At 69.3% G+C, this 115343-nt stretch carries 101 protein-coding genes, 4 tRNA genes, 1 pseudogene and 1 riboswitch; of the genes and pseudogenes, 59 read left to right on the forward strand and 47 right to left on the reverse strand.

The genetic code is table 11. The features are described 5' to 3' along the window. The first annotated feature begins 361 nt into the window (after positions 1–361). Positions 362–2452 (forward strand): S9 family peptidase, encoded by a 2091-nt coding sequence (locus ACFOY2_RS46325; RefSeq protein ID WP_379534544.1) that lies wholly within the window; start codon positions 362–364, stop codon positions 2450–2452. A gap of 58 nt (positions 2453–2510) precedes the next feature. Next, positions 2511–3509, forward strand: a complete 999-nt coding sequence (gene mgrA, locus ACFOY2_RS46330; protein ID WP_379534545.1) for an L-glyceraldehyde 3-phosphate reductase — start codon at positions 2511–2513, stop codon at positions 3507–3509. On the opposite strand, the gene ACFOY2_RS46335 is transcribed toward mgrA, so the two are convergent. Next, on the reverse strand, positions 3478–5853 hold the full coding sequence (locus tag ACFOY2_RS46335) for a lysylphosphatidylglycerol synthase transmembrane domain-containing protein (RefSeq protein ID WP_379534546.1): 2376 nt from the start codon (positions 5851–5853) through the stop codon (positions 3478–3480). The two genes, mgrA and ACFOY2_RS46335, sit on opposite strands and share 32 nt — an antisense overlap. Positions 5854–6048: 195 nt before the next feature. Here ACFOY2_RS46335 and ACFOY2_RS46340 point away from each other — a divergent pair, with 195 nt between their 5' ends. Beyond that, positions 6049–8055, forward strand: a complete 2007-nt coding sequence (locus tag ACFOY2_RS46340; protein WP_379534547.1) for a molybdopterin-containing oxidoreductase family protein — start codon at positions 6049–6051, stop codon at positions 8053–8055. On the opposite strand, the gene ACFOY2_RS46345 is transcribed toward ACFOY2_RS46340, so the two are convergent. Continuing rightward, complete coding sequence (locus ACFOY2_RS46345; RefSeq protein WP_379534548.1) at positions 8050–8550, reverse strand: GNAT family N-acetyltransferase; 501 nt, start codon at positions 8548–8550, stop codon at positions 8050–8052. The two genes, ACFOY2_RS46340 and ACFOY2_RS46345, sit on opposite strands and share 6 nt — an antisense overlap. A gap of 76 nt (positions 8551–8626) precedes the next feature. Between ACFOY2_RS46345 and ACFOY2_RS46350 the strand changes: the two genes are divergently transcribed. After that, complete coding sequence (locus tag ACFOY2_RS46350; RefSeq protein ID WP_379534549.1) at positions 8627–9076, forward strand: hypothetical protein; 450 nt, start codon at positions 8627–8629, stop codon at positions 9074–9076. Between the two features lie 5 nt (positions 9077–9081). On the opposite strand, the gene ACFOY2_RS46355 is transcribed toward ACFOY2_RS46350, so the two are convergent. The 3 genes from ACFOY2_RS46355 to ACFOY2_RS46365 all read right to left on the reverse strand — a co-directional run bounded on the left by ACFOY2_RS46355 (position 9082) and on the right by ACFOY2_RS46365 (position 10726). Continuing rightward, a complete protein-coding gene (locus tag ACFOY2_RS46355; RefSeq protein WP_379534550.1) occupies positions 9082–9465 on the reverse strand; it encodes a VOC family protein in 384 nt (127 codons plus the stop codon). Between the two features lie 32 nt (positions 9466–9497). Beyond that, on the reverse strand, positions 9498–9812 hold the full coding sequence (locus ACFOY2_RS46360; protein ID WP_379534551.1) for a DMT family transporter: 315 nt from the start codon (positions 9810–9812) through the stop codon (positions 9498–9500). 34 nt (positions 9813–9846) lie between these two features. After that, positions 9847–9904, reverse strand: a riboswitch (guanidine-III (ykkC-III) riboswitch). A 24-nt stretch (positions 9905–9928) separates the two neighbouring features. Further along, a complete protein-coding gene (locus ACFOY2_RS46365) occupies positions 9929–10726 on the reverse strand; it encodes a class I SAM-dependent methyltransferase (protein ID WP_379534552.1) in 798 nt (265 codons plus the stop codon). A gap of 102 nt (positions 10727–10828) precedes the next feature. Between ACFOY2_RS46365 and ACFOY2_RS46370 the strand changes: the two genes are divergently transcribed. Further along, on the forward strand, positions 10829–12634 hold the full coding sequence (locus ACFOY2_RS46370; RefSeq protein ID WP_379534553.1) for an acyl-CoA dehydrogenase: 1806 nt from the start codon (positions 10829–10831) through the stop codon (positions 12632–12634). 156 nt (positions 12635–12790) lie between these two features. Here the strand turns inward: ACFOY2_RS46370 and ACFOY2_RS46375 are convergent, their stop codons facing one another. The 4 genes from ACFOY2_RS46375 to pdhA form a co-directional block, all read right to left on the reverse strand. Continuing rightward, the gene (locus ACFOY2_RS46375; protein WP_379534554.1) at positions 12791–13084 is read right to left on the reverse strand and encodes a Dabb family protein; all 294 of its coding nucleotides are present in this window, start codon (positions 13082–13084) and stop codon (positions 12791–12793) included. 126 nt (positions 13085–13210) lie between these two features. Next, on the reverse strand, positions 13211–14608 hold the full coding sequence (locus tag ACFOY2_RS46380) for a dihydrolipoamide acetyltransferase family protein (protein ID WP_379534555.1): 1398 nt from the start codon (positions 14606–14608) through the stop codon (positions 13211–13213). A gap of 11 nt (positions 14609–14619) precedes the next feature. Further along, positions 14620–15600: an alpha-ketoacid dehydrogenase subunit beta gene (locus ACFOY2_RS46385; RefSeq protein ID WP_379534556.1), complete on the reverse strand. Its 981-nt coding sequence runs from the start codon at positions 15598–15600 to the stop codon at positions 14620–14622. A gap of 27 nt (positions 15601–15627) precedes the next feature. Next, entirely contained in the window at positions 15628–16722 is a 1095-nt protein-coding gene (gene pdhA, locus ACFOY2_RS46390) for a pyruvate dehydrogenase (acetyl-transferring) E1 component subunit alpha (RefSeq protein ID WP_357832681.1), read from the reverse strand. Between the two features lie 229 nt (positions 16723–16951). Here pdhA and purS point away from each other — a divergent pair, with 229 nt between their 5' ends. From purS to ACFOY2_RS46430, 8 genes are all read left to right on the forward strand, one after another. Continuing rightward, entirely contained in the window at positions 16952–17197 is a 246-nt protein-coding gene (gene purS / locus ACFOY2_RS46395) for a phosphoribosylformylglycinamidine synthase subunit PurS (protein WP_357832678.1), read from the forward strand. Between the two features lie 222 nt (positions 17198–17419). Further along, complete coding sequence (locus ACFOY2_RS46400; protein WP_379534645.1) at positions 17420–17806, forward strand: ATP-binding protein; 387 nt, start codon at positions 17420–17422, stop codon at positions 17804–17806. A 128-nt stretch (positions 17807–17934) separates the two neighbouring features. Next, on the forward strand, positions 17935–18618 hold the full coding sequence (gene purQ / locus ACFOY2_RS46405; protein WP_379534557.1) for a phosphoribosylformylglycinamidine synthase subunit PurQ: 684 nt from the start codon (positions 17935–17937) through the stop codon (positions 18616–18618). After that, on the forward strand, positions 18615–20864 hold the full coding sequence (gene purL / locus ACFOY2_RS46410; RefSeq protein ID WP_379534558.1) for a phosphoribosylformylglycinamidine synthase subunit PurL: 2250 nt from the start codon (positions 18615–18617) through the stop codon (positions 20862–20864). The genes purQ and purL overlap by 4 nt, the downstream gene beginning before the upstream one ends. A gap of 219 nt (positions 20865–21083) precedes the next feature. After that, complete coding sequence (locus ACFOY2_RS46415; protein ID WP_379534559.1) at positions 21084–23108, forward strand: adenylate/guanylate cyclase domain-containing protein; 2025 nt, start codon at positions 21084–21086, stop codon at positions 23106–23108. 34 nt (positions 23109–23142) lie between these two features. Beyond that, positions 23143–23805, forward strand: a complete 663-nt coding sequence (locus tag ACFOY2_RS46420) for a Crp/Fnr family transcriptional regulator (protein WP_379534560.1) — start codon at positions 23143–23145, stop codon at positions 23803–23805. A gap of 475 nt (positions 23806–24280) precedes the next feature. Next, positions 24281–24967 carry a hypothetical protein gene (locus ACFOY2_RS46425; RefSeq protein WP_379534561.1) on the forward strand — a complete coding sequence of 229 codons (687 nt, stop codon included), beginning with the start codon at positions 24281–24283 and terminating at the stop codon, positions 24965–24967. 4 nt (positions 24968–24971) lie between these two features. Beyond that, a complete protein-coding gene (locus tag ACFOY2_RS46430; RefSeq protein ID WP_379534562.1) occupies positions 24972–25292 on the forward strand; it encodes a type II toxin-antitoxin system PemK/MazF family toxin in 321 nt (106 codons plus the stop codon). On the opposite strand, the gene ACFOY2_RS46435 is transcribed toward ACFOY2_RS46430, so the two are convergent. Both ACFOY2_RS46435 and ACFOY2_RS46440 read right to left on the reverse strand, forming a co-directional pair. Beyond that, positions 25289–26035: a methylenetetrahydrofolate reductase gene (locus tag ACFOY2_RS46435; protein WP_379534563.1), complete on the reverse strand. Its 747-nt coding sequence runs from the start codon at positions 26033–26035 to the stop codon at positions 25289–25291. The genes ACFOY2_RS46430 and ACFOY2_RS46435 overlap by 4 nt on opposite strands. 10 nt (positions 26036–26045) lie before the next feature. Beyond that, the gene (locus ACFOY2_RS46440) at positions 26046–26687 is read right to left on the reverse strand and encodes a TetR/AcrR family transcriptional regulator (protein ID WP_379534646.1); all 642 of its coding nucleotides are present in this window, start codon (positions 26685–26687) and stop codon (positions 26046–26048) included. 73 nt (positions 26688–26760) lie between these two features. Between ACFOY2_RS46440 and ACFOY2_RS46445 the strand changes: the two genes are divergently transcribed. Beyond that, complete coding sequence (locus tag ACFOY2_RS46445; protein ID WP_379534564.1) at positions 26761–28173, forward strand: MFS transporter; 1413 nt, start codon at positions 26761–26763, stop codon at positions 28171–28173. Here ACFOY2_RS46445 and ACFOY2_RS46450 read toward each other — a convergent pair. Further along, positions 28131–30014 (reverse strand): ABC transporter ATP-binding protein, encoded by a 1884-nt coding sequence (locus ACFOY2_RS46450; protein WP_379534565.1) that lies wholly within the window; start codon positions 30012–30014, stop codon positions 28131–28133. The genes ACFOY2_RS46445 and ACFOY2_RS46450 overlap by 43 nt on opposite strands. 35 nt (positions 30015–30049) lie before the next feature. Then, positions 30050–32110, reverse strand: a complete 2061-nt coding sequence (locus ACFOY2_RS46455) for a PhoX family protein (RefSeq protein WP_379534566.1) — start codon at positions 32108–32110, stop codon at positions 30050–30052. A 113-nt stretch (positions 32111–32223) separates the two neighbouring features. On the opposite strand from ACFOY2_RS46455, the gene ACFOY2_RS46460 reads away from it, so the two are divergent. Next, positions 32224–32661 (forward strand): sterol carrier family protein, encoded by a 438-nt coding sequence (locus ACFOY2_RS46460; protein ID WP_379534567.1) that lies wholly within the window; start codon positions 32224–32226, stop codon positions 32659–32661. On the opposite strand, the gene ACFOY2_RS46465 is transcribed toward ACFOY2_RS46460, so the two are convergent. Continuing rightward, entirely contained in the window at positions 32658–33830 is a 1173-nt protein-coding gene (locus ACFOY2_RS46465; protein ID WP_379534568.1) for a hypothetical protein, read from the reverse strand. The two genes, ACFOY2_RS46460 and ACFOY2_RS46465, sit on opposite strands and share 4 nt — an antisense overlap. A gap of 142 nt (positions 33831–33972) precedes the next feature. Between ACFOY2_RS46465 and ACFOY2_RS46470 the strand changes: the two genes are divergently transcribed. Genes ACFOY2_RS46470 through purM form a run of 4 tightly spaced genes read left to right on the forward strand, consistent with a single transcriptional unit; the run spans position 33973 to position 37686 of the window. Further along, complete coding sequence (locus ACFOY2_RS46470; protein WP_379534569.1) at positions 33973–34380, forward strand: MarR family winged helix-turn-helix transcriptional regulator; 408 nt, start codon at positions 33973–33975, stop codon at positions 34378–34380. 49 nt (positions 34381–34429) lie between these two features. Beyond that, positions 34430–35176: an SDR family NAD(P)-dependent oxidoreductase gene (locus ACFOY2_RS46475; protein WP_379534570.1), complete on the forward strand. Its 747-nt coding sequence runs from the start codon at positions 34430–34432 to the stop codon at positions 35174–35176. Positions 35177–35227: 51 nt separating this feature from the next. After that, the gene (gene purF, locus ACFOY2_RS46480) at positions 35228–36664 is read left to right on the forward strand and encodes an amidophosphoribosyltransferase (protein WP_379534571.1); all 1437 of its coding nucleotides are present in this window, start codon (positions 35228–35230) and stop codon (positions 36662–36664) included. Beyond that, positions 36661–37686: a phosphoribosylformylglycinamidine cyclo-ligase gene (gene purM / locus ACFOY2_RS46485; protein WP_379534572.1), complete on the forward strand. Its 1026-nt coding sequence runs from the start codon at positions 36661–36663 to the stop codon at positions 37684–37686. Before purF ends, purM begins: the two co-directional genes overlap by 4 nt. Positions 37687–37807: 121 nt before the next feature. Here the strand turns inward: purM and ACFOY2_RS46490 are convergent, their stop codons facing one another. The 3 genes from ACFOY2_RS46490 to ACFOY2_RS46500 form a co-directional block, all read right to left on the reverse strand. Next, positions 37808–38368 (reverse strand): CGNR zinc finger domain-containing protein, encoded by a 561-nt coding sequence (locus ACFOY2_RS46490; RefSeq protein ID WP_379534573.1) that lies wholly within the window; start codon positions 38366–38368, stop codon positions 37808–37810. Between the two features lie 168 nt (positions 38369–38536). Continuing rightward, positions 38537–38764 (reverse strand): DUF3073 domain-containing protein, encoded by a 228-nt coding sequence (locus ACFOY2_RS46495; RefSeq protein ID WP_195893850.1) that lies wholly within the window; start codon positions 38762–38764, stop codon positions 38537–38539. 151 nt (positions 38765–38915) lie between these two features. Further along, positions 38916–39995 (reverse strand): Glu/Leu/Phe/Val family dehydrogenase, encoded by a 1080-nt coding sequence (locus ACFOY2_RS46500; RefSeq protein ID WP_379534574.1) that lies wholly within the window; start codon positions 39993–39995, stop codon positions 38916–38918. 107 nt (positions 39996–40102) lie between these two features. On the opposite strand from ACFOY2_RS46500, the gene ACFOY2_RS46505 reads away from it, so the two are divergent. Together ACFOY2_RS46505 and bldC are read left to right on the forward strand one after the other, a co-directional pair. Beyond that, the gene (locus ACFOY2_RS46505) at positions 40103–40966 is read left to right on the forward strand and encodes a hypothetical protein (protein WP_379534575.1); all 864 of its coding nucleotides are present in this window, start codon (positions 40103–40105) and stop codon (positions 40964–40966) included. 323 nt (positions 40967–41289) lie between these two features. Continuing rightward, a complete protein-coding gene (gene bldC / locus ACFOY2_RS46510; protein WP_013133571.1) occupies positions 41290–41493 on the forward strand; it encodes a developmental transcriptional regulator BldC in 204 nt (67 codons plus the stop codon). A 145-nt stretch (positions 41494–41638) separates the two neighbouring features. Here the strand turns inward: bldC and ACFOY2_RS46515 are convergent, their stop codons facing one another. Then, positions 41639–42289, reverse strand: coding sequence for a TetR/AcrR family transcriptional regulator (locus ACFOY2_RS46515; protein ID WP_379534576.1), 651 nt, complete (start codon positions 42287–42289; stop codon positions 41639–41641). Positions 42290–42436: 147 nt separating this feature from the next. Between ACFOY2_RS46515 and ACFOY2_RS46520 the strand changes: the two genes are divergently transcribed. From ACFOY2_RS46520 to ACFOY2_RS46535, 4 genes are all read left to right on the forward strand, one after another. Beyond that, positions 42437–43495 (forward strand): LacI family DNA-binding transcriptional regulator, encoded by a 1059-nt coding sequence (locus ACFOY2_RS46520; RefSeq protein ID WP_379534577.1) that lies wholly within the window; start codon positions 42437–42439, stop codon positions 43493–43495. A 208-nt stretch (positions 43496–43703) separates the two neighbouring features. Then, positions 43704–43952 carry a hypothetical protein gene (locus tag ACFOY2_RS46525; RefSeq protein ID WP_357828865.1) on the forward strand — a complete coding sequence of 83 codons (249 nt, stop codon included), beginning with the start codon at positions 43704–43706 and terminating at the stop codon, positions 43950–43952. Positions 43953–44035: 83 nt separating this feature from the next. Further along, positions 44036–44878, forward strand: coding sequence for an N-acetylmuramoyl-L-alanine amidase (locus ACFOY2_RS46530; protein WP_379534578.1), 843 nt, complete (start codon positions 44036–44038; stop codon positions 44876–44878). Further along, a complete protein-coding gene (locus tag ACFOY2_RS46535) occupies positions 44875–46467 on the forward strand; it encodes a beta-N-acetylhexosaminidase (protein ID WP_379534579.1) in 1593 nt (530 codons plus the stop codon). The genes ACFOY2_RS46530 and ACFOY2_RS46535 overlap by 4 nt, the downstream gene beginning before the upstream one ends. Here ACFOY2_RS46535 and ACFOY2_RS46540 read toward each other — a convergent pair. From ACFOY2_RS46540 to ACFOY2_RS46550, 3 genes are read right to left on the reverse strand one after another with little or no spacing between them, the layout of a single operon-like run. Next, positions 46464–47018 (reverse strand): GNAT family N-acetyltransferase, encoded by a 555-nt coding sequence (locus ACFOY2_RS46540; protein WP_379534580.1) that lies wholly within the window; start codon positions 47016–47018, stop codon positions 46464–46466. The genes ACFOY2_RS46535 and ACFOY2_RS46540 overlap by 4 nt on opposite strands. A gap of 15 nt (positions 47019–47033) precedes the next feature. Continuing rightward, entirely contained in the window at positions 47034–48086 is a 1053-nt protein-coding gene (locus ACFOY2_RS46545; RefSeq protein ID WP_379534581.1) for a quinone-dependent dihydroorotate dehydrogenase, read from the reverse strand. A 6-nt stretch (positions 48087–48092) separates the two neighbouring features. Next, positions 48093–48743 carry a response regulator gene (locus ACFOY2_RS46550; protein ID WP_379534582.1) on the reverse strand — a complete coding sequence of 217 codons (651 nt, stop codon included), beginning with the start codon at positions 48741–48743 and terminating at the stop codon, positions 48093–48095. Positions 48744–48858: 115 nt separating this feature from the next. On the opposite strand from ACFOY2_RS46550, the gene lpdA reads away from it, so the two are divergent. After that, on the forward strand, positions 48859–50238 hold the full coding sequence (gene lpdA, locus ACFOY2_RS46555; protein ID WP_379534583.1) for a dihydrolipoyl dehydrogenase: 1380 nt from the start codon (positions 48859–48861) through the stop codon (positions 50236–50238). A gap of 107 nt (positions 50239–50345) precedes the next feature. Here lpdA and ACFOY2_RS46560 read toward each other — a convergent pair whose 3' ends face one another. Next, positions 50346–51269 (reverse strand): TIGR04222 domain-containing membrane protein, encoded by a 924-nt coding sequence (locus tag ACFOY2_RS46560; protein WP_379534584.1) that lies wholly within the window; start codon positions 51267–51269, stop codon positions 50346–50348. Positions 51270–51368: 99 nt separating this feature from the next. On the opposite strand from ACFOY2_RS46560, the gene ACFOY2_RS46565 reads away from it, so the two are divergent. Then, on the forward strand, positions 51369–52802 hold the full coding sequence (locus ACFOY2_RS46565; protein WP_379534585.1) for a hypothetical protein: 1434 nt from the start codon (positions 51369–51371) through the stop codon (positions 52800–52802). 6 nt (positions 52803–52808) lie between these two features. Here ACFOY2_RS46565 and ACFOY2_RS46570 read toward each other — a convergent pair whose 3' ends face one another. Then, complete coding sequence (locus ACFOY2_RS46570; protein ID WP_379534586.1) at positions 52809–53618, reverse strand: hypothetical protein; 810 nt, start codon at positions 53616–53618, stop codon at positions 52809–52811. Positions 53619–53786: 168 nt separating this feature from the next. On the opposite strand from ACFOY2_RS46570, the gene ACFOY2_RS46575 reads away from it, so the two are divergent. The 4 genes from ACFOY2_RS46575 to ACFOY2_RS46590 all read left to right on the forward strand — a co-directional run bounded on the left by ACFOY2_RS46575 (position 53787) and on the right by ACFOY2_RS46590 (position 57369). Continuing rightward, the gene (locus ACFOY2_RS46575; RefSeq protein ID WP_379534587.1) at positions 53787–54326 is read left to right on the forward strand and encodes an exonuclease; all 540 of its coding nucleotides are present in this window, start codon (positions 53787–53789) and stop codon (positions 54324–54326) included. Between the two features lie 114 nt (positions 54327–54440). Then, positions 54441–54911, forward strand: coding sequence for a hypothetical protein (locus ACFOY2_RS46580; protein ID WP_379534588.1), 471 nt, complete (start codon positions 54441–54443; stop codon positions 54909–54911). A gap of 102 nt (positions 54912–55013) precedes the next feature. Next, entirely contained in the window at positions 55014–55790 is a 777-nt protein-coding gene (locus ACFOY2_RS46585; protein WP_379534589.1) for a hypothetical protein, read from the forward strand. Positions 55791–56031: 241 nt separating this feature from the next. Continuing rightward, on the forward strand, positions 56032–57369 hold the full coding sequence (locus ACFOY2_RS46590; protein ID WP_379534590.1) for a hypothetical protein: 1338 nt from the start codon (positions 56032–56034) through the stop codon (positions 57367–57369). A gap of 2 nt (positions 57370–57371) precedes the next feature. Here the strand turns inward: ACFOY2_RS46590 and ACFOY2_RS46595 are convergent, their stop codons facing one another. Next, positions 57372–58535 (reverse strand): DUF418 domain-containing protein, encoded by a 1164-nt coding sequence (locus ACFOY2_RS46595; RefSeq protein WP_379534591.1) that lies wholly within the window; start codon positions 58533–58535, stop codon positions 57372–57374. 86 nt (positions 58536–58621) lie between these two features. Here ACFOY2_RS46595 and ACFOY2_RS46600 point away from each other — a divergent pair, with 86 nt between their 5' ends. The 3 genes from ACFOY2_RS46600 (at position 58622) to ACFOY2_RS46610 (ending at position 65116) form a co-directional block, all read left to right on the forward strand. Then, positions 58622–59236 (forward strand): TetR/AcrR family transcriptional regulator, encoded by a 615-nt coding sequence (locus ACFOY2_RS46600; RefSeq protein ID WP_379534647.1) that lies wholly within the window; start codon positions 58622–58624, stop codon positions 59234–59236. An 89-nt stretch (positions 59237–59325) separates the two neighbouring features. Next, positions 59326–61356 carry a cellulose binding domain-containing protein gene (locus tag ACFOY2_RS46605; RefSeq protein WP_379534592.1) on the forward strand — a complete coding sequence of 677 codons (2031 nt, stop codon included), beginning with the start codon at positions 59326–59328 and terminating at the stop codon, positions 61354–61356. A gap of 124 nt (positions 61357–61480) precedes the next feature. Beyond that, positions 61481–65116, forward strand: coding sequence for a S8 family serine peptidase (locus ACFOY2_RS46610; protein WP_379534593.1), 3636 nt, complete (start codon positions 61481–61483; stop codon positions 65114–65116). Positions 65117–65119: 3 nt separating this feature from the next. On the opposite strand, the gene ACFOY2_RS46615 is transcribed toward ACFOY2_RS46610, so the two are convergent. Continuing rightward, positions 65120–66085 (reverse strand): TrmB family transcriptional regulator, encoded by a 966-nt coding sequence (locus tag ACFOY2_RS46615; protein ID WP_379534594.1) that lies wholly within the window; start codon positions 66083–66085, stop codon positions 65120–65122. A gap of 129 nt (positions 66086–66214) precedes the next feature. Beyond that, complete coding sequence (locus tag ACFOY2_RS46620) at positions 66215–67450, reverse strand: lectin (RefSeq protein WP_379534595.1); 1236 nt, start codon at positions 67448–67450, stop codon at positions 66215–66217. A 142-nt stretch (positions 67451–67592) separates the two neighbouring features. Between ACFOY2_RS46620 and ACFOY2_RS46625 the strand changes: the two genes are divergently transcribed. Beyond that, positions 67593–68456: a YwqG family protein gene (locus ACFOY2_RS46625; protein ID WP_379534596.1), complete on the forward strand. Its 864-nt coding sequence runs from the start codon at positions 67593–67595 to the stop codon at positions 68454–68456. A 17-nt stretch (positions 68457–68473) separates the two neighbouring features. Here the strand turns inward: ACFOY2_RS46625 and ACFOY2_RS46630 are convergent, their stop codons facing one another. Together ACFOY2_RS46630 and ACFOY2_RS46635 are read right to left on the reverse strand one after the other, a co-directional pair. Then, a complete protein-coding gene (locus tag ACFOY2_RS46630; RefSeq protein ID WP_379534597.1) occupies positions 68474–69727 on the reverse strand; it encodes a serine hydrolase domain-containing protein in 1254 nt (417 codons plus the stop codon). A 70-nt stretch (positions 69728–69797) separates the two neighbouring features. Beyond that, on the reverse strand, positions 69798–71066 hold the full coding sequence (locus ACFOY2_RS46635; RefSeq protein WP_379534598.1) for an ATP-binding protein: 1269 nt from the start codon (positions 71064–71066) through the stop codon (positions 69798–69800). Positions 71067–71256: 190 nt separating this feature from the next. Between ACFOY2_RS46635 and ACFOY2_RS46640 the strand changes: the two genes are divergently transcribed. The 4 genes from ACFOY2_RS46640 to ACFOY2_RS46655 all read left to right on the forward strand — a co-directional run bounded on the left by ACFOY2_RS46640 (position 71257) and on the right by ACFOY2_RS46655 (position 79125). Next, positions 71257–74775 (forward strand): NACHT and WD repeat domain-containing protein, encoded by a 3519-nt coding sequence (locus ACFOY2_RS46640; protein ID WP_379534599.1) that lies wholly within the window; start codon positions 71257–71259, stop codon positions 74773–74775. A gap of 22 nt (positions 74776–74797) precedes the next feature. Continuing rightward, the gene (locus tag ACFOY2_RS46645; protein WP_379534600.1) at positions 74798–75448 is read left to right on the forward strand and encodes a hypothetical protein; all 651 of its coding nucleotides are present in this window, start codon (positions 74798–74800) and stop codon (positions 75446–75448) included. Continuing rightward, positions 75448–77895: an NACHT domain-containing protein gene (locus tag ACFOY2_RS46650; RefSeq protein WP_379534601.1), complete on the forward strand. Its 2448-nt coding sequence runs from the start codon at positions 75448–75450 to the stop codon at positions 77893–77895. Before ACFOY2_RS46645 ends, ACFOY2_RS46650 begins: the two co-directional genes overlap by 1 nt. A 150-nt stretch (positions 77896–78045) precedes the next feature. After that, positions 78046–79125: a hypothetical protein gene (locus ACFOY2_RS46655; RefSeq protein WP_379534602.1), complete on the forward strand. Its 1080-nt coding sequence runs from the start codon at positions 78046–78048 to the stop codon at positions 79123–79125. 76 nt (positions 79126–79201) lie between these two features. On the opposite strand, the pseudogene ACFOY2_RS46660 reads toward ACFOY2_RS46655, so the two are convergent. The 5 genes and pseudogenes from ACFOY2_RS46660 to ACFOY2_RS46680 all read right to left on the reverse strand — a co-directional run. Beyond that, a pseudogene (locus ACFOY2_RS46660) lies at positions 79202–79561 on the reverse strand (VOC family protein); the annotation flags it as partial. Between the two features lie 206 nt (positions 79562–79767). After that, positions 79768–79841 (reverse strand) — tRNA-Phe (locus ACFOY2_RS46665). A 5-nt stretch (positions 79842–79846) separates the two neighbouring features. Continuing rightward, positions 79847–79921: transfer RNA gene (locus tag ACFOY2_RS46670), tRNA-Asp, on the reverse strand. Positions 79922–80011: 90 nt separating this feature from the next. Next, a tRNA-Glu gene (locus ACFOY2_RS46675) sits at positions 80012–80084 on the reverse strand. Beyond that, a complete protein-coding gene (locus ACFOY2_RS46680) occupies positions 80085–81554 on the reverse strand; it encodes a metallophosphoesterase family protein (protein ID WP_379534603.1) in 1470 nt (489 codons plus the stop codon). Between the two features lie 123 nt (positions 81555–81677). Here ACFOY2_RS46680 and ACFOY2_RS46685 point away from each other — a divergent pair, with 123 nt between their 5' ends. Then, positions 81678–82028 (forward strand): metallopeptidase family protein, encoded by a 351-nt coding sequence (locus ACFOY2_RS46685; RefSeq protein ID WP_379534604.1) that lies wholly within the window; start codon positions 81678–81680, stop codon positions 82026–82028. A 110-nt stretch (positions 82029–82138) separates the two neighbouring features. Beyond that, on the forward strand, positions 82139–83422 hold the full coding sequence (locus ACFOY2_RS46690; protein WP_379534605.1) for an MFS transporter: 1284 nt from the start codon (positions 82139–82141) through the stop codon (positions 83420–83422). On the opposite strand, the gene ACFOY2_RS46695 is transcribed toward ACFOY2_RS46690, so the two are convergent. Then, positions 83423–83740, reverse strand: coding sequence for a PspC domain-containing protein (locus ACFOY2_RS46695; protein ID WP_357828978.1), 318 nt, complete (start codon positions 83738–83740; stop codon positions 83423–83425). An 89-nt stretch (positions 83741–83829) separates the two neighbouring features. Here ACFOY2_RS46695 and ACFOY2_RS46700 point away from each other — a divergent pair, with 89 nt between their 5' ends. After that, positions 83830–84984, forward strand: a complete 1155-nt coding sequence (locus tag ACFOY2_RS46700; RefSeq protein ID WP_379534606.1) for an acyl-CoA dehydrogenase family protein — start codon at positions 83830–83832, stop codon at positions 84982–84984. Between the two features lie 49 nt (positions 84985–85033). Further along, positions 85034–85109: transfer RNA gene (locus ACFOY2_RS46705), tRNA-Lys, on the forward strand. A 359-nt stretch (positions 85110–85468) separates the two neighbouring features. Here ACFOY2_RS46705 and ACFOY2_RS46710 read toward each other — a convergent pair. Continuing rightward, positions 85469–86767 (reverse strand): helix-turn-helix domain-containing protein, encoded by a 1299-nt coding sequence (locus ACFOY2_RS46710; RefSeq protein WP_379534607.1) that lies wholly within the window; start codon positions 86765–86767, stop codon positions 85469–85471. 209 nt (positions 86768–86976) lie between these two features. Between ACFOY2_RS46710 and ACFOY2_RS46715 the strand changes: the two genes are divergently transcribed. The 5 genes from ACFOY2_RS46715 to ACFOY2_RS46735 all read left to right on the forward strand — a co-directional run bounded on the left by ACFOY2_RS46715 (position 86977) and on the right by ACFOY2_RS46735 (position 88832). After that, positions 86977–87285: a hypothetical protein gene (locus ACFOY2_RS46715; RefSeq protein WP_379534608.1), complete on the forward strand. Its 309-nt coding sequence runs from the start codon at positions 86977–86979 to the stop codon at positions 87283–87285. A gap of 97 nt (positions 87286–87382) precedes the next feature. Next, entirely contained in the window at positions 87383–87643 is a 261-nt protein-coding gene (locus tag ACFOY2_RS46720) for a hypothetical protein (protein ID WP_379534609.1), read from the forward strand. Between the two features lie 6 nt (positions 87644–87649). Further along, the gene (locus tag ACFOY2_RS46725) at positions 87650–87781 is read left to right on the forward strand and encodes a hypothetical protein (protein WP_379534610.1); all 132 of its coding nucleotides are present in this window, start codon (positions 87650–87652) and stop codon (positions 87779–87781) included. Between the two features lie 231 nt (positions 87782–88012). Continuing rightward, positions 88013–88453, forward strand: a complete 441-nt coding sequence (locus ACFOY2_RS46730; protein ID WP_379534611.1) for a hypothetical protein — start codon at positions 88013–88015, stop codon at positions 88451–88453. A 49-nt stretch (positions 88454–88502) separates the two neighbouring features. Further along, a complete protein-coding gene (locus ACFOY2_RS46735) occupies positions 88503–88832 on the forward strand; it encodes a hypothetical protein (RefSeq protein ID WP_379534612.1) in 330 nt (109 codons plus the stop codon). 593 nt (positions 88833–89425) lie between these two features. Here ACFOY2_RS46735 and ACFOY2_RS46740 read toward each other — a convergent pair. From ACFOY2_RS46740 to ACFOY2_RS46760, 5 genes are all read right to left on the reverse strand, one after another. Next, complete coding sequence (locus ACFOY2_RS46740) at positions 89426–91111, reverse strand: site-specific integrase (protein ID WP_379534613.1); 1686 nt, start codon at positions 91109–91111, stop codon at positions 89426–89428. 5 nt (positions 91112–91116) lie between these two features. Next, on the reverse strand, positions 91117–91365 hold the full coding sequence (locus tag ACFOY2_RS46745; RefSeq protein WP_379534614.1) for a helix-turn-helix transcriptional regulator: 249 nt from the start codon (positions 91363–91365) through the stop codon (positions 91117–91119). A 303-nt stretch (positions 91366–91668) separates the two neighbouring features. Next, positions 91669–92565: a TRM11 family SAM-dependent methyltransferase gene (locus tag ACFOY2_RS46750; protein WP_379534615.1), complete on the reverse strand. Its 897-nt coding sequence runs from the start codon at positions 92563–92565 to the stop codon at positions 91669–91671. Continuing rightward, entirely contained in the window at positions 92565–93539 is a 975-nt protein-coding gene (locus tag ACFOY2_RS46755) for a hypothetical protein (RefSeq protein ID WP_379534616.1), read from the reverse strand. Before ACFOY2_RS46755 ends, ACFOY2_RS46750 begins: the two co-directional genes overlap by 1 nt. A 565-nt stretch (positions 93540–94104) precedes the next feature. Then, positions 94105–94632: a GNAT family N-acetyltransferase gene (locus ACFOY2_RS46760; RefSeq protein WP_379534617.1), complete on the reverse strand. Its 528-nt coding sequence runs from the start codon at positions 94630–94632 to the stop codon at positions 94105–94107. Positions 94633–95217: 585 nt separating this feature from the next. Here ACFOY2_RS46760 and ACFOY2_RS46765 point away from each other — a divergent pair. From ACFOY2_RS46765 to ACFOY2_RS46775, 3 genes are all read left to right on the forward strand, one after another. After that, positions 95218–95631 carry a hypothetical protein gene (locus ACFOY2_RS46765; protein WP_379534618.1) on the forward strand — a complete coding sequence of 138 codons (414 nt, stop codon included), beginning with the start codon at positions 95218–95220 and terminating at the stop codon, positions 95629–95631. Positions 95632–95985: 354 nt separating this feature from the next. Next, positions 95986–96966: a hypothetical protein gene (locus ACFOY2_RS46770; protein ID WP_379534619.1), complete on the forward strand. Its 981-nt coding sequence runs from the start codon at positions 95986–95988 to the stop codon at positions 96964–96966. 313 nt (positions 96967–97279) lie between these two features. Then, on the forward strand, positions 97280–97669 hold the full coding sequence (locus ACFOY2_RS46775) for a pilin (RefSeq protein ID WP_379534620.1): 390 nt from the start codon (positions 97280–97282) through the stop codon (positions 97667–97669). Between the two features lie 64 nt (positions 97670–97733). On the opposite strand, the gene ACFOY2_RS46780 is transcribed toward ACFOY2_RS46775, so the two are convergent. Beyond that, positions 97734–97982: a hypothetical protein gene (locus ACFOY2_RS46780; protein WP_379534621.1), complete on the reverse strand. Its 249-nt coding sequence runs from the start codon at positions 97980–97982 to the stop codon at positions 97734–97736. Between ACFOY2_RS46780 and ACFOY2_RS46785 the strand changes: the two genes are divergently transcribed. The 7 genes from ACFOY2_RS46785 to ACFOY2_RS46815 all read left to right on the forward strand — a co-directional run bounded on the left by ACFOY2_RS46785 (position 97975) and on the right by ACFOY2_RS46815 (position 107921). Next, positions 97975–99465: a hypothetical protein gene (locus tag ACFOY2_RS46785; RefSeq protein ID WP_379534622.1), complete on the forward strand. Its 1491-nt coding sequence runs from the start codon at positions 97975–97977 to the stop codon at positions 99463–99465. The genes ACFOY2_RS46780 and ACFOY2_RS46785 overlap by 8 nt on opposite strands. Then, positions 99462–100445, forward strand: coding sequence for a PrgI family protein (locus ACFOY2_RS46790; RefSeq protein ID WP_379534623.1), 984 nt, complete (start codon positions 99462–99464; stop codon positions 100443–100445). The genes ACFOY2_RS46785 and ACFOY2_RS46790 overlap by 4 nt, the downstream gene beginning before the upstream one ends. Further along, positions 100442–102280, forward strand: a complete 1839-nt coding sequence (locus ACFOY2_RS46795) for a VirB4 family type IV secretion system protein (RefSeq protein WP_379534624.1) — start codon at positions 100442–100444, stop codon at positions 102278–102280. The genes ACFOY2_RS46790 and ACFOY2_RS46795 overlap by 4 nt, the downstream gene beginning before the upstream one ends. After that, on the forward strand, positions 102277–104847 hold the full coding sequence (locus ACFOY2_RS46800; protein WP_379534625.1) for a hypothetical protein: 2571 nt from the start codon (positions 102277–102279) through the stop codon (positions 104845–104847). The genes ACFOY2_RS46795 and ACFOY2_RS46800 overlap by 4 nt, the downstream gene beginning before the upstream one ends. A gap of 74 nt (positions 104848–104921) precedes the next feature. Continuing rightward, positions 104922–105866 (forward strand): replication-relaxation family protein, encoded by a 945-nt coding sequence (locus ACFOY2_RS46805; RefSeq protein WP_379534626.1) that lies wholly within the window; start codon positions 104922–104924, stop codon positions 105864–105866. Next, complete coding sequence (locus tag ACFOY2_RS46810; RefSeq protein ID WP_379534627.1) at positions 105863–106843, forward strand: C40 family peptidase; 981 nt, start codon at positions 105863–105865, stop codon at positions 106841–106843. Before ACFOY2_RS46805 ends, ACFOY2_RS46810 begins: the two co-directional genes overlap by 4 nt. Positions 106844–107198: 355 nt before the next feature. Continuing rightward, positions 107199–107921 carry a hypothetical protein gene (locus tag ACFOY2_RS46815; protein ID WP_379534628.1) on the forward strand — a complete coding sequence of 241 codons (723 nt, stop codon included), beginning with the start codon at positions 107199–107201 and terminating at the stop codon, positions 107919–107921. 87 nt (positions 107922–108008) lie between these two features. Here ACFOY2_RS46815 and ACFOY2_RS46820 read toward each other — a convergent pair whose 3' ends face one another. The 6 genes from ACFOY2_RS46820 to ACFOY2_RS46845 all read right to left on the reverse strand — a co-directional run bounded on the left by ACFOY2_RS46820 (position 108009) and on the right by ACFOY2_RS46845 (position 112940). Next, positions 108009–108512, reverse strand: coding sequence for a hypothetical protein (locus ACFOY2_RS46820; protein ID WP_379534629.1), 504 nt, complete (start codon positions 108510–108512; stop codon positions 108009–108011). Then, positions 108509–109036, reverse strand: coding sequence for a hypothetical protein (locus ACFOY2_RS46825; RefSeq protein ID WP_379534630.1), 528 nt, complete (start codon positions 109034–109036; stop codon positions 108509–108511). Before ACFOY2_RS46825 ends, ACFOY2_RS46820 begins: the two co-directional genes overlap by 4 nt. A 68-nt stretch (positions 109037–109104) precedes the next feature. Beyond that, the gene (locus ACFOY2_RS46830) at positions 109105–109605 is read right to left on the reverse strand and encodes a hypothetical protein (protein ID WP_379534631.1); all 501 of its coding nucleotides are present in this window, start codon (positions 109603–109605) and stop codon (positions 109105–109107) included. Positions 109606–109817: 212 nt separating this feature from the next. Beyond that, entirely contained in the window at positions 109818–110279 is a 462-nt protein-coding gene (locus tag ACFOY2_RS46835; RefSeq protein WP_379534632.1) for a hypothetical protein, read from the reverse strand. A 203-nt stretch (positions 110280–110482) separates the two neighbouring features. After that, complete coding sequence (locus ACFOY2_RS46840) at positions 110483–111487, reverse strand: DUF932 domain-containing protein (protein ID WP_379534633.1); 1005 nt, start codon at positions 111485–111487, stop codon at positions 110483–110485. Between the two features lie 280 nt (positions 111488–111767). Continuing rightward, on the reverse strand, positions 111768–112940 hold the full coding sequence (locus ACFOY2_RS46845; RefSeq protein WP_379534634.1) for a hypothetical protein: 1173 nt from the start codon (positions 112938–112940) through the stop codon (positions 111768–111770). A gap of 432 nt (positions 112941–113372) precedes the next feature. Between ACFOY2_RS46845 and ACFOY2_RS46850 the strand changes: the two genes are divergently transcribed. Beyond that, entirely contained in the window at positions 113373–114122 is a 750-nt protein-coding gene (locus ACFOY2_RS46850; RefSeq protein WP_379534635.1) for a hypothetical protein, read from the forward strand. The last annotated feature ends 1221 nt before the right edge of the window (positions 114123–115343 follow it).

Consider the following 115343-nt stretch of genomic DNA (forward strand, 5'->3'; position numbering starts at 1 on the left):
CTTTGTTTGTCTCGCTTCCGAGGCGTTCATTTCGTTGTGTCTTAATTCTTTCAGCCGTTCAAGTCTCTGTCAAATTGACCGGACTTGCTCGACCTGCTGGAATTAATCCTGCCCCCTTTCGGAGACAACCCCTCTAACTTACCAGCCCTTCGACAGTTCTGCGAACCGATCTCCGGACCTGCGAGTCACAAGGATTACCGACGACCACGACGACAACGCACCAATGCCACCGAAGTGAGAGAGTTGGGTTGCGCCGCACTGCGTCGGCTTCTAAAGATTAGCAGCGCTCCCGACCGCTCGGGACGCGTTCGTTCATCTTCCCCGGCCACAGAACGATCACGGCCGAACATAGACTCCCCACGTGAGCAGCAACACTCCGCCAGTGGCGAAGAAGATCCCGACTGAGCGCACCCACCACGGCGACACCGTCATCGACGAGTACGCCTGGCTGAGCAACAAGGAAGATCCCGAAACCACCGCCTATCTGGAGGCTGAGAACGACTTTCTCAAACAGGAGACAGCTCACCTGTCCGAGCTGCAGGAGCAGGTGTTCCAGGAGATCAAGAGCCGGACCCAGGAAACCGACCTGTCGGTTCCGAGCCGCAAGGGCGCGTGGTGGTACTTCACGCGTACCGAGGAGGGCAAGCAGTACGCGGTCTCCTGCCGGGTCCCCGCCGACAGCGACGCGCCCCCGAAGATCACCCCCGGCGAACGGCTCGACCGCGAGCAGGTGATCCTCGACGGCAACGAGCTCGCCGGCGACAGCCCGTTCTTCGCGATCGGCACCAGCTCCGTCACCCCCGACGGCAAGATGCTGGCCTTCGCCACCGACTACAAGGGCGACGAGCGCTTCACCCTGAGATTCAAGAATCTCGAAACGGGCGAGCTCCTGCCGGACGAGATCACCGACATCTTCTACGGCGGCTCCTGGTCGGCCGACGGCTCGACGTTCTTCTACACGCGCGTCGACGACGCCTGGCGCCCGTACCAGGTCTATCGGCACACCCTCGGAACCCAGGAGGACGTGCTGGTCTACGAGGAGGGCGACGAGCGCTACTGGGTGGGCATCGGGCTGACCCGCAGCGAGAAGTACCTCGTGCTGGGCGCGGGCAGCAAGATCACCAGCGAGGTGCGGCTCCTCGACGCCTCCGACCCGGCAGGCGAGTTCCGGGTCGTCCGCCCCAGGACGACCGGCGTGGAGTACGGCGTCGAGCACGCCGGCGACTTCTTCTACATCCTCCACAACGAGAACGCCGAGAACTTCGAGCTGGCCACCGCCCCGCTCGACGCCCCCGGCGAGTGGACCCCGCTGATCGCCCACAGGCAGGACACCAGGCTCCTGGAGATCGACGCGTTCTCCGACCACGCCGTGGTGCACTTCCGCCGCGAAGGGCTGACGGGCCTGCGCGTGCTCCCCTACCCGGCCGACGGCGCGAACTGGCGCGAAAGGATCGAGGCCGCCGAGCACAACACGTACGAGATCGACTTCCCCGAGCCCCTGTACGACGTCGGCCCCGCGGGCAACCCCGAGTTCACGACCACGAGGCTCAGGCTGGGCTACACGAGCATGGTCACCCCGCCGAGCGTCTACGACTACGAACTCGACACCCACGAGCTGATCCTGCTCAAGCAGCGCCCGGTGCTGGGCGGCTACGACCCGGGCGACTACGAGCAGTTCCGCGAGTGGGCGACGGCCGAGGACGGCACCAAGGTGCCGGTGTCGATCGTGAAGCGGAAGGACGCGGCCAGGCCGGCTCCGACAGTGCTGTACGGCTATGGCAGCTATGAGACCTCCATCGACCCGGGCTTCTCCGTCCCGAGGTTGTCGCTGCTCGACCGTGGGTTCGTCTTCGCGATCGCGCACGTCAGGGGCGGCGGCGAGATGGGCCGTCACTGGTATGAGGACGGCAAGCTGACCAGGAAGCGCAACACGTTCACCGACTTCGTGGCGGTGGCCGGGCACCTGAAGGCGTCCGGCTGGAGTGAGCGGATCATCGCCAGGGGCGGCTCGGCAGGCGGCCTGCTGATGGGCGCGGCCGTGAACCTGGCTCCCGAGGAGTTCGCGGGCGTGGTGGCCGAGGTGCCGTTCGTGGACGCGTTGAACACCATCCTCGACCCGTCGCTCCCGCTGACTGTGATCGAATGGGACGAGTGGGGCGACCCCCTGCACAACCCGGACGTCTATGCGTACATGAAGAGCTACACCCCGTACGAGAACGTCGACGGCAGGCCGTACCCGCCGATCCTGGCGATCACGAGCCTGAACGACACGCGCGTGCTGTACCACGAGCCCGCGAAGTGGATCGCGAGGCTGCGGGCGACGGCGAACGGCGGCCCGTTCCTGCTCAAGACCGAGATGGGTGCGGGGCACGGCGGGCGCAGCGGGCGTTACGACGCCTGGCGCGAGGAGGCGTTCGCGCTTTCCTGGATCATCGAGAGAGGTACATCATGACCGAGCTTGTCGAGGTCATCAGTAAGCAGGGAAACATGGGCCCGACGAAGGAGGGTTCATGACCTATCGGGCCGACGAGCGGCGTTATGAGCGCCAGCCGTACAACCGCAGTGGGCGCAGCGGGTTGAAGCTGCCCGTGGTCTCGTTGGGGTTGTGGCACAACTTCGGCGACAACCGGCCGGTCGAGAACTCCCGTGCGATCCTGCGGCGGGCGTTCGACCTCGGGGTGACGCACTTCGATCTGGCCAACAACTATGGCGTTCCTTACGGCTCGGCCGAGCGGAACTTCGGCCGGATCCTGCGCGAGGACTTCCTGCCGTACCGGGACGAGCTGGTCATCTCCACCAAGGCGGGCTACGACATGTGGCCGGGCCCGTACGGCGAGTGGGGTTCGCGCAAGTACGTGCTGGCCAGCCTCGACCAGTCGCTGGAGCGCATGGGCCTGGACTACGTGGACATCTTCTACAGCCACCGTCCCGACCCGGAGACGCCGCTGGAGGAGACCATGGGGGCGCTGGACCGGGCGGTGCGCTCGGGTAAGGCGCTCTACGCGGGCATCTCCAACTACTCGGCCGAGCAGACCGCCCAGGCCGCGCGGATCATGCGCGAGCTGGGCACGCCGCTGCTCATCCACCAGCCGTCCTACTCGATGATCAACCGGTGGATCGAGGACGGGCTGCTGGACGCGCTGGAGGAGGCGGGGATGGGCTGCATCGTCTACTCGCCGCTGGCCCAGGGCCTGCTGACCGACCGCTACCTCGACGGCGTGCCGACGGACTCGCGGGCGGCCACCAGCCGGTTCCTGAGCGCCGACAGGATCGACCGCGACCTGGCGCGCGGCCTCAACGAGATCGCCGCGAGCAGGGGGCAGACGCTGGCTCAGATGGCGCTGTCGTGGACGCTCAGGGATCCGAGGGTGACGAGTGTGCTCATCGGCGCGAGCAGCGTGAAGCAGCTTGAGGACAACGTGGCGTGCGTGGACGGCCCCGAGTTCACCGAGGACGAGCTCCAGGCCGTCGACAAGGTCACAGGGCCTCGTTCCGCTGCAGGTAGGTGAACGACGCCCAGCCGGGCAGCACCGGCAGCCAGAACGTGAGCAGCCGGTACAGCAGCACGGCCGACAGGGCCAGCCCGGGCTCCAGGCCCGCCACGCTGAGCCCGACCGCGAGCGCGCTTTCGACGGCGCCCAGCCCGCCGGGGGTGGGCGCGGCGGAGCCGATCGCGTTGGCCGTGAGGAAGACGACGGCGACGGCGGTGAAGCTGAGCTCACCGCCGAACGCCGCCACGCAGGCGTCCAGGCACGCCACGAACGAGATGGTGATCATGAGCGTGCCCAGGCACGCCTCGATCATCTTGCGCGGCGACTGCAGCACGTCGAGCAGGCGCGGCAGCACGTTGGAGAAGAGCTTGCTCATCCGCGCGGTGACCATCCGGCGCAGCGGCGGCACGCCGAGCACCAGCACGACCAGCAGCGCCAGGGCGAGCAGCACGAGCACGAGCCCGCGCGACGGGCTGAAGGCCGTGGTCGTGGTGGAGCCGGTGATGTAGGCGAACAGCAGGAGCAGCGCGATGTGGAAGACCAGCATGATGAGCTGTGAGGCGCCCACGCTGGCCACCGCCGACGACGGCGCGATGCCGCGTTTTTGCAGGTAGCGCGTGTTGATGGCGACGCCGCCGACGGCCGCCGGCGCGACGAGCTTGACGAACGAGGCCGCGAACTGCACGAGCACGGTGCGCCAGAGCGGCAGGGGTTCGGGCACGAAGCCGCGCAGCATGAGGGCGGCGGCCACGAAGCTCACGAACGAGGCGACCAGCGCCAGGCCCGCCCACCCCCAGTTGGCCGTGGTCACGACCTTGTAGAGGTCGACCCTGCTGAGCTGGGAGAACAGGATGTAGGCGGCGAACGTGCTGGCGATGATGGTGACCAGGGTGCGGGGTCTGAAGCGTTCGAGCCGCACCTCCTCGACCTTGCCCTGCGGCTTGAGCGCGACGATCTGGTCGCGGATGGCGGGCAGCAGGTTCTTGGCCCTGGCCAGGGCCGAGCGGGTCTCTCTGGTGAGGGCGATGCGCTGGAGCAGCGGCATGGCGGCGGCCAGCGCGTCGGGGCCGAGCACGTTGGAGGCGGCCCTGACCGAGCGTTCCGGGCCGACGCGCAGCGACAGGTAGGTGACCAACTGGGCGACGTCGAGCCGGAGCAGCAGGTCTCCCGCGGCGATCTCGCCGCTGCGCGCGTCGGTCAGCACGACCCGGCCGGCCCTGTCGAGGTGGATGCTGTCGCCGGTGAGCCGCCGGTGCGCCAGGCGCTGGATGCGCAGCAGCTCGACCTGCTCCCAGATCTGGGCGAGCAGGTCGTCGTCGATCTCCTCGTCGGGGACGTCGTCGAGGGGGCGCGTCTCGATGTGCTCGTAGGCGAGCAGCGCGGCCTCGGTGCCGATCTCGCTGGTGCCGAGGAGCCTGGGCGTGCCGGCTCCCGCGGCCTGGGCCGCGTACGCCATGAGCGCCTCGCGTTCGAGCTCGGCCCGAAGCGACCTGATCGCTTTGCGCCTGGTCTCGGAGTTGAGCCTGAAGCGCCGCCACAGCCGGTACGGAAGCCCGGCCACCTGCCGGTCGCGGTCGAGCACGGTGACGTCGAGGCTGGTGCCGTCCTGGAGCCCGATGGCGTAGCGGCGGCTGCCCTGGTGGTCGTCCTCTATGCGGCGGGCGGAGACCGGCGAGAACGACAGCTTGCGCAGCGCGGCCACGACGGCGCTGCCGGGCGGCCTGGTGTTGGGGCTGCCGACGCTGTAGAGGGTGGCGTAGCCGATGGCCATGCCGACCAGCACGGTGACGATCGCGCTCGGGATCGTGATCTGCCTGCCGGAGAAGAACGCCAGGATGTACAGGGCGATCGTGGTCCACATGAGCATGCGCCAGGTGGGGCGGCGCGAGATGCGGACGGCGGTGGCGTACGCGATCACCGAGGTGAGCAGTGTGTTCAGCGGTTCGATGGTCCTGTCGCCGGTCAGCAGCACGCGCAGGTCGTTGACGTTGCCGCCGACGAGCCACTGCCCGAGCAGGAACGAGCCGGCCATGCCGATGATGGCGGCGATCAGCCCTTCGGCCACGCGCAGGCCGTCGCGGTGGAAGACCCGTTCGACCGCGAAGGCCGCGGGCACGATGAGGACGGCCGCGCCGCCCAGGAACGCGGCGATCCTCGGGAGCAGGGGGACGAGCTCCGTGCCGACCTTGACGTCGGCCTCGAGCCCGATGAGCGTCTGCTTGGCGACCAGGGCCAGCAGAATGACCGCGCCGAGGACGATCAGCGTGGCGAAGAAGCGCAGCAGGTCGGAGGGACGGCGCAGACGCTGGGGAAGTAGCGGCTCCACTACGTAGACATCGCTGTCAGCGCGTGACTCAGCCACGGCTGGATCCCCCTCCGCGAGGTCCTCCGTATCATCTCGTTCCCTGATTTCGGCCACCGACAGTGATTCTGCACCTTCCCGGCAGGACCGTACGATCTCTCGGCTTCCAGCGTCCTCACTCGTACCCGCAGTCGTCGCATCGGGCAGAGTACACGGTTAGTGTCAATACCTGGCGCGCAACGTAGTGTGTGTCCCATGTCGGGTGAATTGAGGCTTACGGGGGCGTGTCCTCTGGACTGTCCCGATGGCTGTTCATGGATCGTCACCGTCCAGGACGGCAAGGCCGTCAAACTCCGCGGAAACCCCGACCACCCCTACACCAGGGGCGCCCTGTGCGTGAAGGTCAACCGGTACCTGGAGCACTCACAGGCCCCCGACCGCATCCTCCACCCCATGCGCCGCACCGGCCCCAAGGGCTCGGGGCAGTTCGAGCGGATCACCTGGGACCAGGCGCTGGAGGAGATCTCCGTACGGCTGCGCGCCATCGTCGACGAGCACGGCGGCGAGGCGATCTGGCCCTACCTGGGCACCGGGACGCTCGGCTACCTGCAGGGCTGCGAGGGCATCGCGGGCCGCCGCTTCTGGAACGTGCTCGGCGCGTCCAAGCACTGGCTCAACATCTGCTCGTCGGCCGGCAGCAGCGGCCTGAACCGGACGAACGGCACGCCCGCCGGCATGGACCCCGAGAACTTCGCCCAGGCCAGGCTGATCCTGCTCTGGGGCACGAACCCGCTGACCAGCGGGCACCACCTGTGGAAGTTCATCCAGGACGCCAAGGCCGCCGGCGCGTACGTGGTGGCCATCGACCCGATTCGCACCAGGACGGCCGACCAGGCCGACGAGCACCTGCCGATCAGGCCCGGCACGGACGCGGCGCTGGCGCTCGGGCTGCTCAACGTGGTGCTGGCGGAGAACGCGCAGGACGAGGAGTTCCTGGCCGAGCATACCGAGGGCTGGGAGCAGTTCCGCGAGGAGATCCTGCGCCACCCGGTCGAGACCGTGGCCGGCATCACCGGCCTCCCGGCCGAGGACATCCACAGGCTGGGGACGCGGCTCGCCCACACCCGCCCGACCGCCATCCGCGCCACGCAGGGCCTGCAGCGACACCAGGGCGGCGGCACGGCGATGCGCACGATCGCCGCGATCCCCGGCGTCACAGGCGACTGGCGTCACCCCGGGGGCGGCGTCTCCTACTCCACCAGCGGCCACGTGCACCTCAACATCGACAGACGCGACGACCTGCTGGCCAAGCCGGTGCGCACGCTCGTCATGACCAAGCTGGCCTCCCAGCTCGACTCGGTGAAGTGCCTGTGGGTGTACGCCGCCAACCCGGTCGGCTCCAGCCCCGACGCGAACGCGATCAGGCGGCAGCTCTCCCGCGAGGACCTGTTCACGGTGGTCATGGAGCAGTTCCCGACCGACACCGTGGACTACGCCGACATCGTGCTACCCGCGACCATGCAGACCGAGCACCACGACCTGCACGCCGGCTACGGCCACCTGTACCTGGCCTGGAACGAGGCCGCCGTGGAGCCGCCCGGCGAGTGCCTGTCCACGACGGAGACGTTCCGGCGGCTGGCGGCGCACATGGGGATGACCGAGCCGTCGCTGTTCGACTCGGATCTGGAGCTGGCCGAGCAACTGCTGTCGAGCGGGCATCCGTCGCTGGAGGGCATCACGCTCGACAGGCTCCGCAAGGAGGGCTGGGTGCGGATGAACTATCCCAAGCCGTTCGCGCCGTTCGCCGAGGGCTTCCCGACACGTTCGGGGCGGCTGCGTTTCCCGCCCCCTGACAAGGCGTACGTGCCGTCGCACACGGCCTCGGCCGAGCGCTCGCGGTACCCGCTGGCGCTGGTCACCCCGGCCCCACACATGTTCCTGAACACGACCTTCGGCAACAACGCCGAGCTGCGGCGGCGCGCCAAGGACCCGGTGGTGCTGGTCAACCCGGCCGACGCGGCGGCGCGGGGGCTGGTGAGCGGCCAGCGGGTCCGCGTGCACAACGCCGGAGGCGAGTTCCTGGCGGACGTGGAGATCAGCGACAGGGTGTCGGCGGGGGTGGTGGCCTCGCCGAAGGGCCGCTGGCCGAAGCTCAGCCCCGGCAGTGCCAACCCGAACGCGGTCGTGGCGGAGCGGGACGGCGACATGGGCATGGGGCCCGGCTTCCACGACAACCTGGTCGAGCTCAGCCCCTGCTCATAGCGCCAGTTTGTAGCCCTCGTGGGAGGCTGTGAAGCCGAGGGAGTCGTAGAAGCGGTGCGCACCCGTGCGCGACTTGTCGGAGGTGAGCTGCACCACCGCGCAGCCTCGTGCGCGCGCCCTGCCGACGGCCCACGTGATCATCTCGCGGCCGACTCCCCGGCTTCGGACGGAGGCGGCGACCCTGACAGCCTCGATCTGGCATCGCTCCGCGCCCAGCCTGGACAGCCCCGCCAGGTAGGTGAGCTGCATCGTCCCCACCACCTCGCCGTCGATGTCGGCCACGATCAGCTCGTCGTGGGGGTCGGCGTCGATGCGGTCGAAGGCGGCCAGGTAGCGCGGGTCGTCCGGGTCGCCCTCGCGGGTCGCGCCGAGGTGGTCGTCGGCGAGCATGGCCACGATCGCGGGCACGTCCTGCCTGCGGGCCTGACGGAACCGGACGTCGCGTGAGCGCTCCCCTTCGTCCCGGCCGGAGCCCTCAATCACGAATTTTCCCATGCCCGCATGATGTCAGGGACGGCTCAGGGTCCGTCCCCGATGCCCCCAGGGGCGGCCGGCAGGCAGCATGAGTGACATGAACGAAATCAGCCGACGCGATGAAATATCGCTCTCCGGCGCCGCGCTGCGCGGCGCCCCCTGGAAGGCCGCCGCCGTCGGCGGCGGCGCCGTGAGCGCGGTCAGCTTCGGGCTCGGCGCGCTCACAGGCAGCGCCGACCTGGTCTGGGCGCTGGGCCTGGGCATCGGCCTGTTCGCCCTGATCGCCGCGATCGGCGCGGTCTCCAAGCCGAACGAGGGCGACCGCGTGACCCGCCAGGCGCGCATCTGGTCGCTGCGGCATCCGTGGAAGTTCGCGCTGCTACCGGCGGGCATCACGGCCGTGCTGGACTATCCGCTGCAGCTCGTGCTGGACGGGGACGGGGTCTTCGGCGCGGCCTGGGACGCCCTGTGGCACGGCGCGCTGGTCTATCTGATCGCCGGCATCATGACGTTCGCCATGCGGGGGCGGGCCCAATCGGCCCGATGAGCCCGTCAGCCCGTGGACTCCCTCTCCGCCTGGCTCCTGCAGACGCAGAACTCGTTGCCCTCGGGGTCGAGCATGGTCACCCAGCCGGTGCCGTCGGGCTGGCGCAGATCATTGAAGATGGTCGCGCCCAGCCCGAGCAGCCGCTCGACCTCCTCGTCGCGCGTTCTGCCCTCGGTGCCGTTGACGTCGAGATGCAGCCGGTTCTTGACGGTCTTGCCCTCGGGGACGCGGATGAACAGAAAGTACGCGCCCTGCTCGGTCTGCAGCAACACCTCGTCGTCGCCGGGCTTGTCGCCCTCTCCGAGCGGCAGCCCCGTGGCCTGGCTCCACCAATTGGCGATCGCGTACGGGTCTGCGGCATCGATGGCGATGCCATGGATCTCGATCACCCGAACACCCAATCGGATACTCGCGGCCCGCGTCAAGCCACCGCCCGCAGCCCGATGACCCCGCTCAGGATCAGGACGATGCAGAGCAGCCGCGGCAGCGAGACGGAGTCGCCCATGGCGATCATGCCGAGCACCGCGGTGCCCGCCGCGCCGACGCCGGTCCAGACGGCGTAGGCGGTGCCGACCTCCAGGCTCTTGAGCGCGTAGGAGAGCAGGCCGAAGCTGAGCACGGCCGTGACCAGGAACGACAGACTCCACCACAGATGCGTGAAGCCGTTGCTGAGCTTGAGCGAGAGGGCCATCGCGACCTCGAAGACGCCGGCCAGCACGACGAAGATCCATGCCATGATCGAAACTCCCTGAAAGACGAGGCTGTACGGGGTCGCGTCGTCTTGGCGTTCCGGGTACGGCGCGTCTCGTCCGGGAGCTTCCGCTCATGGGGTGAACACGGCAGCCGGCGGGATCATTCCCACCAAATGGTGACCCACCGGTCGCGGGGCATCGGCCACATGCCGAGCTCCAGCACGGTCTCCGCCACCTCCTGCGCCCGCGCGGGGTCGAGGCAGACCCGCCGGCACACGCTGGCGGCCAGTTCCTCCAGCGAGGTGAAACGTTCCAGAGGGGCCTCTCTCTCCTCCACCTGCACGGCGAAGCCGAGGGCCGCCGCCAGGGCCACGCAGTCTTCCGCGATGGGCCGCACCGGCCGGTCGACGCCGTGGAAGTGCTGCCACAGCGGGGTCATCCAGCTCATGGGGTGGCGGTTCGGCAACTCCAGCACCACCCTGCCCTTGGTGTGGACGTCAAGAGCCCGCAGGAACTCGGCCAGATCGGGCACGTTGTAGACCACGTGCGCGGCGATGGCCGCGTCGGCGACGGGGACCCGGTCGGCCACGTCCGGCCAGCGCCCCTCGACCGTCGTCACCGGCACCCCCAGCTTGCCCGCACGGACCGTCAGCCCCTCCAGCATCGAGGCGGAGGTGTCGACGGCCCACAGGTGGCCGATGCGCCCGCGCAGCGGCAGGGAGGCGGCTCCGGGGCCGGAGCCCACGTCGAGCAGCGTGCCCTTGTCGGGCAGCGCCTCGGAAAGGCGGGTCATGGTCGGCCCGTCGTCGGGCTCGGCCAGCGCCTTGTCAGTGCGGGTGCCGAACCTTTCCGGCGAATGGCTCCAGGGATCCACCGGAGCCTTGGCCAGGATCTCGTCCGGGATGGCCCAGGATTCCAGTCGCGCTCGCCATCTCGCGGCGAGTTCTTCGGCGTCCATGGAGACGAGCATGCCATGCATAGCACGGGTTACCCGTGGGTAGCATTGCAGAGTAAGGTTACTCGCGAGTACATAAGCCCCCGGTTCAAGGAGATCGACCCCATGGGCCACTACAAGAGCAACGTACGTGACCTGGAATTCAACCTCTTCGAGGTCTTCGGGAGAGGCGAGATCCTCGGTGCAGGGCCCTTTGCGGAAGTCGACGAGGAGGTCGCCCGCAGCATCCTGGACGAGGTCAACCGGCTGGCGACGGGCGTCTTCGCGGACTCCTTCGAGGAGGGCGACCGCAACCCGCCCGTGTTCGACCCCGCGACCCACACGGTCAAGGTGCCGGAAGGATTCAAGAAGTCGTTCAAGGCGCTGATCGACGGCGGCTGGGCGGACCTGGACCTGCCCGTCGAGCTGGGCGGCCCCGGCATCCCGCGGAGCCTGGCCTGGGCGACCGCGGAGATGGTCCTCGGCGCGAACCCGGCGCTCTACATGTACGCCGCCGGCCCCCAGTTCGCCTACACGCTGTGGAAACTGGGCACCCCTGAGCAGAAGCGCTTCGCCGAGCTGGCCATCGAGCGCGACTGGGGCGCCACCATGGTGCTCACCGAACCGGACGCCGGCTCCGACGTGGGCGCGGGCCGGACGAAGGCCACGCGGCAGCCCGACGGGAGCTGGCTGATCGAGGGCGTCAAACGCTTCATCACCAGCGCCGAGCACGACATGGCCGAGAACATCTTCCACCTCGTGCTGGCCCGCCCCGAGGGCCACGGCGTCGGCACCAAGGGCCTGTCGATGTTCCTGGTGCCCAAGTACCACGTGAACCTGGAGACCGGCGAACTCGGGGCGCGCAACGGCGCCTACGTCACCAACGTCGAGAAGAAGATGGGCCTGAAGGTCTCCACGACCTGCGAGCTGACCTTCGGCGAGAAGGAACCGGCCGTCGGCTGGCTGATCGGCGACGTGCACGAGGGCATCAGGCAGATGTTCATGGTCATCGAGCACGCCCGCATGATGGTCGGCACCAAGGCCATCGCCACGCTCTCCACCGGCTACCTGAACGCCCTGGAGTACGCCAAGGCCCGCGTCCAGGGCGCCGACCTGACGAGGATGGCCGACAAGAGCGCCCCGCGCGTGACCATCAGCCACCACCCCGACGTGCGCCGCGAACTCATGCTGCAGAAGGCCTACGCCGAGGGCATGCGGGCCCTGGTGCTCTACACGGCCACGTTCCAGGACGCGATCATGCTCGACCCGGACGACCGGCACGCCCACGAGATGAACGACCTGCTGCTGCCCGTGGTCAAGGGCGTCGGGTCAGAACGGTCGTACGAGCTGCTCTCCCGCTCGCTGCAGACCCTCGGCGGCTCCGGCTACCTGCAGGACTACCCGATCGAGCAGTACATCCGCGACGCCAGGATCGACTCCCTGTACGAGGGCACGACCGCGATCCAGGGCCTCGACCTGTTCTTCAGGAAGATCCTGAAGAACCAGGGCGCGGCGGCCGGCTCGCTGTTCGCCGAGATCGGCGAGTTCGCCGGCTCCGAGGCGGGCAACGGCCGGCTCAAGGAGGAGCGCAAGCTGCTCGCCGAGGCCGCCGCCGAGGTCAAGGCCATGGGCGACACGATGGCGGGCTGGGCGCTCGGCTCGCTGGAGAGGCCTTCCGAGGTCTACAGGGTCGGGCTGAACACCACCAGGTTCCTGCTCGCGCTGGGCGACGTGGTGATCGGCTGGCTGCTGCTGCGCCAGGCCGAGGTGGCCCTGGCCAAGCTGAACGACGGCGAGGACCCGTTCTACCTGGGCAAGGTCGCCGCCGCCTCGTTCTTCGCCAAGACCGTACTGCCCCGAATGGCCGCCGAGCGCCGCGTCCTCGACAGCACCGGCCAGGAACTCATGGAACTCCCCGAGGAGGCTTTTTAAAGACTTCCATCTGGTACGCGCTGCCGTGGCCAGCCACTCACCGTACTTCGGCTGACGGCCCTCCAGGAAACGCCCTCTGACCCTTCACCGGCCGGGCGCCGTAACGCGAGCCCACCTTGCCCGGCTACCGGGCAAGGTGCGCCGCGAGAACGTGGTCTAGACGCTCAACTGAGCCGCTGCGCGGGAGGCCAGGATCGGCCTGATGTGCTTCGCGATCACCTCTTGGTGCTGTGGGTGGTCGCGGTAGACGAGGTAGTCGTCGACATTGTCGAAGTCGGCGACCACCGCGTAGTCGTGGTTGCCCTCGTTGATGCCCGCGTCGGCGCCCACCGTGTACGCGCGCAGTTCGGGGATGAGGCCCGGCAGCTTGCGCAGTTCGGCGGTCACCGCCGCGCGCTGCTCGTCGGTCGCGTCCTCGGTCCAGGTGAACAGCACGATGTGGCGAATCATGCGTCAACAATATCGATGTATCTGATCACGTCACGGATGCTCTGTACGGGGTGGGTGCGGGTGCCCGTGCCTACGGTGATCGCCGGGAGAGGGGTCCTCCCGGCGGTCACCGTAGTCGCGGCGAAGTCAGCTCCAGGCCAGCATACGCAGCGGGTCTTCGAGCATGGCGCCGATGTCGCGCAGGAACAGCGAGCCCAGCTCGCCGTCGATGATCCGGTGGTCGAAGGAGAGCGCCAGGGTCGTCACCGCGCGAACCGCCAGCTCGCCGTCCACCACCCACGGCATGTCCCTGACCTGGCCGAAGGCCAGGATCGCCGCCTCGCCCGGGTTGAGTATCGGGGTGCCGGTGTCCACGCCGAACACTCCGACGTTGGTGATCGTGAAGGTGCCGCCGGACATCTCCGCCGGCTGGGTGCGGCCCGCCCTGGCCGTCTCGGTGAGCTGGGCCAGCTCCGTGGCCAGCGCGGGCAGGGACAGGGCGTGCGCCCCCTTGACGTTGGGCACGACCAGCCCGCGCGGGGTGGCGGCGGCGATGCCGAGGTTCACGTAGTGCTTGACCACGATCTCCTGGGCGGCCTCGTCCCACGCAGAGTTGATCATCGGGTGGCGTCTGACGGCGGTGAGCACCGCCTTGGCCACCAGGAGCAGCGGGGAGACCTTGACCTCCGCGAAGTCCTGCAGGGTGCGCAGGCGCCGCACGGCCTCCATGGTCGCCGTCACGTCCACCTGGAGGAACTCGGTGACGTGCGGCGCGGTGAAGGCGCTGGAGACCATGGCCTGGGCGGTCATCTTGCGCACGCCCTTGATCGGGATGCGCTCCTCGTCCCCGCGGGGCGCCGCCCGGACCGGCTCGGCGGCGGCGTGGACGTCCTCCCGGGTGATCGAGCCCTGCGGGCCCGTGCCCCTGATGGACGTCAGGTCCACGCCCAGGTCCTTGGCCAGCTTGCGTACCGGGGGCTTGGCCAGCGCGGCCCGACGGGCGGTCTCAGGGGCTGCGGCAGGCACCTCTGGGGGCGCTGAGAGGGTCTCAGGGGCGCTCTCAGGGGCCGGTGGGGCGGCCACCTCGACGCGGTCGGGGTTGGCCACCGGGCCGGAGGGGATGCCGGTCGGCGGCTGCTTGCGCGGGCGGCGTTTGGAGGCGCCGGTCTTGACGCCGTAGCCGACCAGGACCGCCTGGCGCTCCTCCTTGGGGGCCGGGCTGCCGTGAGCGCCCGGTTCCACGGCGCCCTCCGCCGGCGGGTTGGGGACCATGTCCTCCGCGGCGGCCGCCGCCACCGTGGTCTCCTCCGCCGTGTCGACCGCGATGATCGCGACGCCCACCTCGACCGTCTGACCCTCGTCGGCCATCAGGCCCGCCACCACGCCGTCCCAGGGGATCGGCAGCTCGACGATGGACTTGGCGGTCTCGATCTCCACCACGATCTGGTTGACCTTGACCTCGTCGCCCGCCTTGACGTGCCAGCGGACGATCTCCGCCTCCGTCAGCCCCTCACCGACGTCCGGCAGCTTGAACTCTCGTCGCATTCCTGGCCCCCTCAGTAGCCGAACGTCCGGTCGACGGCGTCGAGCACTCTGTCGAGGTCGGGCAGGTAGTGCTCCTCCAGCTTCGACGGGGGGTAAGGGGTGGAGAAGCCGCCGGCCCGCAGGACGGGCGACTCCAGGTGGTAGAAGCAGCGCTCGGTGATGCGGGCCGCGAGCTCGGCCCCCAGACCGCTGTTGACGGGGGCCTCGTGGACGACCACGACCCGGCCCGTCCTGCGTGCCGACTCCATGATCACCGGCTCGTCCAGGGGGTTGAGCGAGCGCAGGTCGATCACCTCCAGCGAGCGCCCGTCCTCCTCGGCCGCCGTTGCGGCCTCCAGGCAGGTCTTGACCATGGGGCCGTAGGCCAGCAGCGTGACGTCGCTCCCCTGGCGCACCACCTTGGCCGCGTGCAGCGGCGTCCACCAGTCGGTGGAGGCGGTGTCGACGTCGGCCTTCTCCCAGTAGCGGCGCTTGGGCTCGAAGAACAGCACCGGGTCGTCGCTGCGGATGGCCTGCTGGATCATGGCGTAGGCGTCGGCCGGGTTGGAGCAGGCGACCACGCGCAGCCCGGCCGTGTGCGTGAAGTACGCCTCGGGCGACTCGCTGTGGTGCTCCACCGCGCCGATGCCGCCGCCGCAGGGGATGCGGACGACGACGGGCAGCTTGATCGCGCCCAGCGAGCGCATCGGCATCTTGGCGAGCTGGGTGATGATCTGGTCGGCCGCGGGGAAGACGAACCCGTCGAACTGGATCTCGCACACCGGCCGGTAACCGCGCAGCGCCAGACCGATCGCGGTGCCGATGATGCCCGACTCGGCCAGCGGCGTGTCGATCACGCGGTCCTCGCCGAAGTCCTTCTGCAGGCCGTCGGTGACCCGGAAGACGCCGCCCAGCTTGCCCACGTCCTCGCCCATGATGAGGACCTTGGAGTCGTCCTCCATGGCCTTGCGCATGCCCTCGTTCAGCGCCTTGGACAGGCTCAGGACCGTCATGACGTCTCCTTCGCCCGCGCGCTCGGCTCAGTCACGGAACCCCTCCAGATAGGCGGCGAACTGGGCGCGCTCCTGGTCGATCAGCGCGTGGGGCTCGCGGTAGACGTGGTCGAAGATGTCGAGCGGTTCGGGGTCGGGCATGGCCAGGCAGCGCCTGCGCAGGTCGGCGCCGAGCCGGTCGGCCTCGGCGTCCACGGAGTCGAAGAACTCCTGGTCGGCCAGTTCGTTCTTGAACAGGTACGCCTTGACCCGCTCGATCGGGTCCTTGAGCTTCCACGCCTCAAGCTCGCTCGCCACGCGGTAGCGCGTGGGGTCGTCGGTGGTGGTGTGGGCGCCCATCCGGTACGTGAACGCCTCGATGAGCGTCGGCCCCTGACCGGTACGGGCTGCTTCGAGCGCCTTCTTGGTCACCGCCAGGCAGGCGAACACGTCGTTGCCGTCCACTCGGATGCCGGGGAAGCCGAAGCCGGAGGCCCGCCGGTAGAGGGGGATGCGGCTCTGCTTCTCCAGCGGCTCGGAGATGGCCCACTGGTTGTTCTGGCAGAAGAACACGATCGGCGCGTTGAAGACGCTCGCCCAGATGAACGACTCATTCACGTCGCCCTGCGAGGTGGCGCCGTCGCCGAAGTAGACGATCGTGGCGGCGCTGGCGTCGTCGCGCTGGATGCCCATGGCGTAGCCGACCGCGTGGAGCGTCTGGCTGCCGATCACGATCGTGTAGAGGTGGAAGTTGTGCTCCTTGGGGTCCCACCCGCCGTGGTTGACCCCTCTGAACAGGCCGAGCAGCTTGACCGGGTCGACGTCGCGGCACCAGGCGACCCCGTGCTCGCGGTAGGTGGGGAAGGCCATGTCGGCGTCGGTGAGCGCGCGTCCCGAGCCGATCTGGGCCGCCTCCTGGCCCAGCAGCGAGGCCCAGATGCCCAGCTCGCCCTGGCGCTGCAGCGCCACGGCCTCCAGATCGATGCGCCGGACGAGCACCAGGTCGCGGTAGAGCGACCGGACCTCCTCCGGGGTGAGCTCGATGTCGTAGTCGGGATGCTCGACCCTCTCGCCCTCTGGGGTGAGCAACTGGACGAGTTCCGGGGGTGCGTCGGCACCACGAGAGGCGTCGTCTTCGTTCACGTGCCACTCCTGTGCTGGTCAGGGCCGGTCTGCCGGTGGGTTTGCCACCTTAGGCCAGCCTCCTTGGCGACGAACCATAGAGGTGGTGGTTCGTACGCTTTTGGGGACATGGTGGCAGACGTCACAGCCCTGCGCGCAAGCCCCATTTCTTCCCCGTTCCCGTTGTGCCGACAGCCACACGCGCCGGTAGGCTTACTTTCCCGACCCCACTCCAACCAGGAGGAACGCAGTGGCCCGCGTCATCGTGGACGTCATGCTGAAGCCCGAGATCCTCGACCCGCAGGGCCAGGCGATCGCCAGGGCGCTGCCCAGGCTCGGCTTCTCCGGCGTCTCGGCCGTGCGTCAGGGCAAGCGTTTCGAGGTGGAGCTCGACGGCCCGGCCGACGACGCGGCGCTGGACGAGGTCCGTAAGATGGCCGAGACCCTGCTGGCCAACACGGTGATCGAGGACTACAGCGTCCGGGTTGAGGGCTAGATCGGCACATTTGTGCCCCCGATTTCCCCCTGGCCGGTTAAAGAGGGGTTCGGGCGTGCCACAATCCCACGAGCATGCCAACAGTAAATAACAACAACGTGATTTTGCGGTTAGCCCCGTTTTCACAGGGAAACCTACTCCAGGTGACATTCTGGCGCCCGGAGGAGTCCGGTGGATATTGAGTTCTCGTTGGCACTGCCTCGGGATGCGATCGGCATACCGATGGTCAGGCGAGTGCTTGGCGATGCCATGCGCTCACTCAACGTGAGTGAGACGTGCATCGCCGACATGCTCCTCGCCGTGTCCGAGGCGTGCTCCAATGCGGTGCGGCACGGGGGGCCTGCCAACCGCTACGAGGTGACCGCCGCGATCGGCTACGGCCGCTGCGACGTACGCGTCGCGGACAACGGCGAGGGCCTGCCAACGATGCCGCCGCATTTCCCCCCTCCTGACACCGAGAACGGCCGTGGCCTGCTGATCATGCGCTCCGTGGTCGACGAGATCTCCTTCGGCATCACGCCAGGGCGCGGCACCACGGTCCACCTGCGCAAGCTGCTCGCCTGGGATGACGCGGCCGACGCCCGTCCCCGCGAGCTCGCAGCCGTCTGACCTGGTCCTTCCCGCCTCACCTCGCCCGTTGTCGAACACCGGACAGCACCCGATAACCTGAAGGGACCGCCGCCGTCCGCCCGAAGAGACGGTGGCGCGTGCGCGCATCCTCGAAGGGGACAACTGTCATGAGCGCTGCCCGTGTGGGCGTTGTCACGTTTCCGGGAACTCTCGACGACCAGGACGCCGCCAGAGCCGTGCGCCTCGTGGGCGCGGAACCGGTCCCGCTGTGGCACGCCGACCACGACCTGAAGGGAGTGGACGCCGTTTTCCTGCCCGGCGGCTTCTCCTACGGCGACTACCTGCGCTGCGGCGCCATCTCGCGGTTCGCGCCGCTCATGGACGAGCTCATCCCGGCCGCCAGAGCGGGCCTGCCGGTGATCGGCACGTGCAACGGCTTCCAGATCCTGTGCGAGGCGCACCTGCTGCCGGGCGCGCTGACGCGCAACGCCTCGCTCCACTACGTCTGCCGTGACCAGAGGTTGCGGATCGAGCAGACCGCCACCCCCTGGACCAACACCTTCGATCCCGACCAGGAGATCGTCCTGCCGGTCAAGCACGGCGAGGGCCGCTACGTGGCCTCCGACGAGACGCTGGCCGCGCTCGAAGCGGGCGGCCACGTGGTCGTGCGCTACCTCGGCGGCAACCCCAACGGCTCGCTCAACGACATCGCGGGCATCCGCAACGAGGCGGGCAACGTCGTCGGCCTCATGCCACACCCCGAGCACGCGGTCGAAGAACTGGTCGGCGCCCCCAGCACCGACGGCCTGGGCTTCTTCACCTCCATCCTCAAGAACCTGGTGAACGCATGACGGATAATGTCAAGCGGGCCGCTGAGACGCCCGACGAGTCGATGCCGTTCGCCGAGCTGGGGATGAAGCGGGAGGAGTACGACCGGGTCCAAGAGATCCTCGGCCGTCGCCCGACCGGCTCCGAGCTGGCCATCTACAGCGTGATGTGGTCCGAGCACTGCTCGTACAAGTCCTCCAAGGTCCACCTGCGGCAGTTCGCCACCAAGGCGCCCAAGTCCGAGGCGCTGCTCGTGGGCATGGGCGAGAACGCCGGCGTGGTCGACATCGGCGACGGCTGGGCGGCCACGTTCAAGATCGAGTCGCACAACCACCCGTCCTACGTCGAGCCGCACCAGGGCGCGGCCACCGGCGTCGGCGGGATCGTCCGCGACATCATGTCGATGGGCGCGCGCCCGATCGCCGTCATGGACTCCCTGCGCTTCGGCGGCGCCGACGCCGTCGACACCCGCCGGGTGCTGCCCGGCGTGGTCGAGGGCATCAGCCACTACGGCAACTGCCTGGGCCTGCCCAACATCGGCGGCGAGGTCGTCTTCGACCCCTGCTACATCGGCAACCCGCTGGTCAACGCCCTCTGCGTCGGCCTGCTCCGCAAAGACCAGATCAAGCTGGCCACCGCGCCGGGGCCGGGCAACAAGGTCGTGCTGTTCGGCGCATCCACGGGCCCCGACGGCATCGGCGGGGCCAGCGTGCTGGCCTCGGCGACCTTCGAGGACGAGTCGCAGGCCAAGCGGCCGGCCGTGCAGGTGGGCGACCCGTTCATGGAGAAGCTGCTCATCGAGTGCTGCCTGGAGCTGTACGCGGCCGACGTGGTCGTCGGCATCCAGGACCTCGGCGCGGCCGGCGTCTCGTGCGCCACGACCGAGCTGGCCGCCAAGGGCACCGGCGGCATGAGCGTCGACCTCAACCTGGTCCCGCTCCGCGACCCCTCGCTCAGGCCCGAGGAAATCCTCATGAGCGAGTCGCAGGAGCGGATGATGGCCGTGGTCAGGCCCGCCGACATCCCGGCGTTCCTGGCGATCTGCGAGAAGTGGGACGTCCCCGCCACCGTGATCGGCGAGGTCACCGACACCGGCCGCCTGGTCATGACCTGGGACGGCGAGGTCATCGTGGACATCCCGCCGGGCACCGCGGCCGACGAGGGCCCCGTCTACGAGCGCCCCTTCCACGAGCCCGCCGGCCAGGCCACGCTCAACGCCGACACCCCCGACCGGCTGGAGCGCCCCGCCGACCTGCGCCAGAGCCTGCTCAAGCTGCTCGGCTCGCCCAACCTGGCCTCCAAGGAGTGGGTGACCTCCCAGTACGACCGCTACGTCCGGGCCAACACCGTGCTGGCCCAACCGGCCGACGCGGGTATGTTGCGCATTTCCGAGGTCATGGAGGGCTCCCAGCCGACGACGCGGGGCGTCGCCCTGGCCACCGACGGCAACGGCCGCTACGCCAAGCTCGACCCCTACGCGGGGGCGCAGCTCGCGCTGGCCGAGGCGTACCGCAACGTGGCCGTCACCGGCGCCAGGCCGCTCGCCGTCACCAACTGCCTCAACTTCGGTTCCCCCGAGGACCCCGAGGTCATGTGGCAGTTCGCCGAGGCCGTGCGCGGGCTGGCCGACGCCTGCCGGGCGCTGGGCGTGCCGGTGACCGGCGGCAACGTCTCCTTCTACAACCAGACCGGCGCCACGGCCATCCACCCGACCCCGGTGGTCGGTGTGCTGGGCGTGATCGACGACGTGGCCAAGCGGGTGCCGACCGGGTTCGTCGCCGAGGGCCTGGAAGTCGTGCTGCTCGGCGACACCCACGAGGAGTTCGGCGGCTCGGAGTGGGCCCACGTCGAACACCGCCACCTGGGCGGGCTGCCGCCGCGGGCCGTCCTGGAGGCGGAGCGGGCGCTGGCGACCGTGCTGGTCGAGGCGGCCGGCAGGGAGCTGCTCGCAGGCTCGCACGACCTGTCCGACGGCGGCCTGGCCGTCGCGCTGGCCGAATCGTGCCTGGCGCGCGGCGTCGGCGCGTCGGTGGCGCTCAGCGGCGACGCCTTCACCGACCTGTTCAGCGAGTCGGCCTCGCGGGCGCTGGTCGTGGTGCGGCCCGAGGCGTACGCGGAGCTCGCCTCGCTGTGCGGGCGGCACGACGTGCCCTGCTACCGGCTCGGGACGACCGGGGGCGCGTCGCTGGTCGTCGAGGGCGAGTTCGAGGTCTCCGTGGAGGAACTGCGGACGACGCACACGGCGACGCTGCCCGCGCTGTTCGGCTGACCTCACGGGAACGGGCGCCCTCGATCCCAGGGGCTGACCTCTCGGGAACGGGCGCCCTCGATCCCAGGTGCCCACCTCCCTTCCCCATCCTCGTGGGGACGGGCGGTGGCGTTCCGCTGAGAGCTTGACGATAGGGCCGGTACGGCTGTCCGTATCGGCCCTGTTGTGTGCGTAAAACGACGCATTGGCGATGGCGATCTCGCGTGGATAATCGGTGCTGTGCCGACGCCCAACCCCGCCCCCTACCTGCCACCGGCGACCCAGCCGGTGCGCGGTGTGGTCTGGGGCATCCACCTGCTGCTGCCCCTGCTCGGCCTCTGGCTCCTGCTCGCCGAACCCGAGGCCAACCTCAGATGGGAGCACCTCCCCAGCCACTTCTGGATGATCATCACGGTGGCCGGGATCAACGTCGTGCTGGGCATGCTCGTCAGCGAGGCCTCGCGGCGGCGGCAGGACGCCCGGCTGTTCCTGGTCTCCCTGGTCTTCCTGAGCAGCGCCGGGTTCTTCTTCCTGCACGGGCTGGCCACCCCGCAGATCATCCTGCCGACCGGCTCGCTGGGCTTCGACCTGGGCCAGCAGGCGGGGCTCACGATCGCGGCCGCGTTCGCGTTCGCCTCGGCGCTGCCGCTGGGCGACGAGGCCGCCAAGGCCGTGCTGCGCGCGCAGCACGTCGTCCGCGGGGCGCTCGTCGGGTTCATGGTCCTTTGGGGGCTGGCGTCGCTGATCCCGGGGCTGACGCCGCTCAGCGAGCCTCCGCTGGACCAGCGGGTCGGCTGGCTGGTGTGGGCCTCGATCCCCGGCGTCATCCTCTACGCCGCCGCCAGCGTGATGATGTTCCTGCTGCACCGGCGGCGGCCGTCGGCCATGCTGATCAGCCTGATCACGGCCTACGCGCTGCTTGCCGAGGCCATGATCGCCGGGATGTGGCAGCTCAACTGGCACCTGTCCTGGTGGGAGTGGCACCTGCTGCTCACGCTGGCCTTCGTGTTCGTGGCCTACAGCGCCTACCTGCAGTTCAGGCGCGAGGGGTCGAGCGCGGGCCTGTTCGACTCGGTGACGCTGTCGGCGACCGTGCGGCGCATCCAGCAGGACTACGACCAGGCGCTTGAGGAGCTGGTCGAGCACGTACGCAGGGGCGAGCCGCTGGCCGCGACCCGGCTGTCGGGCAAGTTCCGGCTCAACGAGGGCCAGGCCGCGGTGCTCGACCGGGCGGGTGAGGCGCTGGCCAACGAGCGGGAGCTGTCCGAGCGGCTGAGCGCCCTCGTGGCCGTCAGCGCCCAGACCAGGGTCGGCCTGCCGGAGCAGGAGCTGCTGGCGACCTCGCTGGAGCGGGTGCGGCAGGCGTACGGCGACGTCAAGATCGGCCTGGTGGCCGACGGCAGGGCGGAGATCGGCTCGCGCAGTTACGAGTTCGGCGACAACACCCCGGTCAGGCGCGACCACCTGCTCGCCTTCCCGCTGACCGTCAAGGGCAGGCTCGCCGGCGTGCTGGAGGTGCCGGTCGGCCGCACGCGCCAGGACGAGGCGCTGGCCGCGACCCTGGCGGGCCAGCTGTCGATCTCCCTGGAGAACGCCCGCCTCTACCAGGAGCTGCACACCCTGTTCCACCAGTACATGTCGCCCGACGTGGCCCACGCGCTGCTGGCCGACCCCGGGCAGGCGGCGCTGGGCGGCGAGCTGAAGGAGCTGACCGCCCTCTTCGCCGACCTCAAGGGCTTCACCACCTTCTCTGAGCAGGTGACGCCCGGCGAGATCGTCGAGATGCTCAACCGCTACCACACGGCCGCCGTCCCGTGCATCCTCGACAACGGCGGCACGATCGTGCAGTTCGTCGGCGACGCGCTGCTGGCGCTGTTCAACGCCCCGGCCACGCAGGCGGGGCACGCGCGGGCGGCCTGCAGGGCCGCGCTCGACATGCAGCGGGCCGCGGCCGAGGTGGCAGAGGAGATGGCCTGGAAGCGGGTCGACGACGTCCAGTGGCCCACGTTCCGTGTGGGGGTCAACACCGGTCCTGCGCTGGTCGGCAACATCGGCAGCCCCGAGTTACGCGGGTTCAACGCGATGGGCGACTGCGTCAACGTGGCCGCCAGGCTGCAGGGCATCGCCGAGCCGGGCACGGTCGTCATCGGCGATACGACGCTCAAGCAGCTCGGCCGCGGCGTGTCGGTGACCCCTCTGGGACGGCTCAACCTCAAGGGCAAGGAGGAGCTCGTGCCGGCCTACGTTCTGACGGAATTGTCATAGAAGGGGAGATGCCCGTACCGACATAATCATCGGCATGGTTCCAGAGCCCGGCGAGTTCATGTCCATGCTCACGGCCGAGGACGTCGAGGCCCTGCGCGCAGCCGGGCGGCCGCGACGGTGGGATCGCGGCACGACGGTGATCAGCGAGGGCGACACCTCCGATTGGGTGCTCGTACTGCTGGAGGGCCGGGTCAAGGTCTCCTCGCACACGAGCGGCGGCACCGAGGTGGTGCTGGCCGTACGCGGGCCGGGCGGGCTGCTCGGCGAGCTGTCGGCCATCGACGGGTCGCCGCGCTCGGCCACGGTGACCGCCCTTGAGCCGATCTCGGGCATCGTGGTGCGCGACTTCCCCGCGTTCCTGGAGTCCCATGGGCGCATCGCCGTGCTGCTCATGAAGCTCGTCAGCGCGCGGCTGCGCGACTCCGACAGGAAGCGGATCGAGTACGGCGCCTTCGACACCACGGGCCGGGTGGCCACACGGCTGCTGGAGCTGGCCGAGCGTTACGGGGAGAAGACCAACAGCGGGGTCCGCGTGGCGCTGCCGCTGTCGCAGGACGAGCTGGCCGGGTGGACAGGCTCCTCGCGTGAGGCCGTCAGCAAGGCGCTGCGCACGCTGCGCGACCGCGGGCTGATCGAGACGGGACGGCGGCGGGTCGTCATCCACGACCTCGACGGATTACGCAAACGTGCCCGCTGACGGCCGCCTGCGCTACGCCTGGCGCGTGTGCTCGGTCACCAGCCTGGGGCTCGTCCTCATCGGCATCGCCGGCAGCACGCTCAACGTGGCGCTTCCGACCGTGGTGCGGCACTTCCACGCCACCCCGCTCCAGTCCGGCTGGATCCTGCTGGCGGGATGGTGTAGGCCCGCGCGTGAGTGCCCTCAAGGGGGCGAACGTGCAGCGACCAGAACTGCTTGCGACGTCTCAACCACGTACGGAAGGTTTCCGTGATCGAACTGGCAAGCGACAACCAAGCTGGCCGTGAGATCACTTCCTGGATTCATCGGTACAACGAGGCCGCCGGACGGGCGGTGACAGGACGTGGAGACTTGCCGGTGGGCGGGTCGGTGAAGCGTCAAGCATCCTGTTCCACAGCTCGTGCTGCTTCGCGGCATGAACTGCTGCGTAAGCAGCACGGGAGTCCTCGCCTCTTCAGGGCGAGGAGCACGTCAAATGGGCACGCTGTCGGTCGCGCAGCTCGCGGGGCCCACGCTGGGCGGGCTGATCGCCAAGGCCGCGGGCTGGCAGTGGATCTTCTGGGTGAACGTGCCCGCCGGGCTGATCGCGTTCGCGTGGGGCCTGATGATCTTACGCAAGATGCCCAGGCGGCCGAAGGAGCCGGTGGACGCGCTGGGCAACGTGCTGGTGTTCGCGGCGCTGTCGGCGCTGCTGCTGGCCCTGTCGGAGGCGGGTTCGGGCGGGCTGTCGAGCCCGGTCGTGCTCGCAGGGGTGGGGCTGTTCGTGCTGCTGCTGCCGCTGATCGTGCTGGCCGAGCGGCGCTCGTCGAACCCGGTGCTGGATCTGCGGCTGTTCGGGGGGCGGCTGCTGGCGTACGCGAACCTGGCCTCGTCGGCGCCTTCCTGTCCACCCTCGCCCGCAGGCGCACCCGCTAGCGTATTACAAAATGTGTTACACTTTCCTTCATGGGAACTCTCAACGTACGCACCGATGATGCGATGGAAACAGCCCTCCGTGCGCTTGCTGGAGAGACGAGAAGCCGCACCGAGGCAGTTCGCTACGCCATACTGCGTACCTACAAAGAGATGCTGCTTGAACAGGCCGCAGCGGATGCGGATCGACTGCGAATCGACCCAGACGATCAAGCCGAGATGTTGGCGATTCAGCGCTTCATGGGCGTAACCGAGTGATCTTCCGAGGCGCGATCTACGAGATCAAAGCGCTTCCAGGAACTCGCGGCCACGAACAGCAAGGCCAGCGTTATGCCGTCATCATTCAGTCGAATCGCTTCACCACCAGCACCATCACGGTGGCCATGACGTCAGCGAGCGCCGGACCCGCGATCTATCGCCCGGAAGTAGAGTTCGAGGGCACGAAGTCACGCATCCTGACGGATCAGATTTACTCCGTGTCCCCATCGCGGCTTGGGGACTTCAAGGGGGCGCTCGAAGCCCGCGAGGCCGCGGACCTCGATCGCGCCCTGATGCTCAAGCTCGGGCTCATCTAAAGGGTGGTGGCGAGGCGGGATTCGACGTCGCGGTAGCGGGAGACCGGGATGAGGTGGACGCCGTCGAAGGCGCCCGAGTCGCGCAGGGCGAGCACCTGCTCGCAGGCCGCCTCCACCCCCGCCATCCGGTCCGCGGCCACCCGCTCGATCAGTTCCTCCGGGATCTCGATGTCGGGGATCGCGGCGGCCAGGGTGCGGGCGTGGCGCTCGCTGGCCAGGACCATGACGCCGGCGTAGACGGGCACGTCGACCGGGTGGGTCTCGCGCCAGCGGAGCTGGGCTTCCAGCGAGAAGCCGACCTGGAGGAAGAGGAAGTCGGCGGCGCGTTTCCAGGCAGGCAGCGTACGCATCCCAGCCGCGGCCCCGAGGCGGAACCCGGGCGCGAACTCCCTGGCCTCCTCGATCATCGAGCGCACCGTCAGGTCGCTGGTCCGGTTGCCGCTGGTGGGCTTGTCGCCGTAGACGAACAGGAACTGGTCCACGCCGTACGCCCCCGCGGTCAGCAGGTCGCGGCGGAAGCCGAGCAGGTTGCGGTCGCGGGAGTTGAGGCAGGCGATGCCGCGTCCGCCCATCGCCTCGACCTCGTGCGCGACGGCCACGCTCGACACGGTGGCCCGGCCGATGTGGTTGTCGGGGATGAGGAACGAGTGGGCGACCTTGCCGAGCGTGCCGATCTGGTGCCTGACGTGCTTCAGATCGGGCTTCGTGGGCGGTTCGATCTCGCAGATCAGCTCAAAGGTCATGATCGTGACTTTAACGTCTGGCCGCCAGCGCCTCTATGCCGCTCAACACCAGATCGACCCCGAAGGTGTCGTACAGCCCAGGGTCCAGCCCTCCGACCATCGGACAGGCCATCTCCACCAGGTACGGGTACTTCTCGACGGGCAGTGACTGCAGGCCGAGCCGCTTGACCCTGACCATCTCGTCGCGATCGCCCGCCTCCATGTGGACGGGGGCGTCGGCGATGGCGATAGAGCTCTGCAGGATGTACTTGGTGATCAGGCAGCTCTCCTCGACGCCGAACCCCGCGCTGCTGGCCAGGCGGAGGGCCTGCTCCCAGACGGCCAGGAAGTTCGGCACGGTGACCGGGTCGATCTGCTCGATCACGTTCTTGGCGCACGGGTGTGTGCGCAGCGTCCTGATCAGGCCCTCGACCAGGTCGCGGAGCTGCTCCTGCCAGGGGCGCTCGTCGGCCGGCTTGGGCGCGAAGCCGCCGATCAGGTGGTCGGCCATGCCGATGAGCAGTTGCTCCTTGTTCTTGTAGTGCCAGTAGAGGGCCATCGGCGTCACGCCCAGGTCCGTGGCCAGGCGCCGGATCGTCACGGCGTCGATCCCCTCGGTGTCGCCGACCTCCAGTGCCCGCTCCGCGATCGCCTGCGCGGTCAGTTTTCCCATCACGGTTGACAACTATACGTCGTACAAGTTCAACTATACGCCGTACAAGTACGCTGTATAGGGGGAACGGGCCATGCGATGGTGGGCACTGACCGCGGTGACTTTGGGCACCTTCATGACTTATTTGGATAACAACGTGGGCAATGTCGCATTGCCTACGATCCAGCGGGACCTCGGGCTGACGATCTCCGGGCTGGAGTGGATCGTGAGCTCGTACATCCTCGTCTTCGCCGGCCTCATGCTGGTCGGCGGCAGGCTCGCGGACGTCTTCGGCGCCCGCAGGGTCTTCCTCGGCGGCCTGGCCGTCTTCACGCTCTCCTCGCTGGCCGCCGGGCTGGCCACCAGCGGCACGATGCTGATCGCCGCACGGGCCGTGCAGGGAGTGGGCGCCGCGCTGCTGACGCCCACGGCGCTGGCGCTGATCAGCCAGATCTTCCCCGACCCCGCCGAGCGCGGCAGGGCCGTGGGCATCTGGAGCGCCTCGGGGGCCCTGTCGATGGCGCTCGGCCCGTTCGCGGGCGGGTTCATCAGCGAGAACCTGCACTGGGGCTGGATCTACCTGGTCAACGTCCCGATCGGGGCGGTGACGTTCGGGCTGGCGCTCAGGGCGATCAGGCCGGCCTTCACCCGGGTACGCCACAGCCTCGACCTGCCTGGCCTGGCCACCTCGGCGCTGGCCCTGTTCGCCCTGACCTTCGCGCTCATCGAGGGCGAAAGCGCCGGATGGACCTCGCCGGAGATCCTGGCCGCGTTCGGCGTCTTCGCGGCGGCGGCCGTGGCGTTCGTGCTGGCCGAGTCGCGGGCCGCCGAGCCGATGATCGTGATGTCGCTGTTCAGGTCGAGGGTGTTCACCGGCGGGCTGCTCACCAGCGGTGTCTGGACGTTCGGCGTGTTCGGGATCTACTTCTTCAGCGCCCTGTGGCTGCAGAACGTGCTCGGCTTCACCCCCACCCAGGCGGGCGCCTCGTTCGTGCCGATGGCGCTGGTCATGGGCGTCGTGGCGATCCTGTCACAGCGGATCAGCGCCCAGATCGGCATCGCCCGCACGGTGGCACTCGGGATGGCGCTCATGGGCGTGGCGATCTACCTGCTCTCCGGTGTCAGCGCCGACGCCGACTACGCCGACGTGGCGCCCTGGTTCGTGCTGTACGGCCTGGGCGGCGGCATGCTGGTGCCCCTGACGGCCGCGATCCTCGACGGCATGCCCAAGGACAGGTCCGGCGTGGCCTCGGGCATGCTGAACGTGTCACGCGAGGTGTTCGGGTTGCTCGGCATCACCATCCTGGGCGCGATCCTGAGCTCCAGGCAGAGCGGCAGCGACAGGCCGCCGCTGCTCGCCTTCCTGGACGCCTACCAGTTCACGCTGGTCATCGCCGCGGTCGTGGTGCTCGCGGGCATCCCCGTCGCGCTCTACGCCCTGCGGACGAACCGTCCCGCGCGGCCTCAGGCGACGGCCACGCCCGAGACCGTGGGGTCCTCGAACTGAGTGCGGTACAACTCCTCGTAGCGGCCTGCGGCGGCGAGCAGGTCGGCGTGCGTGCCACGCTCGACCACCCGCCCGTCCTCGATCACCAGGATGAGGTCGGCCGCCCTGATCGTGGAGAGCCGGTGGGCGATCACCACGGCGGTCCTGCCTTCGAGCGCCTCGCCGAGCGCCGCCTGCACGGCCGCCTCGGAGGTGGAGTCGAGCGCCGCCGTGGCCTCGTCCAGGATCACCACCCTGGGCCTGGCCAGCAGCAGCCTGGCGATCGTCAGCCGCTGCCGCTCCCCGCCCGACAGGCGGTAGCCGCGCTCGCCCACCACCGTGTCGAGGCCCTCGGGCAACGACTCGATCAGGTCGGCCAGTCTGGCCCTGGTGAGGGCGTCCCACAGCTCCTCCTCGCTCGCCTCCGGCCTGGCCAGCAGCAGGTTGGCCCTGATCGTCTCGTGGAAGAGGTGGCCGTCCTGGGTGACCATGCCGAGCGTCTCGCGGATGGAGTCGGCGCTCAGGTCGCGTACGTCGACGCCGCCGAGCCGGACGGCGCCGGAGTCGACGTCGTACAGGCGGGGCAGGAGCTGGGCGATCGTGGACTTGCCCGCGCCCGACGAGCCCACCAGCGCCACCATCTGGCCGGGTTCGGCACGGAAGGAGACGCCGTGCAGCACCTCGACGCCGCCTCGGGAGTCGAGCGCGGCCACCTCCTCCAGCGAGGCCAGCGAGACCTTGTCGGCGGCGGGGTAGGCGAAGCGCACGTCGTCGAACTCGACCGCGATTGGTCCGTCCGGGACCTGCCGGGCGTCCGGCTTGTCCAGGATGAGTGGCTTGAGGTCGAGCACCTCGAAGACGCGCTCGAAGCTGACGATGGCGCTCATCACGTCCATGCGGGCGCTGGCCAGGGCGGTCAGCGGCGCGTACAGGCGGGTCAGCAGCATGGCCATCGCGACCAGCGCTCCGGGGGCGAGCTGGTCGCGCAGGGCGTAGAAGCCGCCCAGGCCGTACACCAGGGCCAGGGCCAGCGCCGAGACCAGGGTGAGCGCGGTGACGAACGCCGACTGGGTCATGGCCGAGCGCACGCCGATGTCGCGCACGCGCCTGGCCCTGACGGCGAACTCCGCCGACTCGTGCGCGGGCCGGCCGAAGAGCTTGACCAGCGTCGCGCCGGGCGCGGAGAAACGTTCGGTCATCTGGGTGCCCATGGCCGCGTTGTGGTCGGCCGCCTCGCGGCGCAGCCGGGCGATCCTGGTGCCCATCCGCCGGGCGGGGAGCACGAACACCGGCAACAGCAGCAGCGCCAGCAGCGTGATCTGCCAGGAGATGCCGATCATGGCGATGAGCGTGAGCACGAGCGTCACGACGTTGCCCGCCACGCCGGACAGGGTGTCGGTGAAGGCCCGCTGGGCGCCGATCACGTCGTTGTTCAGCCGGCTGACCAGCGCGCCCGTGCGGGTCCTGGTGAAGAACGCGATCGGCATCTTCTGCACGTGGTCGAAGACGGCCGTGCGCAGATCGAGGATCAGGCTCTCGCCCAGCCCCGCCGACAACCACCGGGTCAGCAGGCCCAGCCCGGCCTCGGCGATGGCCAGGGCCGCGATCAGCAGCGACACCACCACGACCACGTCGAGCGGCTCGGCGTTGAAGATCGCATCGACCACCCGGCCCGCCAGCAGGGGCGCCCCCACGGCCAGGCCCGCCAGCACCACGCTGAGCAGCAGATACAGCAGCAGCCTGCGGCGATGCGGGCGGGCGAAGCCGCCGATACGCCGGAGCGTCGCCCTCGACAGCGGGCGACGCTCCGGCCGGTTGTTCATCGAATACAGCTGGTGCCAGGCGGTCACTTCCATGCTCATGGCATGGAAGGCTAGTTCCTCAAGTTAACTTGAGGTCAAGCGCCGATCTTCTTACCCTTGCCGTGCCAGACCACGGCCACGGACGGGCGCGGCTGCTCGCCGTCGGGCCAGCGGCTGGAGGGGTTCTCCGGGGTGGCGCCATCGGTCTCGCCCGGGTGCTGCACCGCGACGAAGACGCTGCGCTGGTCCTCGGTCACCAGGGGGCCGCAGGTCTCGGCGCCCACCGGGACGGTGAGGAACTGGCGCAGGTGGCCGCGGTCCTTACCGCGTACGGGCATCACGAACATGCCGTCGTTGCTGCCGAGCTGGTTGCCGTCCGTGGCGATCCACAGGTTGCCGTCCTTGTCGAAGGCGACGTTGTCCGGGCAGGAGATCGGCGAGACCTTGGTCTTGTCGAAGCCGGCGAAGTAGGTGTTCGGGTCCTTCGGGTCGCCGCAGACCAGCGGGATCGACCAGGCGAACTTCTTCTCGGCCGCGTCGTCGCGATGCTCCACGATCTCCACGATGTGGCCGTGCTTGTTCGAGGCGCGCGGGTTGGCCTCGTCCGCCTGGGCGGCGGTGCGGTTGGTGTTGTTGGTCAGCGCCACGTAGACGCCGCCGGTGACCGGGTTGCGCTCCATGTCCTCCGGACGGTCCATCTTGGTCGCGCCCACCTTGTCGGCGGCCACGCGGGTGTAGACGAGGACCTCGGTGGCGGTCATGCCGTCCACGAACGACTTGTCGCCGGAGACCAGCGGGATCCACTCGCCGGAGCCGTCGAACAGGCCGTCGGAGGGCAGCTTGCCGGAGCCGTCGATCTCACTGGCCGGGCTGTCGCCGGTGAACTTGGCCACGTACAGGGTGCCCTCGTCCAGCAGCGTCCGGTTGTGCCGGTCGAATCCGGGGACGTAGCGGTCCTTGGAGACGAACTTGTAGATGTACTCGAAACGCGAGTCGTCACCCATGTACACGACCAGGCGGCGGTCGCGGGACAGCGTCGTGGTCGCGGCCTCGTGCTTGAAGCGGCCGAGCGCGGTGCGCTTGACCGGGGTGGAGTCGGGGTCGAACGGGTCGATCTCCACGATCCAGCCGAAGCGGTTGGCCTCGTTCGGGTGCTTGGCCAGGTCGAACCGCTCCTCGATGCGGTCGAACCTGCGGTTGCTCGACGGGGTGCCGGTCGTGATCGTGTAGCGGGAGATGTACGGCTTCTGCGCCTCGGGCACCTTGTCGCCGTTGACGAAGTACTGGTCGAAGTTCTCCTCAGCGGTCAGCACGGTGCCCCACGGGGTGGTGCCGCCCGAGCAGTTGTTCAGCATGCCGACCGGCTTGAGCCCGCCCTTGTCCTCGGCCGTCTTGAGCAGGTCGGCGCCGGCGGCGGGGCCGCTGAACTTCATGGGGGTCTGAGCGGTGATGCGCCGGTTGTAGCGGCGGCGTCCCTTGGTGACCAGCTTCCACTCGCCGGAGCCGTTCGCCCGCTCGATCTCCACGACCGAGCCGCCGTGCGCGGCCAGCCCGATCTTGATCTGCTCCTCGGTCGCTGCGGCGCCGCCGGTGTACCCGCTGAACATCAGGTTCTCGTCGGTGTACTCGTGGTTCACCCAGAGCAGCGCGCGGTCGCGTCCCATCGGCAGGAGCGTCACGTAGTCGCAGTTGTAGCCGAACTGCTTGTTCTGCGCGTCGGCAGTCTGGTTGGCGAAGTCGAAATCGGGCGCGTCGGGCAGCACGGGGTCGCCCCAGCGCACGACCACGGAGGAGCTGTAGCCGTCAGGGATACTCAGCGCGTCCTTCTTGTTCGGCGGCACGGGGGTGAAGCGCAGGTCGCCACCGCCCTGCCCGCCCTTCGCCGCGGCGGCCTCGGGCTGGTCGGCCAGGGCAGGAGCGGCACCCGCCACGCCCACACCGGCCACGATCGCGCCGAGAGCGCCGGCGCGCAGCACACCACGCCGGGACAGCGCCTGCTTCACCACATCGCCGAAGTAGACGTTGTCGGTGGTGTTGGCCACGTCATGCGCGCACGCGTTGCCGCAGCGGAACTGACAGGTCAGCGCGGATCGGCCACCTTTGTGGGGGGTTGAAAGGAGCGGCAAGAGCCGTACGCCCCCGTTGGGGTTCGCCACAGGTCCTCCATAAATGTGCGCGGTTGTACGCCGGGACGCTACGTTCGTCAACGAAACCGAAGGTGAACGAAGACCTCCGTCTTGGTGAACGCTTCCCGCGAGACAATGGTGAGGTGCCACCCCGCAAGCTGGACCCGGAAAAGCTTAGATCAGCCCTGGACGGCCAGCTCGTCGCCCTCGACGAGCCCGCCTACGACGGGCCCGCCTCCGCCCTGCCCGACGCCCTCGTGGCCGCCGTGCTGGCCGCCTACGAGCGGGGGCTGCAACCCGAACGCGACGCGGCCCGGCAGGCCGTGCGCTACCTGCTCGACAAGCTCGCGAACGCCGCGCCGGGCAGGACCGTCGAGGTGCGCGTGCCGCCGTACGCGGCCGTGCAGGCCATCGCCGGGCCGCGCCACACCCGCGGCACCCCGCCGAACGTGGTCGAAACCGACGGGCGCACCTGGATCGAACTCGCGCTCGGCCGCCTCACCTGGGCCGAGGCCGTCGCGGGCGGCGCCGTCTCCGCCAGCGGAGCCCGCGCCGACCTGTCAGACCACCTGCCGCTCTAACCTCTCCTGCTGTTCATCCAGGGGAACCTGTCCTCGAAGCAACGGTCGGCGAGCTGGCCCGGCAGGTGGGCGCACTCCTGCACCACGTTCCAGAACCAGATGGCCACGATCGTGAACAGGATCAGCGCCAGGACGCTGATCACGATGCCGGCTATGGCCCGGCCCTTGCCGACGTGCTTGGCCAGCGCCACACAGCCGAAGACGATCGACAGGATCGCCGTGATCACGCCCGTGAAGCAGACGAACACCAGGAAGGGGCTGGCCACGCCCAGCACGAGCGAGGCCGTGGCCAGGCCGCTGCCCGGTGGCGCCTGGTAGGGCTGGCCGTAGGGGGCGCCCATGGGCGGTGGCGGGCCGTAGCCGGGCGGGCCACCGTACGGGCTGGAAGGCGTGGTGCCCGGGATGGTCGGCTCCTGATCGCCCGGGGGCGGCGTGGCCGCCTCGTGCTCGGGCGGGCCGCCGTACGGGCCGGGCGCGGGCGGCTCGGGCGGTTCGGGCGGGCCACCCGCCGCAACCGGACCGCTCGGCATGCCGAGCTCCTGCCCAGGACGACCGCCAGGCTCTTGCTCGGGACGGCCGCCAGGCTCCTGCCCAGGGCCGCCGCCGGGTACTTGCTCGGGGCCTCTGCCGGGCTCTTGTTCGGGTTGGGCGCCGGGGGTGCTCGGTGGGCTCGGTGGTTGTTCGGGTTGGGCGGCGGGCGGTTGGAAGCTCGGCTGGTCGCCCTCTTCGTAGCGGGACGGGGCCGGTCGGCCCCCACCCTCCGGGGGCGCGCCCTCCCAGCCCGGGTACGTCGGCGTGCCACCGGGAATCCGGAAGGCCCGCGTCTCCTCGGCGTCGCCGCCCTCCGCGGGCTCCGGGGTCTCGGGCGCGGTGGGCAGGTCGGGGTGGCGGGGCTCGCCGGTGGGCCTGGGTTCGTGGGTCGGCGGCACGTCGGGCGGCGGCACCACGGGCGGCACCGGCGTGATCGGCTCCTCGGGGCGCTTCTCAGGGTGCTCTTCCGGGCGCTTCTCGGGCTGCTGCTCGGGGCGCTCCCGATCGTCGTCCTCCAGCGTGCCCTCGCTCCACCAGTCGGGCTTGCGCGGCCCCTGGCCGGGCTCTTCCTCTTCCTGACGGCCTTCGCGCGGGTCCTTCCCCGGGCGGGGCTCGTTGGGGTCCCCAGGTGTGCTCACGTCTGCGTCTCCCGACGGGTCTGCATGCCGGATACTTCACCCTTTCGCGGAGAGCGGCGGCCAAACGGCCCGACACGGTAAAAGGCCGCTCATCCTTGGGTCACCATGCGCCAAAGCGGCAGGCCGCGGGCAAGATGGGTGCATGTTGGACGAGACCCTGACGTACGCGCTGATCAAGGTCATGAAGGCGCACCGCAACCAGATGGCCGCGGCGCTGGTCCCTCTCGGCCTCCACAGCGGACAGGAACTCCTGCTCAACCAGTTGTGGCGGGAGGACGGCCTGTGCCAGGGCGAGCTGATCACCAGGCTCGGCGTCGAGCCGCCGACTGTCACCAAGACCCTCCAGCGGCTGGAGCGCGCCGGGCTGGTCTACCGGGCGCGCGATCCCGAACGGCCTCGGGTGGGCCGCGTGTACCTCACCGAGGCGGGCAAGGCGCTGCGCGAGCCGGTGGAGGCGATCTGGAACCGTACGGAGGAGGAGCTGCTGCGGGACTTCGACGACCAGGAGCGTGCGCTGCTCGCCCGGCTCGTCCGTACCATCCCGCTTTGACCCAGGTTATAGTTAGCTGGCTAATTAGTCGGCTAACCAAAGAGGGATCATGCACGTACTGATCACCGGCGGCTCGTCGGGCATCGGCGCCGCGACCGCCGTCGCGTACGCCAGGACCGGCGCCCGCGTCACGATCACCTACAACAGCGGCGCGGACCGGGCCGCCGAGGTCGTCAAGCGCATCGAGGAGGCCGGTGGCCAGGGCGCGGCCGTCCACCTGAACCTGGAGGACCACGCCACGATCGCGCCCGCCGTCGCCCAGGCCGGGCCGGTGGACGCGCTCGTCGCGAACGCCGTGCGCTGGGGCACGCTGGCGCCCGGAGGGGCCGCGTTCGAGGACGTCCCCGCCGCCGAGTGGTCGGCCGCCCTGCACGCCAACGTGGTCGGCAACGCCCTGCTCGTCCAGGCCGTGCTGCCGGGGATGCGGCGCGCGAAATGGGGACGGATCGTGTTCGTCTCGTCGGGCATCGCCGAGGAGGGGGTGCCGGGACCCGGCCCGTACGGCACCGCGAAGATGGCGCTGCACGGCATGGCCCGCGCCCTGGCCTGGGAGGCGGGCAAGGACGGCATCCTGGTCAACGTGGCCGTGGCCGGGCTGACCATCACCGGCGCCCAGCGACCGATCCCGCAGGAGGTCCTCGATGGCCTGGCCGCCCGCACGCCCAGCCGCCGCCTGTCCACGGCGGACGACATGGCCGCGCTCATCGTCTTCCTCGGTTCCGAGGCCAACCGCAACCTGACCGGAGAGACTCTCCGTGACGGCTCGAATGCGGGCAGGTCAGCCCATGCCGTGTGATCCCACCCCCGAGTGTGCGAGCACAGAAGTCCTCAACCTAGACTGAGGCATGTGCTGAAGGGCGACGGCCGGCTCGGCCATGACCTGGACCCCCATGACCGCGCACCCAAAGACGCCTGTGGCGTCTTCGGCGTCTGGGCGCCAGGCGAGGAAGTGTCCAAACTCACCTACTACGGGCTGTACGCGTTGCAGCACCGCGGCCAGGAGTCCGCGGGCATCGCGGTCAGCGAGGGCAGCCGCATTCTCGTCTACAAGGACATGGGCCTGGTGGCCCAGGTCTTCGACGAGTCTGTGCTCGGCACCCTGCGCGGCCACCTGGCCATCGGCCACTGCCGTTATTCCACGACGGGGTCGAGCGTGTGGGAGAACGCCCAGCCGACGCTGAGCTCCACCGAGGTCGGCGGCCTCGCGCTGGCCCACAACGGCAACCTGATCAACACCCCGGAGCTGGCCGAGCGTCTGGAGCCCGGCTCCACCAGGGCCACCACCGACACCGAGGTCCTGACCACGCTGCTCGCCCAAGACCGCACCCGCTCCGTCGAAGACTCGGCCGCCGAACTGCTGCCGCAGGTCAAGGGCGCCTATTCGCTGGTGTTCATGGACGAGAAGACGCTCTACGCGGCCCGCGACCCGCAGGGCATCCGCCCGATGGTCCTGGGCCGCCTGGAGCGCGGCTGGGTGGTGGCCTCGGAGACGGCCGCGCTCGACATCGTGGGCGCCACGTTCGTCCGCGAGATCGAGCCCGGCGAGATGCTCACCATCGACGAGCGCGGCGTCAGGTCGCGCCGCTTCGCGCTGGCCGAGCCCAAGGGCTGCCTGTTCGAGTACGTCTACCTCGCCCGCCCCGACACCACGATCGCCGGGCGCGGCGTCCAGGTCACCAGGGTCGAGGTCGGCCGTGTGCTGGCCCGCGAGCACCCGGTCGAGGCCGACCTGGTCATCCCCACGCCCGAGTCCGGCACCCCCGCCGCCGTCGGCTACGCCCAGGAGAGCGGCATCCCCTACGGTCAGGGGCTGGTCAAGAACTCCTACGTGGGCCGCACCTTCATCCAGCCGTCCCAGACCATCCGTCAGCTCGGCATCCGGCTGAAGCTCAACCCGCTGCGCGAGGTCGTCGAGGGCAAGCGGCTGGTCGTCGTGGACGACTCGATCGTGCGCGGCAACACCCAGCGGGCCATCGTCAGGATGTTGCGCGAGGCGGGGGCCCGTGAGGTGCACGTACGCATCTCCTCCCCGCCCGTGGCCTGGCCGTGCTTCTACGGCATCGACTTCGCCACCAGGGCCGAGCTGATCGCGGGCTCGCTCACCGTCGAGGAGATCAGGGGCTCGCTGGGGGCCGACTCGCTCGGCTACATCTCCCTGGAAGGGCTGACCAAGGCCACCACGATCCCGGCCGAGCGGCTCTGCATGGCCTGCTTCACGGGCGAGTACCCGATCCCGATCGACCAGGACAACGTGGGCAAGTTCGTGTTGGAGAGTAAAGCGTGAGCACGTATGAGGCCGCAGGGGTCGACATCGAGGCGGGTGAGCGGGCCGTCACGCTGATGAAGGAGAAGGTGGCGCGCTCGCGGCGGCCGGAGGTGGTCGACGACGTCAGCGGGTTCGCCGGCCTGTTCGACGCCTCCGCGCTGCTGCGCTACCAGCGGCCGCTGCTGGCCTCCTCCACCGACGGCGTCGGCACCAAGGTCATGATCGCTCAGCGGTACGGCAAGCACGACACGATCGGCATCGACCTGGTCGGCATGGTCCTCGACGACCTGGTCGTCTGCGGGGCCGAGCCGCTGTTCATGACCGACTACATCGCCTGCGGCAAGGTGGTGCCCGAGCGTGTCGCCGAGATCGTCGGCGGGGTCGCCGAGGGCTGCCGCCTGGCCGGGGCCGCGCTGGTGGGCGGCGAGACGGCCGAGCACCCGGGCGCGATGGGGCCCGACGAGTACGACCTGGCGGGCGCCGGGACCGGCGTGGTGGAAGCCTCGGCCATGCTCGGGCCCGCGCGGGTGGCCGAGGGCGACGTGGTGCTGGGCCTGGCCTCGTCCGGCGCGCACTCCAACGGCTACTCGCTGGTCAGGCACGTGCTGCGGGAGGCGTCGTTGTCGCTCGACGCCGTGCTGCCCGAGCTGGGCCGGCCTCTGGGCGAGGAGTTGCTCGAGCCCACGCGGATCTACTCGCTCGACTGCCTGGAGCTGGCCCGCTCCGTCGAGGTCCACGCCTACGCGCACATCACCGGGGGCGGCATCGAGGGCAACCTGTCGCGGTCGCTGCCCGATCATCTGGACGCGGTGCTGGACCGGGCCTCGTGGACGCCGCCCCCGATCTTCGGGGTGCTGGCGGGGCACGGGTCGATCGCCCAGAAGGACATGGACCGCACCTTCAACCTCGGGGTCGGGATGGCCGCTCTGGTGTCCCCCGACGCCGCGGACGAGGCGATCAGGCTGCTGCGGGCGCGCGGGGTGGACGCCTGGGCGATGGGCGAGGTCGTCCCCGGCAACGGACAGGCCCGCTACCGCTGAGCTCCCGCCCCGATGGGACCCGTCACGACAGGACCTACCCGGCGGGACCCATCGCGACAGGACTCGCCCCCGGCGGGGCAGCCGTCACGGCGGGACAGCCGTCGTGGTCAAGCCCTGCGCCTCATGTGGTCTTGTGGCGCTGGTGGTAGCGGGCCACGCGGACCCGGTTGCCGCACAGGTCCGGCGAGCACCAGCGGCGGCGCGGGTGGGCGGGCAGGAACAGCATCCGGCAGTGCGGGGCCTCGCACCCCCGCACTTTGCCCACGTCCGGGTCGGTGAGCAGGGCGGTCGCGGCCTCCGCCAGTTCGGCGAGCAGCCGGGTCAGCGGCGTCCCGTCCCGCTTCCTGCCGCGTTTGAGGACCGCGCCCGCCGCTTCCAGGCACGCGTACGGCGGGGCGGCGCGCATGGCCTCGTTGATCGCGGCGACGGCCTTGATCGGTGGCGGGTCGGCGTCGCGTACGGCGGCCAGCGCCACTTCGACGTGGCCGCGTAACTGCCTGATGGCCGGCAGGTCCGCAGCCGCGAGCGGAGCTTCGGGGACGGTCAGCCGCCCGGACTGGGCGCTCAGCCACGCGTTGCAGTCGTCCGCCCTGGCCAGCGCGTCGTACTCGGCGCCCGACGACGTGCGGGCACGCGTGTTGACCAGATCGAGGGCCAGGGGCTCACCTGTCAGCACGTCCATGCCACTAACGGTACATCGACGCGTTAACCCATTAACCCCGCATGGCAGGGCTTCCCGAGAAGGACGATGACGTGACGAAAGCCCCACGGTTGCCCGTGGGGCCCGACGAGTGTGTACGAAGGGCCGGCGCAGGCACCGGCCCTACGGCCACATCAACCAGAAGAACGGCTATCGGCGGCCGGACGTACGGCCATCGTCGTCGTCTCCGGCGCCATAGTCATCGGCGTAATCGGCATAGCGATCCGCCAGCTCATCGTTGAGGTCGTCGGCGTCGTCATTGCTGGAGTCTCCGACCCCGAGTTCGTCGCGCAGACGGTCAAGATCCGTGCCACCGCTGTTGTACTTCAGCTGGCGAGCAACCTTGACCTGCTTGGCCTTTGCTCGGCCGCGCCCCATTGGCTCGACCCCCTCGTGTGGGGTCGTCCCCGACCCCTCGTCGCTAACGCACCACACACTGACGCCGCCTGACTTTGGGCGTCAGCCTATCGTTCGCCTATTACCGTACCTGTTTTGTGCCCAGCTCGGTACGTCGTATGGGCGCGGGGCGTCAGCGGCCAAGCCAAATGGCCCGAATACGCCCGACTTCCGACATTCTTCGCTCGGCCAGCCTATCCGCTGCCACGGCGGGAGGAACGCCCTCATCGGCCGCGATTTTGAAGATCTTCAGAGTCGTGTCGTAGATCTGCGCCGCCTTGGATCTGGCTCGTTCCATGTCGAAGCCCTCGATCTCGTCGGCGACCTGGATCACGCCTCCCGAGTTGACCACGTAGTCGGGCGCGTAGAGGATCCCGCGCTCGGCGAGTTGCTTCTCGACCCCGGTGTGGGCGAGCTGGTTGTTGGCCGCGCCGCAGACGATCTTCGCCTTGAGCCGGGCCGCCGTGTCGTCGTCGAGGGCGCCGCCGAGAGCGCAGGGGGCGAAAACGTCGATGTCGGAGGAAGTGAGCTCTTCGGCATCGGCGACCGCCTCGACCACGGGGTGGCGCCGGCGTACCCGCTCGATCGCCTGGGGGCTGACGTCGCAGATCACGACCTCGGCGCCGTCCTCGCGCAGGAGATCGACCAGGCGGTGGCCCACCTTGCCGACCCCTTCGACGCCGACCCGCTTGCCGTGCAGCGACGGGGTGCCGTACATGATCTCGGCCGAGGCGCGCATGCCCTGGAAGACGCCGAACGCCGTGAGGATGGAGGAATCGCCCGCCCCGCCGTGCGCCCGCGTGCGGCCGGTCACGAAACGCGACTCGCGGGCCACGACGTCCATGTCCTCGCTGTAGGTGCCCACGTCGCAGGCGGTGATGTAGCGCCCGCCGAGCGACTGGACGAACCTGCCGTAGGCACGCAGCAGCGCCTCGCTCTTGTCGCGCGCCGGGTCGCCGATGATCACGGCCTTGCCGCCGCCGAGGTCGAGCCCCGCCAGCGCGTTCTTGTAGGACATGCCTTTGGCCAGGTTGAGCACGTCGGCCAGGGCGGCCTGCTCGCTCTCGTACGGATAGAAGCGGGTGCCTCCCAGGGCCGGGCCCAGTGCCGTGTTGTGGATGGCGATGATGGCACGCAGGCCGCTCTGCTCGTCGGCGCAGAAGACGACCTGCTCGTGGACGTCCTTGTGGGACGTGCCGAAGACGTCGGTCACGGTAGTGACTCCCTGTCCGGTCCGCCGCACCGTCGCGGCGGAGATCTCCTCACACAGTAGTAAGCCGCAACGGTGCATGCAGGGGCGCTTCGTGACACGATGCCTCCGTGCTGCCCTATGCCGCCTACCTCCGTGTCTATGAGCCACTGACCGCGTTCGCCGAGTCCGAGCGCAAGGTGTGGGCCGACTATGCCGACTCACACGACCGCCCGCGGCGCGCGAACGCGCTCAATGCGGAGCACGGCGAGTCGGTGATGCGCCTGCTCGGCATGCCCCCTCAACCCGTTCCCGCCCAGGAGAGCCCCAACGCCTATCTCCGGCGCGTTGAGGACCGTCTCTATGTGTGTCCCTGGCAGACGCGCCTGCGCTCGTGGCTGGCGTTCTCAAGGCTGCGTGGCGCCACTCCTGTGAAGCTGATGGACCACCTCGTGCCGAAGACCGTCGCCGAGCAGACCGCCGACGACTTCGACAGGTTCAAGCGGAAGGCCGGTTCGTCGGCCTTGCGCACACACATCCGCACAACGGCGTGGCATGTGCCGCCGTCGTGGTTCGTGCCGTTTGATGGAAACGAGCGCTGGCTGGTGCTCGGCTCCGCCAACCCTGGACAGGACGTGACCACGACTACCGGGCGTAACCTCATCTACGTCACCTCCATGGCCCAGGCCAGGAGGCGGGCGGCGCGCGCGCTCAACGTGCTGCGCAGGCACCTGGGCGACGTGGCGGCCAATTTCGACGTCGAGGACGTCGCCAGGTGGCTGGAGGAGTTCCACCCGCATTCGCTGGTCGAACTCGACTACGGAGGGCTCGTCCACCTCATGGACGACGACGCCCTGCAGGCCGACCAGTCGGTCGCGGAGCTCGCGGCCGCCCTGACGGGCCTGGACACGGGTCAAGAAGAACTTGCTTACGCCATGTACCAGAGGGTCATCCTGCGGTGGAAGTCAATGCAACAACTGGAATCTGCCAACTGAACCCCAATACGGCCGTCTGACCTGCATGAGTAGGTCACGTCTCGCGGCTGCTCTCTTCTGCGAACTGAGTAGTTTGCCGTTTTCACTGCGATACCACGAACCGTGTCGCTAGAATCACCGAGCGTGACATCGCCATGGGGGCGGGCAGTTGGGTCAAAGAAGGGCTCGCCAATCGCTCTGCGTGGCGGTATGGTCACATCGGGTGATGCCGCATATGGCTCAGAAAAGCCGCACGCTCTGCGCCATAGGTGGACATCCGTGACACGCGCAAAGGCAGTCACAGGATCGCGAAAGCCGGTCCACACGGAGGAGAGGCCGCACAAATGTCAGCTCGTACACCCGAGGCCGAGCCACTGCTCACGCCCGCTGAGGTCGCGACCATGTTCAGGGTCGACCCCAAGACCGTTACGCGGTGGGCCAAGGCGGGCAAGTTGACGTCGATTCGTACCCTCGGCGGTCATCGGCGTTACCGGGAGACCGAGGTCCGGGCACTGCTCGCGGGCATTCCGCAGCAGCGCTCGGAGTAGGTGAAGGGTCGTCACCGACCTCAGGGGGGTTAACGCGGTGGACCTGGCCGGCACTGGGGCCCGGTCCACCACAGTGACGACGTGACGTCGCATGGGAAGGTTGGCGCCGCCCGCCCGGCGCCATCATTCCCCCCGTCACTCTTCGTCACGCCAGCCGCTCCATCAGGCCGGCGACCTCGTCGTCGTAGGCGGCGGCGACGCGCAACAGCGCCACCATGTGATCGACGAGCATCTTCTCGAGCGTCGGTCGCTCAACGTCACGGTGTTCGAGCCAGTCGAGACCGGCCGTCTCCACGGAGGCGATCCACGACCTGAGCGTCGTGCGCAGCACCGGGCTCGGCTCCTCGACCCGCATCTGCTTCTGGATGAGGCGGAAGAGCCGCCGGCGCACGCCGTCGACGATCTCACCGACCTCGCCCGCCCGGTTGGCGGGCCCGCCGCGCAGCAGCGCCGCGAAACCCGCCGCGTGCTCCTCGACGAAGTCGAAGTACCGTTCCAACCCGGAGGCCAGCTCGTCGAGCGGCCTGCCTCCCCCCTGGAGGCGCAGCCGGGACTCCAACTGCTCCGCCGCGCTCCTCAGCGCGGCCACGTAGAGCTCCTGCTTGCCACCGAAGTAGTGGTAGACCAGAGCCCGCGAGGCGCCTGCGGCGGAGGCGACGTCGTCGATCGAGACGTCCTCCGCGTCACGGGTGCTGAACAGCTCGAGCGCGGCTGCCATGAGCTCTTCGCGACGGCGGTCGACGCTGAGCCTGCGCCGAGCGGGTCGTGCCGTCTCGGCTGACTTCCCGGGTGTCACACCCTGCACAGTATCCGACGTCTTACCCGATAGCTGACGTGTGGCTATGCCGTCAAAATCGGGCTCTCCGGTAATGAAGCCGTACCCTGCGGCGAACTCGATCGTTTGGTGAGACAGGTGCCCATTTCCGCATCGCGGGGGAGACACATGTCAGGACCGCCCGTCAACACTTCAACTATTACGGAGCTGAGAGAGGTAGACGCGCTGCCTCGGCCCAGACCGACCATCCGCAACGTCGCCGAACGAGCCGGCGTCTCGAAATCGCTGGTCTCACTCGTGCTGCGCGGATCCCCGCACGTGAGCGAGCACCGGCGCCAGGCCGTGCTGCAGGCCGCCCGTGAACTCGGTTACCGGCCCAACGCGGTCGCGCGCAGTCTGGTCGAAGGCCGTACGCATCTGGTGGGCGCGCTCGTCGCCAACCTGCACAACCCGTTCTACGCCGAGTTCCTCGACGGCCTGCAGGAGAGCCTGCACGGCGACGGACTTCGCATGCTGATCGGCAACAGCCAGTGGGACCCGGCGTTCGAGGACGAGGCCGTGGAGGCCTTCCTCGAGCTCAGGGTCGACGGGCTGGTTTTACTCGGCATCGCGCCGACCAGCGAGACGCTGATCGAGGCGACCGCGTACACGCCGACAGTCGTCGTAGGGGAACGTGACATCGAGCTCGACGGCGTCGACATCGTGGTCGACGACGACCAGCTCGGCGCCCGACTGGCCATCGATCACCTGGTCGAACACGGCCACAAACGGATCGCGCACATCGAAGGCCCGCGCTCGTCGCGCTGCGAAGGTTATCTCGTGGCGATGCGCAGGCATTCGCTGGCGCCGTACATCATGGTCGAGGCCGCGGACTCGACCGAGGAAGGCGGCAGGGAGGCGGCGCTCGCGCTGCTGACCCGCGACCCCAGGCCCACGGCGATCTTCGCCGCCAACGACGTGGTGGCGCTCGGCGTGCTCTCGGCCGCCGGCGAACTGGGCCTGACGGTGCCGGAGGACCTGTCCGTGGTGGGGTACGACAACACGCACCTGTCGGCCTCCCGCCACGTCTCGCTCACCTCAGTCGATCAGCCGCGCCGGACCATGGGCCGGTCGGCGGCGGCGCTGCTGAGCGACCGGATCGGAGATCCCGCCAAGGGCTCGCGCCTGCGGGAGGTCCGCCCAGAACTGATCGTGCGACGAAGCACGGGTCCTGTTCGCAACGAATAAGGAAGCTGCAAAGCCGGCTGCCGCTGTGGCGAGGATCGCGCGCACGAAGGTAGGGCGGCAGTCTGCTGAAGCAGGTTTCTTGTTCCTGAAGCCCCAAGGCTGGGTCAAGCCGTGTGGCAGCGCCGCCACACGGCGGTTTACTCATCAGGGTCATGCTATTGGTGATCGGATTCGGTTCCGGTCACGATCTGATCCAGGGGGAACAGTCATGCGTGATCCGGAACTGGTGTCCTGCGCCCAGCGCGCGGCGGCCGAGCTCGAGCGCGCCTGGGGTCACTGGCGGGCGGGCAGGGGGCGGGGCGCCGACGCCGGCGCGGAGTCGGTCGCCAGCTACGTCGCCCACTCCCTCGACCACCCGTGGGGCCGGCCCCGCGTCGTCCTCGGGCTCGACGCCGAGGACGCGCGGGAACTGGCCGCACTGCTGGAGCGGCAGGAGGTCGGCGAGCGCGTCTGGTAAAGGCGCCTGCGATGGGCCCGCGGACACCCGCCATCCTTGGTAAAAGGCCAGTTTGGTTTCGGGTTTGCCGTAAGTTGGATGGCATGCGCGCCCTTCCAGCCATCGCCCTCGCCGTGTGCGGCCTGATCGCCTCCGCGTGTGGCGGCACCGCCGCCGGTGGCGCCGCGGCAGGTCAGGCCGCCCCCGCGACCTCGGTGCGGCAGCCTCCGGCACAGCGGGTCCCGCCCGCGTCCGAGCCGCTGGGGGCCGAGCCGGCCGCAACCAGACCGCTCGAAGGCAAGGTCGTGGTCATCGACCCCGGCCACAACGGCGGAAACTACCGCGATCCCAAGGCCGTCAACCGCAAGGTCAACGTGCTGACCCAGTGGAAGGCCTGCGACACCACGGGCACGGCCACCAACGACGGTTACAGCGAGGCCGCCTTCACCTGGGACGTCTCCAAGCGGCTGACCAAGATCCTCAAGGACCGCGGCGCCACCGTCAAGCTGACCAGGAAGAACAACGACGGCGTCGGCCCCTGCATCACCGAGCGGGCCGCGATCGGCAACAAGGCCAAGGCGGACGCCGCGATCTCCGTGCACGCCGACGGCTCGGCCGCGGGCAACCACGGCTTCCACGTCATCATGCCCAAGAAGATCGACGGGCCTGTGGACAAGGTGGTGGGAGCCTCCGACAGGCTGGGGATCGCGGTGCGTGACGCCTACAAGAAGGGCACGGGGCTGGCCTACTCCACCTACATCGGCCGCAAGGCCCTCGACTACCGCAGCGACCTCGGCGGGCTCAACCTGTCGACGGTGCCGAAGATCTTCATCGAGACCGGCAACATGCGCAACGCCGGTGACGCGGCCAAGCTGAAGGACCCGGCGTTCCGTCAGAAGATCGCAGTGGCGCTGGCGAACGGATTGCAGCACTATCTCAAAGCATGATTCCTCGCCCAGAGCTGATCAGTGACCTTTCCGCCTCCTTCGAACTGACCTCGGGCGCGACGGTGTCCGGTGACCTGGTCGATGCCGTACGCCGTGCGCTGCCCCTGCTCGATCTGCGTCCCGGCGACTCCGGCGAGATCGACGTGCGGCGCGACCCCGCGATGGGCGAGGAGGCGTACCGGCTGACGGTCGGCTCGCGGGGGATCGAGATCGTGGCCGGCGGGGGCGCCGGGGCGTTCTACGCGGCGCAGTCGCTGCACCAGCTGCTGCCCCCCGCCTCCTACCGGTTCTCCGAGCGGGCTTCGTGGCCCGTTCCAGGGGTGCGGATCGAGGACGCCCCCCGCCTCGGCTGGCGCGGGCTGCACCTCGACGTGGCGCGGCACTTCTTCCCCAAGCGGGAGGTCCTGCGGCTGATCGACCTCATGGCCGTGCACAAGCTGAACCGGCTCCACCTGCACCTGGCGGACGACCAGGGCTGGCGGGTGGAGAGCAGGGCCTATCCGCTGCTGCACGAGGTGTCCTCGCACCGGCCGCGCACGGCCACCAACTACCACAGGGAGCCGGAGGCCTACGACGACCTCCCCCACGGCGGCTACTACACGCTCGACGACCTGGCCGAGATCGGCGCCTACGCCCGCGCCCGCCACGTCACGATCGTGCCCGAGATCGACGTGCCGGGGCACGCGTCGGCGATCCTGGCCGCCTACCCGGCGTTCGGGGCCACCGGCGAGCCTCACGACGTGCTGGAGCGGTGGGGTATCTCCCCCGCGATCCTGTCGCCGCTGCCGCCGACGGTGGAGTTCCTGACCACGATCTTCGACGAGCTGATCGGGGCGCTGGGCCAGACCCCGTACGTGCACATCGGCGGCGACGAGGTCGTCCTCGACCACTGGGCGGGCTCGGCCGAGATCACCGCCTACCGCGACGAGCTCGGGCTGGCCACCGTCAACGATCTGCAGGCGTGGTTCCTGCGGCGGCTGGCCGACGCGCTGGCCGAGCGCGGCGCCAGGGCCGTGGTGTGGGACGAGGCGTTCGTCAGCGGCGGCCTGCGCCAGGACACGGTCGTCATGCCGTGGCGCGGCATGGGCGTGGGCCGGCGGGCCGCCGCCGCGGGGCACGACGTGGTGGCCACGCCGGTGTTCCCGCTGTACTTCGACTACGCCGAGGCGTCCTCGGCCGACGAGCCGATGGCGATCGGCGACACGATCACGGTGGCGGACGTGGCCGCGTTCGTTCCCGCGCCCGAGGAGTGGACCGAACGGGAGCGCGCCAGGGTCGTGGGGGTGCAGGCGCAGCTGTGGAGCGAGCGGGTGCCCGACGCGCGCACGGTCGACTACCGGCTGTGGCCGAGGGCCTGCGCGCTGGCGGAGGTCGCCTGGTCGGGTGCCGCGTCCGACGGCTTCGCCGGACGGCTGGAGGAGCACCTGGGGCGGCTGGACGCGATCGGCGTGGAGTACCGGCCGCAGGCCGGGCCGCACCCGTGGCAGCGGCGGCGGCCGCACCGGCCCGCCGGGGTGCGGGTCGCCGAGGTGATGGAGCGGCTCGACGGCATGACGCACGACGCCGAGTCGACCCGGCCGAGCGTCTAAAACGCGGGGCGCTCGTTCAGGATGCGCTGGAAGAGGCGGTGGTCCTGCCACCGCCCGTCGATCTCCAGGTAGCGCGGGGCGACGCCGAAGGGCTCGAAGCCGGTCTTGGCCAGGACGCTCTGGGAGGCCACGTTGTCGAGCAGGGTGCCGGCCTGGATCCTGTGCAGGCCCAGCTCCTGGTCGGCCAGCCGGCACACCTCCAGCACCGCCCGGGTGGTCAGGCTTCGGCCCGTGTAGCCGGCGTCGATCCAGTAGCCGAGGTGGCTGTTGAGGAAGGGGCCGCGGACGATGTCGTTGAGCGTCACGCGGCCCACGATCTCGTCGCCGTCGGCGAGCACCCACGCCATGGCCCGGCCGTCCGCCTGCTGCGCAAGCAGGCTCTTGAGCCGCTGGGCCTGGCCGTGCACGGTGAAGTACTCATCCGGCCGGCGCGGCTCCCAGCGCCGCAGGTGCTCGCGGTTGCGGATGCAGGCGCGCTGTATGGGCTCCGCGTCGTGCTCGACGGCGGGCCGAAGGACGACGCCGTCGAGAAGTGGTACTTCTTCGATCATCGTCCCACAATAGGGTCAGGCGACACGGCCGATGGCCTCGGTGATGGACTTCATGCCGTGACGGCGTACCCGCCGGGAGAGCTGCCGGTGGATGTGCGCGGCCCACAGCGGCCCGCCGTAGATCCAGCCCGTGTACCCCTGGACGAGCGTCGCGCCGGCCAGCAGGCGTTCCCAGACGTCGTCCACGTCCTCCACCCCGCCCGCCGACACCAGCGTGAGGCGGTCGCCGACCCTGGCGCGCAGGCGGCGCAGCACCTCCAGGGAGCGGGCCTTGAGCGGCCGGCCCGACAGCCCGCCGGTCTCGCCGCCGTGCCTGATCGTGGTGTTGGTGGCGATGATGCCGTCGAGGCCCAGCTCAAGGGCCAGGTCGGCGACGGCGTCGACGTCCTCGTCGGCCAGATCGGGGGCGATCTTGACCAGCAGCGGCGTACGCCGGGGCGTGCCGTCGGCGACCTCCTTGACGGCGACGAGCAGCGGACGCAGCAGCGAGACGGCCTGCAGGTTGCGCAGCCCCGGCGTGTTGGGCGAGCTGACGTTGACCACCAGGTAGTCGGCCATCGGGGCCAGCTGCCTGGCGCTGGCCACGTAGTCGGCCGCGGCCTGCGCCTCGGGCACCACCTTGGTCTTGCCGATGTTCACCCCGACCACGACGGGGACACCGCGGGCGCGGCGGAGCCTGCGGGCGGCGGCGCGGGCGCCGGCGTTGTTGAAGCCCATCCTGTTGATCAGCGCCCGCTGCCCCACCAGCCTGAACAGGCGCGGACGCGGGTTGCCCGGCTGGGCGTGGGCGGTGATGGTGCCGACCTCGACGTGGCCGAACCCGAGCGAGGCCACGGCCTCGGCGCAGGCGGCGTCCTTGTCGAAGCCGGCGGCCAGCCCCAGGGGCCCGGGGAAGTGCACGCCGAACGCGGTCACCCGCAGGGCCGGGTCGTGTGGCGCGAACGCCCGGTGCAGCAGCCGCTTGAGCAGCGGCAACCGCGCGAGGAGCGCGAGGGCGCTCACAGTGAGATGGTGCACGGCCTCGGCGTCGAAACGCCGCAAGACCTGCGTGAACACGAGGCGATACATCACGGGTCAGGCTACCAATCCGGCCTCGTGGGCGATGATCGCGGCCTGTACGCGGTTACGTACCGCCAGCCTGATGAGGATGGCGCTCACGTACGCCTTCACCGTGCCCTCCACGATGTGCAGTCTACGGGCGATCTCGGCGTTGGACAGCCCGGCGCCGAGCAGGGCGAGCACCTCGCGTTCGCGCTCGGTCAGGACCTCGATGCGGTCGCGCGCCCGCGCGCCCTTGGCCATCCGGCCGCCCGAGAGCTGGGCGATGACCCGCTGGGCGACCTTCGGCGACAGGTACGCGGCCCCCTCGGCGACCGCGTGCACCCCGGCGATCAGCTCGCGCGGGTCGCCCGACTTGAGCAGGAACCCGGCCGCCCCCACGTCGAGGGCCTTGGCGATGTAGTCGTCCTCGCCGAACGTGGTCAGCATCACCACGGCCGTCGCCGGGGCCGCCCTGCGGATCTCGGCCGCCGCGGCCAGGCCGTCGAGCCTGGGCATGCGGATGTCGAGCAGCGCCACGTCCGGATGATGACTGATCGCCAGGTCGACGGCCTGCCTGCCGTCGCCCGCCTCGGCCACCACCTCGAGCGACGGGTCGGAGGCGAGGATCGCCCGGACCCCGGCGCGGATCATGGCCTCGTCGTCGGCCAGCAGGATGCGGATCACACCCTCTATAGTGCCGACATGGCGCGGCCCAGGACGAACTGATGAGCTCGCTCTGCCGTACAAGATGGAGGTCTGACGTCGGAGGAAGCCTCGGCCGGGCGGTATGGTCCGACTCATGAGCACTCACTATGACGTCGTCGTTCTCGGCGCGGGTCCCGGAGGATACACGGCCGCGGTCCGCGCCGCCCAGCTCGGGCTGCGCACCGCGGTCGTCGAGGAGAAGTACTGGGGTGGCGTCTGCCTCAACGTGGGCTGCATCCCGTCCAAGGCACTGCTGCGCAACGCCGAGCTGGCCCACATCTTCCACAACGAGGCCAAGACGTTCGGCATCAGCGGCGAGGTCAGCTTCGACTACGGGGCGGCCTACCAGCGCAGCCGCAAGGTCGCCGACGGGCGGGTCAAGGGCGTTCACTACCTGATGAAGAAGAACGCCATCACGGAGTACGACGGCCGCGGCACGTTCCTGGACGCGAACACGATCCAGGTGAACGACGAGACGATCACGTTCTCCCACTGCATCATCGCCGCCGGCGCCACCACCAGGCTGATCCCGGGCACCCAGCTGTCCGAGCGGGTGGTGACGTATGAGGAGCAGATCCTGAGCGAGGAGCTGCCGGGCAGCGTCATCATCGCGGGCGCGGGCGCGATCGGCGTGGAGTTCGCGTACGTGCTGCACAACTACGGCGTCAAGGTGACGATCGTGGAGTTCCTCGACCGGGTCGTGCCGCTTGAGGACGAGGACGTGTCGGCCGAGCTGGCCAAGCGCTACAAGCGGCTCGGCATCGAGGTGCTGACCTCGACCCGCGTGGACGGCATCGACGACACCGGCGCCTCCGTCAAGGTCACCGTCACCAAGGACGGGCAGCAGCAGGTGCTCGAGGCCGACAAGGTGCTGCAGGCGATCGGGTTCCAGCCGCGCGTCGACGGCTACGGGCTGGAGAAGACCGGCGTGGCGCTGACCGACAGGGGCGCCATCGCGGTCGACGGCCGCTGCCGGACGAACGTGCCCCACATCTTCGCCATCGGCGACGTCACCGCCAAGCTGATGCTGGCCCACGCCGCCGAGTCCATGGGCATCATCGCGGCCGAGACGATCGGCAACGCCGAGACCATGGAGCTCGACTACGTGATGATCCCCCGGGCCACGTACTGCCAGCCGCAGGTGGCCAGCTTCGGCTACACCGAGGCGCAGGCGCGCGAGCTGGGCTACGACGTGAAGGTGGCGAAGTTCCCGTTCACCGCGAACGGCAAGGCGCACGGGCTGGGCGACACCGCCGGCTTCGTCAAGATCATCAGCGACAACTCGCACGGCGAGCTGCTCGGCGCCCACCTGATCGGCCCCGAGGTCACCGAGCTGCTGCCCGAGCTGACCCTGGCGCAGCAGTGGGACCTGACCGTGCACGAGGTCGCCCGCAACGTGCACGCCCACCCGACGCTCGGCGAAGCGGTCAAGGAGGCGGTCCACGGCCTGGCCGGACACATGATCAACATGTGATGGCACGTACGGAACGTGATCCCGATGGCCTGGCGTCCGCTTCATCGGGACACGTCCTTTCGACTGTGGAGAACTCCTTCGCCTTCAGGGGAAGGCGAACCGCTCTGTCAGCCCCCGCCGCCTCCCCCGCCGCAGCCTCCCCCGCCACAACTTCCGCCGCCACAGCCTCCGCCGTCGCCTCCGCTGTCCTCAGGGCGCGGGGCGTCGGAGCCACACTGGCCGCTCGAGGTGGTGTGGTTGACCGGGTAGAGGTGACCGTCCGGGATCGAACGCCTGCTGAGTTCGGCCGACAGATCGGCGTCACCGAGATGGCTCAGGCCGTAGAGCGCGAGCGGCATGGCCACCGCGTCGGTCGCGGCTCCGTACGGGTGTGCCTTGCGCGCCTTCTCCAGCTGGTAGCGGCCCGCCCGGCCGAGCGTGACCGGCCGGTTCTTGGCGTACAGGGAGGAGACCTTTCTGGCCACCAGCCAGCTCCCGCCGAACCCGAGCAGGGCCGCCACGGTCAGCGGTGGCGACGTCAAGATGATCATGAAGATCCCGTCGATCGCGATGGCGACGCCCGCGACCACGGGAATCAGCTTCAGCACACCCCAGCTGACGCGGAACCCGGCAGCGGTCCTGGGGTCGACGAGCAGGCCCAGGCCGACGAGCCGGCCCATGATCGCGGTGACCTCCGCGCTTGACGCCAGGCTGCGCTTGACGCGGACGACCGGTGGGCTCCTCCGCTCGGCGAGGATCGCGAACAGTCTCTCCTCCACCGGGTATCCCGCCGAGACGGCGGTGGAGACGCGATGCAGCTTGCCACCCCTGGAGACGCGGACCTCGCCCTCCCTGGCCAGCAACCCGATCGCGGTGTCCGCCACCCGCGCGGGACCGCCTGCGAGATAGGCGAGATCGTAGTAGCCGAGATCGACGTCGCGCAGCCCGCCCAGCCTCAGGCGGGCGTGTACCCGAGCCGACTCCGCGGCGAGAATCGCGCCGATGGTGACCGCCCCTAAGAGCACCGACAGCAATGCCAGAACGACGTCCATGCGCACCCCCGTGTCGTGTGACCAACGCATAAGGCGGAGGTAAAAGTTCCGGCCCGGACGGCTCGATCACGAGCACCGAGGTTTTGCTAGCCTCCCGGCATGTTCGAGATCGGGGACGTGGTGGCCATGCCGCTGCCGCTGGGCGGGTACGGCGCGGCCCAGGTGACCGGCGCGGCCGGCGACGTGATCACGGTGTGCCTGCTCCGCCGGCATTCCGAGGCGCTGCCCGCGCTCGACGACTTACGCGGGGCGGGCCCGCTGACCATCGATCACCACGCCTGGCCGGGCGATCCTGAGGTGGTGAACATCGACGTGGCCGACCCCGTCCCGACGGATTTCGTGCTCATCGGCCGGTTGCCGATCGGACGGGACCTGCCGCGCGAGACCATCTGCCAAGGCTTCTGGCCGGGGCTGCCGGAGGAGGTCACCCTGCAGCGCCTGTGGGAGACGGTGATTCCGGCCGAGGCGCGGGCGGCCTACAAGAACGCCGTCGGCGGCCGGGTCCGGGTCGATCTCGGCGGGTCGCCGATGTACCGGTCGGGCCACATGACCAAGCTCGACCTGCGCGAACGCCGGGGCGAGATCCGCTGGGCCGGGCTGGACGTGCTTCCGTGCCTGACCGGGCTGACGTGGGCCGGCGCCGACCGAGGGCTGGTCGAGGCGCTCGAAGCCCGTCCGATGATCTCGTCGCTGCACTGGTCGGACCCGCCCGACGAGGTCGATCTGGGGCGCACTCACCTGACCGAGCTGACCTTCTCCGGATCGGGGCCGCGCCGCGCCGTCCTGCCACCCGGGGTGCTGCACCTGCGGCTGGACGGCGAGCTGCCCGAACTCGTCACCGCGAACTCGGACGGGCGGTGGGTCCGCCTGGGGTCCGTCTGCGGCGTGCCGCGCGGGCTGGCGGAGGTTCGCAAGGTGTTCCTCGACGTGGCGGGCGACCTGGTGCTCGCGACCCTCGACGAGCTCGTCGAGCTGGAGTTCCTGTACGTGCGCTGGCGCAAGCGCTACGGCGGGCTCGTCGGCCGCCTCGCCTCCCCGCGCCTGGACAGGCTGGAGCTGGTCAACGCCTACGGCGTGGACGCCTCGATGGTGCCGGAGTCCCTGCGCGCGCTCAGCGTGAGCGGGCTCAGGAGCAGCCAGGCCGGGCCGATCAGGCAGCGTTACCAGGGGTCCGGCACGGACGTCGAGGTGTACGGGGCCAAGTCAGACAAGTGGCTGGCCGTCAACCTCGACAATCCGCTGCGTGACTGGGTGGACGATCACAAGCGGGCGGGGACGGAGGCGTGCCAGGCGTACGTCGTGGCGGCGGAGGCCATCGGGCGGCTGACCCCCGACGATCCAGGCGCGGTGGCGGACGCCAGGCAGACGCTGCGGGATTTCGTCCAGGAGCTCAACTCGATCGACGAGCGGTACGGGTCGATCGACACGTTGCGGCGCCAGGAGGCCGGGGACGCGTTCGGGGAGCTGGCCAAGCGGGCCGGAGTGCCGGCGGCCGAGGCCGCTTCGTGGTTCGACGACTGGCGCGAGTTCTGACCCGCTTCAGTACGTCAAGGACTGCCCCGCCTCTATGGCCTCGCGCAGGCTGCGGGTCAGCGCGTCCGCCTGCTCGCTCAGCGCCCGCACGCCCTCGGTGTCGCCCGTCTGCGCCAGCAGGTCCCGGTACTTGTCGTCGCTGCGCTGCAGTTCGCCGGCGCGTAAGGCGGAGTCGGCCGCCCGCACGCGGCTCGCGTACACCTCCAGCTCCCACACCAGCTCCGTGACCGCCGCCACCGACCGTTCCAGCGCCCGCTTCTGCGGTTCGAGCACGGCGGCGAGTTCGGGCGTCATCATCTCCGCCGCGACGGCCTCCGCCTGCTCGGCCCGGAGCGCGCCCTGCGTGCGTACGAGGCGGGCGACGTCCCACAGCCGCGCCTGCAGCACGATGTCGTTGGCGACGCCGTCGAGGAGGCCGAGCCCGTTCACCCGGGAGCCGGTCACCTCCTGGATCGCCTGCCGCGCCCTAGTCACCAGCGTGAGCCCGGCGGAGTCCAGCTCGGACGGGATGACGTAGCGGTCGGTGTACCGACGGGCCAGCGGCCGGCCCGCGTTGGGACGGGCGACGCCGATGAGGAGCAGGGCCACGAGGAAGGCCATCAGCGCGGCCATCCCCGCCGACTGGTAGTCGGTCCGCAGCGCCGCCGCCGCGAACAGCGTGCCGCCGAGCCCGGTGACGCCCGCCCCCACGGCGAACAGATGCTTCACCCACCGAGGAGGCTCAGGGTCGGAACGGCCGAGCAGGAGCGCGGACGCGCCGACGATCCGCAACCTGTCCAGCCTGGACACGGTGGGGTCCACGATCGGCTCGTCCATCCAGTTCCCCACTGGCGACACCTGCCCCTTCTCCGCACAACACCTGACGAGCACACCCCGAAAGGCCCCGGCCGGTCCACCAGCCCGGTGTGTGAGCCTTGTGAAGATGTCGTGCAGCGCCCTCGAACCCTTGGTGCCCGTGGGTCTCCCGCGTTTATTCTTACGGCCGTGTCCCAACTCCCCGAGCTGTACGTCGCCGCCGACGTGGAGGCCGACGGCCCCATACCCGGCCCCTACAGCATGATCTCCCTGGGCCTGGCCGTGGTGGGACGGCCCGACCTGACCTTCTACACCGAGCTGAAGCCGATCTCCGACACGTTCGTGCCCGAGGCGCTGGCCGTCTCCGGGCTCGACCGCGACCGCCTGATCCGCGAGGCGCCGGCGCCCGAGCAGGCGATGGCGCAGGCCGCCCGCTGGGTGGACGACCTGCGGACGATCGGGCGGCCGGTGTTCCTGGCCGCGCCGGCGGTGTGGGACGGCATGTTCGTGCACTGGTACTTCGTGCGCTTCACGGGCAAGAGCCCGTTCGGGGCGACCGGCTCGGGGATCGATCTACGCAGCTACTGGATGGGCCGCACGGGCTGCGAGTGGTCTCAGTCGCGCAAGGTCAAGCACGAGCTGGGCCTCGACGGGCTGCCGCACACCCATCACGCCGGGGAGGACGCCGCCGAGCTGGCGCAGGTGTTCGAGGCGGTGCTGAGGCGCTGACCGGGTGGAGCACGACATTCTCACCAGATCTTCAGAAACCACACAGGGTCCTCTGAGGGTTCGTGGAAAGGGTTGACGCAAAACATCAGAGCCCGCATCGGACGGTGGTCCCGCATGACCTCGACGCCCCCTGACACGCTCGCCCAGCAGGCCAGAACGGCCCCCGCCCCATTGCTCCGCCTCGGACTGTTGTCCCTGGTCGCCATCGGCATCGCGGGCGCCGCCGCGGAGTTGGCCTTCGAGCGCCACTGGCGCGGCCCCGTGCAGTTCATCCCCTGGGCGGCGCTGGTGCTGCTGGCGCTCGGGCTGGTGCTGCTGCTGGCCGCGCCGCGAGCGATCACGGTGGTCCGGGTGCTCGCCGCGGTCGTGCTGGTCGTGTCGGCGTACGGGGTGTTCACGCACGTCTCCGTCAACTTCGGCGCCGGTCCGTCCGACCCCGGGTGGAACGCCCTTTCGTCGCTCACCCAATGGTGGTACGCGCTCACCAAGACGGTCGGCTCGGCCCCGCCGCTCGCGCCGGGCATGCTGGCGCAGGGCGCGCTGCTGCTCCTGTTGGCATCCACGATGAAGCGGCAGCACCGCTGAGATAAACGGGATTTAAACGGATTCGAAACCTTTTCACCACGCTCCGCGTCACATCCGTGGCAGAGCATCGTGATTCGTGAGGCTGGTGAGGTTCGAGTGGCATTGGCACGCACATTTGTGACGGCGGCTGTGATCACGGCCGCCGTGTTCAGCGCTGACGGGGCCGCGGCCCGGGTCGACCCCGGCCTGACCACGCGGGCGACCGCGGTCGCGACGCCCCGCATCCAGGCGACCCCCGCCGCCGAGGTTCAGACCGACGCCGAGCCCGTGTGCGTACGGGTCAAGGGTGCGGAGGCGTGCGTCGGGGCGGACGGGAGCGACCGACCGGGCATCACGATCGAGGACACGGCGAACGACCGGCGGCACGCGGTCGTCGAGTACTACCTCAACGGCTACCTGGGCACCGAGTACGTGATCCACAACCTGGGCCGCGAGGGCGATGTCCGCGGCAGCCGGGAGATCGGCAAGGTCGTGACGTTCCGGGCAGCGATCTACCAGGGCAACCGCCGGGTCAAGTACAGCCGCTGGCAGACCGCACGAAACATCGCAAAATATCCGGTCAAGCGGGACACCCGCGTCACTCCTGCCACCGCCCAGGCCAGAGCCGAAGCCTGCACCTCCACCAAGAGGGCCGCCACGACCTGCTTCTCCGAGCGGAACACGGTCGTCTTCGCCTGCGACACCAGCGCCGACGAGTACCAGGCCCGCGCCGAGTACTTCGTGGCCGGCGACCCGACGGCGCGCTACGAGATCCACCAGCTCGCCGGGGTCGGCACCTGCGGCAAGGCCGAGCACGGAGACCTGGCCGTCAGCATGTACCGCGCCTCGGTGTTCAACGGCAACCATCGGTTCGCCACCCGGCTCTACAAGTACAACTAGGACGGCCGGGCGTCGCGGAGGAGCAGCGCCGCCTGCACCCGGTTCGCGCAGTCCAGTGCTGAAAAGCATGGGCAGCTGACCTGCGCGGCCTGGGGCGCGACAAGGCAACGGCGGCTGGACAGCACCGCCTGAGCGCGCCGCGGGGCCTGTGCGCGCCAGCCGCCCGCGCCGGGACGTCGTTCGGCATCGAGATTTCCTGAACGCCATCCGGAAAGATCGTTAATGCGTAGGGTGGCGTGGCATGAACCTGGAGCTTTCCGACTACCGCGCCAAATTGGCGTCCACGTCGTCGGCTCGTGCCTGGAAATCCATCCGCGAGCTCGCGCTCCGCGGCCAGGGCGAGGCCCTCGCGCTGGCTGCGGAGTTCGCGAAGATCGCCGAGCCGTCGAGTGACAAGCTGCTCAAGCTGTGGCCGCAGGCGCTCGACCCCGACGCCTTCGCCGAGCACCTGCTCGCCCCCGCCTTCGACGACGAGGGCCGGGTCGGCCTGGAGCTGCGCCGTCGTGACTCGCTCACCGGGCTGCGCCACCTGACGATGCTGCGCAAGCTGGTCCTGGACCACTGCAAGGGCCTGACCGACCTGTCCGAGCTCGCCGCGCTGACCGAGCTGCGCGAGCTCAGGCTGGACGGCTGCGCGGCAGTCACCAACGTACGACCGCTCGCCGAGCTCCTCGATCTGGAGGTGCTCGAAATCCACAGCTCCCCCAAGCTGTCCGACGTCTCCCCGCTGCTCAGCCTGCGTGACCTGCGCCGTCTCAGCCTGCGTAGCAGCGGGGTGACCAGCGTCGAAGGGTTCGGCAAGTCGTTCCCTTATCTGGCCGATCTCAGCCTCGACCACTGCCGCAACATCACGGACATCCGGCCGCTGTCCGGGCTGAGCCGGCTGACCACGCTGGACGTGAGCTCCACCAAGATCACCGCTATCGACGGGCTGCACGGGCTCGACTCCATGGCCGTGCTGCACATGCACTGCGCCCGGCTGACCAGCCTCGACGGCATCGCCGCAATGCCCGCGCTTGAAACGCTGTATCTCACCGGGTGCACGAAGCTGAAGAGCCTCGACGGCCTCGGCCACCACCCCCACCTGACGAACCTTGGCCTGCCCAGCGCGCCGCTCCCCGACCTGCTCCCGCTGTCGCGGCTGCCCGCCCTGACCAGGATCGCCGTCGAAGGCTCCAACAAGCTCACCTCGCTCGACGGGCTCGAAGGACACCCGTCGATCAGCGAGGTGGACCTCGTCTACACCGAGACCATGCGGGACTTCTCCGCGCTCGCACGCATGCCCGCCCTGCGCGCCCTGACCCTGCAGGGCCTGGACCACCTCGCCGACCTCAGCCCGTTCTCGGGGCTGCTGCAACTGGAGCGACTCGACATCGCCTGCACTGGTATGACCACCTTGGAAGGGCTCGACCGCCTGCCCTCCCTACGCACCCTGGACCTCTACGACTGCCCCTCGCTGAGCGATCTGGCGGAGTTCACCGGCTTCCCGTCACTCAAGAAGGTCAATGTGATGGCCTGCCCCGCCCTGCCGGTCGACCTCCTGTTCGACCTGCGCTCCCGGGGCCTGCTGACCAACTGACCTCACCGGCGTCCGTACGTCAGCCGCCGCAGCAGGGCCTCGGCCGGCCCCCGCCGCCCGCGGGGGGCCAGCCGGGCGGCTAGCGTCACGGTGGCCAGCCAGGTGACCACCGCGATGCCGGACGCGGTCGCGTCGCCGACCCGCGTGCCGAGACCGCCGAGGTACGGCGCGAACAGCGCGACGAAGACCACCGACTGCAGCAGGTAGCAGGTCAGCGACCACTGTCCGCACGCGGCCAGCGCCCTGGTGACGGGGCCGTGGTGGCCGTGTCGTGCCCGTCCGGCGACCAGGCCGATGATCGCCGCGTACGCGAGGCCGCCCGCGACGCCGCTCACGCTGTGCAGCGCGTACGCCGACACCGAGACCGCGTCCGGAGCCGTCCAGACCCGCGTGTCGATCAGCATCAACGGCAGCCCGCCCACCAGGGCGATGCCCGCGCCGGCGACGGCCGCCCTGGAGAGCAGGGCCCGGTGCGCGACGGGGTCTTCCAGCATGCGGCGGCGGGCCGCCCAGATCCCGACCATGAACGCCGACACGGCGCTGACGAGGAAGTACGTGGGCGTCATGCCCGACCAGCCGATCAGCCGCATCATGAGCGCCTCGACGGGGTCGGCCATCGCGGCGGGTGTGTCGCCCTTGGGCGCCGAGATCGTGAGGAAGCCGAAGCCGGCGACCACGACGACGTGCAGGACCAGCCCGATGGCCGCGACCCGCAGCAGGGCCCGGTCGTCGCGCCGCAGGAACCCGATGAACAGCAGCCCGATCAGGCCGTACGCGCCCAGGATGTCGCCGAAGAACAGCAGCAGCGCGTGGCAGAAGCCGAACGCCAGCAGCCAAAGGCTCCGGCGGCGCAGTACCCGCCGCACCTGCGGCCAGTTCCTGCCCGTCTCGAACTGCCGGTTCGCGAGCTGGACCAGGCCGTAGCCGAACAGGGCGGCGAACATGGGCAGGGCCCGGCCGTCCACCAGCAGGATCTGCACCCCGGCGACCAGGCGGTCGATGGGGGCGCCTTCGAGGCTGTAGCCGCGCAAGCCCACGTCGTGGCCCGACAGGTACATGTGCGCGTGCGCCACCGCGATGAGCAGCAGCATCAGGCCGCGTGCCAGGTCGGGGGCGAGTGTTCGCCGGGCGACGGGAACCGCCTGTGCCGGTGCCGTGATGGACATGGTCATCCCCTGGAAATTAGATACACGACTGTAGCTAACAATAAGAAGGTAAGCTACAGCGCTGTAGCTAAGCAAGTGGGGTGACGATGGACGACCAGGGCCCGCGAACACGCCGACGCGGCGCAGAGCTGATCAACGCCATTCACGACGCCGTCCTCGAAGAGGTGGCGGAGGTCGGAGTGGGGCGGCTGACCATGGACGGCATCGGCCGGCGGGCGGCCACACCGCGCACCACGCTGTACCGCCGATGGTCGGACCCGATCGAGGTGCTCCTGGACGCGCTCCTTCACACGCACCCGATGGAGGAGCCGACCCCCGGTGCCGACGACCTGCGCGGCGACCTGATCCGGTCCCTGCGGCTGATGGTGGAGTGGGCGGTCAGTCCCGCCGGTCGCGCCGTCGCGGTCATCCTCACCGATCCGCAGGTGGCGCCGCAGATGTCCCAGGCGCTGGCCGAGCGGGTCTTCGCCAAGCGGGGCGGCACGTTCACCAGCACCGTGCTGCGGCACTACGCCGAACGCGGCCGCTTTCCCCTCGAACGGCTCACCCCGGTCGTGGCCGACATCGGCGAGGCCCTCGTCACCAAACGGCTGATCGACACGGGGACGCCCCCCACGGACGCGGAGTTGGAGGCCATCGTCGACCAGGCCATCCTCCCAGCCCTCGGCCTCGGGGCAGGTGAAAGTTTCATGGGCGGTTGACGGGGCTCGCACCACCGCTCATGATCACCTTGCCTCCTGGTCAGGAGGAGGCGTCGAGTGAATTCCGCTATCCATGGCGAGGTGCGCCGATGCCGATGAGACCCCTCCGACGAGCCGCGTCAGCCGCCTTACTGGCGCTGACCACCCTGTACGCCCCAGCAGCCCAGGCCGAAGAGCCCACCCCCGTCGCGGTGACCGTGAACGCCCGCGCGGCGCTGGCCACCGTCCCGGAGACCGGCATCGGGACCAACCACGCCATCTGGGACACGAACCTGGGCACCGACGACACCGCCGACCGGCTCAAGGACGCCGGCGTGAAGCTGTTGCGTTACCCGGGCGGCTCCTACTCCGACATCTACCACTGGGCCGACCACACCGCCCCCGGCGGCTACGTGGCCCCGAACACCGACTTCGACACGTTCATGCGCGGCGTGCGCCGCACCGGCGCCCAGGCGATGGTGACCGCCAACTACGGGACGGGCACGGCCGAGGAGGCCGCGGGCTGGGTGCGCCAGGCCAACCTCACCAAGGGCTACGGCATCAAGTACTGGGAGATCGGCAACGAGAACTACGGCAACGGCCACTACGGCACCGCCTGGGAGGCCGACAACCACCCCGACAAGAGCCCTGCCGAGTACGCCCGCCACGTCGTCGCCTATTCGGAGGCGATGAAGGCCGTCGACCCCACCATCAAGATCGGCGCCGTGCTGACCACGCCCGCCAACTGGCCGGACGCCATCGTGGGCGAAGGCGACGACGGGAGCTGGAACAAGGTCGTCCTGTCGATGGCCGGGTCGAAGATCGACTTCGTGATCCTGCACTGGTATCCCGGCGCGTTCGACAAGGCCGGCCAGGTGCCCGACATGCTCTATCTGGCCCGTCAGCAGATCGCCAGGTACGCCGGCCAGGGCGCCGAGCGGATCGGCATCGCGATGACCGAGTTCAACACGGGAAGCAGCAGCAACGGCACCACCACCCAGCCGGGCGCGCTGGCCGCCGCCGACGCGTACGCGACACTGCTGGCGAACGGGGTGTTCACGGTCGACTGGTGGAACGTCCACAACGGCATCGGCAACGTCACCCAGGTCGAGGGGCACACCGACTACGGCGACTTCGGCCTGCTGTCGAGCGCGACGTGTACTTCAGATGGGACGGTCTGCGAGCCGGCGCTGAACACGCCGTTCGCGCCGTACTACGCGCTGCAGATGATGAGCAGGTTCGCCCGACCTGGTGACCAGTTCGTCCGGGCGGCGAGCGATCAGAGCAAGGTCGCCGCGCACGCGGCCCGCCGCCCCAACGGCGATCTGGCGGTCATGCTGATCAACACCTCGTCCGACACCTCGTACCCGGTGGCGATCGACTACGCCGGTTACACGCCCGCGGCGGGCGCGCCGGCCGTGCTGACCCACACCAACGGCGCGACGAGCATCACCTCGGCCACCACGGGCACGGCGACCAGCCAGACGCTGCCGCCGCTGTCCATGACCACGCTGGTCCTGCGGCCCAGGTCGGTCCCGTCGGCCCCCGCCGCGCCCGGCCGGCCGGCCGCCTCGAACGTGACCGACGCCTCCGCCACGATCTCGTGGCCCGCCTCCTCCTCCAAGGTCGCCAAGTACGAGATCCACCGCCAGAACGGCGCGGTCAGCGAGCAACTGGGCGAGACTTCCGGCACCTCGTTCACCGTGCGCAACCTCAGGCCGGGCACCCGCTACACGCTCAACGTGCTCGCGCGCAGCAGCGGCGGCACCCCGTCGTGGTCCTCGCCGCCGCTGACGTTCACGACCGGCACGCCGGCCGGCAGCTCCTGCTCGGTCCGGCTGACCGACCAGAACGACTGGGGCAGCGGGTACGTCGGCGCCATCGACATCACCAACAACGGCGCCCCGATCAACGGCTGGACCCTGACCTTCGAATGGCCCAGGGCCTGGCAGAGCCTCGGCAGCGGCTGGGGCGGCGTCTGGACGCAGACCGGGTCGGAGGTCAAGGTCGTCAACGAGGCGGCCAACCCCTCCCTGGGGACCGGGGCGACGGCCACGATCGGGTTCGTCGGCAACTACAGCGGCCCGAACGTGCTCCCGTCCGTCTTCACCCTCAACGGCACCGTCTGCACGGCTCAGTAGGTCATCCCGGGGGGAGCGGTCCCGGACGTTCCCCCCGGGATGTCATCTTCATGACATGTCGCTAATTAGCCAGGTGAAAGACTTTCTGGCCGCCGACATGATCCCCCATTCTCATGAACGAGCAATGAGTTCGACGAAACAGATCGGTACGTTCATGGGATGGATCACCCGCTTCGTCGCCGTCGGCGCGGCCCTGGCGACGGTCGTCGTACCGGTGCCGGCGCAGGCCGCGGCACCAGAACCCGCGGCGCGGGGAGCGCTGCACAGGGTCACCTTGATCACCGGTGATGTGGTGACATTACAGGAGTTCCCCGGTGGCAGGCAGGCGGCGACCGTGGAGCCCGGCAAGGGACGGGAGAACATCAGGTTCTTCACCAAGGAGGAGGACGGCGACCTGGTGGTCACGCCCGCCGACATGGTGCCGTACCTGTCACGCGACCTCGTGGACGAGCGCCTGTTCTCGGTCGGCGACCTCGTCGAGCAGGGCTACGACGACGCGAGCAGTGACACGCTGCCGCTGATCCTGTCGTACCGGGACGAGAACGCGGGCGCCATCACGCTGCGCAGCGTCAACGCGCGCACCCTGCGCGCCGACAAGGACGCGCTGCCCACGCTCTGGAACGCCGGCGAGCCCCGGCTCCGCGACGGCCTGGCCAAGATCTGGCTGGACGGCAAGGTCACCGCGTCGCTGGAGCACAGCGTCCCGCAGGTGGGCGCCCCGCAGGCGTGGCAGGACGGGTACGACGGCAAGGGCGTGAAGGTCGCCGTCCTGGACACCGGCATCGACGAGACCCACCCCGACGTCGCCGGCAAGGTCACGCTGACCCGCAACTTCACCGACGACGCCTCGGCCAAGGACGAGCACGGGCACGGCACCCACGTCGCCGCCACCGTGGCGGGCACGGGCGCGGCGTCGAACGGCCTGCGCAAGGGCGTCGCGCCCGGCGCGGAACTGGTGATCGGCAAGGTGCTGAACGCCGCGGGCAGCGGCACCGAGTCGCAGGTGCTCGCGGGCATGGAGTGGGCGGCCAAGGAGAGCGGCGCCGACGTCATCAACATGAGCCTCGGCGGCGGTCCCACCGACGGCACCGACCCGCTCAGCACCGCCGTGGACCGGCTGACGCGGGAGACCGGCCACCTGTTCGTCGTGGCCGCGGGCAACGAGGGCGCCGACTACTCCGTCGGGTCGCCCGGCGCCGCCACGTCCGCGCTGACCGTCGGCGCGGTGGACGGCAACGACGCGCTCGCCTCGTTCTCCAGCCGAGGCCCGCGCCTGGACGAGGCGCTCAAGCCGGACATCACCGCGCCCGGTGTGAACATCACGGCGGCCCGCGCGGCCGGCACCGGCCTGGGCACGCCCGTCGACGAGCGGTACACCAAGCTCTCGGGCACCTCCATGGCCACGCCGCACGTGGCGGGCGCGGCGGCGATCCTGGCCCAGCGCCACCCCGAGTGGAAGGCAGGCCAGCTCAAGGACGCCCTGGTCTCCACGGCCAGGACGGTCGCCGGGCAGAGCCCGTACGAGCAGGGCGGCGGGCGTCTGGACGTGCCGCGCGCCCTGCGCCAGAGCGTCACGGCCACCGCCGCGCTCAGCATGGGCCTGCACGAGGACGGCACCACCGACAAGCCCGGCGGCACCATCACCTACACCAACTCCGGCCAGTCGCCCGTCACCCTGGCCCTCGCCTCCACCCTGACCAACATGGACGGCACCGCGCCCGGGGAAGGGGCGCTGACCCTGTCGGCCACGACGCTCACCGTGGAGCCGGGGGCCAGCGCGACCGTCGAGGCCGGCGTGGACCTGGCCAAGCTGGCGCACGGCAGGCACACCGGCTACGTCACCGCGACCGCGTCCGACGGCTCGGCGGTCGCGCACACGACGCTGGCGCTGACCAGACGCGGCAAGATGCACAAGGTCCGCTTCACGGCCGTGCAGCGGGACGGCAAGCCCACCCGGGTGCCGCTGGTCGTCATGTACGGCGCCGCCAGGATCGACGACGTCATCGGCTACATCATGGACGCGAACAAGGGCTGGACGGTCGAGGTCCCGGAGGGCACCTACCACACGCAGGCCATCCTGGGCGAGACGAGCGACGAGACGCCCATCGACAGCCTCGTCGTCAAGCCGGAGCTGCGGGTCGCCTCGGACATGGACGTCGTGCTCGACGCCAGGACCGCCGTGCCGGTCGAGATCAAGACCGCGCAGCCGGTGGCGCAGGAGGGCATCTCCGCGTACTTCACGCACCGCACGTACGGCTCCAGGAAGATCTCGCTCGGCGCGATGAACTTCCCGTCGGTCGAGGGGCTCGCCGTCACCCCCACCGCGCCCGTGCGCGAGGGCACCTTCGAGTTCGCCTCTCGCTGGCAGCTCGCCGCCCCCCGGGTGTCGGCCAAGGTGGGCCGTGACACGGTGGTGCTCCGTCCCGCCGGCCACTCGCCCGAGTTCGCCGGCAGGAAGCGCTGGCCGCTGGTCGACGCCGGCGACGGGAACGTCAAGGGGCTGGACGTCAAGGGCAAGGCGGTCGTCATCTCCAGCGAGGAGTTCGGCGACTGGACGGACAAGCTGCCGGACATCGCCTCGGCCGGCGCGGCGACGGTGATCGTGGTCGGGCCGGACGGACGGGCCATGTGGCAGCCGTGGACACCGGTCGGCACCCGCGACCCGCTGCCCACGTTGCTGATCACGCACGACCGCGGCCAGGCGCTGCCGGCCAAGGCCCGCGCCCGCGCCACGATCGAGGTGGACGGCGCCTTCTACCCGCCCTACCTGTACGAGATCATGCAGGTCTCCTCCGGACGCGTGCCCGAGCGGATCATCCACGACGTGAACTGGCGTAACACCGCCCTGGTCGAGACCGGCTACCAGGAGTCCGGCGGCGGCGCCGTGGGCAAGGACCAGCGCTTCGGCTGGCGGCCCTGGCAGAAGTACGGCCTGGACGCGCAGATGGAGACCCAGCGCCTGGTCCACACGCCGCTGCGCAGGGCCGAGTACGTCAGCGCGGGCGACACCCAGTGGCAGCACATAGTCCAGCACATGAACACCTGGGAGTCGATGAACCGGCTGCGCGGCGGGCTGACCGACGAGCCCACGACATACCGGCCCGGCCAGGTGGTCAAGGAGCGGTGGTTCGCTCCTGTGGTGCGCCCCGCCGCGCTCGACTCCAGCCGTACGGGCGACGTCCTGTCGGTGCACGTCCCCGAGTTCGTGGACGCCGACGGACATTACGGCTACGCGGGCGGCAGCGGCGACAAGGACACCGCCGCGGCCCGGTTCTACCGCAACGGGCAACTGGTGGAGGAGCGCGCCAACCTGCGAGGCGACTTCCCCGCCGTGGCGGAGGACGCCGAGTACCGGATGGAGCTGGACACGACGCGTACCTCGCAGGAGTGGCGCTACGCCACGGCCACCCGGACGGCGTGGACGTTCCGGTCCGCCCGCCCCGAGGGCACCCGGCCGGTGCCGCTGCTCGGCGTGGACTACGACGTGCCCGCTGACCTCGAAGGCAGGGTACGCAAGGCGCTGCCCGTCACGCTGGGCTTCACCGTGCACGGCGGGGCGAAGACGCTGACCGCGGAGCTGTCCTACGACGACGGCAAGACCTGGCGGCGGCTTCCGCTCATCTCGCTGGGCAACCAGGGCCGCTACAAGGCACTGGTCTCCCACCAGGCGAGCGAGACCGGGGTGTCGCTGCGCGTGACGGCGACCGGCACGGGCTCGCGTTTCGAGCAGACCGTCACCCGGGCCTACGGGGTCGGATAAACGTCACAACCAGCGCTCGCGGGCCGCATGCCAGGCAAGTTGCATCCTGGTCTGCGCGCCCGCGAGCTCCATCAGGTGGTAGACGCGGCGCTGCACGGTACGGAGGCTGAGCCCGAGCTGGCTGGCGATCGACTTGTCCGGCACCCCCGCGACCAGCAACGACAGCAGATACAGCTCGTTGGCGTCGAGCGGGCAGGCGTGCTCCGTCACCTGCCCGCCCTCCAGGGAACTGATGGGCGTGGCCCGCTCCCACTGCCCCTCGAACAGCGCGATCAGCGCCTCCAGCAGGCTGCTCCCCCGCACCAGCGCGGCGGTCGGCTCGGTCATCCCGCCCGCGTGCTGCACCAGCGGCAGCAGCGCGACGGCCCGATCGACGATCATCATCCGCACCGGCAGCGCGCGCACGGCCCGCGCGCGTTCGCCGAGCTTGATGCCGTACGCCACGTTGGCCATCATCCCGGGCTCCTCCAGCAGCGCCCGCTCGTAGATGACCCGGTAGTTCACCCCCCGGCCGAGCGCTTCGAGCTCCTCGGTGTTGTCCTCCGACGGCATCACCACATGCCCGGCCCGGCAGAAGCACGTGACCTCCTCGCGGGCGCTGTCCTGCAGATGGCGCACCTGCTCGCGCAGCGCGGCCCGGCTCGGCAGCACCTCGATCAGCCGGTCGGCGTCCCTGCGGCGCAGGCTCGCCCGGTACTCCTCGGCGAGCTGCTCGACCGCCTGCCGTGCCCAGTCGATCGTCTCCTGCTCCCGCACCAGCCTCGGGCCCAGCGCGACCTCGGGCGCGACGGGCGCGAACCTCCCGCCCGCGCTCTCGCGCGCGATCCCGGCGGCCTGCATGGCCGCCAGCGTGGCGGCGGCCTCGGTCACGGTGGTCTCCAGCTCCGCGGCGAGATCTTCGACCTCGGCCTCGCCCGCCCGCACGAGTAACCGGTACGCCCGCTCCTCCATCTCGTCCAGCCCCAGCATGTCCCCCATGATGGCAGCCGGCTTCCCCGCCCTGCCGGTCGGGAATCTTTCTTTTCCTGCTTGAGAGAGCGCGTTCTCGTATGGGAAAAGGCCCTTCCCGTCATCGGAAAGGGCCTTTTCCCGCTCACTTCATGAGCTACGCGTCCACCGCTGGTTGGCGCTGCCCGCGCAGTCCCAGATCTGCAGCCGCGTGCCGTTGGCCGAGCTGTTGCCCGTCGCGTCGAGACACCTGTTCGACTGGGGGTTGACTATCTGGCCCCCGTTGAACGTCCAGCGTTGCGCGCCGGTGCCGTTGCAGTCGTAGAGCTGCACCTGGGTGCCGTTGGCGGTGGCGCCGCCCGCGACGTCCATGCACTTGCCGAGCGCGCGTACCGAGCCGTCGCCGTTCCACGCCCAGCTCTGGGCGGCGGTGCCGTTGCAGTCGTACAGCTGGACGGCCGTGCCGTTGGCGGTGCCGGCGCCCGCCACGTCGACGCACTTGCCGCCGATGCCGGTGATCTGGCCGCCTGCGCCGCCGGTGGGCGGGGCGTACACGCGGACGTAGTCCACAGAGAGCGACTGCGGGAACGTGGTGGACGCGTCAGGGTAGCCGGGCCAGTACCCGCCGACGGCCACATTCATGATCATGAAGAACGGGTGGTCGAAGACCCAGCGGTTGCCGCCGAGGTCAGCCGGGGTTCTGCGCTGGTACTCCACGCCGTCGACGTACCAGATGATCAGGTTCGGGGACCAGTCGACGGCGAAGGTGTGGAAGGCGTCGGCGAACACGCCGTTCGAGTAGCCCGCACCGATGCCGCCCGCTCCGGAGTAGCCGGGGCCGTGGATCGTGCCGTGCACGGTGGTGGGCTCGCGGCCGATGTTCTCCATGATGTCGATCTCGCCGCTGTTGGGCCAGCCGACCGAGCCGATGTCGTTGCCGAGCATCCAGAAGGCCGGCCAGATGCCCTGGCCGCGCGGCAGCTTCATGCGCGCCTCGAACCGTCCGTACGCCCTGGTGAAGGTGGCGGCGGTGAGCAGGCGGGCGGAGGTGTACTGGCAGGTGCCGTAGTGGCACTGGTAGCCCGCCGGGTTCTCGCGGCGGGCGGTGATCACGAGGTTGCCTGCGCCGTCCATGGCGGCGTTGCCGGTGCTGTTGGTGTAGTACTGCTGCTCGTTGTTGCCCCAGCCGCTGCCGCCGATGTCGAAGCGCCACTTCGACTGGTCGACGGCGGTGCCGGCCGCCCCGTTGAACTCGTCGGACCACACGAGCGGGCCGGGGGCGGGGGCGGCGTTCGCGGTGCCGGTCATGGGGACGAGCAGCGCGAGCACCGCGACGAGGGCGGTACCGATGGTGAGCAGCGTGCTGGTTCGGGGGGTGCATGCCATTCGGGGTACCTCATCCATTTCACGGATGTAGCCTTACCGAAACCTTCCGGCAATATCAGTATTTCTGTCAAGAGAGCGCTCTCTAGAACAGTCCACCCGCAGCCGCGTCGGACTGTCAGCCCCGGCTGGCACGATCCCCTGCATGATCAGCCTTCCAGCCCTCACCGCATTGGCTCACGAGCGCCTCCCCGCCGACCTCGTGGACCGGTTCTGCTCGCTGCTGAAGCCACGCGGCCAGATCCTCGTGGCCGCCCGCCCCGGAGACGAGCAGGTCGGCGTGCTCGGCGGCGAACCGCTGCTCCCCGAGGGAGTCGACTGGCCGATGTGGGAGGGTCACGGCCCGCTGTCCTTCGTGGCCGCCCTCGACTGCGGCAAGTTGTCGGCCGCCGAACCGTCCCTGCCGAAAACCGGCATCCTGCTGTTCTTCTATTTCGACGGCCAGGCCGACAACTTCGAGTCGTGGGTCAGCGCCTCGGTGCCGGAAAGCCGCCCCGGCGCGCAGGTCCTCTACCTCCCCACGGAAACCCCCCTGTTCCCCCGTCCGACGCCGAGCGCGCTGAAACCGTACCGGCGGGTTCCGCTCCGCGCCGTCCCCGCCGTCGAGCTTCCGCAACTCACCGATTACGAGATCCACAATCCGCTCGGTCTCGACTACGAAACGGTCTCCACCGACCCCGCGTACGTCGGGTTCCAGGAGGCCGTATGGCGTCTGCTCCGAGTCCACCACCAGGTGGGCGGCTGGCCCAACGCCATCCAGGGCGAGGTCGAGTACGACGTGGCCGACTTCCCCGATGACTGGGACCTTGACACCGACACCCCCGACAATCCCCACTACGACGACATCCTCGACGAGGTGGGGCGGTGGCGGTTGCTCGTCCAGTTCGCCAGTGACGACGACGCCGACATGATGTGGGGCGACGGGGGCGCGCTCTACTGGCTGATCACCTCCGAGGACCTGGCGGCCCAGCGCTTCGACCAGGCCCGCTTCACCTGGCAATGCCACTGAGCATCAGCGGGCCGGGGTCAGAAGTACCGTGAGGTGAGGTCCGTGGTGGGCCAGGTCTTCACGGTGCTGATCGCCTTGCCGAGGATCGGGTCGATCACATCGAAGTCCGGCGAGCCCTCCTCTTCCCTCCGGTTGAAGATCGCGCAGTAGCTGACGCCGTTCTGCACCCGCGCCAGAAAGCTGAACGTGCCGGGCATCGAGCCGTTGTGCCAGGTGTTCAGCGTGCCGACGTTGTTGTTGCGAACGTGCCAGCCGAGCCCGTACCAGGAGCCGCCCGAGTTGACACCGGTCTCCGGCTTGGCGAACACCCGCGAGATCGACGTCTTGTTGAGCACCACGCCCGGCGCGTCGAAGACGAAGCCCCACTTGACCATGTCGACAGCCGAGGCGACCCAGCCGCCGTTGGCATCCTGGTTCGGCATGTTGAAGCCGCCGAAGGGAAACGGCACGACGGCGCCCGAGTCGTCCACGACGCTCTTGCGGGTGTACTTCGACTCGTAGGGCACCTCAGTGGAGAACGCCTGCGACCGCAGGCTCCGGCCGAGCCGCATCCGGCTGATCCCGACCGGGGAGAGCAACTGCTGCCGGATGTAGGACTCGTAACTCATGCCAGAGATCTTCTCGATCACCCGTCCGGCCAGCATGTAGCCGTAGTTGCTGTAGACGTACTTGGCGCCGGGGTCGAAGTCGAGCTTCCTGGCGCTCACGTACTTGATGATGTCGGCGTGCCCGACCGGCAGCGACAGGTCCAGCGCGGCCGCGATGTTCGTGTCGTTCCAGAGCGGGTCCGGCGTCACGTCGCGGTTCCAGCCGCCGGTGTGCTGCAGCAGCCGCCACACGGTGACGTTCGCCAGCCGCGGGTCCGCCGTGGTGGACAGCCCGAGCAGGGTCGACACCTTCGCGCCCAGGCTGACCTTGCCGTCCTGGGCCAGCCGGGCCAGCGCGGCTCCCGTCAGGCTCTTGCTGAGGCTCGCGATCCGGAAGAGCGAGGTCGGCTGCACCAGGACGCTCGCGCCGGCCTTCGTGTACGCGCCGTAGCCGCGGGCGAGCAGGATCTTGCCGCCCTTGGCCACCGCGAGCTGGGCGCACGAGATGTTCCGCTCGGTGATGAACGTCTTCATCGCGCTGTCGAAGCCCGCGAGGGCACTCGGCACGACCCCGGTCGTCGGGATCGCGGCGGTCTCCGCCTCGGCGGGGCGGGCGCCGAGCGCGACGGCGGGTACGAGGCCGGCCCCAGCCTGAAGGAGCCGCCGCCTGGTGAGCATGGTCATATTTCCCCAAAAATCCAGCAAAAGTTAGAAGAGGCACCCTTCGTACCACATGATCAGAACCTTGGGGTTGTCAGAACGGGCCGGCCACCTCGCCCCACGTCCCGTGCGGCAGCGCCCGGACGTGGTCGCGGACCAGAGCGTGGAATCGGAAGCGGCCAGGGGCGGGCTCCTGCAGGAGGTGGACGTCCAGCAGCTGGTCCAGCAGACGGCTCGCCCGTACCACGGTCGTGCCCTGCACGGCGGCGGCCTCGTCGACCCCGAACTCGGCACCGACGATCGAGCCCAGCAGCCGGTACACCCGTCGCTGATCCTCGGAAAGCCGCTGATATGACAGATCCAGGGCGGCGGTGACGCTGTGCCGCCCGGCCGTCAACTCGGCCGGCCGATCATCGGTCAACCGGGCGAGCAGATGCCCCACGCTCCAGGCCGGACGGGCTCGAAGCCGGACGGCGGCGATGCGGACCGCGAGCGGGAGCCGTCCACACCGCTCCACGATCTCCACCAGGACACCCGCCGGCGCGTCCATGACCTGCTCCGGCCCGGCCGTCCGGGTGAACAGGGCAACCGCCTCCCGCGCCGGCAGGACGTCCAGCGACAAGGTCCTGGTGCCGTCCAGGCCGATCAGACGGCGCCGGCTGGTGACGATCAGCCGGCAGCCCCGGCCGGCGGGCAGCAGTGGACGGACCTGGTCTTCGTCGGCGGCGTCGTCCAGCACGATCAGGACCCTGCGGTCGGCCACGACGCCGCGATACAGCGCGGCGCGGTCGTCGACGTGCTCGGGGATGCGCTCGCCCGGCACGTCGAACGCGCGCAGCACGCGGGCGAGCGCGTCGCCCGGGTCGACAGGCGTCATCCCCCTGGTGTGGCCGTGGAGGTTCACGAACAACTGCCCGTCGGGAAAGCGGGGCGCAAGACGGTGGGCGGCATGCACGGCCAGCGCCGTCTTGCCGACTCCGGCCATGCCGTCGATGGCGGCGACCGTCGCCGTGTCCTCCAGCGCCGTCCGTTCGTGCTCGCGGCCGACGAACACCGCCGCGCCGGCCGGCAGTTGCCGCGGAACGGCCACCGGATCGCCGCGTTCGGCCGAAGGGCCCCGGGCGGCGGCGGCCAGCACCGCGCGTTCCTCGCCGTCCAGCCCCAGCGCCTCCGCCAGCAGCAGAATCGACGTGGTGCGAGGCTGCTGGAGCCCTCTGTTCTCCAACCGGCGAACGGTCCGGACGTTGAGGTCGGCCCGTTGGGCGAGCTGCTCCTGCGTCAGCAACGCCCGCTCCCGCCACCCGCGCAGCAGTGTCCCCAAAGACAGGTCGTCGTCGGGACACCGCATCAGTTCGACGGTCACGGCTGCTCCAAGCTCATCGAGTGGAGGGATGGGCCGCCCGCCCCCAGCGTCCCAGGTACATCGAAGGTGCGTTCGGGCTGTCCAACCACTGGTCAGACGGAAAGGGACGGAATCGCACGGCCTGAAGACAGCTCTTTCGCGGCTTGAACTCGATTGATCGGCATCGCCGCGATTGGCCAGAATGAGGGCCATGGGTCTGGGGAGCGAGGGTGGTCGCGGCGACATATGCCCCTACCAAGGGCTCGCGCCTTTCGAGACCGACAAGACCGAGTTCTTCTTCGGACGCGCCCGCGCGACCCACAACCTTCTCGACCGCCTGCGACCGCGCCTGGACGGGCAGGGGTCCGTCCTGCTGGTCTCGGGCGCCTCGGGGGTGGGCAAGTCGTCGTTGTTACGGGCGGGGGTGATGCCGGCGCTGGCGAAGGGGATGCTGCCGGGTTCGCAGCGGTGGCCGCGCCTGCTCATCACACCGACCTCAAGGCCGCTGCAGGCGCTGGCCCAGGCGTGGACGGGGGCGTTCGGCGGGCGCGTCGAAACGGCGTACGAGCGGCTGCGGGACGATCCTCGGCCGATGGCGCCGGGCGACGGCCGTCTCGTGCTGGTGGTCGACCAGTTCGAGGAGCTGTTCATCCTGGTGACCGACGAAGGGGAGCGCCAGGCGTTCGTGCGGGCCCTGCACGCCCTGACCGAGGGCCCACAGGGCGCCGCGGTGATCATCGGCGTACGGGCGGACTACTGGGACCGCTGTGCGGCCTACCCGCAGTTCGCCGAGGCCATCCAGGACGGCCAGGTCATCGTCGAGCCGATGACGGAGTCGGATCTCCTGCTCGCCATCACCGGCCCCGCCGCAGAGGTGGCGCTGCGGATCGAGCCCGGTCTGGTGGAGACCATCCTGGGCGAGCTGCGCGCCGACGAGGCCGGGGCCCTTCCCCTGCTTTCGCAGGCTCTGCGCAACACCTGGGAGAGACGTGAGGACGGCCGGCTGACCGTCCGGGGTTACGAGGAATCCGGCCGGGTCCGCGACTCCGTGCGGCGGGCGGCCGACGCGGTCCTCGATCAGCTGCCGCCTGATGACCGCAAGACCGCGCTCAGGGTCTTCCGGCGCATGACGTTGATCACCGCGGGCGGGCGGGTGGCACGACGCAGGGCGACGCTGACCGAGATCCACGCCGCGGCGTCGGCGGAGCAGCCCGGCCAGGTGGAGGCGCTGCTGTCCGCGTTCGCCGACCGGCGGCTGCTCACCCTGCACGAGGACACCGCCGAGATCGCCCATGACGCGCTCCTGACCGCCTGGCCGACCCTGCGCCAGTGGCTCGAACCCGACTTCACCGCCCAGGCGGTCTACGACCAGCTCATCGAGGACACCGCCCAGTGGGCCGAGCACCACCGCGACCCCGCTTTCCTCTACCGGGGCGCTCGTCTGCTGTCGGTCGACGACGTACGTCCCCGCTGGGAACGCGACCCCGACAGTTTCCCGCCGCCAGGCCCGACAGTGGAGCGTTTCGTCGCGGCGTCGGCGCGGGCGGCGCGCCGGGCGAGCCGGCGCCGCCGTCTCGTCCAGGCCGGGCTCGCGACGCTGTCGGCGCTCGCCCTCGTCGCGGCGGGCGCAGCCGTCAACGCGGCCAACGAGGCCGGCGTCCAGCGCAGCTTCGCCGTCTCGCGCCAGCTCGCCGCGCAGAGCGAGGTCACCGGCGACTCCGCCCTGTCCTCGATGCTGGCCGTGGCCGCGTGGCGGGTCGCCCACACCGACGAGGCCAGGAACCGCCTTCTCTACGCGGCCACCCGCACCGGCAGGGGAACCCTCACCGGGCACACGAAAGGCGTCACGGCGCTGGCGTTCAGCCCCGACGGTTCGATGATCGCGACAGGCGGCGACGACGGCACCGCGCGGCTGTGGGACGTGGCGTCGCGGCGGCAGCTGGGCGCCCCGATCACCCGCCAGAAGTACGCATGCTCAAGCGGCGTCGACCTGGCCTTCTCCCCCGACGGCCGGACGCTGGCCACCTCGTGCCTCAGCACGGTCTGGTTCTGGGACGTGGCCACCCGCCGCCAGGTGGGCGCCCCGATCGAGGGCAAGGAGGTCGTGTCGGCGCTGGCGTACAACCCGGACGGCAAGACCCTCGTGACCGGGAACTTCAGAGGCGTCGTCCAGCAGTGGGACGCGACCACGCATCGTCCGTACGGAGCCCCCATGGGCCGCGCCAGGGACAAACCAGACCTGGCCACCAAAATCAACGCGGTGGCGTTCAGCCGCGACGGCAAGACCCTGGTCACCGCGAGCGATGACAGAACCGCGCGGCTCTGGGACACCGCCACGTCCCGCCGGCTCGGCGCCCCGTTCACGGGCCACACCGAGGCCGTCACCTATGTCGCCATCAGCCCCGACGACAACACCCTCGCGACCGTGAGCCGGGACAGGACCGCCCGACTGTGGAACATGGACACACGGCAGCAGACGGGCACCTTCAAGGACGCGAACGGCTCTTCCGGATTCAACGCGATCGCCTTCAGCCCCGACGGCACCCGGGTCGCCACCGCCGGAGGCGCCGGTCACACCATCCTGTGGGACACGGCCGGCCGCCGGCAGGTGCTCTCGCTTCGCGACAACGTCTCCGGCGTCGAACGGGTGGCGTTCAGCCCCGACGGGAAACTCCTCGCCGCCGCCAGTGACGACGGCGTGGTCCGGCTGGCCGACCCCCAGATCCACCTGCAGCTCGGCACCCCGATGGCCGCGCAGTCCGTCGTCGCGCTGAGCCCCGACGGACGCACCCTGGCCACCGGGGCGCCCGGCGAGAAGAACCCCGCCATCCAGCTCTGGGACGTGGCCACCCAGCGTCCCACCGGCCCGCCGCTGGTTCCCGAGGGCGCTCGCGGCTCGGTGTCCGCGATCAGGTTCACCCCCGACGGGCGGACGCTCCTGACGTCCGGCATGGACGGCCTGCGCGTCTGGGACCTCGCGAGCCGCCGCGTCGTCGCCCATGAGGCGGCGCTCGACGGCCTGGCCGAGATCAGCCCCGACGGCCGGCTCATCGCCGTCAACGAGGACAAGGCCATCGTGATCTGGGACGTCGCGAGCCGCCGCGAAAGCGGGCCGCGCATCCGCGTCCCCGATCACACCGACGTCATCACGGGCATGGCCTTCAGCCCCGACGGCACGACCCTGGCGACCGCGGGCTTCGACAACCGGATGCGCCTGTTCGACGTGGCCGCCCGCCGCGAGATTCCCGGCTCGCCGCCCGCGACCGGCGGCGGATTCGTCAACGACCTGGCCTTCAGCCCCGACGGCCGGAGGGTGGCCTTCACCGCCGCCGACTCCGCCGTCCGGCTCTGGGACGTCGCGAGCCGCCGCACCGTCGGCGTCGCGCTGATCGCAGACGGAGGCTCGATGAGCGCACTCGCGTTCAGCCCGGACGGCCTGGTCCTGGCCACCGGCTCCGACGACGACAACGTGCAACTGTGGGACCTGCTGACCTACCGGCCACTCGGCACCCCGATGAAAGGCCACAACCGCGCCGTGACCGCGATCACCTACAGCCGGGACGGCAGGACCCTCGCCTCGGTGGCCGGCGACGGAACCGCGCGGCTGTGGAACGTCGGCGCCCCCGGCAGCCTGGAGGCCGCGGCGTGCGCCAACGCCGGCCGCTCCCTCACCCGCGACGAATGGGAGAACTACGTGCCGCTGGAGGAGTACCGGCAGACGTGTCCATGACCCCACGACGGAGAGAGCGAGCATGTTCCTGCGAGGTTTCCTGCGGCGGACGGGCAAACCGACCCCGGAGCTGGCCGCGCTGTTCCGCTCGATCGTGACCGAGAGCCGGTCGGTGCATCCGGTCGCGGCCGACTTCCTCAACCACTTCATGGACGGCGCCGGCGCCTCCAGGACGATGTCGCTGCGCTGGCTGCGCTCGTTCAAAGTGATCAAGAAGGCCGAGCGCCGCAACCAGCGCAGGTTCGAACGGCAGCTCGCGCGCCAGGCCGAGCAGTTGCGCGACGGCGACTCCACCTGGCTGCACGACTACTGGGACGCCCGGATCAACGCGTTCATCGGCACGGAACTCTTCTACGTCAGCAGGATGAGCCTGCTGCGCTCCCAGGGATCGTTCGTCCTGACCCGGGCCGGGCTGGAGGTGCGGGTGTCCGGTACGGTGCGCCACCGCTGGTTCGACCCCTATGACTGGGATCGCGGCCGATGGGTCTACATCCCCCGTCACGGGTTCGTGCCCATCGCGGTCGGCCGGGAGCTGGTGGAGTCCGACGAGGCACGGAACTTCCTGATGGAGTCGCGTCACGTCCAGACGCTGGAAGGCACCTGTCTAGACCGCCGATGGCCCCGGCGCGGGAAGGCGACGTTCGAATGGTCGCTGGTGGGGACGGGACACTGATGACCGCGGACCATCCCTTTCCCCCCGACCCCACCGAGGCCGGCAGCGCGGCGGAGTACGTCCTGTCGCTGGTCCGGCTCAAGCAGTGGGCGGGCGAGCCGTCGCTGAGCAGGCTGCGCACCCTGGCCGGCCAGACGGTGAGCGCCGACGGAGTCACGATCGACGCGTTGCCCAAGAGCACGACCTCGCACGTCCTCCGGCAGACCGACAAGCTGCCGCGGTGGGACTTCGTCCAGGCCTTCGTCACCGCCTGCTTCCGTTACCGCGACTACCCCGACGAGCAGATCCCCCGTGAACTCGAACGCTGGCGGGCCGCCAGAAGCGCCCTGGCCGAGCCGCCGGGCACCCACACCCCGCTCCCGACTCCCGCGACCCTCGCGGCCGCGCGCCCGGACCCCGCCGTCGATCTCCTGGCGCGGCGGGTGGCCAGGGAGGAGGACAGGGCGCGCAAGGGGCTGCTCAGCGGATACAGCATCGCGCCGGTGTCCTTCGCCGCCGGCACTGCGACGGACGACCTGCACTCCATCGGCCGGTTCTTCGACGCTCTGCGACCACAACGCCTGATGGTCGTCGGCGAGTCGGGAGCGGGCAAGACCGTGCTCGCCATCGAACTGGTCCTGCAACTGCTGGAACCCCTCCTGACCACCGGCGGGCAACCCGGTCACCGCGTCCCGGTACGCCTGAACGCCGCCCGATGGACCTTGGGAAGCCCGTTCGAACCATGGCTGGCCGAACAACTCGTGCAGGACTTCGGGCTCGCCGCCAAGGACGCCGAGCGACTCGTACGGGACCGCCAGGTGCTGCCGGTGCTGGACGGGCTCGACGAACTCGACCCCGAACCGTCCACAGGGCCGCCCCGCCGGGCGATCGGCCTGCTCAACGAGCTCAACCGCTACAGCGACCTCTCCGGACGGCGACCGGGGGCCGTCGTCGTGACCTGCCGGGCCGACCGCCACGCCGAACTGTCCGAGGCCCGCGCCGGGCTCGACAACGCCACCCGGATCCATCTGCACGACCTGACCATCGAGCAGATCAGCGCGTACCTGCGTAACCGCTGGCCGGACGGTCACCCCTGTGACAGACACCGCAGCGGCATCCACGAGGCGCTGTCCGGAACGTCGGGGGCGGCCGTCCGCATCGCCCTGGCCACACCGTGGCGGCTGCTGCTGACCGTAACGGCCGTCGAGTCGGGCGCCGACCCCGCCGACCTCCTCCACACCTCGGGTGACGCGTGTGTCGCGGCGGGGCGGATCGCCCAGAGACTGCTCGACGCGTACGTCCCTGCGGCGACCGAACTCACCCCGCGCGCCGCCCACGGCACTCCGTACCGTCCGGAACAGGTGCGGGCCTGGCTGGAGAACCTGGCCACCCACCTGCGGTGGCAGGCCGCCTACACCGCCGGGACGGATCGGCCGCCACCCGGTCTGACGCCGATCGACATCGTCCCGCACCTGCTGTGGCCGATCGGCGGACGACGCCGGGTCCGGGCGTTGCACGCCTTGTGCTGCGTGATCTTCGCCGTCATCGCCATGCTGGCGTTCTGGGCGGGGTCCGCGGTCGACCTGCGTGGCCGGGTCGACATGGAGGACGGGCTCACCTTGGCGCTCATGGCGGGCTGGGTGGGCATCGCCACCGGACTGTCGCTGTCGCCGTGGCCGGCCGCCGCCGGTGGACGCACCAACGTCCCCCGCAGGCGGCGCGTGATCGGCGGCCTGCTCGGCGCCCTGGCGGGCGGCCCGATCGGCGTACTCTGCGGCCTGGCCGGGCTCATGCTCACCGGAGGGAAAGTCTTCGGTCCCGCCTTCGCCGTCGCCGCGGGCGCGACCGGGGGCGCGGTGTTCGGAGCGGTCATCGGATTGACCGCCGCCGCGCGGCGCGGGACCGAGCGCATGACCGTCTCGGAGGCGGTCCGCGCCGAGCCGGCCACCCTCCTGGGCTTCGGACTGTGCGGCGCCCTCACCGGGCTGCCGCCGCTGCGCCTCGCGGACGCCGGCCCGCTGGCACTGGCGGCCGAGGTCGCGGGCGCCTTCGCCCTGGCCTTCGCCCTCGGAGTCGTCTTCAAGATCGCCACGGGTGGCTGGAGCAAGGACGCCGAACTGGCCCACCCACGCGAGGCCCTCCACCGCAACCCGATGATCGGAGTCGCCTTCGGCCTCACCGGCGGCGTCGCCGCCTTCCTCGTGTTCGTCATGAACCAGGGCGTCATCGAGTCACTGGCGTGCGCGTTCATCGGCGGCGTCACATTCGGCCTCGCCTTCGGCGCGATCGCCTGGTCCCGCACCATGATCGGCCTGATCGTCGCGGCCGCGCGCGGTGTACTCCCGCTGCGGCTGTGGACCTTCCTCGACTGGGCCTGCGAGGCCCGGCTGCTGCGCGTCAGCGGCGCCACCTACCAATTCCGGCACCGCGAACTCCAGGACTTCCTCACCCCACCCGACGACGATTAAGCGATCCGTGCCGTGATCTTCCCGTTACCGGACCCGCTTACTGTGTCGCTCGGCATCGAGCGGGGAGGCGTCATGAATGGGTCCGATAAGAGACGCACATCAATGAGAGGGCTGGGCATATTTATCCTCATATGCATACTCGGAGCCGGCTTGCTTTATATTGATCAGAACAAGTCACCGCGACCGGCATGGGAGTGGAAGCCACAGCCTTTTGACCCGCCCGTACAATACGCCTTCATTCCCGAGGACCCGAAATGCCCTGGCTGGCCTCCCAACCCCACAGAGGAAGAGACCGAACCTCCGTTGATAGCCTGCAACGAGTGGCGATTACGCGTAAATTTCAAGCTCGGCGAAGGACGGCAGGACATCGGCATCCTGTTCGGGGTCGGCTGTGGTGGTCACCGGGGAGGAGTAAGCGTCAGCGATGACGACTGCACAAGCGACATCCAACTTCATGACGCGGCCAGCCAGGTACAGCTGAGCGATGGCGAGCAGCGCGGCGGCGTGCTCCGGGTCACTCGTGATGGCCATCGCATCGCTTACTTGAGCAAGAAAAACATGCAGTTTGTAAGCTGGGATCTACCGACAGCTCAGCAAAAGGCGATCTCCCCGCGCGTAGACGCCCAAGCGCTGGAAGACCTACGCAGCCTGGAAATCTCACCGGACGGGGAGTTCTTTGCGGTGTCCTTCGCCGGGACCCAACCTCGCTTGCTTGTCACAGAGTTCGCCACAGGACGGACCACCACCATTCAAGGATTCTGCGCAATCCTCGGTATAAGCCAAGGCGCGTCCCGGATCGCGGCACAACGAACGTGTTCCGACCTCAACGAGGCAGACACAGTGACCATCTTGAAGCGCGATGGCACCGTCATCAGCGAATGGACAGGCGCCGACTTCATGGAAAACCTCTCCCCCGACGGCAAATCCATCGTGGAGATACAGGCCGACTTCGGCGACGACGGCGATGAGCATATTTCCACTCGCGACGCCTTGACCGGCAAACTCACCAAGAAGCTCAAGCTCCGTCTCCTCTCGGAACCGAGCAACGCGGTCGGCCATGCCTGGCTCACCGATGACGAATACATCGTCGAAGCCGAAACTCCTGAGCCCGGCGGATCATTCGGCTACTATCGCGTCAATGTCAAATCTGGGGCCTCGCACAGAATCCGCGACCTCGGGCTGAACCCTGGCAGCACCGTTTCTTTGGGGAGCGTCCTAGCCCGCGACTAAGACCCTATATATCCCCTCTTTTCCCTTACCGGAGCCGCGTCCCCGCAGGTGAAAAAGCTCTGCGCCAGCCCCGTCCGAGGACACAGAACTCGTTGCCCTCCGGGTCGGCCAGAACCGTCCACGGGACATCGCCCTGGCCCATGTCGGCGGGCGTCGCGCCGAGCTCCTTCAGGCGCGCGACCAACTCCGTCTGATGGGCGGCAGAGGTGGTGGCGAGGTCGAGGTGCACGCGGTACTTCACCGTTTCCGGGTCCGGGACGGTGACAAGATCGACGTAGAAGGCGTCGGGGTCCGGCCAGGCGAAGCCCTCGGGTTGGAGGTTGGTCACCCCGGGTCCCTCACTGGAAACACCCCAGCCGAGCGCCGCCGCCCAGAACCGGCCGAGCGCCGAGTCATCCCGAGCCTTGAAATTCGCCTGAACAAGTCGCAGCGCCATGCCGCCGATCGTATGCGCAGGTGGATAAGGAAACCGCGCCGCATTCGCCTGCCGAAGGCCGGCCTTGGGTGAGGGGTGGCCGTCCCAGTTCACCGCTTCCGATGCAGGGATCCGTCCTCGATCGAGTGGGGACGTCGCTGTTCAGAGAAGACCAAAAAAGCCCCGAACGATAATCCGTTCGAGGCGTTCTTGCTGGTCGTGTGATGTGGTCAGGGGCGGGGTCGAACCGCCGACCTTCCGCTTTTCAGGCGGACGCTCGTACCAACTGAGCTACCTGACCTAGAGCGGTCCTGACGGGACTTGAACCCGCGACCTCCACCTTGACAGGGTGGCGAGCACTCCAAACTGCTCTACAGGACCTTGCGTTTCGTTCTGTTTGCGCTCGCTTAGCTTACCAGCTCTTCGGCGGTCTTAGACCGTCCGTTTTGCGGGTGCGCTAGGCGCTCGCGGTGCCCCCAACGGGATTCGAACCCGTGCCGCCGCCTTGAAAGGGCGGTGTCCTAGGCCGCTAGACGATGGGGGCTCAGGATTCCCTGTCGCCTTCCGTCGGAGACCTCTGAAGCATAGGGGACGATTGCCCTTGATGCCAAAGTGGCGAACCGGCGGTCGGTGACCCGGGGCCAGTGATCGATCCCGTTGGCGACGGGGCGTTCGTTGGCTCCGGGGAAATCATACGTTGTGGGTCGGGCTCCACGTGACGTTGGATGTACACCGATTGCTCTCCGAGTCCGCCCAGGGTGATGTCGTCCCATGCACGCAGGCGTTTTGTGTCCCGGTCGAAGTACAGGACCGACGCCTGGACGGGGGTGGGTTGGGCGTGTTCGAGGGCCCGGAGGCCTGCGCCGCCGGTGGAGCCCTGGATGAGCATGCGGGTGCCCGACGGGAGCATGGTCGTTTTGCGGTTGTGGGTGTGGCCGGCCAGGATCATGGGGGCCGCGCCGGTGAAGCCGCGTCCGACGTCGGGGTCGTGTACGGCGATCAGGTCGGGTTTGCCGACCTGCCCCAGGTGGGAGCGGGCGAATTGTCCGAGGCTGGCCGGATCGGAGTTGACGTCTACGGATTTGTCGGGCGTGAACCGGGGATCCCCCAGCCCGTAAATCGTCAGCCCGGCCACCTTCTCCGACCGATCGTCCAGGACGATGGCGTTCTTCTGCTTGTCCACCGCCTTCTGGGTGGCCATCGAGTCGTGGTTGCCGCGCACGTACACGTACGGGACCCCAAGACGCCCGACCTCGTCCACGAACTTGTTCTCGGGTTTGGTGCCATGATCGGAAATATCGCCCGTGTCGACGATCAGGTCGACGGCGAACTGATCCTTGAGTGAGCGGATCACGTTCCAGGCGATGGGGTTGATGTGGATGTCGGAGACGTGCAGGACCCGGATGGACTTGGGGTCGGCGTCGTACAACGGCAGGGTGGAGACGGTTTCGTAGAGCTTGGAGACGTTCGTCACGAGCTTGGTGAGCTGCGACCGGTACGACTCGAAACGCGTCACGATCGACTCCGCGCTACCCACCAACGACGGCGCCGCGGCCACCAGCCCCGAGTAGCGCGGCTCCACGAGCGAATTGGGGCGGAAGGTGACGGCGGCGAGCACGCCCGTGCCCGCGAGGGCCACAGAGGCCGCCAGAAGGCCCAGCAGAGCCACGCGCGGGCGTCTGAAGACCATCAGGACCGCGATCAACGCCCCGGCCCCCGCACAGAGCAGTGAGCGGATCACGAGGGCGCGTACGCCGACGAGCAAGTCGCCCTCGATGAGCCCGGGAAGCCGGTCGGCCAGCTTCGGGTCCTCTATGAGGGCTTTGGCGCGTTCCTGATCGATGTTCTCGAGGCTGATGCGGAGCCTGAGCGGGGCGTCATGGGTGCGGAACGTGAGCGTGCCGAGCGGACTGGCGTCCACGATCGTCTCGCCGTTCCAGGCCGGCCTGAGGGACATGCCCGCCTCTACGGGACCGACCTGGGCGCGTACGGTCCCGCTGAGGAAAATCCCCATCCACGCACCCACGGCGGCCACGAAGAGCACCGCCACGATCCTCGCCGCCCGTGACTTGATGACTGCCTTTGACCTATGGACGAACTTCATACCGTTTCTTGCTTACCTGACTGACGGGGCAGAATGGCAAGGGTGATCGAGGTTTCGCGGGAGAAGTTCGAGGAACTCGTGGCCGAGGCATTGGACACGATTCCCTCCGAGCTCACGCGCGCCATGAGCAATGTCGTCGTCACCGTCGTCGATGATCCGCCAGAGCCCCACCTGCTCGGCCTGTACACCGGTGTCCCCCTCACCGAACGTGGCGACTGGTACTCAGCAGTCCTGCCCGACCGCATCGAGATCTACCGCAATCCGATATGCCAAATTTGCGATACCGAAGAAGACGTAGTGGACGAGGTGCGCATCACGGTCATACACGAGGTCGGGCACCACTTCGGCATCAGCGACGAGCGGCTCCACGAGCTCGGCTGGTAACCCTTTGCTTCCGGTTGGCTTCTTTGGGTTGCGGCTTGCCATACTGATCGGGCACCTTGGGTGACATAGCGAACACCTTGAGTCAGGCACTGCGGAGTCCAATGGGGGCCATGGGGGCGAAACGGCCGTCGGGACGGCATCGCCGCGGCGATGCATCACGAGCCACATACCGGGAAGTCATCGCCATCAGGGAGTTCCGGGCACTCTGGTACGGCCAGGGCCTGTCCCTCCTCGGCGACCAACTCGCGCAGGTCGCGCTGGCCGTGCTCGTCTTCGACCGCACGGGTTCGCCGCTGGCCACGGCGGCGGTCTACGCGCTGACGTACCTGCCGTCGATCGTCGGCGGGCCGCTGCTGGCGGGGCTGGCCGACCGCTTCGCGCGCAGGGGCGTCATGCTGACCTGCGACCTGGCCAGGGCCGCGCTGGTGGCCGCGATGGCCATGCCCGGCATGCCGTTCTGGGCGCTGTGCTCGCTGGTGTTCCTGGTGGTGCTGCTCAGCGCGCCGTTCTCGGCCGCCCGCGCCGCTCTGCTGCCGGAGATCCTCGAAGGCGACGCGTACGTGATCGGCTCTGCGCTGCAGAACATGACGAACCAGGCCGTGCAGATGCTCGGATTCGCGGCCGGCGGGGCGTTGATCGCCACCATGGGGCCCTACCGGGCCCTCGCGATCGACGCCGCGACGTTTCTCGGATCGGCGTTGATCCTGGTCTCCGGCGTACACCGGCGCCCTGCCGCCCACCACGAAGACTCCAAGCCGTCGATGTGGACGATGACCACGGCCGGCGCCCGGCTCGTGTTCGGGTCCAAAAAGTTGCGAACCCTTGTCCTGTTCGCCTGGTTGTGCGGCTTCTACATCCTGCCTGAGGGCATCGCGGCGCCGTACGCGGCCAAGCTCGCCACGGGGACGCTGCCCGTTCCCGTGATCACCGGCCTGCTGATGGCGGCGATGCCGACCGGGACGGTGGTGGGAGCGTTCCTTTTCAGCAGGTTCGTCGCACCGGCTCGGCGGCTCAGGCTCATGGGATGGATGGCCATGCTGAGCTGCGCGCCCCTGATCGTGACGGCGTTCCAGCCCCCGCTGGCCGTGGTGCTCGGGGCGTGGGTTCTGTCGGGGATCGGCGGGGCGTACCAGCTCGCGGCCAATGCCGCATTCGTCCAGTGCGTGCCACCCGAACGCCGCGCCCAGGCGTTCGGCCTCGTGCAGTCGGGGCTGATGGCTTCACAGGGGATCGGCATCTTGGTCGGCGGGTTCGCCGCGGAGAGACTCGGCCCTGAACCGGTGGTCGCGCTGGCCGGGATCATGGGGGTGATCAGTGCGGCCGTCCTTGCCATGATCTGGACCGAGTCTCGGAGCGACGAGGCCACCCAGGTACGCGCCCAGGCCACTGTGTGATCACTGCTGCGGCTTGTGCTCGCCGCCCCACTCGGAGCCGTAGGTGGACTTGGGCTCGCCGCTCCAGTCCGTACGCTGGCTCTGCTGCTTGTTGATCAGGTCCTGGACGATCGAGCTGTCGCGGTCCTCCTCGGGCATGAGGAGCCAGCCGATCGCGTACACGCCGACGCCCAGCCCGCCGAACAGCGTGGCGATCGCCAGCGCGATCCGCACCATGTTGGCGTCGACCCCGATGTACTCGCCCACGCCGGAGCACACGCCCGCGACGATCCTGCCCTTGTGGGTCCGACGCAGCTTCTTGACGTTGTATTCGCTCATGGCTCAAGACTGCCCGCACACCCGGTGTTCGCACATCAGGATTCCCCCTGGTAGAACCCTGGTAGCCCCTTATTTGAGGAGAACCTGCGATGGACGACCTGCTCCGCCTCGACGAGCGGCTCACCCCTGACCAGCGGCTGATCCGCGACACGGTCAGATCCTTCGTCTCCGACCGCATCCTCCCTCACGTGGGCGATTGGTTCGAAGAGGGCATCTTCCCTGCACGCGACCTCGCCCCGGTGCTCGGCTCCCTGGGCGTGCTGGGCATGCACCTCGACGGCTACGGCTGCGCGGGGACGGACGCGATCTCCTACGGGGTGGCGTGCCGCGAACTGGAGGCCGGCGACTCCGGCCTTCGCTCCTTCGTCTCCGTCCAGGGTTCGCTGGCGATGTTCCCCATCTGGCGATACGGCTCCGACGAGCAGAAAGAGCAGTGGTTGCCCCTGATGTTCGCCGGCGAGGCGATCGGCTGCTTCGGCCTGACAGAACCGGACCACGGCTCGGACCCGGCCGGCATGCGGACATACGCCAAAAAGGACGGAACCGACTGGATACTCAACGGCTCCAAGATGTGGATCACCAACGGCTCCATCGCCGACGTCGCCGTGGTCTGGGCCCAGACCGACGAAGGCATCCGCGGCTTCGTCGTCCCCACCTCCACCCCCGGCTTCTCCGCCCCTGAGATCCACAAGAAGTTGTCCCTTAGGGCATCCGTCACCTCATCCCTCTACTTCGACGACGTCCGACTCCCCTCCTCCGCCGCCCTCCCCGGAGTCGTCGGCCTGAAAGGCCCCCTCTCCTGCCTCTCGGAAGCCCGCTTCGGCATCGTCTGGGGCGTCGTGGGCGCCGCCCGCGCCTGCCTCGAAGCCGCCGTCTCCTACGCCAAGACCCGCATCCAGTTCGACAAGCCGATCGGCGCCTTCCAACTCACCCAGGAAAAACTCGCCTGGATGTACGTCGGCCTCGCCCAAGCCGGCCTCACCGCCCTCCACCTGGGCGAACTCAAAGACGCCGGCACCCTCGAACCCCGCCAGATCAGCTTCGGCAAACTGGCCAACGTACGCGCCGCCCTCGACATCGCCCGCCAAGCCCGCAGCATCCTGGGCGGAAACGGGATCACGCTGGAGTACCCTGTGATCAGGCACATGAACAACCTTGAAAGCGTCCTGACCTACGAGGGGACCCAAGAGATCCATACGCTGGTGCTGGGAGAGGCGCTGACGGGGCTGGCGGCTTACCGGTGATGGTGGCGTCGCGAGCGGGGCGGTAATCTCTGTACCCTTGCTGTTGCGAGGGGCGTTAGCTCAATTGGCAGAGCTGCGGACTTTTAATCCGTAGGTTCCGGGTTCGAGCCCCGGGCGCCCTACCACTCCACACCCCATCTGACCTGCACTTTCTCGATTCTCAAGCGTCTTCTGCGAGGCGCAGATGGCCGAGTTCATGCTCGTCACATGCTCTTCGGCACGCGTCCGGCACATCGGCGGGCCGGCAGCGAGAGCGAACTGTCCCGGTTTGCGATGTCGGCTATCGGGCCCCTTGGACCGGACAGTAATGCCAGACCCAATAAGCGCCCTACAGAAGGGCCTTCAAGGAAGGGTCGGAGGGCGGGACACGCCCGGCTCTACCACAGACACATCCAAACACCGGTCAAGCCTGTGGGGCTCAAGAATCCCGTCACCCCTTCCTTCGCCGGATGGCGGGGCGTCGTCCTTCGCAACGCCCCCACGGTCATGCCTCGATGGCCAGCAGCGAGCGCACATCGCGCACTGCTGGGCGGTCTCGCTGATCCATCGGCACGGCCTTCAGCACCAGCCTCGCCGTGTGTTTGATCATGTGCGTGCGGTACTGCTCAGGAAGAGAACCGAGCACCTCTGCCGCCCTCTTCATCCCCTGGTCGACACCGCCGCGCACGACGGTGCACATCGCGAGCATGAGACGCGCGTTCGTCGGGTACTGGTAATCGTCTTGCGACAACCGTTCCCGTGCTTCGTTGGCCTTCTTCTCTTCTCCCGCTGCGGCGTACACGCAGGTCTCTGCGTACGGCAGTCGTTGGGTGCCCCAGTAGGCGGGCATGATGCTGACCGGAAGTCGGCCGGTTCCCAAGGTGTCTCGCGCCTCGTCGAGAAGCCTCGTCGCCTCAGCGTGGCGCTCCACCAGACTCAGGGCTTTCGCTCGTGTGACCTTCATCAGGGCCGCACCGTATGAGTGCGGTACCTGCTCCACGATTCCTTGAGCGGCATCCAGCAGGCGCACAACAGTTTCGATGTCCCGCTGCCCGCTGCCGAGTGCCACGCCCACCTCGGTAGACCGCACTCCTAGGCGTAGATGCAGGTCACCGGAAGCATCGGCTGACTTGCGGGCGGTGCGCCACCAGCGGATGGCCGCCTCGTCTTGGCCAAGTCGGGTGAGCGCGTTGGCATTCAGCGTGGACAAGGCGGCCAGGACTCGGTACAGATCGCGGGTGTCGCTGTGCTCGAGGCCGAGCTTGGAGGCTGTGTGCTTGAGCTGGCGGAGCACGGTGACCAGGTCGAAGTGCAGGGTCCTCTGTGCAGAGGCGGCTGACTGGGTGCGAAGCGCGTGGAGGTGGTCGGTTACGGCCAGTTCCCAATCATCGATCGACAGAGGCAGGTCTAGATCGACGAGTTGGCGTAGCGCCTCGTCTGGGGTGAGTGAGGCCACGCCCAGCCCGGCGGCTAGTTGCAGCAGTCGTCGGCGTTCCGTGGCGTCCTCCTCCTCGTAATAGTCGTTGATATCCACAGTACGCACGGAACTCATCGCGGCGGTAGGAGGGAGAATCTCCGCATTTGGAGCGTATCTCTTCCCGATTTTCTCAGATGCCTCAATAAGCGCACCTTGCGCGTTGGTGGCGACCTCTAGCCGCTCAACTACTCTACGGCTCGGCTTGCCGCCGTCAGCTTCCAGCTTTTGGACGTAGCTGATCGATATATCCGCTGCATGCGCCACCGCTTCAAGGGTGCGATTACCGCGCAGACGGCGCAGGACCTGCCCGAACGTCTCATCGCTCATGCCGTCCTCCACCACGCCAGAGATCTTTTCCACTGTTTTCCGCTGCGGCCCAGTAGTAGGCGGTGGAAGTGAGTCGCACGCTTTTCTCTGGACCGGGCATCCCCGTGCTGGCCACGCTACTGCTCACCGGCGTAAACGTCCCGCGAATCATGCCCGCGCATTCTCGGAACGAATACGCCGCACCGTGCCCATGGGATGGAGGTCCTGAAATGTTCGAGCTGCTGCGTGCTCCCGCCGAACCCACCGCCCATGACGCCGAGATCAGGGCATGGCTACGGCTCGACGTGCGGGACCGTCAGCTCATTGTGCTGCGTAACACCTTCCACTCGTGGCGGATCACCTACGACCTCACATCAACGGGGCTGGTCTGGAGGGCCGAGCCATCGTGGCGGCTCACGCTGGAGGAGGTGACCGCCGGGGTGCGGCGGATCGTGGAGTGCCGCAACCCCATCAACCTCATGGCGGATCTGACCGATCAGGTGGCGATCATCCAGCGTCTGGCCGGTCCCCACCCGTGAAGCTCCCGGCCCGCCGTCGCAGGGCAGGCGGCGGGCCGGGCACCAGGCCGGGCCTCGTGTCCGGCGTCATCGAAGAACCAAACGCAAGGGAGAACCCATGACAGCCAGATCGTTTCAGCCCGACCTGTGGGCGGTAGTCGTGGACGAGGCCAAGTTCACGCTGCTCGACGGCACCGGCATCGAGTACGCGGCGATCGGGGACGGCGACGACTACGCGGTGCGTGACAAGGACCGGCCGGAGGTTGAGATCCGCCGGCCCGGTGACGACTTCCGCAAGCTGGGCGCGCTCCTCGGCCACAGCCCCGGAGGCGACTCCTCAGACGAGGGCCTCCACCATATCGACGTGGACGAAGACTAGTACGAGGTGGCCGAGCAGACGCGACTGGAGTACGCCAGAGTCAACGACCACGACGCCTACAGCGTCCGCGACCAGCAGCACCCGGGCGAGATTCGCAGGCCCGGCAACGACTGGCGCAGGCTCGGCACCATTCTCTAACGCTGGCCTATGAGACCTGCCGGGGCGATTCCGGAGACCCACTGGAGATCGGCCCCGGGACCCGACCGGCGCGGCGACGATGCGGCCCACACCCCGTACGGCCTTCCGCCGCCGCGCCACCGCGCCACCGCAAGTGATCACCTTGTTCATTCGGGAACCGCACACCCTAGGCACGAAAGGTCAGCGGTGACCTCCACCGGCCCGCACAAGTGCACACGGTGCAGTGCCGATGTGGTCGTGGCTCGACTGCTCGGTTCGAGCCGCACGATCGTTGTGAACGCCGAGACCATCGCGGGCGGCGACTACACGATCTGGGCGAACGGCAACGGCGAACGGCAACAGGGCCGGTTACACCTGGATCAGGCGCGCCCGAGCCGCCGCACCGCCAGCACTTCCTGGCCTCCCCCGAATACCACCCCCAACGGAGTCCTCATCATGCCGCGCCAAAAGATGATCAGCGTGCTGGCTCTGCTGCTGACCGCCGGCTACGTCACCTTCGTCCTGCTGGCCCCCGCCGGCCTGACCAAGCCGACCAGTCAGGCCCTGGTCGTGGGCCTGCTGATCGCCAGCCTCGTGGCCACCCTGCGGGCGGTCTACCGGGCACGGCGAGCCGCCCACCGCACCCACCCCCACCCCGAACACCCACAGCCGCCCTCCCCGCCCACCCCCTGAACAGCGCAGCCCTGTCTAGCACCGATCCCATTCACTTTCGGAGTCAGCCATGCCCGACCCCATCGCCCCCGCAGTGGCCACCACTTCAGCCGCCGCTGTGGCCGCCGAAGCCGCCACCCACCTCGACAACCTGCGGGAGGCACTACAGACCCTCGGCCTGCACGCTCGCCTGCTCACCCAGGACGACCGACTACCGCGCCTGCGCGTGATCAACCCCAAAGCCACCACAATGTCGGAGATCATCTCCGTTGCGCAGAGGCACGATCGATGGCTGTTTTGCTGGTCCTGGAACGAGCCCATCACCGAGGTCGCCCACCTCGCCACGGCAGCCGAGCGCATCGGCCACGTCCTGGCCGCAACATTCCCGAACGCCGCCTAGCCACGCTCAACGCGCCACGGTCGATACCTCTGCCACCACCCCAATGCCCACCATCCGGCCCCCGATGATGGTGTCGACGACGGCCAGGCCGCACCCTCCAGGCGCACCCCGCCGCCCCGCTCGGTTGCATGGCCCCTGCCATTCCGGTTACCGCCTGAAGGGGCGGACCCAGGCGGGTAGCCGAGCCGATGGCTTCGCGGGCAAACGCTAGCGATGACGCGGTCCCGCTCAACGCGTCCTCAAAAACCTGGTGGCAGACCGGCTTCAAGAACCCCCGGTCGGTCACCCACGCGGTGATGATCAGGGCACTTCCCCCGTACGCCTGATCGTCACCGGGGGGCGGTCCCTCGCCTTGGGGACAATCGCGGAAACCAGGGACCGCGATGCGAGGGACCGCCCCACCCACAGACGTCCGGCAGCCGTATCCCCCTCACGTGTGTGCTGCCGGGCTCAACCCGTGCGGGCAAGGACTCAGATGCACCCTTCACCAGGGCGCATCACCCCTCCATACCCGCACGGCCCCTCTGCCGGAGGCCGGTCAGTCGCGCGACTGACCGGCCTCCGGCCAACTCTTTTCCCTGACCTCTTGACGGCTAGCGGGTCGGCATCGGGATCACCAACCCACCAGCCTCCCCCTCCCCCTTACCGCTCGCTCCGGGCCGGACGGTGCTCCGCCGGGGCGGCACCGGCCCAGGCGGCGGAACGGCGGGCCCTGCGAGCAGGGCTGCAGTGGCCTCGGCTGCCGCGGCGGCGGCTTCGGGGTACACGCTGGTGTAGGTGTCCCGAGTGAACGCCGAGGACTTATGACCGAGCGTCTCCTGCACGATCTTGATGTCCACCCCGGCCGCGAGCATCGCGGTAGCCGCGCCATGGCGGAGGTCGTGGAGCCGGATCGGCGGCAGCCCCGCCTGGTAGCACAGCCAGTAGAAACGGTCGGTCACCTGCTGCGGGTGCAGCGGACGGCCGATCTCGTCGGTGAAGACGAACCCGGAGTCGACCCAGTCCTGGCCCGCGGCCAGCCGCTCACGTGCCTGGCGCTTCTTATGCTCCTTCAAGATCGCCATCGTCTCGGCGTCGACGGCGATCTCGCGGTCGCTGGCGTCGGTCTTCGGGGTGCCCTGGATCGGATCCCAGCCAAGCTGGGTGATCTGCCAATGCACGCCGATCCGCCCCTTCTCGAAGATGACGTCCGGCCACCGCACCCCCACCCCCTCACCGCGCCGCAGACCGCGCACCGCGATCAGCCGATACAGAGCGAACAGCCGGTCGCGGCGGGCATAGGCGAGGAACGCCGACGTTTGTTCGGGTGTCCACACCATGACCGGCGACGGCCGCACCGTGCCGATGTAGGCGGCGATCGGGTCGACCCGCTTGCCGTCGCGGGCCCGCTTGAACCGGTCCAGGTGTCCGGCATGATCCTTGCGCCACTGGGTGACCTTCTCCTCGGTCCAGATGGCAGGCTTGGGCCGGACGGCGGGAGCCAGCTCGACGACCGCGGCGGGGTTGAAGTCCAGCAGCCGGTCCTGGCAGATCGCGATGTTCAACGCGTGCCGCAAGGTCGCCCGGATGCGGTGCAGGGTGGTCGGGCCGACCGGACGCCGGTAGCGGACCGTGGCCACACGGGCCGGGTCTCCGCTGCCGCGTTCGGTGGCGATGATGTCGTTGAACTCCTCGATCGCATCGAACATGCCCGCGATGTCGGAGACCCGCAGCCGGTCCAGCCGGATCTCCCCCAGGTACGGCTTCAGGTAGAGCCGGACATGAGACTCATACGAGCGTTTCGTGGTCGCCTCGATCGACCGCTTGCGCTTGAGGAACTCCTCCAGCCACTCCGTCACCGTGATGTGCCGGTTCAGGTCCTGGCGGGTGCGGACCTTACGCCGCACCTCCTCAGTGTCGGGCAGGGTCTTGGTGTCCTTGAGCACCGACAGCATCAGCTTGGTGACCTGCCGCCGGACCGCGGGGTCGGGGTCGAGGGCGAGCAGGCCGCGGGCGTGATCCAGCTCCGCCTCGGCCTCCTCCAGCGTGGCGAATCCGCTGCGGCGCAACGGGTTACGTCGCTTGCCGTCGGCGTTTGCTGGGAGCTCGAGCTGGTAGCCCCAGGTGCCGTGGGTGGTGCTCCACCGGCCGCCACTGTCTCCGTGGACGCGGCGCAGTTTGGGGCAGGTCTTGCTGATGTTCTTGCCGGTCTCGGGGTCGATGCACGTGCAGATCTTGAATGTGGTGCCCTTGGCGACGTTCAACTCCTTGCCCGCCATCGTGTTCGGATTTTTGGCCATCGTGGTCATCCTTCCTCGCATGCCGGACGGCTCTGGGTGCCGTCCGTGCTGGTGTGGTCAAGCAGCGCCCGCAGTCCGCGTACCGGCACTGCGTACCGGCCGCCGATGCGCAGCACCCGGCACGGAAACTCCCCTGCCTGGGCGAGGCGGTAGGTCTTGCTGCGGCCCATACCGAGCAGCCGCCCAGCCGCCAGCAGGCTGACCACCTCCGGCGCCTGCTGTGTCTGGGGCTGGGTTGGCGTTGTGCTGGTCACGCATCACCTCCATGAACGTTGATGAACAGGGCGCGACACGGGCCGCGCAGGACGTGCGGGTCCGTACGGCCGTGGCGGGCTGTGTGGGCGCTACGCCACCGGCCCGACCCCGCCCAGGCTCCGGGCCGGGGTGTGACCGACCGTTCACGACGGGCGGCCACAGCCCCGGACGCAGGGGGCCGGGCGGGCGGGTGGCGGTATCGACGCCCACCTCCACGGCCCGCGTCAAGCAAAATCCGCAGGTTCACGCCGCGCCCCAGCACCCGACCCGATACCGGGCCAGGACACCGGGCACCATCGGCGCTACTCCAACTCGCGCTCAGCTCGAAGATCTCTCAGTTTCCGTGAACCCACGGGAAGCTGGGGCCGACGAAACACAAGCAGGTCCTCGTGCGCTAGGGCGTGGATCGGCAGGCCGCGCGCCCATCCCTTGCGCGCTTCATGCAGTTGGAAGAACGACGCCCGGTTGAGGAGGTGGCCGTCGCCGAGCCCGCACAACAGGCACACGATCCGATCGGCGAACACCAGACCGGCCTCCTCGGCCAGGTGGTGGACGTGGCCGGGCAGGTCGATCAGCTCGCCGCGTACCCGGTACGGCCGCACCGTGACCGCTACCACGCCGCCGGGCCGCAGCAGGTCCACGCATCCGGCCAGGATGCGGCCGAACCCGTCGAGGAGTTGCGGGAGCTGCTGGTGGGCGAGGTTGGCGCGGTCGTGGGAGTAGTGGTGGTTCCACTTGCGCACGCCCGGCGCTCCCGTGTCGCGACTGGAGCGGATGTGCCCGTGGGTAGCCGCCCCATACGGCGGCGAGGTGAGCACCAGCGCCGCCCGCCCTACCAGGTCAGGCAGCAGCCGGGCGATGTGTCGCGAGTCCCCGGCCACCACCTGCCCGAAGCCGGACGCCCCCTGCTTCCTGGCGTGGCCGAGGTTGGCCACCGCCAGGCGCGCCCACCGCTCCTCAAACTCCACGCCCGCAGCGTGCCTGCCGAGATGAACGGCCTCGACCAGGGTGGTGCCGATCCCGCACATCGGATCGACCACCAGCTCGCCCGGACGGGTGTAGGTCCCGATCACGCGGGCGGCGATCGAGGGCAGCATCTTGGCTGGATGCCGCATCGACTCCGGCACATACCGGCCCCGCCGCTGCACCCGCGACGGCCGCTGCCCGGTCGCCCACACCGACGTCGTCACCTCCCCCATCAACCCTCACCCCCAGCCAGCTCAGTGCACTCGGTGGGCTCCGTGGACTCGGTGGCGCCAGGCGCGGTGAACAGCAGCACGTCCGAGTGCACCCGGGCACTCGCCGGCAACCCCGCGCACTCCGGTAGCTCCTCGATCGCGGCCAGGGCTCGACGAGAGAGACCCGGGTCGATACGTTCGCCGCGAGCGGGATGCCGCAGAGCGATGACGTGCTGCAGATACACCAGACCCGCCTCCCGCGCGAGCGCGATGATCTCGGGGACCGGGTCGGCCACACTGCTTTCACGGTGCAGGCCGGTGACCACCACCAGATGCCCGCCCGGCTTGACCAGCCCCGCCGCACGAGCGACATCGAAGACCTCGGCTTCGGCCTCGGCTTCAGGTTCGGGTTCGGACTCCGGCCGGCCGGTGGCGTGGCCCAGGAACTGCTGGCAGGTCTGCTCGGCCACCACCAGCCCCGCGCCGCTCGCAAGGTCAGCCAGCACCCAGGCTTCATCGCCGGGCTCGGTAACGCGCAGGTCGGTGACCTCCAGGTCGTAGTCGGGATGGGTGCGCGCGAGGCAGCTCCAGGACGCCCCCGCGCGGGCCACATCGGTGAAGACGGCCACCGGCAGGCAGCCCGCCGTCAGAGCGGCCGAAACGAGCTGGTGATCGCTCGCGCCGAGATGGACCACGGTGTCGCCCAGCCGCGTACACGCCGCGACCAGATGCCGGGCCAACGGGCCGCTGACCGGATGGCAGCACCCCGACCGGCAGGTCGCAGCCGACTCGGTGTCGGCTGCCGCCAGCCACACCGACAGCGGCAGATGCCCCCGGCCCGCCTCCTGGTCCTCCCGAGCCAGCCGAAAGCCTGGCTCGGAGAGCTGTGTGTCCGGTTTGGAGGCGATGGACAAGGGGCCAGCCGGGGCAGCCCCCGGAGCGGCAGAAGAACTGGTGGATGCGGATGCGGTTGAGGTGATGATGAGCTTGGTCATGTGGGTGTGGCCCAAAGTGCCGGGCCACCAATCCCTGTCACTATTCCAAATACCTGCCGCGAGACCCGAGTTCGGACAGGGCCTCACGCAAAGATTCGGCAAGATCAACGGTGTGCGGTCTCGCGCCTCTCCCGGACGCTACCGGCCAAGACACCCCGGCTGCTCACCCACAGCCTGTGGACAACCGCGCCGGTCGCCCCCTGGCCAGATCACCGGCTGTCTCGCCCGGAACCGCGTATGGCCGCGCCTCACCTGCGCAATTCACCCTCCGCACCCAACTAGTCACGCCGATAATGGTGCGGCGTGCGGGCCGGATGACGGAGGGGGTTCGGCCCGTACAAACGGTGTGCCAGTCTCGGGGCATACCACCCCAGTCGGGCCCGCGTCCACGCTCCCGCGCCTCCTCCCTCCGACATCACACCATGAAGCAAGTTTTCGCAGGTCACAGCGCTTTCGGACATCTTCCGGGCAACGCTCGTCACCGGCTCCACCACGGCTGGCCGTTGATCTTGTCCTGTCTCACCTGACTTGAGGCAGTCTCATCGATCATGAGGCATCCCACCGATCAGTCGCGGAGTTCGCCTTCAAGGAGGCCCATAAGGATCATGTCGTGCCACTTGCCATCACGATGGAAGCACTCGCGGACGCGGCCCTCCTCGACGAAGCCCACCTTCTCGTAAACGCGGTGCGCGGCAGTGTTCTCTGCTGCGAAGTCCAGAGTGATCCGGTGCAGGCGCATTTCATTGAAGCCGTACCTGCACATCAGGCGCATCGCCTCAGTGGCGTAGCCACGACCCCAGACATCCTTTTCGCCAAGCTGGATATCCAGCTCAGCATTCCCGACCTCCGGCTTGGCGTCCCTGAGCCGGACGAACCCGACGGCACGCTGATCGTGGAGCGACTCGATGATGAACCGGCAGTTCTCGTAGCTGTTGCGCGGCGCCGCTGCCAGCCGCTCCTGCGCCTGCACGAACGACTCGGGATAGCCGCTGCTCATCCAGCGCATCACCTCGGGGTCGTGACTCCAGCGCCATATGCTCTCGAAATCCGTGGGTTCGACGGCGCGTAGGCGGACAAGCTTTCCAGTCAGCATCGCCGAGTTCTACCAGCGTGCGATCCGGACAATCAACTCGATTCACTCTCCCTTATGGGGATCAGTTCAGACGCAGGCGCTGAGGCATCCATGTAGATGCCCCACATCGATAAGACAGTCCGCAGTATGGCCAGGTACGACGGATCGACCACGCCGGGAGAACGCGGAGATGCCTCATGATCGGTGAGACGGGCACCTTGTGGACCGTCTCATCGAACTTGAGGCACCGCAGGCCAGAGGCGCTCCATGCCTCAGATTGAACGAGACGGAACAGATCTTTTGCAGCGAAGGTTGAGCATCATCACCGAGGGCTGGTGACCGCCAGGTTTTTCACCGATGGCTAAGCGCGCAGGTCAGAGCGCTGTGTCGAGCGTCGGGACGAGGGAACTGCTGCGGCCCCAGGCACATTCGCGGCCGTGCCGCCACGTCTCGAAGGCGCTGCACAGCCCTCTCACCTACGGCGTACTCCTCACTCAAACTTCGCTGACAACGCTCCCTCATCGCTGCGAGAGGCCAGCCGTCATTGACGATGCCACCTACCCTCAAAGAAGACACACCGAGACGTGTGAGCGGGAGGCGATCTGCATGCCGAGCCGGAAGGACGAGCTGGCTGAACTCCGCTTCGCCAAGCTCGTCAACCAGGTCAAGGCGATGATGTCCGCTGGCCTCAAGCCGGAGTATCGCGGCTTCTACGGCCAGTTGGTCCTCGCCCGCGAAGCGGTCGCCGAGCTGGGTGAGGTGGCCGAGGTACGGCGAGCCGCGCGGGCGGCGGGCCGACAGCTCGGCTGGAAGGCCCGAACCCATGTCACCGACGAGGGAACCCTGTTCATCATCGATGACCGCGACCCGCCCCAGGAGATCCGAGAACTGGCGGCCCGCCGTTCTGCCGAGGCCGTCTCGGCCGTTATCGCCAACGCCCGAGCCGAGGCCCGCATGCTCCGCACCAGCGCGCCCAGCACTCTCCGAACCCGTCCACGCGACCCAGATGAGGGCCTCTGACCGACCGCGCTACAGGCCGCACCTGGCAGAGGTGAACCAGAACCCACACGGGTCCGCGCTTCGGTCCACCCGGTTGACGCAACCTTGACCCGAGACTTTCGGTCGCGTCCCGTTACCGCAGGTCAAGACCGCTTTCCGGGAGCGGTGTCATGGATCGCGCCTGTCATCGATCTGACGCGCGCACGCCCGGGATTCTAGCGTTTCCGCAGGTCATCCATGGTTCCGGAGCATGATCACTACTTGGCGTGATCTTTGCCGCGCCCGATGTCTGATCATTTCCTGCCCGATTCCTGTCCAGGCTCTCTGGCGACATGGCGACGTCCGAACCGAACACGTCTCATCGGGAGCCTCGCCATGTCTCACCCTTCGGTCCACCTCTTCACGGACGCCACCACCAACCTCGTCTCCACCAGCAACCCGGCCACCACCGGCCCGAACCTGACCAGCGCGACCAACCGCGGCCTGACCACTACCGCCCCATCCACGACCCGCCTGGCCTCGGCCGAAGCGCTGCCCACCATCGACCTCGACGCGGATATCACGCAGCCCAGCGAGGCGTCCGACAGCCTCGGCGGCAGCCCACGCGGCCGGGGCGGCTCGCTGCCGCTGGATGTGGCCGAGCACGCCTTCACCCTGCTCATGCGCGGCCCCGCCCCGCTCTCACTCAATGGCGCAGCACTCGGGCACGGGCTTCCAGCCCGGCCCATCCCACTGAACGAGCTGCAGGCGATGCTGCTACACCCCTCCTGCTCCCGCACCACCCGTGACCACGTGTGGCGACACCTCATCGGCCAGGCTCGCACCCACCGGGGAGCGTGGATGGTCGCCACCGTCGCCCTGGCCATCCCGATGCTGCGCCGCCTCATCGGCACCCTCGCCGACAAGATCCCGGCCGAGCGGATCGACCGCGAAGACCTGGAAGCCGACGTGCTCACGGCCTACATGGAAGCCCTCTGCCGGGTGAACCTGACCTGGTCCCACCCGCTGCTCCGGCTCTCCCGGCTAACCCACATCGCCGTCATCCGCGCCCACGCCACCGACCAGCCTGGCCCGCTGGCCGACCCCGACCTGTCCGACCGCGCCGACAGCGGCCAGCAGCCGCTCACCTACCCGGCCAGCCACCCCGATGTGCTCCTGGCCCAGGCCACTGCCCAAGGCGTCATCACCGCGCTGGAGGCGGAGCTGATCACCGCCACCCGGCTAGAGGGGGTGCCGCTCAGCAACTACTGCCGTCGTCGCGGGCTGCTCTACTGCGCCGCGCTCAAGCGCCGTCAGCGCGCCGAAACCGCCCTGCACCAGGCGCTTCAGCGCGGCGACCTGGCCAGCAGCCTGTAGCGATCGCACCGGCGGTCGGCGGCTGAGCAGCCAGCAAAGATCGCGCAAAATCCGCTGGCCCCCATGTCCTAACTCGACCTTTCACCCAGGTCTTTTAACCACTGAGAAGGCAGCGCGGAGGGCGCCCGGATCCGGCAGCGAGGACCTGTACCTGGTCACCGGTCCCTGTCACCCGGCCCAGCCCCGCACGATCCGCACCTGCAAGGAGGACGCCCACCGGCCTCGCGACCGGACCCGGCACTCTCCGCGCCGCCCTCACCCTGCACCACCCACCACAGCTCGGCCCGCACCAGATGCTCTCGGGAGGCAACCCATGACCCGCACACGCCACGCCACCTCATCCCACAGGACGAAAGTCGTCCTGGCCGCCATGTTCATCCTCGGCGCCGTCCTCCTGGGCACCCTGCTCAGCTACGCCCTAGCCCACGCCGCCACGGTCTACGCTCCCAGCCAGGTGCTGGCCGCACCGGAGTCGCTGAACGCCGTCATCGACAACCTGCGCAACGTCATCGTCGGCCTGCTCGTAGCACTCGCCACCCTCTTCCTCACCGTCGCCGGAGTCCGCTACATCCTGGCCGGCGGCGACCCCGGCGAAGTCGAAGCCGCCAAGAAGGGCCTGCGCTACGCCGCCCTCGGCTACGGCATCGCCGCCCTCGCCCCGCTGCTGGTGACCATCCTCAAAGGCATCGTGGGCGCGCAATGACCGGCCGCCCTCATCTCGACCACGCCGGGAGACGCTGGAGATGGCGGAGGTGGCGGGGGTGGCTTCACCGCATCTGCCTCCTCCTCGTCCTCCTCACCGTCTCCGTCGCCGTCGCCGGGTTGAGCACGTCAGCGCTCTCTGCCGTGCCTGCCCCGGCTATCGCGACACCCACACCCTCATCCACGGCCAGTCCGAGTCCGGCTCCGTCGCCGCAGGTGAGCTGGATTCCGCCCACCACGCCGCCCACCACGCCTCCCACCACGCCTCCCGCTACGCCGCCCGGTGGTGTGCAGGAGTGCGGGTGGATGGACATCGGCTGCAAGATCAACCAAGCGATGAACGGCTGGTTCACCCGCCTGGTCACCGACGCCATCAATCCCGCCTTCGTCTCTGTCGGCAGCGTCCTGCTGTCCGCGCCGCCGCCGATGATGCTCCAACGGGTCCGGGAACTTTCCGGGCACGTACAGGCGGTCGCCAACGCGCTGCTCGTGCTGATGGTGCTCGCCGGGGGCGTCATCGTGATGGCCTACGGCAGCGCGCACACCTCCACCACCCCGGGCGAGGTCATCCCGCGCCTGGTGGTCGCGGTGGTGGCGTTGAACGCCTCGCTCACCCTCTGCCAGTACGCCATCGAGCTGGCCAACGCCATGGTCGCCGCCCTGCTGGGTGACGGCGTCGACGGGCAGCGGGCCGGGAACCTGATCGCGGCCAAAGTCGACGGCCTGATCAAGGACCCGGAGGGCACCGCGCTGTTCCTGGTTCTGCTGATCGGCGCGGCGGTGCTGATGGGACTCCTGCTGGCCTTCATCGGACTCATCCGCATCACCCTGCTGCTGTTCGTCATCATCGCCGCACCCTTGGCTCTGCTGTTTCACGCCCTGCCACAGACCGAAAGCGTCGCCCGGCTGTGGTGGCGCTGCTTCTTCGGGCTCCTCGCCATCCAGATCCTGCAAGCCCTCGCCTTGATCCTGGCGTTCAAGCTGTTCCTGACCGACGCACCCGGCACCTACCCGCTCGCACCGGCCGGTCCCGGGCTTGGGGACGCCGCTGAGGCGACGTTGCGGCCCACGGTCAACCGCGTCCTGGACGCGCTCATCGTGATCGGCGTCCTGTTCGTGCTGATCAAGATCCCCGGCTGGGTCGCGAAAACGATCTGGCAGCAGGGCCAGCCCCACATGCTGAAACGGCTGGTCAAAGCCGTGATCGTCTACAAGACCCTCGGCGCCGCCCGCACTCTCGGCAAAGCCGGAGGATCAGCCGCCCGCAAGAGAGCCGGGGCAGCCGCACACCGGCACGGCGGGAAACCATCCCGAGGCCGCCCCGGCGGACCCCACGGCTCAAACAGCCCGAAAGGCCCGAAGGGACGCGGACCCCGGCCTGGCCCGCACACGCAACCCAACCCAACGCCAGGAGCCGCCATGCCCAACCACACGCCCGCCTGGCAGCAGCTCCCACTCCCCCTCAACCTGCCACCCCACACCCCAACCCCACCCGCGCCGACACCCAAAGCAGCGTCTGCGGCGGCGAGACGGGCCCGGCAGGGCACCCAACTCGCGCTGCCGTTCCCGGTCACCCGCGTCCCGCGACCACCCACACCACATACAACGCCACCGGCTACGCCCGCGTCGGCGTCGGCGTCGGGGCCCTGGATCCGGCCCCGCCCGCCCTGGGCGCAACCCATGCTGCCCGGCATGCCCACCCGCGTCCCCCGCCCCGGCCAGCTCCGTCTCCGTCTCGACCCGCCGCCCCGCCGCATCTCGCGCACCCAGCATCAACCCAGGAATGAGGGCCGGTGAACCACAACCCTGAACCACCGCCGCTGCTGGCCCGCATCCCCGCCGACATCAACAAGCCAGACAAGATCGCCTATGGGCTCACTATCCGCCAACTTCTCATCGTCACCCTGACGGGCGGCATCGCCGCCGCCATCTACTACCTGTTCCACCAACTCCTACCGGTCGTCATCCTCGCAGCGATCCTGCTCCCGCTCCTCGCGCTCGGCCTCGCGGTCGCGCTCGGACGCCGTGACGGACTGACCTTGGACCGGTTCGCCCTGGCCGCCCTGCTGCACGCCCGAACCGCCAAGAAGTTCGTGCCCGCGCCGGACGGGGTCGCCGAACCGCCCAGGTGGTGCTGCCTGCGCGGCCAGCTCCCCGCCCCACTCCGGCTACCGGTGCGAGCCATCCGCACCGACGGCGCCCTCGAACTCACCGACGGAGGCGTCGCCGTTCTCGTGGAGACCAGCACCCTGTCGTTCCACCTGCGCACCACCGGCGAGCAGGCGGCCTTGGTCGGGGCGTTCGGGCGGTGGCTGAACTCGCTCGAAACGCCCGTGCAACTGCTGGCCCGGGCCCGGCTCGCGGACCTGTCCGGCCTCATCCAGGCCATCGAGCACCAGGCCGAGGTCCTGCCGCATGCCGCGCTCGCCGAGGCTGCCCGCGAACACGCCGCCTACCTAGGCGACCTGAACAGCACGCGCGAGCTGCTGACCCGGCAGGTTCTCGTCGTGTTGCGCGACCACCCGGCCACGAGCCGGGCACGCCGTTCGGTACGGCGTGCCGCCTCGGCCGCGATTGTCTTGCGCCGGGCTGCAGAAGCCGAACGCGCTCTGGCCGCGCTCGGGGTGACCGCCCGCGTTCTGGACGCCGACCAAGCCGCCCAGGCAATCGCGGAGTGCCTCGATCCCGGCGGCCGGCATCCGTTCGGCCAGGCCCTGCCAGACGAGCTGATCTCCGCCACTCACACCACCACACACAACCTCGGGGGAAATGCATGAAGTTGCGCCGCCGTACCCGCGACCAAGAATCCAGCGCTTCGACCCGCCCGGCCGCTGTCCAGGTCGGCGTTCGAACGCTCACCTTGCCCAACGCCGTCTCCGCATCGTTCGCCGTCACCGGCTACCCGCGCGAGGTCGGTGCGGGATGGCTGGAACCCCTGCTCACCTACCCCGGCCACTTGGATGTGTCGCTGCATGTCGAACCCATCCCGCAGCAGGTCGCCGCGATGCGGCTGCGCCGCCAGCTCGCCCGCCTGGAATCAGCCAGCCGCTCCGACGCCCAACACGGCAGACTCCAGGATTTCGCCGCCGAGGCCGCCGCCGATGACGCCACCGACCTGGCCGACAGCCTCGCCCGAGGCCACGGCCGTCTGTTCAACGTCGGCCTCTACCTCACCATCCATGCGGCTTCGGAGCCGGAGCTGGCCGCCGAGGTCGAACGCGTCCGGGCGCTCGCCTCCTCGCTGCTGCTCGACGCCCAACAGGCCACGTTCCGCGCCTTGCAGGGGTGGACCACAACTCTGCCGCTGGGCGTCGACTCCCTGGGCGCCACACGCACCTTTGACACCACCGCCCTGGCTGCGGCCTTCCCGTTCACCTCACCCGACCTCGCCACCGAGGTCGGCGAGACCAGCGTGCTGTACGGGCTGAGCGCCACCGGCTCCGGCGTCGTGCTGTGGGACCGCTACACCCAGGACAACCACAACTCCGTCGTCCTCGCCCGCTCCGGCGCGGGCAAAAGCTTCTTCACCAAACTCGAAACCCTCCGCCTGCTATACCAGGGCGTCGAGGTCGCCGTCGTCGACCCCGAAGACGAATACGCACGCCTCGCCCGAGCGGTCGGCGGCACCTGCCTGCACCTGGGCGCGGCCGGGGTGCGATGGAATCCGTTCGACCTGCCCGCCAGCCACGGCCCGCGCGATGACGTGCTGTCGCGACGGGCCATGTTCCTGCAGACCCTGATCGCCACCATGCTCGGCGGCACGCAGCTCGCCCCGCAGACCCGCGTCGTACTCGACTCGGCCATCATCGCCACCTACCAGGCGGCTGGGATCATCCGGGATCCGGCGACGTGGACCCGGCCCGCTCCGGTGCTCGCTGATCTGGTCACCACCCTGACCAAAGAGAGGGCCGGTCAGACAGGGGAGGAACTGGCCGCGCAGCTCGCCCCCTACGTCTCCGGCTCCTACCGCGAGCTCTTCGACGGCCCGACCACCACCCACCCGGCTGGGCACCTGACCGTCTTCTCTCTACGGGACCTGCCCGAGGAGATGAAAGCGGTCGGCACGCTCCTGGCGCTGGATGCCATCTGGCGGCGGGTGGCCAACCCCCGCGACCGCAAGAAGCGCCTCGTCGTCGTGGACGAGGCCTGGCTCCTGATGAAAGAACCCGAAGGCGCCCGCTTCCTCTTCCGGATGGCCAAGGCCGCGCGCAAGCACTGGGCCGGGCTCGCCGTCGTCACCCAGGACGCCGCGGACCTGCTCGGCTCGGAACTGGGGCAGGCGATCGTCGCCAACGCGGCCAACCAGATCCTGCTGCGTCAGGCGCCGCAGGCAATCGGCGCGGTCGGGGACGCCTTCAACCTGACCGACGGCGAGCGCCAGTTCCTGCTCACCGCCGAACGGGGCGAGGCACTCCTGGTCGCCGGCCCCGCCAGCCGAGCCGCCTTCCACATCATCGCCTCCCCCCGCGAAGCCGAGCTGATCACCACCGACCCCGCCCAGCTCGCCGAACTCGACCAGCTCGATCAACAGCCCCCACCCCCACCCCAGCCGACCAGCTCCACCGAAACCGCCACCGACCACTACAACGACGAGGAGAGCGACCCGCTGTGAATCTGACCACTGCCGACCCCGAAAGCCCGTGCTTGCTATGCGATATCAACGAACACGACGTCCAGGACGCCCTCGACTTCCTGGCTGAGCTGCCGTCACGGATGCCCGAGTTTGCTCTCGCCAACGGACCCCGCATCGCCCTGGCCCTTGCCGTCATCTGGTCTGTGCTCGCTGCGGTGCGCTACCTGCTCGGCTGGGCTCATCACGCCGGCCTGGCCCCGCAGGCCCGTCTGATCGAGATCTCTTCCCCGCCGCGCAGTGACCCCGAGGGCGCCGTGGTGCTGTGGCGCCAACTCGTCGGCCTGCTGCGGCCCGCATGGGCGCGCCTTTTCACCGGGCAGCCGCACCTGGTGTGGGAGTACCACGGCAGCGACGCCGGAGTCCGCATCCAGTTGTGGGTGCCGGGCATCATCCCGCCCGGCGTGGTGGAGAAGGCCATCCAAGCCGCCTGGCCCGGCGCGACAACCACCACAACTCCCGCCACCCCACCCCTGCCCGACGATGCAGAGGTGGCGGGCGGCAGGCTCGTCCTGGCCGCGCCCGAGCACTTCCCGCTCACCACCCAGCACGACCACGACCCCGCCCGTTCCCTGTTGGAAGCCATGAGCGGACTCCGCCAAGGCGAGCACGCCGTCGTGCAAATCCTCGCCCGCCCCACCACCGGCCACCGCCTCCACCACGCCTACCGGGCAGCCGCCCACCTACGCGGAGGAGGCAGCCGCCACCACCTCGGCCGCCTCTTCGACGCCATCCTGCCCATGCCCACCGGCACACGCGACCACCACCGCCCCGGCGAGCTGGCCCGCGACTTTCCCGAACGCGCCGAACAGGTCCGCGCCATCCTCACCAAGGCAGGCCAGCCCCGCTATGAGGTAGCCGTCCGCTACGCCGTCTCCACCAGCCGCGAACCCACCGTCGTGGACACCTCGGCAACCATCCGCCGAGATCGCACCGGGCACCCCGCCGATCTGGTGCGCGGGTGGCTGCGAGGCCAAGCACACACCCTGGCCGGCGTCTTCGCCTTGTTCACCGGAAGTCACCAGTACCTGCGTCGAGCCCGCCTCTGGCGCCCGCGCCAGAGGATCGGCTCGCGCCGTCTCGACCGCGGCTACCTGCTGTCGGTCGCCGAGCTGGCCACGCTCGCGCACCTACCGTGGGACATCGACGCCCCCGGCGTCACCCGCGCCGGAGCCCGCCCCATCGCCCCGCCACCGGCCGTACCCCGCACCACCGTCATGGGTACGGCCCGCGTCCTGGGCGACGCCGACAGCGGCCCACGGCGACCCGTCGCCCTACCCGTGGCCGACGGACGGCACCACACCCACGTGCTCGGCGGCACCGGCGTCGGCAAATCCACCCTGCTCGCCAACCTCGTCCTCGCCGACGCCCACGCCGGGCGAGGCGCCCTGGTCATCGACCCGAAAGGCGACCTGATCACCGACATCCTCAACCGACTCCCCGAACGAGCCATCGGCAAGACCGTCGTCTTCGACCCGCAAGACCCCGCCCCGCCGCCATCGATCAACATCCTCGCCGGACACGACCCCGCATTCGCCGTCGACTCCGTCGTCACCATCTTCCACCGCTGCTTCTCCACAGCCTGGGGGCCACGAGTCGATGACCTGCTCCGCTCCACCTGCCTGACCTTGACCAGCGTTCTGGGCCGTAAGGCGACCCTTGCGGAGGTGCCCCGTCTGCTGACCGACCAGGCGTTCCGCGCGCAGATCATCGGGCACCTGGACGACAGCCTGCTCGGCGGGTTCTGGGACTCCTACGAAGCCCTCACCCCCGCCGGGCAGGCCACCGTCATCGGCCCGGTCATGAACAAACTCCGCGCCGTCCTGCTGCGGCCATTCGTCCGCCAAGCGCTGGCCAGCCCCGACACCACCGTCCCCATCGGCCAACTCCTCGACCAGGGCGGCCTCGTTCTGGCCCGGCTCCCGAAAGGCATCCTCGGCGATGACGCCGCTCGGCTGTTCGGCTCCATCCTGCTCGCCCACACCTGGCAAGCCACCACCCGCCGCTCCCACCTCGCCGAAACCGACCGGCCAGACGCCTGCCTCGTCATCGACGAGTGCCACAACTTCCTGAATCTGCCCGGCCACATCAACGACGTCCTGGCCGAGGCACGCGGCTACCGGCTCTCCCTCATCCTGGCCCACCAGCACCTTGACCAGCTTCCCGCCGACCTGCGCGAAGCCCTGTCCGCCGACGCGCGCAACAAGATCTACTTCAACGCCTCACCCAAAGACGCGAACGACCTCAAACACCACACCGCGCCACTGATCAGCCCGCACGACCTCACCCACCTGGGCGCCTACCAAGCCGCCGCCCGCCTCCTCGTGGACGGTCGGCAAACCTCCGCCTTCACCCTGCGCACCCGACCCTTGCCAGCCGCGATCGAGGGGCGACAGGACGCACTACGGCAGGCGTCGCGCGAGCAGTTCACCCGGCCCGGCCGTGCGCCCCGGCTCCCCGCCCGCAGGGCTCGCCAGGTCAGCGTCGAACTGGACCTGCGCCCTGGCCTCCATGGTCAGCCCGCCACCCGCGATGAGCAGCTCGACTGACGCGTCCTCGGCCAGCCGCTCACCCATCCGGCCACACCACCAACAGCATCCGTCTCAACCCCGGGAGAACCGTCATGCCCGTCACCCGTATCCCGCTCGGTCTGCCCCGCTTCGATGCCGACGCCATCGCCCACGCCGCCGCCCGCCTCACCCCGCGCGACTACCAGATCCTGGAACACCTTCTCCACCACCGGGTGCTGACCACCCACCAGCTGGAAAAGCTGTTCTTCACCAAACCGCAGCCCACCCGCCGCCGCCTGGGCATCCTGCGCAAACTCCACACGATCACCCGCTACCGGCCCTGGACTCCCCACGGCGGCTCCGCCCCCTGCCACTGGGTGCTCGGCCGCGCCGGAGCCGAACTGCTCGCCCTACGCAGCCACACCACCGTCAAAGAGCTGGGCTATCACCCGGACCTGGCCATGTCGATCGCCGTCTCCGCCAAGAGCGGCCACCAACTCGGCGTCAACAACTTCTTCGTCCACCTGGGCTACTTGGCCCGCCACAAGCCCGACGCTCATGTGCGGGCGTGGCTGTCAGAAAAGCAGTGCGCCAAGATCTGGGGCGACCTGGCCAGGCCCGACGCCTACGGCTGCTGGTCCGAGAACAACCGTCAGATCGACTTCTTCCTCGAACACGACACCGGCAGCATGACCCTCGCAAAAGTCACCGACAAACTCGCCGCCTACACCGACCTCGCCGACACCACCCACATCACCACCCCCGTGCTGTTCTGGCTCCCCAGCCGCACCCGCGAAACCAACCTCCGCAACCTCATCACCACCACCGACCTCCCGATCGCCACCGCCGTACAAACCGACCTCGACAACGGCCCCGCCGGGCCCTGCTGGCTGCCCATCACCACCCACCCGGACCAGGCCCGGATGCGACTGGCCGAGCTGTGCAACGGCTGGCCCCACCTCACCCTCGGCCGCAACCCAGAACAGCCCGCGACCACCGAGGACGACAACGCGCTCCTGAATCGCATCTTCGGCGAAGAGGAGGGCCGGAGCAGGTGAAGGCCGCCGCGGCCGGCGCCGCCCTCTCGCTGCTCATCGTCTTGGCCTTCCTCGCAGCCGCCACCAGCATCCTGAGCGGCTCCCCAACGCCCGGCGGCCTCGCCTGCACCATCACACCCGCGACGATGAGCAGTACGGAGGGCGACCCGGTCGCGGCCCCCGCGTCCACCAGCCTCGCCTCCACGCTGACCCTGGACGGCGACCAGCAGGCCCACGCGACGCTCATCGTCCAGATCGCGATGGAGCGCGGCCTGCCCGCACGAGCGGCGGTGATCGCCACCGCGACCGCCCTGCAAGAATCCAAGCTCCGCAACCTGACCTACGGGCACCTCGACAGCCTCGGCCTGTTCCAGCAACGTCCCTCACAAGGCTGGGGAACGCGCGAGCAGATCCTTGACCCCCGCTACGCCACCAGCATCTTCTACAACCGCCTGATCACGGTGACGCGCTGGGAACAGCTCCCGCTCACCCGCGCAGCGCAAGCCGTCCAGCGCTCCGGCCGCCCCGACGCCTACGCACCGTGGGAGCCGCTCGCCCAACGTCTTGTTGACGCGCTCGCCGGGACCTGCGTCCCGCTCATCCCCGGCGAGCAGATCGCCGCCGTGCTCGCCTACGCTCATGCCCAACTCGGCAAGCGGTACGTCTGGGGCGGCGAAGGACCCAACGCCTTCGACTGCTCCGGCCTGACCATGCGCGCCTACCAAGCCGCCGGAATCACCATCCCACGCGTCGCCGCCGACCAATGGCGACACGGCCCACCCGTCCCGCCCGGCCAGGAACAGCCCGGCGATCTGGCCTTCTTCCGCATGGAGCCGGACGGTCCCGGACACGTCGGCCTCGTCATCGGCGGCGGACAGATGATCCACGCACCCAACCGCCGCACCGTAGTGAAGATCGACAGCTACCAACGGCGGGACTTGATCGGGTTCACCCGCCCGGCCGCCCACGCCGCGAGCAGCCAACCCGACCCACGCTGACCGCACGCCGCAGCCGCCACGTAGACGCGTAGGACACCGCTCAGGACCGGCCCTAACCAGGCCAACTCCAAGACCAGCCCTGAAGATCATGGACACCATCTGTGTCGCTGGCCAGGCCCTACGTGCTCAAAAAGAATGTCGCCCTACACCCCGGACCATAGCCACGGCGGACCGCGCGGGCTGACGGCCCCGACCATGGCTGTCACGGCGTTCGCCATAGGAGCGTCCGTACCGGCGGGGACCTATCTGGTGGGTGAGCTGCTCGTTTCTTCCCGGAACATGTGGTCACGGAGAGGAATGTGTCCGATACTGTCCGGGAACATCTCCGGCGGTTCGCAGGTGAAGGAGGCGCCTCGTGTGCGCGATGCGGTTTGCCCCGTCCCAGCTTGTGGTCAGCCTCTCCTACGACCTCAACAACCCGATCAAGATCCGAGCCAAGCACAAGGTCGCCGGCATGCTCCTGCTCGACCGCGACCACGCCAACCGCCTCGAACGCGGCTGGAACGTCCCTGGCGCCTACATCCTGCTCGACCGCCCCGACCCGCAGGGCAGGTGGGGAGCCTACATCGGCAAAGCCACCAACCCCGGGCTACGCCACCGTGTCCTCCAGCAGCTCAAAGACCGCGACCACTGGTACCGAGCCCTGCTCATCCGCTACGAATCCAACGAGGACGAGACACTCAACAGCAGCGAAGCCGGATGGCTGGAAGGCAAGCTCTACAACCACCTTCACCGCGCTCGCCAGGTCACCCTGCACAACCGCAACCGGCCCCAAGACCCCACCCTCACCGATGACGACGAGACCAGCCTCATCGATTACTTGCTGCCCATCGAATCCGTGCTGCGCCTTATCGGGCACACCCTCTACCCTCGCCCAGCAGGTGCCCCCGATGGGGGTGGACCCCTCGTCAAAAGGATCAAGCCCAGGCCCGAGGCGAACAAGCCCGTCCCCCACCTCAGCCTGCCCGGACCGACCCCCAACACCAGCCCGCCGTCGGACCCAGCAAAAGAAGTGAAGGAGATCATCGCCCAGATCGAGGCAGGCACTTTCGTATATAGGGCACCGCAATGCCGCTAACGTCATGAGGCCCGGTGGTGGAGGAGGTGTGCCCCGGCCAGCGCAATTTGCCTGTGCTGGACGGGGCGCACCCCCTACGCCACCGGATCAGGCGCTACCGAACGTGTCCTCGTCTGTCGTGTCTCCCTCTCCCTCTATTTCTCCCTCCGTCTCTTCGTCGTCCTCTTCGCCGCCAAAGATCCGGCAGGCGAGCTCCTCCTCTTCCGTGAGGATCACAGCAGGCAACTCCGCAACCCCGAAGGCCACCGCCTTGCACAGGCGGTGCCAGCCGTCGATGATCAGCATGCCGCCGTTCGGGACCGTGGCCATGATCAGCGGCTCGGACAGATCCACCTGGACCACGTGCTCGGCGTCGATGGCGACGAGCTGGATCATGGCCGCCCACCGCTCGGTCACGATCTGCCCATCCGGGGCCCGGCCCTGGGTGAGTTTCTTGGCCTCGGTGATGTCCCAGCGCCAGCCGAGCATCTGGAAGACCTCCACTTGCGTGCTATCCGCCCGGTCCGATCCGGACCTGCGGGCGTCCGATGGCCGCAGCGCAGTGGGCACGTGCTCACCGGTGCCGGTGTGGTGGAGGTGGGGGTGGGTCATGCCGTGGCCTCCTGTCCGATCGAGGCACTCGGAGCCTGCTCTGCTGGGCAGGCTGGCGCGAGTGTCTCGGCCTGGGCGAGTGTCTGGGCTTGGGCGAGGAAGGTGCGGGCGGCGCCTTGCCGGATGAGGGCCAGGCTGTGGCCGAGGTGAGCCAGCGCGAGCTCCAGCTCGCCGTCCTGCCCGCACCTTCGTACGGCCTGGCTGGGGTCTGGCGGGGTGGGGTCGTCGAGGTAGGGAGTGATCCAGGAGACGAACTTGGCGACGGACTGGTCCGGACGCATGCCTTGGCTTTCGGTGTGCTCGATGTGCCGGGCCAGCAGCCGCCACCAGATGCACAGGGTCTGCGCGCGCAGGGTGTCGTAGATCTGCTCGGCGGTCAGCCGCTCGCCCCGGCCGAGTCGCCGGACGATGTCGTCGAGGTGATGCTGCCAGGTGTGCCGGGCCTGCTCGGTGATCGCCTGCAGTGAGGCCGGAACCCTTTCGGGTGGTGCGCCGGTGGCGGGATGCCGCTGGGAGTTGTTCATGACAGGGGTGTCCTTCCTTTGGGGGATGCCGCCTGCGCCGGGACGCGCCCGAGAGGTCGGCTGGCCGGTCATGGCCCCGCTACCGTCGAGGCTGGCGGGGTGGGGCTGTCCGATCGGAGGTGGTCGTGCTCCACCGGTGCAGACGTGACCGGGTTGGCTGCCTGGTCGATGAGGTGCTGGGTGAGCAGGTGGCCGCTGTCGGTGAGGAAGTCACGGGCGGCGATGCGCGCGGCGTGGGCGAGGGCGTGATCGAACAACGTGCCCGGCCGGGCGGCCGGAGGTTCCCCGGTGAGATAGTGGCGAGTCCAGGACCGCACCCGCCGCAGAGCGTGATCGGCGGTCAGCTTCTTACCGGTGATCTCCTCCTCCACCAGATCCCACCAGGCGCGCGATGCCTGGGCGTGGGCGGCGGCGAACGACTGCTCGCCAGACAGCCGTTGCCCGTTCTGCAAGACGAAGATCACCTTCGCCGTCGCTGTGTAGAACGTGTGGCGGACAGCGGTGATCCTCTCGGCGGTCAGCTGTTCGACCGGGCGCCGCTCCTGCCCGGTCTGGTGGAGGTGATCCATCGTGTGTCTTCCTTTCCTCGGGTGACAGGACCGGTGAAGGGGGAGGAGGTGGCGGGGGTCATGGGGTGGCCGCCGGGGCGGCGGCACGATCGTCGGCCGCCACCACGCGACAGCGAGGCGGACAGGCTGCTTCGCAGCGGCCAGGGACCTCGCGATGGCGAGGTCCCATTCCCAGCCCGTCAGCTCGAACCGGGAACCGCCCGCGCACGGCGTCACGGACGGTCGCCCTCGGCCTGGTCCCGCTCGATCGCGGTGCTGGCTGGCAGGCCCGTATCAGCCGGACGGGCGTCGTGATCGGAGGGGAGGGCAAGCGCCTCGGCGAGCTTCTCGGTCGCGTCCAGAAAGGCACGCGCGCCACCTCTGCGGGATTCGGCCATGGCCAGGGCGAACAAGCCGCCGTTGTTCACCGGGCGGGCGTTGATCAGCAGCTCCCGTGCCTGGTGCCGTACGGTCAATAGCGCGGTCGCGCCGTCGATCGTCTCCTCGCGGCCGTGGGTGAGGTCGGTGACCTGCTGCCACCACGACATCCGCTGGTATGCGTAGGCGATACGGGCCAGGTCCTTGTCGTGCAACGTGCCTTCATCGTCGAGGGAGGCGATGCGGATCAGGGCCTCGCCGAGTTCCCAGCGGGCGGCGTTGGCGTAGTGGACGGCCAGGTCTTCGAGTCGTCCCATGACGATCTCCTTCTGTAGCGGTTGATGACGTACGTGGGGCGGGGTATCGGCCGGTCGGGGTGCCCCAGCCCCGACCGGATGCTCGCCACCTGCCGGGGCGACCCGGGATGGGGGCGGGCGGTCTGTGTGGCCGGTCGCGGGTTGGTCGGCGTGGGTCCGGTACGGCCCCGTGCTGGAGCCGTGCCGGACACCGGGGCTGTGGGTCAGGCGGTGGCCAGGAGCCGGAACGCGCGAGCCTTGAGCTTGGCGTTGTCGTGGTCATCCAGCAGGGCCCGCTCCGCCCGTACGGTCGCCACGTCGCGGCTGCCGAACACCGGGCTCTTGTGGTCCAGCCGCTCGGTCACCGCGTTGTAGGCGGCCCAGCGCGTGTTACGGATCGGCTCCTGAGTCGGAGCCTGCGCGAACAGGTACTCCAGATCCCGCATCGTCAGGTCGTGATTACGCTTCGCCAGCTCTTTCGCGTCGGCCGGAAGGGGGTGCAGGCGGGTAGCGAACTGCCGGAACTCCTTCACATCCATCGGGACGGCGAGGAGCTTCTCGGCCTCGGCGGCGAACGCTTCGCCGTGCTTCCAGGTCAGTTTCAGCGCCTCACGCGCCTCGGCGATGCGCCCGGCCACGTTGCCGGTATGCCGGACGGTGAACTTCGAGGCGTGGTTCGCGAGCGCGGCCCGTTCGGTGTTCGCGCACACCACCCGGACCGGGGTGGCGACCGTGACGAACGACCCCCACCCGTCATGCCGGGAGAACGCCGCCAGGTACAGGTCGAGCTGATCGAACCCGCCAACCATGAGCGGCTCGGGCAGCCGCATCGTGACAAACACCCGGCGTCCGCCGTTCAGCGAGCCGCCCGTGTCGAAGATCGCCCCGGACTCGTCTACGAGGGTCTGGAGGAACCCGGTCACGTCCTCGTTCTGCAGGACCTGATAGTCCCGGCCGACACGGCCGAGACGTTCGGGCTGGCCGGTTACCGGGTTGGTGCGCACCACGAGGAAGTCCTCGTCCGTGACGACCGGCAGGCCGGTGACGGGGTCGGTAACCTGGCCGACCGGCACCTTCCGCACGTTCCACCCGGCGAGTTGGGCGTTGGACAGCAGCTCCTCGGCGGTCATCGGGCCGGGCGCGGTGTAACCGAGCCCGTGCCAGCCCGGCTTCCCAGCAGCGGCGAACCCGGCCGAACCATTGGCGAAGATCTCGATCTCGTGAGCCATGACAGAACCTTTCTGACGTGCGACTTTGTGGTGTGCGGGCATGCGAAACAGACGCCATGCCGCGATAGGTGTGGGTTGGTGCATCGGACCCCGCCCCCGGTGTGGGCCGGTGATCAGCGGGTGACCGTGTGGGGTGTTGCCGCCCGGCGTGGGCGGTACTGCCGGTAGGGCCGAACGCGCGGGGCGCGATGGTCGGCCGGGGGCGCGGGCGGGTCTGTAGGGGTATCCCGCCCGCTACCAGGCCGGGGCAGGCGGGCCGATCAGGGCGGCCCGCCCCGGCTCACCCGTCGTAGGTGTCGGTTGCCGGACCGCCCTCGTCGTCAGCGTCGGCGGGGGTGGGGTTGGCGGTGGGGGCGGCGTTGGGGGCGAGGGCGAACCTGCGCGGCCGTTCCGTCGCCAACACCGCATCCCCGAGGCTGACCAGCCGGTCCAGGGCGTTGGCCACCGCACCAGACGAGCGGTCCAACACGCGCCCGATCTCGTACGGGGTGAACTCCTTGTCCGGGAACTCGATCAGGTGCGCGTGCACCATGTCCCGCAACCCACCCGTTCGCACGCTGCCGCCCGCGCCGCCACCGGCACCCGGACGGGCCACCGACACCCCACGGGCCGGGGCAGCGGTACCTGTGAGTACCGCCCGCGCGTTGCGGTGCACCGAGGCGACCTTCGTCATGGCCATTTCCAGGTATCCCAACGCCATCACGGCGTTACCCTCGCTTTTCGCCGTGATCACCCCGCCGAACAGGTTGACCAGCTCCATCAGTTCGGATTGTGCCCGCGCCCACGCCGGATCGTCCGCCACCGGCCCAGACGCGTCGGCGTCGGCGTTGGCGTCGGAAATCGAGCCGAGTTCGTCATCGGTCCCGTCGCAGCCCTGGCCGGTCGCCTCGTCACCGATCAGTTCCTCATCGTCATCGGTCGGCTCATCCGCCGGGGCGGGGTCGGCCGAACCGATGGCGGGCTGGAGTGCTTCCTCATCCGACGCGGATACCGCGTCCGCGTTCGGCGTGTCCGTGTCCGGTGCGGAGGTCGCGGCGGGCGCGGCATCCGACGCTTCCGGCAATTCGGGGGCCGGGGTAGACGCGTCGGCGGTGTCAGTCGGCTCGGCGGGGTCGGTCGTGATCGGGTACCACCGGTCAGCCGCCCGGCCGCGCGTGGTGCCGTCGTTCACGCCCGGCTCACGGCGGACCAACCCGTCAGCCTCCATCTGGTTGAGGATCTTGGCCGCCGCCACCCGGCTCAGACCGGCCGCCGCCCCGATCCCCGTGGCCGACCCACCCGGCAGGGACTCCAACACCGCCCACACCGCCGCCACACGCGCGTCGATGTCCGTGGCGGGATCGGTGTCCGGGGTCGCGGTGTCGGGGCTGTCAGGGGCCGTCAGGGGCGCTGCGGCGGTGGGGATGATGACGGCGGTTTCCGTGTCAGCGGGAACGGTTTCGGTAGCGGGCATTTCCGGGGTGTGAATAGCCATTGCGTGACGCCTTTCCAGTCGAATTACCGGCCCGCGCTCGGGCCGGTGTTTTTCGTTTGCGTCACGACCATCCCTCGCACAAAACCCGGATGGCAAGTCGACCGGCCAAGAAATATAGTCACCCCAACGGCTGGAGAGGCTACCCTAACAAACCAACCGTTCATCTGCGGAAACATCTCGCGAGAAACTTATGGAATCGGCTTGACATCAGACGCGCGTCCAGCTCTTCACCTATTTCACCGGACGACAGCGAACGATACCCGATTGCCCGAATTCCGCGCGAAAGAATCTGCGAGATTAATACGCATCCCGGTTGACACGCATTGCGGATCGAGCGTCCATGGAATTAGGCGGAAAACACCGCCGACACCGCACCGGAATAAAACGCCGGGAAATCGAAAGGCGCACCGTATGACACACGCCAACACCACCGCCGCCCGCCGCACCGTGCAACCCGACCACGCCCGCGCGCTAGCCGACCACGGCCCCGGATGGGCGATCATGTGGGACGACCGCGACGATCAGCCCGTCATCGTCCGCCCCGAACGCGGCGACGACGGCACCCTCCTCGAAATCTGCACCTACGAAGGCATGTTCACCCTGGGCGGCGATTGCGACCCCTGCGAAGACGCCCACACCTGCGACGCACGCATGCCGGACGGACAGCCCAACTTCGAGGTGATCGCCGACCACATGACCAACATCCTCAGCGACGTCTACGCCGACCGCGCCGACATCGCCGCGTGCATGCCCCTCACGCTGCCCTACACCCGCGCCCTCGCCGAACACGGCTACCAACGCCGCTTTCAGGGCAACCGGCAGGCCCACACGTTCAACCAGCTCTACCGCTCACCCGACGGCCACCTCGTCGAGTTGCAGATCCCCCTGCCCAACGCACCCGCCGACGCCCCTACCGTCCCCCTCACGATCGAATGGACCTACCTCCGCCCCCGCCCCACCAGCCCCGACACCCCCACCCCGGAAACCAACCTCCCCGCCGACACCCCGCCCGCCGACGTCGCCGCACTGATCGCCGCCCACATCGCCATCCACCCGCCCACCCCCACCACACCCGGCGACACCACAGACGGCACGGACCGCGCGGACGGCACGGTCCGCGCGGACGCGCCTGACAGGGCCGCCACGCCCGCCACCGCCTAACACGGCCCCGCACCCCAAGAGGCCCCGGCGACCGCCCCACGGGCGGCACCGGGGCCCCACGCGTCCCCCGGCCGGGGGCCACCCGGCCCGGCGAACCCGCCCCCGGCCACGTCCACCGGCCGGGACCCGCGCGACCCACTTGAAGTGGAGGCGCTGCTCGCCGCTCACGGCAAGGCCACCGCGAGGGCCGGCCCGCGGCCAGGCCGCAGGCCGGCAACTGCTGGTAGAAGACGAGGGACGAGGAGGCGACGCAGACAAGGAAGAAGAGACCGGTGAACGGTTCCAGACATCCACGAGAACACGCGCACACATATATTCAAAGGAGTCGCCTTAAGGCGATTCGGGGCGGCCATCGCAACAGCCGAAACCCGCATGACCTCAGCAAACGGCACGCCAAGGGGTGTCGCGCTCTCAGCGGCAACACCGGACGCGACAACAAAACGCGACACCGGATGCGACACCGAACAACGCCCCACGTGTGAGCCCGCAACAGCGAACGCGACACCCCGCCAACGACCACCTGCGCGTCACCGGACTCGGTACGTCAAGCTCGGCGGTGGGTTCGCCTCGCCCCTACACGAGGCGAACCCACCCAGTGCCCGCGCGCCCAGCACCCTCCGCGCCGGACGGGCGGGCGGACCGGTATCAAACGCCCACCTGCACCCCAGGTGTCAAGCCCCATCCCGGCCACCACACCGGGACGCGGACAGCACCTCTCAGGCCGCGATGGCGGCAGCCTCTGCTGAGGGCCTCGACCGGGCGCGGCGATGACGACGCCGACCACCGTCCACAGGTCCGGCACGGCGGACCGGACGAGCATCTGCCCGGGCTCGCGAGTCTGGCCGTGACCGGTCCCGACGCCATCCCCATGGCCACCACCCGTCCTGCCACCACGCCACCCGCGCCCCGTCAGCGCCAGCAACCGCCCACGTACCCGTCACCGACCGTTCAGCGGCCATCACCCCCGACCGCGGCGCTGCCGCCGTCAGCGGGCCGCTCAGCCACGCACCGGCACCATCACACGCCACACCCGCCCCCGGCATTGACGCCGAGGCCGACGGGTGCGACATGCCTGCCCCCGTCCTGCTCACCCCAGGCGCCCCGCCCTCGAACAGGCCAGCTACCCGCGACCCAGGCTCCGGGTCCGGCTGGGGCGGGTTCGTCTTAGGCGGGATGGGCGGCAGAGCGTGCCGCAACTCCTGCGGCCCGGTGGCGCTGATC

This window comes from Nonomuraea purpurea, assembly GCF_042650645.1.
Taxonomy (GTDB): Bacteria; Actinomycetota; Actinomycetes; order Streptosporangiales; family Streptosporangiaceae; genus Nonomuraea; species Nonomuraea purpurea.

Bases quoted from the DNA above. Each gene is read 5' to 3' on its own strand.
- mgrA (WP_379534545.1), top strand. From the start codon at position 2,511: ATGACCTATCGGGCCGACGAGCGGCGTTATGAGCGCCAGCCGTACAAC.
- ACFOY2_RS46340 (WP_379534547.1), top strand. From the start codon at position 6,049: ATGTCGGGTGAATTGAGGCTTACGGGGGCGTGTCCTCTGGACTGTCCC.
- ACFOY2_RS46345 (WP_379534548.1), bottom strand. From the start codon at position 8,550: ATGGGAAAATTCGTGATTGAGGGCTCCGGCCGGGACGAAGGGGAGCGC.
- ACFOY2_RS46350 (WP_379534549.1), top strand. From the start codon at position 8,627: ATGAACGAAATCAGCCGACGCGATGAAATATCGCTCTCCGGCGCCGCG.
- ACFOY2_RS46360 (WP_379534551.1), bottom strand. From the start codon at position 9,812: ATGGCATGGATCTTCGTCGTGCTGGCCGGCGTCTTCGAGGTCGCGATG.
- ACFOY2_RS46365 (WP_379534552.1), bottom strand. From the start codon at position 10,726: ATGGACGCCGAAGAACTCGCCGCGAGATGGCGAGCGCGACTGGAATCC.
- ACFOY2_RS46370 (WP_379534553.1), top strand. From the start codon at position 10,829: ATGGGCCACTACAAGAGCAACGTACGTGACCTGGAATTCAACCTCTTC.
- ACFOY2_RS46375 (WP_379534554.1), bottom strand. From the start codon at position 13,084: ATGATTCGCCACATCGTGCTGTTCACCTGGACCGAGGACGCGACCGAC.
- ACFOY2_RS46380 (WP_379534555.1), bottom strand. From the start codon at position 14,608: ATGCGACGAGAGTTCAAGCTGCCGGACGTCGGTGAGGGGCTGACGGAG.
- ACFOY2_RS46385 (WP_379534556.1), bottom strand. From the start codon at position 15,600: ATGACGGTCCTGAGCCTGTCCAAGGCGCTGAACGAGGGCATGCGCAAG.
- ACFOY2_RS46400 (WP_379534645.1), top strand. From the start codon at position 17,420: ATGGTCAGGCGAGTGCTTGGCGATGCCATGCGCTCACTCAACGTGAGT.
- purQ (WP_379534557.1), top strand. From the start codon at position 17,935: ATGAGCGCTGCCCGTGTGGGCGTTGTCACGTTTCCGGGAACTCTCGAC.
- purL (WP_379534558.1), top strand. From the start codon at position 18,615: ATGACGGATAATGTCAAGCGGGCCGCTGAGACGCCCGACGAGTCGATG.
- ACFOY2_RS46420 (WP_379534560.1), top strand. From the start codon at position 23,143: ATGGTTCCAGAGCCCGGCGAGTTCATGTCCATGCTCACGGCCGAGGAC.
- ACFOY2_RS46425 (WP_379534561.1), top strand. From the start codon at position 24,281: ATGGGCACGCTGTCGGTCGCGCAGCTCGCGGGGCCCACGCTGGGCGGG.
- ACFOY2_RS46435 (WP_379534563.1), bottom strand. From the start codon at position 26,035: ATGACCTTTGAGCTGATCTGCGAGATCGAACCGCCCACGAAGCCCGAT.
- ACFOY2_RS46440 (WP_379534646.1), bottom strand. From the start codon at position 26,687: ATGGGAAAACTGACCGCGCAGGCGATCGCGGAGCGGGCACTGGAGGTC.
- ACFOY2_RS46445 (WP_379534564.1), top strand. From the start codon at position 26,761: ATGCGATGGTGGGCACTGACCGCGGTGACTTTGGGCACCTTCATGACT.
- ACFOY2_RS46450 (WP_379534565.1), bottom strand. From the start codon at position 30,014: ATGAGCATGGAAGTGACCGCCTGGCACCAGCTGTATTCGATGAACAAC.
- ACFOY2_RS46470 (WP_379534569.1), top strand. From the start codon at position 33,973: ATGTTGGACGAGACCCTGACGTACGCGCTGATCAAGGTCATGAAGGCG.
- ACFOY2_RS46475 (WP_379534570.1), top strand. From the start codon at position 34,430: ATGCACGTACTGATCACCGGCGGCTCGTCGGGCATCGGCGCCGCGACC.
- ACFOY2_RS46490 (WP_379534573.1), bottom strand. From the start codon at position 38,368: ATGGACGTGCTGACAGGTGAGCCCCTGGCCCTCGATCTGGTCAACACG.
- ACFOY2_RS46495 (WP_195893850.1), bottom strand. From the start codon at position 38,764: ATGGGGCGCGGCCGAGCAAAGGCCAAGCAGGTCAAGGTTGCTCGCCAG.
- bldC (WP_013133571.1), top strand. From the start codon at position 41,290: ATGTCAGCTCGTACACCCGAGGCCGAGCCACTGCTCACGCCCGCTGAG.
- ACFOY2_RS46520 (WP_379534577.1), top strand. From the start codon at position 42,437: ATGTCAGGACCGCCCGTCAACACTTCAACTATTACGGAGCTGAGAGAG.
- ACFOY2_RS46525 (WP_357828865.1), top strand. From the start codon at position 43,704: ATGCGTGATCCGGAACTGGTGTCCTGCGCCCAGCGCGCGGCGGCCGAG.
- ACFOY2_RS46530 (WP_379534578.1), top strand. From the start codon at position 44,036: ATGCGCGCCCTTCCAGCCATCGCCCTCGCCGTGTGCGGCCTGATCGCC.
- ACFOY2_RS46535 (WP_379534579.1), top strand. From the start codon at position 44,875: ATGATTCCTCGCCCAGAGCTGATCAGTGACCTTTCCGCCTCCTTCGAA.
- ACFOY2_RS46540 (WP_379534580.1), bottom strand. From the start codon at position 47,018: ATGATCGAAGAAGTACCACTTCTCGACGGCGTCGTCCTTCGGCCCGCC.
- ACFOY2_RS46545 (WP_379534581.1), bottom strand. From the start codon at position 48,086: ATGTATCGCCTCGTGTTCACGCAGGTCTTGCGGCGTTTCGACGCCGAG.
- lpdA (WP_379534583.1), top strand. From the start codon at position 48,859: ATGAGCACTCACTATGACGTCGTCGTTCTCGGCGCGGGTCCCGGAGGA.
- ACFOY2_RS46560 (WP_379534584.1), bottom strand. From the start codon at position 51,269: ATGGACGTCGTTCTGGCATTGCTGTCGGTGCTCTTAGGGGCGGTCACC.
- ACFOY2_RS46565 (WP_379534585.1), top strand. From the start codon at position 51,369: ATGTTCGAGATCGGGGACGTGGTGGCCATGCCGCTGCCGCTGGGCGGG.
- ACFOY2_RS46570 (WP_379534586.1), bottom strand. From the start codon at position 53,618: ATGGACGAGCCGATCGTGGACCCCACCGTGTCCAGGCTGGACAGGTTG.
- ACFOY2_RS46580 (WP_379534588.1), top strand. From the start codon at position 54,441: ATGACCTCGACGCCCCCTGACACGCTCGCCCAGCAGGCCAGAACGGCC.
- ACFOY2_RS46590 (WP_379534590.1), top strand. From the start codon at position 56,032: ATGAACCTGGAGCTTTCCGACTACCGCGCCAAATTGGCGTCCACGTCG.
- ACFOY2_RS46595 (WP_379534591.1), bottom strand. From the start codon at position 58,535: ATGTCCATCACGGCACCGGCACAGGCGGTTCCCGTCGCCCGGCGAACA.
- ACFOY2_RS46600 (WP_379534647.1), top strand. From the start codon at position 58,622: ATGGACGACCAGGGCCCGCGAACACGCCGACGCGGCGCAGAGCTGATC.
- ACFOY2_RS46605 (WP_379534592.1), top strand. From the start codon at position 59,326: ATGCCGATGAGACCCCTCCGACGAGCCGCGTCAGCCGCCTTACTGGCG.
- ACFOY2_RS46610 (WP_379534593.1), top strand. From the start codon at position 61,481: ATGAGTTCGACGAAACAGATCGGTACGTTCATGGGATGGATCACCCGC.
- ACFOY2_RS46615 (WP_379534594.1), bottom strand. From the start codon at position 66,085: ATGCTGGGGCTGGACGAGATGGAGGAGCGGGCGTACCGGTTACTCGTG.
- ACFOY2_RS46620 (WP_379534595.1), bottom strand. From the start codon at position 67,450: ATGGCATGCACCCCCCGAACCAGCACGCTGCTCACCATCGGTACCGCC.
- ACFOY2_RS46625 (WP_379534596.1), top strand. From the start codon at position 67,593: ATGATCAGCCTTCCAGCCCTCACCGCATTGGCTCACGAGCGCCTCCCC.
- ACFOY2_RS46630 (WP_379534597.1), bottom strand. From the start codon at position 69,727: ATGACCATGCTCACCAGGCGGCGGCTCCTTCAGGCTGGGGCCGGCCTC.
- ACFOY2_RS46640 (WP_379534599.1), top strand. From the start codon at position 71,257: ATGGGTCTGGGGAGCGAGGGTGGTCGCGGCGACATATGCCCCTACCAA.
- ACFOY2_RS46645 (WP_379534600.1), top strand. From the start codon at position 74,798: ATGTTCCTGCGAGGTTTCCTGCGGCGGACGGGCAAACCGACCCCGGAG.
- ACFOY2_RS46650 (WP_379534601.1), top strand. From the start codon at position 75,448: ATGACCGCGGACCATCCCTTTCCCCCCGACCCCACCGAGGCCGGCAGC.
- ACFOY2_RS46680 (WP_379534603.1), bottom strand. From the start codon at position 81,554: ATGGGGATTTTCCTCAGCGGGACCGTACGCGCCCAGGTCGGTCCCGTA.
- ACFOY2_RS46685 (WP_379534604.1), top strand. From the start codon at position 81,678: ATGGCAAGGGTGATCGAGGTTTCGCGGGAGAAGTTCGAGGAACTCGTG.
- ACFOY2_RS46690 (WP_379534605.1), top strand. From the start codon at position 82,139: ATGGGGGCGAAACGGCCGTCGGGACGGCATCGCCGCGGCGATGCATCA.
- ACFOY2_RS46695 (WP_357828978.1), bottom strand. From the start codon at position 83,740: ATGAGCGAATACAACGTCAAGAAGCTGCGTCGGACCCACAAGGGCAGG.
- ACFOY2_RS46700 (WP_379534606.1), top strand. From the start codon at position 83,830: ATGGACGACCTGCTCCGCCTCGACGAGCGGCTCACCCCTGACCAGCGG.
- ACFOY2_RS46710 (WP_379534607.1), bottom strand. From the start codon at position 86,767: ATGAGCGATGAGACGTTCGGGCAGGTCCTGCGCCGTCTGCGCGGTAAT.
- ACFOY2_RS46715 (WP_379534608.1), top strand. From the start codon at position 86,977: ATGTTCGAGCTGCTGCGTGCTCCCGCCGAACCCACCGCCCATGACGCC.
- ACFOY2_RS46720 (WP_379534609.1), top strand. From the start codon at position 87,383: ATGACAGCCAGATCGTTTCAGCCCGACCTGTGGGCGGTAGTCGTGGAC.
- ACFOY2_RS46735 (WP_379534612.1), top strand. From the start codon at position 88,503: ATGCCCGACCCCATCGCCCCCGCAGTGGCCACCACTTCAGCCGCCGCT.
- ACFOY2_RS46740 (WP_379534613.1), bottom strand. From the start codon at position 91,111: ATGGCCAAAAATCCGAACACGATGGCGGGCAAGGAGTTGAACGTCGCC.
- ACFOY2_RS46750 (WP_379534615.1), bottom strand. From the start codon at position 92,565: ATGGGGGAGGTGACGACGTCGGTGTGGGCGACCGGGCAGCGGCCGTCG.
- ACFOY2_RS46755 (WP_379534616.1), bottom strand. From the start codon at position 93,539: ATGACCAAGCTCATCATCACCTCAACCGCATCCGCATCCACCAGTTCT.
- ACFOY2_RS46760 (WP_379534617.1), bottom strand. From the start codon at position 94,632: ATGCTGACTGGAAAGCTTGTCCGCCTACGCGCCGTCGAACCCACGGAT.
- ACFOY2_RS46765 (WP_379534618.1), top strand. From the start codon at position 95,218: ATGCCGAGCCGGAAGGACGAGCTGGCTGAACTCCGCTTCGCCAAGCTC.
- ACFOY2_RS46770 (WP_379534619.1), top strand. From the start codon at position 95,986: ATGTCTCACCCTTCGGTCCACCTCTTCACGGACGCCACCACCAACCTC.
- ACFOY2_RS46775 (WP_379534620.1), top strand. From the start codon at position 97,280: ATGACCCGCACACGCCACGCCACCTCATCCCACAGGACGAAAGTCGTC.
- ACFOY2_RS46785 (WP_379534622.1), top strand. From the start codon at position 97,975: ATGGACATCGGCTGCAAGATCAACCAAGCGATGAACGGCTGGTTCACC.
- ACFOY2_RS46780 (WP_379534621.1), bottom strand. From the start codon at position 97,982: ATGTCCATCCACCCGCACTCCTGCACACCACCGGGCGGCGTAGCGGGA.
- ACFOY2_RS46795 (WP_379534624.1), top strand. From the start codon at position 100,442: ATGAAGTTGCGCCGCCGTACCCGCGACCAAGAATCCAGCGCTTCGACC.
- ACFOY2_RS46805 (WP_379534626.1), top strand. From the start codon at position 104,922: ATGCCCGTCACCCGTATCCCGCTCGGTCTGCCCCGCTTCGATGCCGAC.
- ACFOY2_RS46820 (WP_379534629.1), bottom strand. From the start codon at position 108,512: ATGACCCACCCCCACCTCCACCACACCGGCACCGGTGAGCACGTGCCC.
- ACFOY2_RS46825 (WP_379534630.1), bottom strand. From the start codon at position 109,036: ATGAACAACTCCCAGCGGCATCCCGCCACCGGCGCACCACCCGAAAGG.
- ACFOY2_RS46830 (WP_379534631.1), bottom strand. From the start codon at position 109,605: ATGGATCACCTCCACCAGACCGGGCAGGAGCGGCGCCCGGTCGAACAG.
- ACFOY2_RS46835 (WP_379534632.1), bottom strand. From the start codon at position 110,279: ATGGGACGACTCGAAGACCTGGCCGTCCACTACGCCAACGCCGCCCGC.
- ACFOY2_RS46840 (WP_379534633.1), bottom strand. From the start codon at position 111,487: ATGGCTCACGAGATCGAGATCTTCGCCAATGGTTCGGCCGGGTTCGCC.
- ACFOY2_RS46845 (WP_379534634.1), bottom strand. From the start codon at position 112,940: ATGCCCGCTACCGAAACCGTTCCCGCTGACACGGAAACCGCCGTCATC.
- ACFOY2_RS46850 (WP_379534635.1), top strand. From the start codon at position 113,373: ATGACACACGCCAACACCACCGCCGCCCGCCGCACCGTGCAACCCGAC.